This is a genomic window from Streptomyces sp. NBC_01257, assembly GCF_035917255.1.
Lineage (GTDB): Bacteria > Actinomycetota > Actinomycetes > Streptomycetales > Streptomycetaceae > Streptomyces.
Window position 1 is genome coordinate 1,828,634 of sequence record NZ_CP108472.1, and the last position, 110,486, is coordinate 1,939,119.

The 110,486-nt window shown below is 72.4% G+C and carries 107 protein-coding genes and 7 tRNA genes (1 of these 114 cut by a window edge); 38 read left to right on the forward strand and 76 right to left on the reverse strand.

The window, feature by feature from the left end; genetic code table 11:
* Positions 1-75, reverse strand: the start of a protein-coding gene (locus OG408_RS07430; RefSeq protein ID WP_266776615.1) for a DUF4365 domain-containing protein. The gene continues 492 nt to the left of window position 1, outside the view; only the first 75 of its 567 coding nucleotides appear in the window; its start codon is at positions 73-75; its stop codon lies beyond the left edge, outside the window.
* 190 nt (positions 76-265) lie between these two features.
* Between OG408_RS07430 and OG408_RS07435 the strand changes: the two genes are divergently transcribed.
* The gene (locus OG408_RS07435; RefSeq protein WP_285566018.1) at positions 266-991 is read left to right on the forward strand and encodes a 3'-5' exonuclease; all 726 of its coding nucleotides are present in this window, start codon (positions 266-268) and stop codon (positions 989-991) included.
* Positions 992-1,055: 64 nt separating this feature from the next.
* On the opposite strand, the gene OG408_RS07440 is transcribed toward OG408_RS07435, so the two are convergent.
* A tRNA-Val gene (locus OG408_RS07440) sits at positions 1,056-1,127 on the reverse strand.
* A 39-nt stretch (positions 1,128-1,166) separates the two neighbouring features.
* Positions 1,167-1,613, reverse strand: a complete 447-nt coding sequence (locus tag OG408_RS07445; protein ID WP_285566016.1) for an SRPBCC family protein — start codon at positions 1,611-1,613, stop codon at positions 1,167-1,169.
* An 83-nt stretch (positions 1,614-1,696) separates the two neighbouring features.
* On the opposite strand from OG408_RS07445, the gene OG408_RS07450 reads away from it, so the two are divergent.
* Positions 1,697-4,204 (forward strand): SCO7613 C-terminal domain-containing membrane protein, encoded by a 2,508-nt coding sequence (locus OG408_RS07450; RefSeq protein WP_326668995.1) that lies wholly within the window; start codon positions 1,697-1,699, stop codon positions 4,202-4,204.
* Positions 4,205-4,240: 36 nt separating this feature from the next.
* Here OG408_RS07450 and OG408_RS07455 read toward each other — a convergent pair whose 3' ends face one another.
* From OG408_RS07455 to OG408_RS07485, 7 genes are all read right to left on the reverse strand, one after another.
* Positions 4,241-6,985, reverse strand: coding sequence for an exo-rhamnogalacturonan lyase family protein (locus OG408_RS07455; protein WP_326668997.1), 2,745 nt, complete (start codon positions 6,983-6,985; stop codon positions 4,241-4,243).
* Between the two features lie 90 nt (positions 6,986-7,075).
* Positions 7,076-7,657, reverse strand: coding sequence for a hypothetical protein (locus OG408_RS07460; RefSeq protein ID WP_285566010.1), 582 nt, complete (start codon positions 7,655-7,657; stop codon positions 7,076-7,078).
* A 6-nt stretch (positions 7,658-7,663) separates the two neighbouring features.
* Positions 7,664-8,527, reverse strand: coding sequence for a carbohydrate ABC transporter permease (locus tag OG408_RS07465; protein ID WP_326669000.1), 864 nt, complete (start codon positions 8,525-8,527; stop codon positions 7,664-7,666).
* Positions 8,524-9,513: a carbohydrate ABC transporter permease gene (locus tag OG408_RS07470; RefSeq protein WP_442806013.1), complete on the reverse strand. Its 990-nt coding sequence runs from the start codon at positions 9,511-9,513 to the stop codon at positions 8,524-8,526. Before OG408_RS07470 ends, OG408_RS07465 begins: the two co-directional genes overlap by 4 nt.
* Before the next feature lie 13 nt (positions 9,514-9,526).
* On the reverse strand, positions 9,527-10,810 hold the full coding sequence (locus OG408_RS07475) for an ABC transporter substrate-binding protein (RefSeq protein WP_266776629.1): 1,284 nt from the start codon (positions 10,808-10,810) through the stop codon (positions 9,527-9,529).
* Between the two features lie 210 nt (positions 10,811-11,020).
* Positions 11,021-11,092: transfer RNA gene (locus tag OG408_RS07480), tRNA-Val, on the reverse strand.
* Between the two features lie 54 nt (positions 11,093-11,146).
* Positions 11,147-11,638 (reverse strand): TIGR02611 family protein, encoded by a 492-nt coding sequence (locus OG408_RS07485; RefSeq protein ID WP_326669004.1) that lies wholly within the window; start codon positions 11,636-11,638, stop codon positions 11,147-11,149.
* 190 nt (positions 11,639-11,828) lie between these two features.
* Here OG408_RS07485 and OG408_RS07490 point away from each other — a divergent pair, with 190 nt between their 5' ends.
* Together OG408_RS07490 and OG408_RS07495 are read left to right on the forward strand one after the other, a co-directional pair.
* Entirely contained in the window at positions 11,829-12,242 is a 414-nt protein-coding gene (locus OG408_RS07490) for an SsgA family sporulation/cell division regulator (RefSeq protein WP_003987206.1), read from the forward strand.
* A 334-nt stretch (positions 12,243-12,576) separates the two neighbouring features.
* Positions 12,577-13,152, forward strand: a complete 576-nt coding sequence (locus OG408_RS07495) for a CGNR zinc finger domain-containing protein (protein ID WP_266776639.1) — start codon at positions 12,577-12,579, stop codon at positions 13,150-13,152.
* Positions 13,153-13,156: 4 nt separating this feature from the next.
* On the opposite strand, the gene OG408_RS07500 is transcribed toward OG408_RS07495, so the two are convergent.
* From OG408_RS07500 to OG408_RS07515, 4 genes are all read right to left on the reverse strand, one after another.
* Positions 13,157-13,312 (reverse strand): hypothetical protein, encoded by a 156-nt coding sequence (locus tag OG408_RS07500; RefSeq protein WP_250970762.1) that lies wholly within the window; start codon positions 13,310-13,312, stop codon positions 13,157-13,159.
* Positions 13,313-13,468: 156 nt separating this feature from the next.
* Positions 13,469-14,440 (reverse strand): acetylxylan esterase, encoded by a 972-nt coding sequence (locus OG408_RS07505; RefSeq protein ID WP_266776647.1) that lies wholly within the window; start codon positions 14,438-14,440, stop codon positions 13,469-13,471.
* 61 nt (positions 14,441-14,501) lie between these two features.
* Positions 14,502-15,521 (reverse strand): LacI family DNA-binding transcriptional regulator, encoded by a 1,020-nt coding sequence (locus OG408_RS07510; RefSeq protein WP_266776649.1) that lies wholly within the window; start codon positions 15,519-15,521, stop codon positions 14,502-14,504.
* A 230-nt stretch (positions 15,522-15,751) separates the two neighbouring features.
* Positions 15,752-16,207, reverse strand: coding sequence for a hypothetical protein (locus tag OG408_RS07515; protein WP_326669025.1), 456 nt, complete (start codon positions 16,205-16,207; stop codon positions 15,752-15,754).
* A gap of 213 nt (positions 16,208-16,420) precedes the next feature.
* Here OG408_RS07515 and OG408_RS07520 point away from each other — a divergent pair, with 213 nt between their 5' ends.
* Positions 16,421-16,936, forward strand: a complete 516-nt coding sequence (locus OG408_RS07520) for a DsbA family protein (RefSeq protein ID WP_266776653.1) — start codon at positions 16,421-16,423, stop codon at positions 16,934-16,936.
* A gap of 45 nt (positions 16,937-16,981) precedes the next feature.
* On the opposite strand, the gene OG408_RS07525 is transcribed toward OG408_RS07520, so the two are convergent.
* The 3 genes from OG408_RS07525 to OG408_RS07535 all read right to left on the reverse strand — a co-directional run bounded on the left by OG408_RS07525 (position 16,982) and on the right by OG408_RS07535 (position 19,756).
* On the reverse strand, positions 16,982-17,818 hold the full coding sequence (locus tag OG408_RS07525; RefSeq protein ID WP_326669027.1) for a GNAT family N-acetyltransferase: 837 nt from the start codon (positions 17,816-17,818) through the stop codon (positions 16,982-16,984).
* Positions 17,819-17,900: 82 nt separating this feature from the next.
* The gene (locus OG408_RS07530) at positions 17,901-18,722 is read right to left on the reverse strand and encodes an aminotransferase class IV (RefSeq protein WP_266776657.1); all 822 of its coding nucleotides are present in this window, start codon (positions 18,720-18,722) and stop codon (positions 17,901-17,903) included.
* The gene (locus tag OG408_RS07535; protein WP_326674487.1) at positions 18,719-19,756 is read right to left on the reverse strand and encodes a chorismate-binding protein; all 1,038 of its coding nucleotides are present in this window, start codon (positions 19,754-19,756) and stop codon (positions 18,719-18,721) included. The genes OG408_RS07530 and OG408_RS07535 overlap by 4 nt, the downstream gene beginning before the upstream one ends.
* Positions 19,757-19,919: 163 nt before the next feature.
* On the opposite strand from OG408_RS07535, the gene OG408_RS07540 reads away from it, so the two are divergent.
* The 5 genes from OG408_RS07540 to OG408_RS07560 all read left to right on the forward strand — a co-directional run bounded on the left by OG408_RS07540 (position 19,920) and on the right by OG408_RS07560 (position 20,362).
* Positions 19,920-19,992: transfer RNA gene (locus tag OG408_RS07540), tRNA-Gly, on the forward strand.
* A gap of 37 nt (positions 19,993-20,029) precedes the next feature.
* Positions 20,030-20,103 (forward strand) — tRNA-Cys (locus OG408_RS07545).
* A gap of 1 nt (position 20,104) precedes the next feature.
* A tRNA-Val gene (locus tag OG408_RS07550) sits at positions 20,105-20,176 on the forward strand.
* A gap of 19 nt (positions 20,177-20,195) precedes the next feature.
* A tRNA-Val gene (locus tag OG408_RS07555) sits at positions 20,196-20,267 on the forward strand.
* Between the two features lie 23 nt (positions 20,268-20,290).
* Positions 20,291-20,362: transfer RNA gene (locus OG408_RS07560), tRNA-Val, on the forward strand.
* A gap of 129 nt (positions 20,363-20,491) precedes the next feature.
* On the opposite strand, the gene OG408_RS07565 is transcribed toward OG408_RS07560, so the two are convergent.
* The 4 genes from OG408_RS07565 to OG408_RS07580 form a co-directional block, all read right to left on the reverse strand.
* Positions 20,492-20,776, reverse strand: a complete 285-nt coding sequence (locus tag OG408_RS07565; protein WP_266776659.1) for a TFIIB-type zinc ribbon-containing protein — start codon at positions 20,774-20,776, stop codon at positions 20,492-20,494.
* A 68-nt stretch (positions 20,777-20,844) separates the two neighbouring features.
* Complete coding sequence (locus OG408_RS07570; protein ID WP_326669031.1) at positions 20,845-21,900, reverse strand: aminoglycoside phosphotransferase family protein; 1,056 nt, start codon at positions 21,898-21,900, stop codon at positions 20,845-20,847.
* 247 nt (positions 21,901-22,147) lie between these two features.
* Positions 22,148-22,357 carry a hypothetical protein gene (locus OG408_RS07575; RefSeq protein ID WP_285565988.1) on the reverse strand — a complete coding sequence of 70 codons (210 nt, stop codon included), beginning with the start codon at positions 22,355-22,357 and terminating at the stop codon, positions 22,148-22,150.
* Positions 22,358-22,543: 186 nt separating this feature from the next.
* Positions 22,544-22,804, reverse strand: coding sequence for a hypothetical protein (locus OG408_RS07580; RefSeq protein WP_266776665.1), 261 nt, complete (start codon positions 22,802-22,804; stop codon positions 22,544-22,546).
* A gap of 205 nt (positions 22,805-23,009) precedes the next feature.
* Here OG408_RS07580 and OG408_RS07585 point away from each other — a divergent pair, with 205 nt between their 5' ends.
* Complete coding sequence (locus tag OG408_RS07585; RefSeq protein ID WP_266776667.1) at positions 23,010-24,290, forward strand: serine/threonine-protein kinase; 1,281 nt, start codon at positions 23,010-23,012, stop codon at positions 24,288-24,290.
* A 29-nt stretch (positions 24,291-24,319) separates the two neighbouring features.
* Here the strand turns inward: OG408_RS07585 and OG408_RS07590 are convergent, their stop codons facing one another.
* The 8 genes from OG408_RS07590 to OG408_RS07625 all read right to left on the reverse strand — a co-directional run bounded on the left by OG408_RS07590 (position 24,320) and on the right by OG408_RS07625 (position 35,239).
* Positions 24,320-25,138, reverse strand: coding sequence for a TrmH family RNA methyltransferase (locus tag OG408_RS07590; protein ID WP_285565984.1), 819 nt, complete (start codon positions 25,136-25,138; stop codon positions 24,320-24,322).
* A 64-nt stretch (positions 25,139-25,202) separates the two neighbouring features.
* The gene (cobA, locus tag OG408_RS07595; RefSeq protein WP_326669035.1) at positions 25,203-26,456 is read right to left on the reverse strand and encodes a uroporphyrinogen-III C-methyltransferase; all 1,254 of its coding nucleotides are present in this window, start codon (positions 26,454-26,456) and stop codon (positions 25,203-25,205) included.
* A 212-nt stretch (positions 26,457-26,668) separates the two neighbouring features.
* Positions 26,669-30,115 carry a nicotinate-nucleotide--dimethylbenzimidazole phosphoribosyltransferase gene (gene cobT, locus OG408_RS07600; RefSeq protein ID WP_326669037.1) on the reverse strand — a complete coding sequence of 1,149 codons (3,447 nt, stop codon included), beginning with the start codon at positions 30,113-30,115 and terminating at the stop codon, positions 26,669-26,671.
* Positions 30,116-30,448: 333 nt separating this feature from the next.
* Complete coding sequence (cbiE, locus tag OG408_RS07605) at positions 30,449-31,687, reverse strand: precorrin-6y C5,15-methyltransferase (decarboxylating) subunit CbiE (RefSeq protein WP_326669039.1); 1,239 nt, start codon at positions 31,685-31,687, stop codon at positions 30,449-30,451.
* A 107-nt stretch (positions 31,688-31,794) separates the two neighbouring features.
* Positions 31,795-32,472: a GNAT family N-acetyltransferase gene (locus tag OG408_RS07610; protein ID WP_266776677.1), complete on the reverse strand. Its 678-nt coding sequence runs from the start codon at positions 32,470-32,472 to the stop codon at positions 31,795-31,797.
* A 102-nt stretch (positions 32,473-32,574) separates the two neighbouring features.
* A complete protein-coding gene (locus OG408_RS07615) occupies positions 32,575-33,441 on the reverse strand; it encodes a MetQ/NlpA family ABC transporter substrate-binding protein (protein WP_266776679.1) in 867 nt (288 codons plus the stop codon).
* 71 nt (positions 33,442-33,512) lie between these two features.
* Positions 33,513-34,184 (reverse strand): methionine ABC transporter permease, encoded by a 672-nt coding sequence (locus OG408_RS07620; RefSeq protein WP_266776681.1) that lies wholly within the window; start codon positions 34,182-34,184, stop codon positions 33,513-33,515.
* On the reverse strand, positions 34,181-35,239 hold the full coding sequence (locus OG408_RS07625; protein ID WP_285565977.1) for a methionine ABC transporter ATP-binding protein: 1,059 nt from the start codon (positions 35,237-35,239) through the stop codon (positions 34,181-34,183). Before OG408_RS07625 ends, OG408_RS07620 begins: the two co-directional genes overlap by 4 nt.
* 670 nt (positions 35,240-35,909) lie before the next feature.
* On the opposite strand from OG408_RS07625, the gene OG408_RS07630 reads away from it, so the two are divergent.
* The gene (locus OG408_RS07630; protein WP_266776685.1) at positions 35,910-36,269 is read left to right on the forward strand and encodes a hypothetical protein; all 360 of its coding nucleotides are present in this window, start codon (positions 35,910-35,912) and stop codon (positions 36,267-36,269) included.
* Between the two features lie 2 nt (positions 36,270-36,271).
* Entirely contained in the window at positions 36,272-36,709 is a 438-nt protein-coding gene (locus OG408_RS07635) for a hypothetical protein (RefSeq protein WP_266776687.1), read from the forward strand.
* Between the two features lie 3 nt (positions 36,710-36,712).
* On the opposite strand, the gene OG408_RS07640 is transcribed toward OG408_RS07635, so the two are convergent.
* The 3 genes from OG408_RS07640 to OG408_RS07650 form a co-directional block, all read right to left on the reverse strand.
* Positions 36,713-37,216: a GNAT family N-acetyltransferase gene (locus tag OG408_RS07640; RefSeq protein WP_266786013.1), complete on the reverse strand. Its 504-nt coding sequence runs from the start codon at positions 37,214-37,216 to the stop codon at positions 36,713-36,715.
* Positions 37,217-37,253: 37 nt separating this feature from the next.
* A complete protein-coding gene (locus OG408_RS07645; protein ID WP_266776689.1) occupies positions 37,254-37,820 on the reverse strand; it encodes a sigma-70 family RNA polymerase sigma factor in 567 nt (188 codons plus the stop codon).
* A gap of 113 nt (positions 37,821-37,933) precedes the next feature.
* A complete protein-coding gene (locus tag OG408_RS07650; protein WP_285565974.1) occupies positions 37,934-39,106 on the reverse strand; it encodes a glycerophosphodiester phosphodiesterase in 1,173 nt (390 codons plus the stop codon).
* A 234-nt stretch (positions 39,107-39,340) separates the two neighbouring features.
* Between OG408_RS07650 and OG408_RS07655 the strand changes: the two genes are divergently transcribed.
* Positions 39,341-40,012, forward strand: a complete 672-nt coding sequence (locus OG408_RS07655; protein ID WP_266776693.1) for a lysophospholipid acyltransferase family protein — start codon at positions 39,341-39,343, stop codon at positions 40,010-40,012.
* A gap of 178 nt (positions 40,013-40,190) precedes the next feature.
* Here OG408_RS07655 and OG408_RS07660 read toward each other — a convergent pair whose 3' ends face one another.
* Both OG408_RS07660 and OG408_RS07665 read right to left on the reverse strand, forming a co-directional pair.
* Complete coding sequence (locus tag OG408_RS07660) at positions 40,191-41,735, reverse strand: MFS transporter (RefSeq protein ID WP_266776695.1); 1,545 nt, start codon at positions 41,733-41,735, stop codon at positions 40,191-40,193.
* Positions 41,732-42,283: a TetR/AcrR family transcriptional regulator gene (locus tag OG408_RS07665; RefSeq protein ID WP_266776697.1), complete on the reverse strand. Its 552-nt coding sequence runs from the start codon at positions 42,281-42,283 to the stop codon at positions 41,732-41,734. Before OG408_RS07665 ends, OG408_RS07660 begins: the two co-directional genes overlap by 4 nt.
* Positions 42,284-42,368: 85 nt before the next feature.
* Between OG408_RS07665 and OG408_RS07670 the strand changes: the two genes are divergently transcribed.
* A complete protein-coding gene (locus OG408_RS07670) occupies positions 42,369-42,893 on the forward strand; it encodes a hypothetical protein (protein ID WP_266776699.1) in 525 nt (174 codons plus the stop codon).
* A 28-nt stretch (positions 42,894-42,921) separates the two neighbouring features.
* Here OG408_RS07670 and OG408_RS07675 read toward each other — a convergent pair whose 3' ends face one another.
* A complete protein-coding gene (locus OG408_RS07675; RefSeq protein WP_285565969.1) occupies positions 42,922-43,893 on the reverse strand; it encodes an aldo/keto reductase in 972 nt (323 codons plus the stop codon).
* A 65-nt stretch (positions 43,894-43,958) separates the two neighbouring features.
* Entirely contained in the window at positions 43,959-45,392 is a 1,434-nt protein-coding gene (gene argH, locus OG408_RS07680) for an argininosuccinate lyase (RefSeq protein ID WP_326669047.1), read from the reverse strand.
* Between the two features lie 256 nt (positions 45,393-45,648).
* Between argH and OG408_RS07685 the strand changes: the two genes are divergently transcribed.
* From OG408_RS07685 to OG408_RS07695, 3 genes are all read left to right on the forward strand, one after another.
* A complete protein-coding gene (locus OG408_RS07685; protein WP_326669048.1) occupies positions 45,649-46,890 on the forward strand; it encodes a HEAT repeat domain-containing protein in 1,242 nt (413 codons plus the stop codon).
* Positions 46,891-46,932: 42 nt separating this feature from the next.
* Positions 46,933-47,526 carry a pyridoxamine 5'-phosphate oxidase family protein gene (locus OG408_RS07690; RefSeq protein ID WP_266776707.1) on the forward strand — a complete coding sequence of 198 codons (594 nt, stop codon included), beginning with the start codon at positions 46,933-46,935 and terminating at the stop codon, positions 47,524-47,526.
* Between the two features lie 66 nt (positions 47,527-47,592).
* Positions 47,593-48,294 (forward strand): L,D-transpeptidase family protein, encoded by a 702-nt coding sequence (locus OG408_RS07695; RefSeq protein WP_266776709.1) that lies wholly within the window; start codon positions 47,593-47,595, stop codon positions 48,292-48,294.
* Positions 48,295-48,301: 7 nt separating this feature from the next.
* Here the strand turns inward: OG408_RS07695 and OG408_RS07700 are convergent, their stop codons facing one another.
* The 10 genes from OG408_RS07700 to OG408_RS07745 form a co-directional block, all read right to left on the reverse strand.
* Positions 48,302-48,838 (reverse strand): arginine repressor, encoded by a 537-nt coding sequence (locus OG408_RS07700; RefSeq protein WP_266776711.1) that lies wholly within the window; start codon positions 48,836-48,838, stop codon positions 48,302-48,304.
* 25 nt (positions 48,839-48,863) lie between these two features.
* The gene (locus OG408_RS07705; RefSeq protein ID WP_326669050.1) at positions 48,864-50,060 is read right to left on the reverse strand and encodes an acetylornithine transaminase; all 1,197 of its coding nucleotides are present in this window, start codon (positions 50,058-50,060) and stop codon (positions 48,864-48,866) included.
* Positions 50,057-50,959, reverse strand: coding sequence for an acetylglutamate kinase (gene argB / locus OG408_RS07710; RefSeq protein ID WP_266776715.1), 903 nt, complete (start codon positions 50,957-50,959; stop codon positions 50,057-50,059). Before argB ends, OG408_RS07705 begins: the two co-directional genes overlap by 4 nt.
* A complete protein-coding gene (argJ, locus tag OG408_RS07715; protein ID WP_285565959.1) occupies positions 50,956-52,110 on the reverse strand; it encodes a bifunctional glutamate N-acetyltransferase/amino-acid acetyltransferase ArgJ in 1,155 nt (384 codons plus the stop codon). Before argJ ends, argB begins: the two co-directional genes overlap by 4 nt.
* Positions 52,107-53,135 carry an N-acetyl-gamma-glutamyl-phosphate reductase gene (argC, locus tag OG408_RS07720; RefSeq protein ID WP_266776719.1) on the reverse strand — a complete coding sequence of 343 codons (1,029 nt, stop codon included), beginning with the start codon at positions 53,133-53,135 and terminating at the stop codon, positions 52,107-52,109. The genes argJ and argC overlap by 4 nt, the downstream gene beginning before the upstream one ends.
* A gap of 129 nt (positions 53,136-53,264) precedes the next feature.
* Entirely contained in the window at positions 53,265-54,272 is a 1,008-nt protein-coding gene (locus OG408_RS07725; protein WP_266776721.1) for a HEAT repeat domain-containing protein, read from the reverse strand.
* A 3-nt stretch (positions 54,273-54,275) separates the two neighbouring features.
* A complete protein-coding gene (locus OG408_RS07730) occupies positions 54,276-54,947 on the reverse strand; it encodes a HEAT repeat domain-containing protein (RefSeq protein ID WP_326674489.1) in 672 nt (223 codons plus the stop codon).
* Between the two features lie 72 nt (positions 54,948-55,019).
* Positions 55,020-56,486: a rifampin monooxygenase gene (gene rox / locus OG408_RS07735; protein WP_326669054.1), complete on the reverse strand. Its 1,467-nt coding sequence runs from the start codon at positions 56,484-56,486 to the stop codon at positions 55,020-55,022.
* A 182-nt stretch (positions 56,487-56,668) separates the two neighbouring features.
* On the reverse strand, positions 56,669-58,462 hold the full coding sequence (locus OG408_RS07740) for a HEAT repeat domain-containing protein (RefSeq protein WP_326669056.1): 1,794 nt from the start codon (positions 58,460-58,462) through the stop codon (positions 56,669-56,671).
* A gap of 131 nt (positions 58,463-58,593) precedes the next feature.
* A complete protein-coding gene (locus OG408_RS07745; RefSeq protein ID WP_326669059.1) occupies positions 58,594-58,983 on the reverse strand; it encodes a DUF5997 family protein in 390 nt (129 codons plus the stop codon).
* Between the two features lie 58 nt (positions 58,984-59,041).
* Between OG408_RS07745 and OG408_RS07750 the strand changes: the two genes are divergently transcribed.
* The 5 genes from OG408_RS07750 (at position 59,042) to OG408_RS07770 (ending at position 64,349) form a co-directional block, all read left to right on the forward strand.
* On the forward strand, positions 59,042-59,851 hold the full coding sequence (locus tag OG408_RS07750) for a LysR substrate-binding domain-containing protein (protein ID WP_266776729.1): 810 nt from the start codon (positions 59,042-59,044) through the stop codon (positions 59,849-59,851).
* 63 nt (positions 59,852-59,914) lie between these two features.
* Positions 59,915-60,427: a DinB family protein gene (locus tag OG408_RS07755; protein WP_285572403.1), complete on the forward strand. Its 513-nt coding sequence runs from the start codon at positions 59,915-59,917 to the stop codon at positions 60,425-60,427.
* 109 nt (positions 60,428-60,536) lie between these two features.
* Entirely contained in the window at positions 60,537-61,034 is a 498-nt protein-coding gene (locus OG408_RS07760; RefSeq protein ID WP_266776733.1) for a peptidylprolyl isomerase, read from the forward strand.
* Positions 61,035-61,188: 154 nt separating this feature from the next.
* Positions 61,189-61,932: a Clp protease N-terminal domain-containing protein gene (locus OG408_RS07765; protein WP_266776735.1), complete on the forward strand. Its 744-nt coding sequence runs from the start codon at positions 61,189-61,191 to the stop codon at positions 61,930-61,932.
* 173 nt (positions 61,933-62,105) lie between these two features.
* On the forward strand, positions 62,106-64,349 hold the full coding sequence (locus tag OG408_RS07770) for an MMPL family transporter (RefSeq protein WP_266776737.1): 2,244 nt from the start codon (positions 62,106-62,108) through the stop codon (positions 64,347-64,349).
* A gap of 35 nt (positions 64,350-64,384) precedes the next feature.
* On the opposite strand, the gene OG408_RS07775 is transcribed toward OG408_RS07770, so the two are convergent.
* Genes OG408_RS07775 through OG408_RS07785 form a run of 3 tightly spaced genes read right to left on the reverse strand, consistent with a single transcriptional unit; the run spans position 64,385 to position 66,915 of the window.
* On the reverse strand, positions 64,385-64,957 hold the full coding sequence (locus OG408_RS07775) for a histidine phosphatase family protein (protein ID WP_266776739.1): 573 nt from the start codon (positions 64,955-64,957) through the stop codon (positions 64,385-64,387).
* Between the two features lie 60 nt (positions 64,958-65,017).
* The gene (locus OG408_RS07780; RefSeq protein WP_326669067.1) at positions 65,018-65,449 is read right to left on the reverse strand and encodes a GNAT family N-acetyltransferase; all 432 of its coding nucleotides are present in this window, start codon (positions 65,447-65,449) and stop codon (positions 65,018-65,020) included.
* The gene (locus OG408_RS07785) at positions 65,446-66,915 is read right to left on the reverse strand and encodes an aminotransferase-like domain-containing protein (protein ID WP_326669069.1); all 1,470 of its coding nucleotides are present in this window, start codon (positions 66,913-66,915) and stop codon (positions 65,446-65,448) included. Before OG408_RS07785 ends, OG408_RS07780 begins: the two co-directional genes overlap by 4 nt.
* On the opposite strand from OG408_RS07785, the gene OG408_RS07790 reads away from it, so the two are divergent.
* Together OG408_RS07790 and OG408_RS07795 are read left to right on the forward strand one after the other, a co-directional pair.
* Positions 66,914-67,894: a DMT family transporter gene (locus tag OG408_RS07790; RefSeq protein ID WP_326669071.1), complete on the forward strand. Its 981-nt coding sequence runs from the start codon at positions 66,914-66,916 to the stop codon at positions 67,892-67,894. The genes OG408_RS07785 and OG408_RS07790 overlap by 2 nt on opposite strands.
* Before the next feature lie 42 nt (positions 67,895-67,936).
* On the forward strand, positions 67,937-68,152 hold the full coding sequence (locus tag OG408_RS07795) for a DUF1918 domain-containing protein (RefSeq protein ID WP_285572388.1): 216 nt from the start codon (positions 67,937-67,939) through the stop codon (positions 68,150-68,152).
* An 8-nt stretch (positions 68,153-68,160) separates the two neighbouring features.
* Here the strand turns inward: OG408_RS07795 and OG408_RS07800 are convergent, their stop codons facing one another.
* The gene (locus OG408_RS07800) at positions 68,161-69,435 is read right to left on the reverse strand and encodes a glycoside hydrolase family 10 protein (RefSeq protein ID WP_266776749.1); all 1,275 of its coding nucleotides are present in this window, start codon (positions 69,433-69,435) and stop codon (positions 68,161-68,163) included.
* A 186-nt stretch (positions 69,436-69,621) separates the two neighbouring features.
* Here OG408_RS07800 and OG408_RS07805 point away from each other — a divergent pair, with 186 nt between their 5' ends.
* Complete coding sequence (locus OG408_RS07805) at positions 69,622-70,482, forward strand: 3-hydroxybutyryl-CoA dehydrogenase (RefSeq protein ID WP_266776751.1); 861 nt, start codon at positions 69,622-69,624, stop codon at positions 70,480-70,482.
* Between the two features lie 50 nt (positions 70,483-70,532).
* Here OG408_RS07805 and OG408_RS07810 read toward each other — a convergent pair whose 3' ends face one another.
* From OG408_RS07810 to infC, 9 genes are all read right to left on the reverse strand, one after another.
* Positions 70,533-71,063 (reverse strand): NUDIX domain-containing protein, encoded by a 531-nt coding sequence (locus OG408_RS07810; protein WP_266776753.1) that lies wholly within the window; start codon positions 71,061-71,063, stop codon positions 70,533-70,535.
* A gap of 51 nt (positions 71,064-71,114) precedes the next feature.
* On the reverse strand, positions 71,115-72,455 hold the full coding sequence (locus OG408_RS07815) for a transcriptional regulator (protein ID WP_285572370.1): 1,341 nt from the start codon (positions 72,453-72,455) through the stop codon (positions 71,115-71,117).
* 431 nt (positions 72,456-72,886) lie between these two features.
* A complete protein-coding gene (gene pheT / locus OG408_RS07820) occupies positions 72,887-75,436 on the reverse strand; it encodes a phenylalanine--tRNA ligase subunit beta (RefSeq protein WP_266776757.1) in 2,550 nt (849 codons plus the stop codon).
* Positions 75,436-76,563, reverse strand: a complete 1,128-nt coding sequence (gene pheS, locus OG408_RS07825; RefSeq protein ID WP_145762505.1) for a phenylalanine--tRNA ligase subunit alpha — start codon at positions 76,561-76,563, stop codon at positions 75,436-75,438. Before pheS ends, pheT begins: the two co-directional genes overlap by 1 nt.
* Positions 76,564-76,688: 125 nt before the next feature.
* Positions 76,689-77,840, reverse strand: a complete 1,152-nt coding sequence (locus OG408_RS07830) for a sensor histidine kinase (RefSeq protein ID WP_266776761.1) — start codon at positions 77,838-77,840, stop codon at positions 76,689-76,691.
* Between the two features lie 122 nt (positions 77,841-77,962).
* Entirely contained in the window at positions 77,963-78,805 is an 843-nt protein-coding gene (locus tag OG408_RS07835) for a TrmH family RNA methyltransferase (RefSeq protein ID WP_266776763.1), read from the reverse strand.
* Between the two features lie 110 nt (positions 78,806-78,915).
* Positions 78,916-79,299: a 50S ribosomal protein L20 gene (gene rplT, locus OG408_RS07840; RefSeq protein WP_003970214.1), complete on the reverse strand. Its 384-nt coding sequence runs from the start codon at positions 79,297-79,299 to the stop codon at positions 78,916-78,918.
* Between the two features lie 107 nt (positions 79,300-79,406).
* A complete protein-coding gene (rpmI, locus tag OG408_RS07845; RefSeq protein ID WP_003970213.1) occupies positions 79,407-79,601 on the reverse strand; it encodes a 50S ribosomal protein L35 in 195 nt (64 codons plus the stop codon).
* Between the two features lie 120 nt (positions 79,602-79,721).
* On the reverse strand, positions 79,722-80,432 hold the full coding sequence (gene infC, locus OG408_RS07850; RefSeq protein ID WP_266776766.1) for a translation initiation factor IF-3: 711 nt from the start codon (positions 80,430-80,432) through the stop codon (positions 79,722-79,724).
* A gap of 363 nt (positions 80,433-80,795) precedes the next feature.
* Here infC and OG408_RS07855 point away from each other — a divergent pair, with 363 nt between their 5' ends.
* On the forward strand, positions 80,796-81,158 hold the full coding sequence (locus tag OG408_RS07855) for a DUF1844 domain-containing protein (protein WP_219572976.1): 363 nt from the start codon (positions 80,796-80,798) through the stop codon (positions 81,156-81,158).
* Positions 81,159-81,242: 84 nt separating this feature from the next.
* On the opposite strand, the gene OG408_RS07860 is transcribed toward OG408_RS07855, so the two are convergent.
* Positions 81,243-81,947, reverse strand: a complete 705-nt coding sequence (locus OG408_RS07860) for an MIP family channel protein (RefSeq protein ID WP_266776769.1) — start codon at positions 81,945-81,947, stop codon at positions 81,243-81,245.
* A 90-nt stretch (positions 81,948-82,037) separates the two neighbouring features.
* On the reverse strand, positions 82,038-82,766 hold the full coding sequence (locus tag OG408_RS07865; protein WP_266776770.1) for an SseB family protein: 729 nt from the start codon (positions 82,764-82,766) through the stop codon (positions 82,038-82,040).
* An 86-nt stretch (positions 82,767-82,852) separates the two neighbouring features.
* Between OG408_RS07865 and OG408_RS07870 the strand changes: the two genes are divergently transcribed.
* Complete coding sequence (locus OG408_RS07870; protein WP_326669080.1) at positions 82,853-83,782, forward strand: serine hydrolase; 930 nt, start codon at positions 82,853-82,855, stop codon at positions 83,780-83,782.
* Positions 83,783-83,789: 7 nt separating this feature from the next.
* Here the strand turns inward: OG408_RS07870 and mycP are convergent, their stop codons facing one another.
* A complete protein-coding gene (gene mycP / locus OG408_RS07875) occupies positions 83,790-84,986 on the reverse strand; it encodes a type VII secretion-associated serine protease mycosin (protein ID WP_266776774.1) in 1,197 nt (398 codons plus the stop codon).
* Positions 84,983-85,876 (reverse strand): hypothetical protein, encoded by an 894-nt coding sequence (locus OG408_RS07880; RefSeq protein ID WP_405402418.1) that lies wholly within the window; start codon positions 85,874-85,876, stop codon positions 84,983-84,985. The genes mycP and OG408_RS07880 overlap by 4 nt, the downstream gene beginning before the upstream one ends.
* A gap of 613 nt (positions 85,877-86,489) precedes the next feature.
* Here OG408_RS07880 and OG408_RS07885 point away from each other — a divergent pair.
* Positions 86,490-87,692, forward strand: a complete 1,203-nt coding sequence (locus OG408_RS07885) for an amino acid deaminase/aldolase (protein ID WP_266776776.1) — start codon at positions 86,490-86,492, stop codon at positions 87,690-87,692.
* A 19-nt stretch (positions 87,693-87,711) separates the two neighbouring features.
* Here the strand turns inward: OG408_RS07885 and OG408_RS07890 are convergent, their stop codons facing one another.
* Genes OG408_RS07890 through OG408_RS07905 form a run of 4 tightly spaced genes read right to left on the reverse strand, consistent with a single transcriptional unit; the run spans position 87,712 to position 92,212 of the window.
* Entirely contained in the window at positions 87,712-88,641 is a 930-nt protein-coding gene (locus tag OG408_RS07890) for a DUF2510 domain-containing protein (protein WP_326669083.1), read from the reverse strand.
* A 35-nt stretch (positions 88,642-88,676) separates the two neighbouring features.
* Positions 88,677-89,465: a 3-oxoacyl-ACP reductase gene (locus OG408_RS07895; protein WP_266776780.1), complete on the reverse strand. Its 789-nt coding sequence runs from the start codon at positions 89,463-89,465 to the stop codon at positions 88,677-88,679.
* Between the two features lie 6 nt (positions 89,466-89,471).
* On the reverse strand, positions 89,472-90,836 hold the full coding sequence (locus OG408_RS07900) for an aldehyde dehydrogenase family protein (RefSeq protein WP_266786019.1): 1,365 nt from the start codon (positions 90,834-90,836) through the stop codon (positions 89,472-89,474).
* Between the two features lie 8 nt (positions 90,837-90,844).
* Complete coding sequence (locus OG408_RS07905) at positions 90,845-92,212, reverse strand: glutamine synthetase family protein (protein WP_266776782.1); 1,368 nt, start codon at positions 92,210-92,212, stop codon at positions 90,845-90,847.
* A gap of 114 nt (positions 92,213-92,326) precedes the next feature.
* Between OG408_RS07905 and OG408_RS07910 the strand changes: the two genes are divergently transcribed.
* Both OG408_RS07910 and OG408_RS07915 read left to right on the forward strand, forming a co-directional pair.
* Positions 92,327-93,022: a gamma-glutamyl-gamma-aminobutyrate hydrolase family protein gene (locus tag OG408_RS07910; protein ID WP_266776784.1), complete on the forward strand. Its 696-nt coding sequence runs from the start codon at positions 92,327-92,329 to the stop codon at positions 93,020-93,022.
* 192 nt (positions 93,023-93,214) lie between these two features.
* A complete protein-coding gene (locus OG408_RS07915) occupies positions 93,215-94,279 on the forward strand; it encodes a class I SAM-dependent methyltransferase (protein ID WP_266776786.1) in 1,065 nt (354 codons plus the stop codon).
* A 195-nt stretch (positions 94,280-94,474) separates the two neighbouring features.
* On the opposite strand, the gene OG408_RS07920 is transcribed toward OG408_RS07915, so the two are convergent.
* Complete coding sequence (locus OG408_RS07920) at positions 94,475-95,407, reverse strand: LysR family transcriptional regulator (protein ID WP_266776788.1); 933 nt, start codon at positions 95,405-95,407, stop codon at positions 94,475-94,477.
* A gap of 70 nt (positions 95,408-95,477) precedes the next feature.
* On the opposite strand from OG408_RS07920, the gene OG408_RS07925 reads away from it, so the two are divergent.
* A complete protein-coding gene (locus OG408_RS07925) occupies positions 95,478-96,626 on the forward strand; it encodes a TDT family transporter (RefSeq protein ID WP_326669091.1) in 1,149 nt (382 codons plus the stop codon).
* Here OG408_RS07925 and OG408_RS07930 read toward each other — a convergent pair.
* The 4 genes from OG408_RS07930 to OG408_RS07945 all read right to left on the reverse strand — a co-directional run bounded on the left by OG408_RS07930 (position 96,565) and on the right by OG408_RS07945 (position 101,722).
* Positions 96,565-97,272, reverse strand: coding sequence for a helical backbone metal receptor (locus OG408_RS07930; protein ID WP_266776792.1), 708 nt, complete (start codon positions 97,270-97,272; stop codon positions 96,565-96,567). The two genes, OG408_RS07925 and OG408_RS07930, sit on opposite strands and share 62 nt — an antisense overlap.
* Before the next feature lie 38 nt (positions 97,273-97,310).
* Positions 97,311-97,856, reverse strand: a complete 546-nt coding sequence (locus OG408_RS07935) for a helix-turn-helix transcriptional regulator (protein ID WP_285572333.1) — start codon at positions 97,854-97,856, stop codon at positions 97,311-97,313.
* Between the two features lie 172 nt (positions 97,857-98,028).
* Positions 98,029-100,665 carry an ABC transporter permease/substrate binding protein gene (locus OG408_RS07940; RefSeq protein WP_266776796.1) on the reverse strand — a complete coding sequence of 879 codons (2,637 nt, stop codon included), beginning with the start codon at positions 100,663-100,665 and terminating at the stop codon, positions 98,029-98,031.
* Positions 100,658-101,722, reverse strand: a complete 1,065-nt coding sequence (locus OG408_RS07945) for a quaternary amine ABC transporter ATP-binding protein (protein WP_326669095.1) — start codon at positions 101,720-101,722, stop codon at positions 100,658-100,660. Before OG408_RS07945 ends, OG408_RS07940 begins: the two co-directional genes overlap by 8 nt.
* A gap of 320 nt (positions 101,723-102,042) precedes the next feature.
* Between OG408_RS07945 and OG408_RS07950 the strand changes: the two genes are divergently transcribed.
* A complete protein-coding gene (locus OG408_RS07950) occupies positions 102,043-102,951 on the forward strand; it encodes a 5'-3' exonuclease (RefSeq protein WP_266786021.1) in 909 nt (302 codons plus the stop codon).
* Between the two features lie 111 nt (positions 102,952-103,062).
* Positions 103,063-103,905 carry a siderophore-interacting protein gene (locus tag OG408_RS07955; RefSeq protein ID WP_266776800.1) on the forward strand — a complete coding sequence of 281 codons (843 nt, stop codon included), beginning with the start codon at positions 103,063-103,065 and terminating at the stop codon, positions 103,903-103,905.
* An 82-nt stretch (positions 103,906-103,987) separates the two neighbouring features.
* On the opposite strand, the gene OG408_RS07960 is transcribed toward OG408_RS07955, so the two are convergent.
* Positions 103,988-104,626 (reverse strand): MerR family transcriptional regulator, encoded by a 639-nt coding sequence (locus OG408_RS07960; RefSeq protein WP_266776802.1) that lies wholly within the window; start codon positions 104,624-104,626, stop codon positions 103,988-103,990.
* 106 nt (positions 104,627-104,732) lie between these two features.
* Here OG408_RS07960 and OG408_RS07965 point away from each other — a divergent pair, with 106 nt between their 5' ends.
* Together OG408_RS07965 and OG408_RS07970 are read left to right on the forward strand one after the other, a co-directional pair.
* Entirely contained in the window at positions 104,733-105,695 is a 963-nt protein-coding gene (locus OG408_RS07965) for a hypothetical protein (protein ID WP_266776803.1), read from the forward strand.
* Positions 105,692-106,165 carry an ABA4-like family protein gene (locus OG408_RS07970; protein ID WP_266776805.1) on the forward strand — a complete coding sequence of 158 codons (474 nt, stop codon included), beginning with the start codon at positions 105,692-105,694 and terminating at the stop codon, positions 106,163-106,165. Before OG408_RS07965 ends, OG408_RS07970 begins: the two co-directional genes overlap by 4 nt.
* A gap of 11 nt (positions 106,166-106,176) precedes the next feature.
* Here the strand turns inward: OG408_RS07970 and OG408_RS07975 are convergent, their stop codons facing one another.
* The 3 genes from OG408_RS07975 to OG408_RS07985 form a co-directional block, all read right to left on the reverse strand.
* Entirely contained in the window at positions 106,177-106,956 is a 780-nt protein-coding gene (locus OG408_RS07975; RefSeq protein WP_266776807.1) for an ABC transporter permease, read from the reverse strand.
* A complete protein-coding gene (locus OG408_RS07980; protein WP_285573103.1) occupies positions 106,953-107,966 on the reverse strand; it encodes an ABC transporter ATP-binding protein in 1,014 nt (337 codons plus the stop codon). The genes OG408_RS07975 and OG408_RS07980 overlap by 4 nt, the downstream gene beginning before the upstream one ends.
* Before the next feature lie 220 nt (positions 107,967-108,186).
* The gene (locus tag OG408_RS07985; RefSeq protein WP_326674493.1) at positions 108,187-108,855 is read right to left on the reverse strand and encodes a PadR family transcriptional regulator; all 669 of its coding nucleotides are present in this window, start codon (positions 108,853-108,855) and stop codon (positions 108,187-108,189) included.
* Between the two features lie 190 nt (positions 108,856-109,045).
* Here OG408_RS07985 and OG408_RS07990 point away from each other — a divergent pair, with 190 nt between their 5' ends.
* Together OG408_RS07990 and OG408_RS07995 are read left to right on the forward strand one after the other, a co-directional pair.
* A complete protein-coding gene (locus OG408_RS07990; protein WP_266776814.1) occupies positions 109,046-109,630 on the forward strand; it encodes a sigma-70 family RNA polymerase sigma factor in 585 nt (194 codons plus the stop codon).
* Entirely contained in the window at positions 109,627-110,403 is a 777-nt protein-coding gene (locus tag OG408_RS07995; protein ID WP_266776816.1) for an anti-sigma factor, read from the forward strand. The genes OG408_RS07990 and OG408_RS07995 overlap by 4 nt, the downstream gene beginning before the upstream one ends.
* The last annotated feature ends 83 nt before the right edge of the window (positions 110,404-110,486 follow it).

Genomic DNA, 110,486 nt, shown 5'->3' on the forward strand with positions numbered 1-110,486 from the left:
GGTGGCGAGTGCGCCGCGCAGCGGTGAGGTCCGCTGGGGCAGCAGCCCACTCGGGTCGGGCTGCGCGAGCGCCATGGCTCCGTATGCCTTCCGGGCTGTGCCGATGGGTTGCCGGAGGCGGAGGTATCTCAACTTCCGGCCCCGTCACCTGTGTTGTCACCGCAGGGAGCGTCCCGCAAACGGCGTATCAGGCAAAGGGTGCGGGTATCACCGAACCGGGCAGAGGAATCACACCATCTGCCGCTCGGGCGCGAGGAGTTCGGGGATGACTCATTGGTACGAGGGGCCGCTGGCCGCTTTCGACACCGAGACGACGGGAGTGGACGTCGAGGAGGACCGGATCGTTTCGGCCGCCCTCGTCGTCCAGGACAGTGCGGGCGGGCGGATGCGCACCACCCGCTGGCTGGTGAATCCGGGGGTTCCGGTGCCCGTGGGGGCGACGGAGATCCACGGTCTGACGGACGACCACCTCCAGCGCAACGGGCGGTGGCCCGCGCCGGTGGTGGAGGAGATAGCCAGGGCCCTGGCGGAGCAGAGCGCCGCGGGCCGGCCGCTGGTCGTGATGAACGCGCCGTTCGATCTGACGCTGCTGGACCGGGAGCTGAGGCGGCACCGGGCGTCGTCGCTCGGCGGCTATCTGGAGAGCGCCTCGCTGTGCGTGCTGGATCCGCGGGTGCTCGACAAGCATCTGGACCGCTACCGCAAGGGCCGGCGCACGCTCACGGATCTCTGTGAGCTGTACGGGGTGGTGCTGGACGGCGCGCATGACGCGGCGGCCGACGCGGCGGCGTCGCTGGAGCTGGTCCGGGCGGTGGGGCGGCGGTTCGCCACCCGTCTGGAGCGGCTGACACCGGCCGAGCTGCACACGCGCCAGGCGGTGTGGCATGCCGCCCAGGCGCGTGGTCTGCAGGCCTGGTTCGCCAGGAGCGGGACGCCGGAGACGGTGGATCCGGCGTGGCCGCTGCGTCCGGAACTGCGCGCCGCGGCGTGAACCGGTCCCCGGACACGCAGAGGCCGGTCCGTCGGTGGTGCTGACGGACCGGCCTCTCCCGGGGTGGGCGATACTGGGTTCGAACCAGTGACCTCTTCGGTGTGAACGAAGCGCTCTCCCACTGAGCTAATCGCCCGGGAACGGGTTGAACCATACAGGGCTCGGCGGGTGTGGTTCAAACCGCTTCCAGCCGAGCCGCGAGACCGCGTCGTCCCGCCCGCATCATCAGCGCGTGGTTGGCCCGGAAGGCGGCGCGTCCCGGCACCGCGAGGACCCGCAGCAGCCGCCGGCGCACCTCGACCTCCTGTTCGTACGTGGCGCGGGTGCCGGTGCCGTGCGGGGTGACGGTCCAGCGTGCCCAGCCCTCGATGTCACCGCTGAGGGTCACTTCGAGGACACCCGCCGGTGCGTCGCGGCGGCGTTCGCGCGCGGTCACGACCAGGTCGTACGGGAGGAGGGAGCGGATCCGGGTGGTGCCGGTGGTGTCGTCCACGGGGACGACCTCGCGGACCTGCGGCCACCACTGGGGGTAGAGCTCGACGCGTTCGAGGTGGGCGTAGACGGCGCCGGGCGGGGCGGGCAGGTGCCAGGTGCTCACGAATCGGTAGTGCGTCCAGTCCATGGTTCCAGGATGCGCATACTCAGCCGGGCAACTGAGTACCCGTGCGCATGTCCGCCGGCGTGGCCCGCGCCACACTCGCGTCCATGGAACATGTGCCGCCACCCGCCGAGGAACTGACGCTCCTCGACCGTGAGCTCGCCCGGCTCGATCTGCGCCGGTCCCAGCTCCTGACCCGTCGCGCCTGGCTGGTGAGCGTGCTGCAGGCGCCCGCCCCGCTGCCGGCCGCGCCCTACGCGCCGCCGTTCCCGCCGCCTCCGGGCCGCGCCGCGGCTCCTTCGGCGCCCTTCGGGCCGCCCGCTCCCCCGGTCCGCTCCCGGAGTGCGCAGAACGTGCTGCTCACCCTCGGCGGTCTGCTGCTGACGATCGCGGCGATCGCGTTCACCCTGGTCAGCTGGGGTCAGATGGGGATCGGCGGGCGCTCCGCGGTGCTGACCGCCGTGACGGTCGCGGCGCTGTCGGCGCCCGCGATGCTGCTGCGGCGGGGTCTGTCCTCGACGGCGGAGGCGATCGGTGCGCTGGCCGCGGTGCTGATGGTCCTGGACGCGTACGCCCTGCACCGGGTCGCCCTGCCGGAGACCGACGGGCTCGGGTACGCGGCGGGCGCCTCGGCCGTGCTGGCGGTGCTCTGGGCGGCCTACGGTCTGCTGCTGGACCGGCTGCGGCTGCCGCTGCCGCTGGCCGTGGCCGGCGCGCAGCTGCCGCTGGTGCTGTGGGCGTGGGCGGTGGAGGCGGACGCGTCGGTGTTCGCCGGTGCGCTGCTGGCGACGGCGGCGCTGGACTGTGCGATCGCCGTGCGGTGGAAGGGAGTCGGGGTCCGGGCCACGGCCTGCGCGGGGCTCTGGGTGACCGGTGGTGCGGGGCTCCTGGTGGCGCTGGTGCTGTCGTTGTCGGCCGAGGGGCCCGCGGACGCGGTGGTGCCGGGTGCGCTGCTGCTGGCCGGTGCGGTGATCGCTCTCGCCGGGGCCCGGCGGGCGCCGGTGGCGCTCGCGGTGGCCGGTGGCGCGGTGGCCGGTCTTGCCGCCGTCGCCGCGGTGGGCGGGGTGCCGGGCGCCGCGGTGTCCGGCGGCTGGGCGGTGCCGGTGTATCTGGTCTGCGGCGCGCTGTTGCCGCTGGGGGCGCGGGTTCCGCTGGTGCGTCCGGCGGGGCGGGGCCTGGTGGGGGCCGCGGGTGCGGTGACGGCCGCGTCGGTGCTGTTCTCGGCCGCCCCGGTCGCCGTGGTGCTGGTGGGTCCGGTGACTCAGCTGGGCCGGGTGTGGTCGGGGACCCCGGACGAGGGAGTCCGCGGGGCGCTGGGGGCCACGGGGCTGCCGTGGCCGGAGATGGTGGCGGCCCCGGTGGTGCTGCTGATGGTGGCTGCGGTGCTCGGGGCCGCGTACCGGTCGTGGGAGCGCGTGGTGCGGTGGGCGGTGCCGGTGTTCTCCCCCGGTCCCGCGTGGCGGGGCGCCGCCGGTGCGGGCGCCGTGGTGCTCGGCTGGGCGGGGCTGACGGTGCTGCCGCCCGCGCTGGACTTCTCGTACCCGGTGGCCGTCTCGGTGCAGTCGGTGCTGGCCGCGGGGGTGCTCGCCCTCGCGGTGGGCGCGCTGCGCCGCGGCAGGACGGGTGTGGCGCTGACGGCGTGGGTGTGCGGCTCGGTCGGTGCGGTGGGCGTTGCCCTGCTGTCGCTGGGCTCGGAGCCGGTCACGTACGCGGTGTTCGGGATGCTGCTGCTGGTGTTCGGCGGCGGGGCCGCGGCGCTGGACGCGCCGCAGGGGCCGTCGCGCTCCACGGCATGGGTGACCGTGCAGGCGGTGGTGGCGTGCGCGGCCGTGGTGTGTGCCGCGGTGCTCGCCGTGGCGGCCGGCGCGTCGTTGGACCTGGCGGCGCACGAGGCGGCCCCCCTGCTGCTCGTCGTCCCCGCGCTGACGGCCGGACTGGGGGCGTGGCTGAAGGGGCGCGCGGTGGCGGTGCCGGTCGAGGCGACCGGTGGCGCGGTGGGACTGGCGGCCGTCCTGATGGCTCTGGACGACCGGCCGTTCCTCGCTCTGGTGCTGTCGCTGTGCGGGGTGCTGGCAGCGGCGACGGCGCTGCGCCCGGAGCGGCGCCCGGTGGCCGGGTATCTGGCGACGGCGCTGTTCGTCCTGGCGTCCTGGGTCCGGCTGTCGGCGTCCGGGGTGTCCTCCCCGGAGGCGTACACCCTGCCCGTGACCGTGCCGGCGCTGGTGGTCGGTGTGCTGCGCCGGCGCCGCGATCCCGCGGCCTCCTCGTGGACGGCGTACGGGGCGGGTCTGGCGGTCACGCTGGTGCCTTCGCTCTTCGCCGCCTGGGTCGATCCGCACTGGCCGAGGCCACTGCTGCTGGGTGTGGCGGCGCTGGTGGTCACGCTGGTGGGGGCGCGGCTGCGGCTCCAGGCGCTGCTGGTGCTGGGCGGTGCGGTGCTGGCGCTGGACGCGCTGCACGAACTGGCGCCGTATGTGGTGCAGGTGGTGGGTGCGATGCCGCGCTGGGTGGCGCCGGCGCTGGCCGGGGTGCTGCTGCTGGCCGTGGGCGCGACGTACGAGAAGCGGCTGCGTGACGCGCGGCGGCTGAAGGACGCCCTGGGCCGGATGCGGTGACGTGCCGCGCGCCGGCCCGGGGCGCCCTCGGGGGCCTCAGGCCGGCATGCGGTCGCCGACGAGGGCGAGGTTCTCGATGGCGGCTAGCCCGTAGAGCGCGGTGTCGTTGGTGTAGACCCAGTTGGCCTCGCTGCCCGGGACGGTGGTGACCGGGCCGCTCACCTTCTCGGTCTTCCAGGGGGCGGATTCCTTGTAGCCGTCGCTGTTGTAGAACTTCTCCCAGGCACGGGCGGCGAGCTTCTCGTCGCCCGTCTGCACGGCGGCGTACGCGTCCATCCGGGAGTGGCCCTGGAAGAGGATCAGGCTGCCGAAGTTGGAGCCGTAGCGGGCGGCCTGTTCGGCCTTGGTGGCGTTGAAGTAGCGGCAGTAGTCGAGGTACGCCTCCTTGAACTCCGGCATGTCGATCAGGCCGATGAGTTCGGCGCACAGTTCGTTGAGGCCGAAGACGCCGGACAGGTGGGAGACGCTGACGACGGGTTCGGTGGCGACGGCGAACTTCCCGGTGTCCAGGTCGTAGAGGCCGCTGCCCTGGACGAATCCGTTGGGCTGGGCGGCGATCGTCTCCATGGTGCCGAGCACCCGGGCCTTCGCCTTCTCGGCCTGCGGGCCGCCGCGCTCCCATTCGGTGAGCCAGGCGGAGACGAGTCCGCTCCAGTCGGTGCCGAAGCCGACGGACAGGGCGTGCCGGTCGGGGGTGTAGGGCTCGGTGCGGATCTTGCGGAGCGGGTCGAGGGCGAGGAAGGTCTCGTCGGAGTCGACGTTGGCGCGCATCAGGTCGCCGACGCGTTCGTCCGCGGTGAGGAAGTAGTAGAAGCGCCGGTAGGTGGTGTTGGCGATGCGCTGCTGTTTGGCGCTGTCGGCGTAGTGCTGGACGCCGTGACGGGTGCCGAGGCCGGCCCAGTCGCCGAGGTGGTAGACGTCGACCTCGCCGGTGTGGCGGGTCATGGCCTCGGCGAAGCGGAAGATGTCGGCGCGCCCGGAGCGCAGGTAGGCGTACCAGAGCCAGAGGTCGGGCGAGAGTTCGGAGTTGTCCCAGGCGTAGCCGCCGACGTCGTAGCGCCACTGGTGCCGGGCGGGGTCGTAGGAGTGCATGATGTCGCCGTAGTCCCAGAAGCCGTACCAGCGGCGCATCTCGACCTGGTCCTTGTAGTACGTGAACAGGAAGTCCAGGTGGTCCTCGATCTTCGCCTTAGCGGGCGTGGAGCGGTCGACCGGGGAGAAGAGCCCGCCGAAGACGCCCGCGCCGATGAGCTGTGAGGGCGGGGCGACGAGCTGCGGGAGGGTGCGCACGGTACGGGTCTGCTGGGCGAGGGCCTCGGCGCTGGGGGTGGAGTCGTTGGCCCAGAAGACGAGTTCGCTGGTGCGGGCGATGCCGTACGGGGTGCCGAAGCCGGGCTCGTAGTCCTCGTAGGTGATCTCGAGGCCTTCGAGCTGTTCGGGGAAGGTGTCCTGGCCGAGGCCGTCGTGGTAGAACCGCAGGTCCATCGGCTCGGACTCGGGCGACCAGAGCCAGATGGTGACCTCGGCGGCGTCGGTGTCGGCGCCCCGGATGTCGAGCTGGGCGGGGAACTTCTCCCAGAAGTCGCGCAGTCCGAAGGAGAGTCCGCCGCTCGCGCCGCCCACGTAGCCGAAGCCGGAGGCGCGCCGCCCGCCGCCCGCGGCGATCCAGCCGTGGCCCTTCCTGGTGCGCTTGCGCAGCGAGAAGCCGTCGGCGGAGAGCTGGCTGAGGGTGTAGTCGCCCCAGGTGGGGATGAGCGGGAGGCGGGTGGTGACGCGCTGGTCCCAGGTCGCCGGGTCGGGCAGCTTCGTGCCCTCGAACTGGGCGGCCTGGACAGCCGCTCCGGGGTCGCGGCGCAGTCCGGTGATGCCCTTGACGGCCTCCCGGAGCATGCCGCTCTCGTCGCCGCCGATGCGGATGTGCCGGTCGTACGTCTCGTCGCGCATCGGGACGGTGAAGCGGACGCCGAGGCCGCGGATGAAGTCGCCGCTCGCCTTGCCGGGCTCCTGGGTGCCGTCGAACGTGATCGTGTGCATCATGCGGAACGATTCGGCGCCGGCGTAGAAGTACAGCCGGACGGAGAAGGGCAGCCAGGAGCGGCTGCCCCGGCGGTGCTTGCCGTCGATGCGGACCACGGCGCGGACGGGGCCGCTCTGTTCGACCTCGGCCCTGGAGATGGCGCTCTCGAAGCGTTCGTACTTCTCCTGCCCCTGGTCGCCGTCCTCGATCTCGCCCTGGCGGATGAGGACGAGCCGGCCGTCCCTGGCTGTTTCGGTGGAGCCTCGGGTGAGGGAGGTGACGAGCGAGGAGCCGGTCTTGCCGATCTTCGCGGTGATGACGCCGGTGGAGACGGTGATGGAGCCGCCGCTGTTCTTGACGGTGACCTTGTGGGCGGCGGTGGCGGGTTCGCCGGTGGTGAGCGTGAACTTCTTGGCGCCGGCCGCCTCGGGGCCGACCGCGTGGGCGGTCCACTTCAGGGAGCCGTCGGGCCATTTGGCGGTGGCCCAGGTCTGGACGGGGACGTCCTTTCCGTCGGCGGTGGCCAGGGCGAACCTCTGGTCGGCGGGGAAGCGGCCCTTGGCCCAGGGGACGCCGAAGGTGGAGCCGGGCGCGGCGCCGAGACCCTCCTCCTCCAGCCAGCTGATCTCGACGGGGCCTTCGCCGGCCTTGCCGGTGGCGGCGGCCGCCTGCTGGGCGGTGTCGTTCAGCACCCAGGAGAAGGTGGTGGCCGCGCCGGCGACGGCGGCTGCCTTGAGGACGGTACGGCGGGGGATCGGGGACATCACGGCTCCAATTCGTGGCGAAAACGGGCATGCCTGATCGCACGCTGACGCGTGGTGGGACGTGGTGCGGTTGGGGGGCCGGCCGTCGGGTCAGCGGCGGTCGGCGGCGACCGCGGCCGCGGCCAGACAGCCGAGGGCGGGCGCGGCCAGCGGCGGGATCTGCCAGGCGGCGAGGGCCAGGGCGACGAATCCGCCGACGAGCAGCAGCGATCCGGCCGGGTCGGTGAGGGTCCGGCGGCCCGCGGCCCGGGCGGTCCGCTGCCAGGGTGTGCCGGGCTGCCAGGCGGCAGCCGTACGCAGCCCCCAGACGGCGACCGCCGGCAGTCCCAGCAGACTCACGACGATGAGCGGACCGCCGCCCGGCAGCAGGCCGGACCGGGCGACCTGCCAGTCGAAGGCGAGCAGGGCGAGCGCCGCCCACCAGAGCAGGGAGATCCGCCAGCCGGTACGGAACGCCTCGCGTGCGTCGGCGGCGAACTCCCGTATCCCGCCCGCCTCACCCGCCAGGTAGCGGCGCAGGTGGCGGCTCCCCGCGGCGAACGCCGCGGGGAGGGTGACCAGCGGCAGGGCGGCCACGGTGATCCACACACCGGTGAGCAGGCATTCGGTGAAGACGCTGAATCGCTCCCGGACGAAGGAGGTCCTGGGTGCGGTGCCGGTTCTGGTCGCCACGGGTGTTCAGCCCTTCAGGCCGGAGGTGGCCATGCCGTCGATGAGGTAGCGCTGGAAGGCCAGGAAGAAGGCCAGCACGGGCAGCAGGGCCACCAGTGACATCGCGATCATGCCGCCGTAGTCGGCGACGGCGTCCTGGTCGATGAACATCCGCAGCCCCATCGAGACGGTGTACTTGTCCGGCTCGTTGAGGTACAGCAGGGGGCCCATGAAGTCGTTCCAGGCCTGGATGAAGGTGAAGATGGCGCTGGTGATGAGCGCGGGCCGGCAGAGCGGCATCACGATCGACCAGTAGATCCGCAGGTGCCCGCAGCCGTCGAGCCGGGCGGCCTCGTCGAGTTCCTTGGGCAGTCCGCGCATGAACTGGACCATGAGGAAGACGAAGAAGGCGTCGGTGGCGAGGTACTTGCCGATCAGCAGCGGAGTGAAGGTGTTGATCAGCTCCAGCTTCTGGAAGAGCACGTACTGCGGAATGATCAGTACGTGGTACGGGAGCAGCAGCGTCCCGATCATGATGGCGAACATGATGTTGCGCCCGGCGAAGCGGACCTTGGTGAAGGCGTACGCCGTGAGCGAGCAGGACAGGACGACGCCGATCACCGAACCGACCGAGATGTAGGCCGAGTTCAGGAAGAACTTCCAGATCGGGATGTCGGCGATGCCATCGGCGAGCCGCCGGTAGTTGGAGGTGACCGGGTCGGCCGGGAAGAGGTTCAGCGCGCCGACGATGTCCCCGCTCGGCTTGAACGACGCGCCGATCGTCCACACCACCGGGTACAGGACCACCACGAGGATGGCCAGCGCGCCGATGTGCCAGGCGAGGGAGCCGGGGAGCCGGCGTCGTGCGGCAGTGGTGTCCATCGGGGTCATCGGCCCCCCTCCTCGTAGTGCACCCAGCGCTTCTGGGACCAGAACAGCACGGCGGTGACCAGGCCCACGGCGACGAGCAGCAGCCATGCCATGGCGGAGGCGAAGCCCATCCGGCTGTTCGCGAAGCCCTGGTCGTACAGGTAGCAGGTGTAGACGAGCGTGGCGTCGGCCGGGCCGCAGCTGCCGTTGCTGACGATGTAGGCGGAGGCGAAGATCTGGAAGGAGTGGATGGTCTCCAGCAGCACGTTGAAGAACAGCACCGGGGAGATCATCGGCAGGGTGATGCTCCAGAACCTGCGCCAGGGGCCGGCCCCGTCGACCTCGGCCGCCTCGTACAGCTCCCTGGGGACCTGCTTGAGGCCGGCCAGGAAGATCACCATCGGGGCGCCGAACTGCCAGACCGTGAGGGCCACCAGCGCGTAGATGATCATCTGCGGGTCGCCGATCCAGCCGCCGGCGCCGATGCCGAACAGCTGCTGTCCGCGGTCGACGACGGCGTCGTCGGAGAACAGGGCGCGCCAGACGATGGCGGCCGAGACGCTCGCGCCGATCAGCGAGGGGGCGTAGAACGCCGCCCGGTAGAAGGACTGGCCCCAGCGCTTCTGGGCCAGCAGCATGGCCACGGCGAGCGCGGCGGCCAGCTTGACCGGGGTGCCGATCACCACGTACCAGGAGGTCACCTTGACCGACTGGCGCCAGCGGGGGTCGGCGAACATGTCGGTGAAGTTCTTCAGGCCGACCCACTTGGGGGCGTCGAAGAGGTTGTAGTCGGTGAACGCGAGGTACAGCGAGAAGACCATGGGGCCGGCGATCAGGAACAGGAAGCCCGCGATCCAGGGCGACATGAAGAGATAGCCGGTCAGATTCTCGCGGTGGCCCCGCGGTTGCGGAGCGGGGCGGGTCTTGCGTCCCGGGCCGCTCCGCTCCACGGCGGCGAGGTCCGTGCCGAGGACCGGGCCGCTCGTGGAGGTCTGGATGTGAGTCACCGCGATGCTCCTCTCAGTTCGAGGCGAGGGCGGTCTTCGCCTCGGAGAAGAACTGCTTCACGGAGTCCTCCGGCGAGGCCTTGCCCAGGGACATGTCGCCGCCGATGCGCAGGAACGCCGCCTCGACGACGTCGGCGCCCGCCGGGTGCGGGGTGATGGGCTCCAGGACGCCCGCCTTGGCGATCTCGGTCTCGTACGCGCCGATCGCCTTGCTCGGGGCGTCGGTGGGCTGGAAGGCCTCGAACTGGGCGGTGGTGGCGGGGACTCCGCGGTCGTAGCCCATGATGCGGGCGACGGCGGGGTCGTGCGTCATGAAGCTGATGAAGGTGGCGACCTCGGCGGGGTGCTTGGTGCGGGCGGTGCCGCTGAGCATCAGCGAGCCGAGGTACTGGCCGGTCTTCTTGCCGTCGGTGGTCGGGATGGGCGCGAGGCTGTAACTGCTCTTGCCCTCCGCGCTGTAGCGGACGGAGAAGTTGTCCCAGGTGAACTCGCCGGCGGAGAGGCCCTTGGCGAGCGCGGAGGCCGGCTTGATCTGCTCGACCTTCTTCTGGTCGGCGTAGACGCCGGACTTGACCCGGGCGAGCGCCTCGGTCCAGTACGGCAGCAGTTCGTTCTCACCGAAGCCCATGCCCTCCTCGGTGAAGAAGGCCTTGCCGTTCTGGCGGAGGATCAGGTCGTAGAGGTACATGACGCCGTGCGGGCCGGAGTCGCCGGCTATGCCCTGACCGGACTTGATCTTCTGCAGGCCCGCGTACCAGTCGTCCCAGGTCCAGCCGAGGCCGTGGTCGACGCCGGCCTTCTCGAAGACCTTCTCGTCGATGACCAGGGCCATCGAGTTGCTGCCGACCGGGACGCCGAGCAGCTTGCCGTCGATCTCGGCGAACTTCTCCAGGCCGGCGCGGAAGCCCTCCAGTTCGAGATTGCCCTTCTTCGCCTGCGGGTTGAGGTCGAGCAGGACGTTCTTCGCCTCGTACTTGCGGAGGAAGGTGACCGCGTTCTGGATGACGTCGGGCGGGTTGCCGCCGGCCGCCTGGGTGTTGAACTTCTTCCAGAAGTCCGGGTACTGCTGGAAGTCCGTCTTCACCTTGATCTTCGGGTGCTTCTTCTCGAAGAGCGCGACGCACTCCTGGACCTTCTTGGCCCGGTCGTCGGCGCCCCACCAGGCATGCCGGATGGTGACCGGCCCATTCGAGCCGCCGCCCGAGCCGCAGCCCGCCGCGGTCAGCCCGAGACCGGCGGCCGAGAAGCCCGCGAGCTTCAGCATCTGCCGCCGGTCCATGCCCTGGTTCCGAGACATAGTTCGCCCCTACGCTTGATTGAATCGTTTTAGAAAGCGCTTGCCGGGTCAAAGTAGGGAGCGGCACCGGCGACGTCAATGGCTGGGACGAAAATCAATCGAAGCGCTTGAACGGGACGCCCGGGAACACGCCCGGCCGGAGCGCCCGCGGCATCCGGAAACGCCGACGGCCCGGAAGCTTCTGGAAGCTTCCGGGCCGTCGGTCCGGGGTGGGCGATACTGGGTTCGAACCAGTGACCTCTTCGGTGTGAACGAAGCGCTCTCCCACTGAGCTAATCGCCCGGGCGCACGCCAAACATTACCCCATGTCAGCGGCGCCCCACGACCATGCCCGGGTCACTCGTGGATCTTCCACGGCATGACGATTCCGAACTTCCAGACGTAGATCCCCACCAGCACCGCGATGATCACGAGCCCGATCACCGTGAGCGTGATGTTGCGCCGCCGGACCTTCGGATCGAGCGCCCGCTGGGCGGCCTCGGTGACCTTTCGGCGCGTCCAGCGCAGCACCAGCTGGGCCCAGACGAACTCGGTCGCCCAGATCGCCATGCCGCCGAAGATCACCAGCCAGCCGGGGCCGGGCAGCGGCAGCATCACGATGCCGGCCCCCACCACGGCCAGACCGACGATGAACACGCCGACCTGCCAGCTCAGGTGCAGCGTCCTGGACGCCTTGATGAACCCGGGCGCCCTGGAGCCGAGCTCCCGGTCCTCCTTCGTCACACCTTCCGTGACGTCCCCCGTCACGCTCTTTCGTTCTTCCCCCGTGGCGGAAGCCGGATCCGCCGGTGCGGCGGCCCCGTCCCGCTCGTCACTCTCCGCATTCATGGGGGTCAACCTACCCGAACGCTCCTCGTCACCGGAATGGCCGCATGACTCAAAGTTACACACCGCTGTACGAGCTACCTGAAGGATCACAAAACGGTCAGAGGGGTTTACAACGCCACCGTAGGTGGCATGTCGATTTCGCCGACGTGCGAATCCCCGAGCGCACACTGAGCGAAAGGCCCTGGCGCTTATGAACACCACGGTCAGCTGCGAGCTGCACCTGCGCCTCGTTGTGTCGAGCGAGTCCTCACTGCCTGTACCCGCGGGCCTGCGGTATGACACGGCCGATCCGTATGCCGTGCACGCCACCTTCCACACCGGAGCGGAGGAGACGGTCGAGTGGGTTTTCGCCCGTGACCTCCTTGCCGAGGGGCTGCACAGGCCCACCGGCACCGGAGACGTCCGTGTCTGGCCATCCCGTAGTCACGGCCAGGGCGTCGTCTGTATCGCACTGAGCTCCCCAGAGGGCGAAGCCCTGCTGGAGGCCCCGGCAAGGGCCCTGGAGTCGTTCCTGAAGAGGACCGACGCCGCGGTTCCGCCGGGGACCGAGCATCGTCACTTCGATCTCGATACGGAGCTCTCACACATCCTGGCCGAGAACTGAGCCAGGCCGAGAGCTGCACGGCGCCGTCCGACTCGGGGAGACGGCGCCGCGCAGACAACCTCATACGGCTGACACCGGCGCGGTCACCACGGAATCCACCGTGGTGACCGCGCCGGTCCGCGTTCCCCCGCTCCCCCGTGACGCCGTCGCACCCTCCCGGAGGCCGCACCTGCCCGCCGGACAGCCGCGGGACTCCCGGCCGCTCCCGGATGCCCGGGAGGTGCGCCCCAGGGGCCCCACAGGCCCCTCCGCACCCCTGCGCGGCAGGGCCGAGCCAGTAGAGTCAGCCCGCATCGGCGGGTGTCCCGCCCGCCGGAGGCCAGGGAGCGGAAGCGTGCTGATCCCCCACGACACCCGGATCGCCCTCGAAACGGTGGTCGATCTGGTGAACACCGCGCCGGAGAGCGAGCAGCCCGAAGGCGGCGAACCCGTCGACGGGCTCGCCGACACCGCGGCGCTCTACGCGTTCGCCGGACGCCACCGGGTCAGCGGCGTGGGCGAGCTCGGCGAGAAGGACCTGAGGGCCGTCCACGACGTACGGGCACGGTTCGCCGACGTCTTCGCGGCCACCGACGCGGCGGTCGCCGCCTCACTGGTCAACGCACTCGTGGCCGCCGCGGGCACGACGCCGCAGCTGAGCAACCACGACGGCTACGACTGGCACGTGCACTACTTCGCGCCGGACGCCTCGCTGGCCGACCACCTCGCGGCGGACTGCGGCATGGCACTCAGTTTCATCATCGTGGCGGGCGAGACGGAGCGGCTGCGGCGGTGCGAGGCGCCGGACTGCCGGCACGCCTTCGTCGACCTCTCGCGCAACCGCTCCCGCCGCTACTGCTCCAGCCGCACCTGCGGTAACCGCTTGCACGTCGCCGCGTACCGCGCGCGCCGCAGGGAAGCGGCCGGCTGACCGTTCACAGCACGAAGAGATCGTGCAACGCGGCCATCAGCAGCAGACTGCCGATCACCGTGAGGAAGATCATCAGAGGGGGCTGGGAAAGCGCGAAGAGGCAGCCACGCGGCTCTTCGGCAGGGGGTGCGGGGGCATCGCCCCGGGAGGTGTCCACCATCTCGGGACGATCATGACGCAGTCCGGCCCCCGCGTGTGGTCAACACGCCTTTTCGTGGCGGGAGTTCACTCCCCGAAGGAGGTTGCGAATCGCTCCGGCGTCCGATCCCCCGTCACGCTTTCGGAACGGCGCTCCCCCGCACCCGGCCCCGCCCCGTCAGCCCAGGTCGCGCAGCATACGCAACTGCGCGGCGCGGTGGACCGATGCGCCGCCCTCGTGGCCGTTCCAGGGGTAGACCTCGATCTCCTTGGGGCCGGCCCAGTTGTTGTAGGCGGCGAAGACCGTGGACGGCGGGCAGACGAAGTCCATCAGCGCCACCGAGTACAGCGCCGGCAGGTCCGCCCGGGCGGCGAAACTGATGCCGTCGAAGTAGGACAGGGTCCGGAACACCTGGTCGGCGTGGCCGTGTTGGGTGGCCAGGAAGCGGACGATCTCCTGGTACGGGTCCTTGTCGGTGATCTCCACGGCCCGCCGGAAGTGCGTCAGGAAGGGTACGTCGACGAGCGCGGCCTTGACGTGGGGGCTGAGCCCCGCCACCGCCTGGGCGATGCCGCCGCCCTGGCTGCCGCCGTGCACGACGATCCGGTCCGGGTCGACGGACGGGTGGGCACGGGCCACTTCGACGGCGCGCACCGCGTCGGTGAACACCCGCCGGTAGTAGTACGTGTCGGGGTCGAGGATGCCGCGGGTCATGAAGCCGGGCGACTGCGGGTTGGCGCCGCCGTGCGGGTCGGCGGTGGAGCCCGCCGAGTGGCTGTTGACGGCGCCCTGGCCGCGGGTGTCCACGACCAGGGCGGCCCAGCCGGCGGCGGGCCACACCAGGTGGTCGTGCGGCAGTCCGCGCCCGCCGCCGTATCCGAGGTAGTGGACGACGGTGGGCAGGGGGCCCTCGGCACCGGCGGGCACGTTCAGCCAGGCCCGTATGCGGTGGCCGCCCCAGCCGGCGAACGACACGTCATGGACGTCGACGTTGCTCAACGCCGCGTCGTAGGGGCTGAATTCGGCGTCCAGCGGGTGCTCGCCCGCCTCGTCGAGCGTGCGGCGCCAGAATGCGTCGAAGTCGTCCGGTTCACCGGACTCCGGCCGGTAGCTGCGGAGTTGGTCGAGGGGCAGGTCGAACAGGGACACGGCATCTCCATTTCGGGCATGCGGAAAGGGACGGCAGGGGCGGTGAGGGGGAGCGCGGGGCTCAGCGGGGCGTGGAGCTCGATGCGCGCACGACGAGTTCCGGCTGGAGCACCACGCTGCGGTGCTCGTGGGTGCCGTCCTCGTCGTCGGCCTCCTCCAGCAGGAGTTCGGCGGCCATCCGGCCCATGACGACGGCGGGCTGGCGGACCGAGGTCAGCGGTACGGCGGCGGCCGCGGCGAACTCGATGTCGTCGTACCCGACGATGGCGATGTCCTGCGGCACCCGCACCCCCGCCGCGTACAGGGACTGGAGCACACCGAGGGCGAGCAGGTCGTTCGCGCAGAACACGGCGGTGGGGCGCGGGACGAGCCCGAGCAGCCGGGCGCCGGCGTCGCGGCCCGCCGCCACGTCCAGCCGGTCGGAGGGGATCTCGACGAGTGCCCCGGGAGGAAGCCCGGCCTCGGCCAGGGCGGACAGCGCGCCCTCGCGGCGGTCCCGGATCTGGTGCAGGTCGCCGGGTCCGCTGACGTACGCCACCGAGCGGTGCCCGGCGGAGATCAGATGACCGACGGCCAGGGCGCCGCCCCGCACGTCGTCGACGGAGACCGCGCAGGTGCCGGTGCCGGAGGCGACCCGGTCGACCAGCACGTACGGGATGCGGTGGCGGCTGAAGGAGTCGAGGTTGCGGCCGGTGGCGTCGGCCGGTGTGACCAGGACGCCGCACACCCGCTGCTCCGCGAAGAGACCGAGGTACTCGGCCTCCTCCGCGGGGCTCTGGCCGCTGTTGCAGACCATGACACCGAGGCCCGCCTGACGGGCGGCGCGCTCGGCGCCGCGGGCCACGTCGACGAAGAACGGGTTGCCCATGTCCAGGACGAGGAGCGCCATGATCCGGCTGCGGCCCGCCCTGAGCTGGCGGGCCGACTCGCTGCGGACGTAGCCGAGCTCCTCGATGGCGGCCAGCACCCGGGCCCGGGTCTCGGGCAGCACGGCCTCGGGGCGGTTGATCACGTTGGAGACCGTGCCCACGGAGACCCCGGCCTGCCGGGCCACATCCTTGATCCCTGCCACACGCGCCACTTGCCCTGCCCCACTGATGCCCTTGGCCGCACTCGTGAAGCGGCGTCACCCCATCGTACGGACGGCGTGATCGTACGAACGGCGTGAATGAATTGTTTCAATCGGTTCGGGACGCTAGCCCTCTCGCCCAACGCCGTCAAGGATCATGACTGAATCGATTCATACTACAGCTGTTCCGCCGCGGCCGAAGAGGACCTGAGGACCGGGCCGGGGAAGGACCGGGCCGGGCGTCAGATGCCGTGCTTCTTCAGAATGGCCTCGATGTCGCTGAAGTCGTCGCCCTGCCCCGTGGGCGCCGCCTGCTTCTTCGGAGCCTGTCGCGGCTGGACCGCCGGGACACCGGCGCCCAGTGAGGGGGCCGCGGCGGCGGGCGCCACGGCATCGCCCTGCGCGGCCCGGGCGGCGGCCTTGCGTTCCTTGCGGCTGCCCCCGCCGCGGCGTTCGATCGCGCGCGTGGTGATGAACAGCAGCCAGGCCACCCCCAGCACCCCGAAGCCCAGCCAGACGCTCGGCTTGAAGGCGATGTCCGACACCCACTCGACGACCCCGGTCAGCACCAGGCCGATCGGCACCAGGGAGTAGGCGGCGATCCTGGTCGCCGCCAGGAACCGCTTCCGGTACGCGGTGACGGCGGCGATACCCAGGCCCGCCGCGGACGCCGCGGAACAAATGGTCTCGGCAAGCATCGGTGCCTCCAGGCGCAGGGGAAACGTCCCTTCCATCCTGCACCGGTCATCGTCCGGGGGGCCACGCTCCCGGCCCACATCAGGGACATTTCAGGGCCGGGCTCCTCCCCAGGTGCCGTGCGGGAGGGTGCCGGACGGCATGGGACCGGTCGCCGCTCCCCCGCCTCCGGGGCTCGGTCGTGGCACGCCCGCGCTCCCTGGGAGACTGGTCCCATGAGCGATTCCACCCCCGCAGCACCGGTCGTCCTCGACGTCTGGTGCGAGCTCCAGTGCCCCGACTGCCACCACGCCCTCGCCGATGTGCACGCCCTGCGCGCCCGGTACGGCGACCGGATCGACATCCGGCTGCGGCACTTCCCGCTGGAGAAGCACAAGCACGCCTACGCGGCAGCGCAGGCCGCCGAGGAGGCGGCGGCACAGGGCAAGGACTGGCCCTACATCGAGGCGGTGCTCGCCCGCACCGCCGACCTCGGCCGCACCGGCGAGCCGCTGCTGATCGAGGTCGCGGGGGAACTCGGTCTGGACGCCGAGGAGTTCGACACCGCCCTGATCGACGGCAGGCACATGCTGATCGTCGACGCCGACCAGGCCGAGGGCAAGGCGATCGGCGTCACCGGCACGCCCACGTACGTGATCGGCGGGGAGCGGCTGGACGGCGGCGCGAGCCAGGAGGGCCTGCGCGGGCGGATCGAGGAGATCGCCGACCGGCTGCTCGCGGACCAGGGCTGAGAACCGGCGGCCGGACCCGCTCCGCGCACCGGGTCCCGGCAGCGGCTACAGCGGCTTGACCAGGTTGTACTGCGTCGGCTCGTAGCCGAGCGACTCGTACAGCCGCACCGCGGGCGTGTTGGCCGTGACGACGTGCAGACCCAGTCGTACGTCGCCGGCGGCCAGCGCGAGCCGTTCGGCCTGGAGCATCAGCGCGCGGCCGAAGCCCCGGCCCCGGAACCGCTCGTCCACCTCGACGTCGAAGACGTAGCCCACGGTCAGGCCGGGATGCATCTCGAACCGGGCCACCCAGACGTACCCGGCCCGCTCGCCCTCGTGCACCAGGAGGTGCAGCCGCGCCCCCTCGGTGGCCAGGCCGTCGGGCAGGTGTCCGGCGTGCGAGGCGCGGGCCGCCCGCAGCGCCGTCCCCCGTGACGCACCGCGCGTCACCAGGCTCTCCGCGTAGGCGGCGATCGCCCCGTCCTCCCAGGCCGCGAACTCCTCCGGCGTCATCGGCCGGGCGGTCAGCCCGTCCGGGAGGGCCGGGGGCGTGGACGGCAGCCGCTTGAGCATGTTCCGGCTGCGCTCGGTGTAGCCGAGTGCGGCGGTCAGCCGTCGTGCGGCGGTGTTGTCGGCGGCCACCTCCGTCCGCACCTGGGTGCAGCCCCAGCCCCGCAGCACCTCTTCGGCCGCCAGCGCGGCGATGGTGCCGCGGCCGCGCCGTCGCACGGGCTCGTCGACGCGCAGGGCCCGCAGCACCCCCGTGCCGCCGTCCGAGCCCGCTTCGGTGCCGATCTCCACGGCCCCGACGGGCCGCCCGTTGTCGCACACGTCGTACGCGCGGCTCTGCGCGCCGTCGGCGCCTGGCTGGATCGGCCCGGAGGGCCGGAGTGTCGTGGTCATCAGAGAGTTTCTATCCCTTGCCCGCGGGCCCGTCATCCGCTTTTGCGGGCCCGGAGCCGCTCGGCGGCCCCGGGCGTCGCGCTCACGGGTCCAGGTCGTCGCCGGCCCGCTCGTCGAAGACGCGCATGGCCTTGGCGGTCACCGGTCCGGGCCCGCCGGGCAGTTCCCTGCCGTCGACCCGGTGGACGGCCTGGACGTCGCGCAGGGTGGAGGTCAGGAAGATCTCCTCGGCCCGGTCCAGGACGTCGAAGGGCAGCTCCGTCTCCTGCGCCCCGGTCCACTCCACGGCCAGGGCGCGGGTGATCCCGGCCAGACAGCCGGAGGCCACCGGCGGCGTGTGGAGCCGGCCGTCGAGTACGACGAAGACATTGGAACCGGTGCCCTCGCAGAGCTGTCCGACGGTGTTGGCGAACAGTGCTTCGGACGCGCCCCGCTCGTGGGCGCGGGCGAGGGCGACGACGTTCTCCGCGTACGAGGTGGTCTTGAGCCCGGTGAGCGCGCCGCGTTCGTTGCGCGTCCAGGGCACGGTGATCACCGCCGTGGTGTCCGGGCGCCGCTGCACCTCGCCGAGGGCGACGACGAGCCCGGGTCCGTCCGTGCCCCGGTCGGAGCCGAGCGGCGAGATCCCGCCGGTGTACGTGATGCGCATCCTGCCGAGTGCGGCCGGATTGGCCTCGGTGACGGCGGCGCAGGCCCGGCGCACCTCGTCGAGGTCGGGGGCCGGCAGGCCGAGGCCCCGGGCGGAGCGGGCCAGCCGGTCGAGGTGCCGGGTGAGGGCGAAGGGGCGGCCGTCGGTGGTCCTGACCGTCTCGAAGACGCCGTCGCCGACGGTCAGCCCGTGGTCGAGCACGGACACCCGGGCGTCATCGGCGGCCCGCAGTGCCCCGTTGACCCAGATCCTCATGGTGCGGTCCTTCCGGTTGCTTCGTAGGCGCCCGACGCTACCGCGAGCAGCCTGGACGCCTTCAGTTCGGTCTCGTCCCATTCCCGTTCCGGATCCGAGCCCCAGGTGATACCGGCGCCGGTGCCGAACCGCAGCACCGGTGCGGCCCCGGTCCGGTCGGTCCAGAAGGTGCGGATGCCCACGGCGAGCGAGGCGGTGGCCCGGTCGGCGTCCACCCAGCCGATGCCGCCGCAGTACGGGCCGCGCGGGGCGGTCTCCAGTTCCTCGATGATCCTCAGCGCGCTGGACTTGGGGGCCCCGGTGACCGAACCGGGCGGGAAGGCGGCGGCGAGGAGTTCCGGCCAGCCGGCGCCGTCGGCGAGCCGGCCGCGGACGGTGGAGACGAGGTGGACCAGGCCCGGGTGCTTCTCGACGGCGCAGAGGTCGGGGACGGTGACCGATCCGGTGGCGCAGACCCGGCCCAGGTCGTTGCGGACCAGGTCCACGATCATCACGTTCTCGGCGTGGTCCTTCTCCAGCAGGTCGGCCTCGGTGCGGCCGGTGCCCTTGATCGGCCCGGACTCGACCGTACGGCCGTCCCGGCGCAGGAACAGCTCGGGCGAGGCGGTCGCGATCTCCACGCCGTGCCCGGGCAGCCGAATCGTTCCTGCGTACGGGGCGGGGTTCCCGCGCGCCAGCAGGGCCGTGAGGGCGTCCACGTCCGCCGCCGCCGGGTCCGGCAGCGGCGCCGTCATCACGCGGCAGAGGTTGGCCTGGTAGACCTCGCCCGTCGCGATGTACGCGCGGATGCGGCGTACTCCCGCCGTGTACGCGGCGCGGTCGAGGGAGGACGTCCAGTCACCGGCGGCGGGTCCGCGCCAGGCGCCGCGCACCGGTGCGGGCACGGGTGCGGTACGCACGGTGGCGAAGCGGGCACAGACGAGCCGGCCCTCGAAGTCCGCGGACACCGCCCAGAAACCGGACGATTCGAGGGCCGCGGGATCACTGGTGACATCCTGCAGATCGGAGGCGACGAGGCCGCCGAAGCGGGCCATTGGGGCGAGGTCGTGCACGTCGGTGAGTCTAGGACGGCCCGCGGTGACCTGCGCCGGGCTGAGCGCACCTGCGCACGCTGCACAAACGCGTTTTTGTACTGGCCCCGGAATCCGCTAGAGTTCAACACGTCGCCGGGACGCGCAAGTGAACCGGAACCGACAAGCGGACGTAGCTCAGTTGGTAGAGCGCAACCTTGCCAAGGTTGAGGTCGCCAGTTCGAACCTGGTCGTCCGCTCGCAGAAGGTGGGGGATCTTCCCGAACTCCCACCCCTGGTGGAGTGGCCGAGAGGCGAGGCAACGGCCTGCAAAGCCGTCTACACGGGTTCAAATCCCGTCTCCACCTCCAAGGACGATTAGCTCAGCGGGAGAGCACTTCCCTGACACGGAAGGGGTCACTGGTTCAATCCCAGTATCGTCCACCGGTCCGCAAGGATCCCCGCGCGATTAGCTCAGCGGGAGAGCGCTTCCCTGACACGGAAGAGGTCACTGGTTCAATCCCAGTATCGCGCACGCAGTACACGCAGGGTCACCCTGCGCGATTAGCTCAGCGGGAGAGCGCTTCCCTGACACGGAAGAGGTCACTGGTTCAATCCCAGTATCGCGCACCGTCCGAAGCCCCGGTCGTCTCGACGACCGGGGCTTCGTCGTGTCCGGGCTCGTCGCGACCGGCCCGACGGCCGTGTCCGTACCGCGGCCCGGACGGGGTCCGTCCGGGCCGCGGTACGGCGAGCGGGTCAGGACGAGAAGAGCATGCGGCCGAAGCTCTTCTGGCGGTAATGGCCGCCGTGGTGCCCGCCGTGGTGCTGAGGGGCGCCCCAGGCGGGCGCCGGCGCGGCCGGGTAGGCCTGCGGGGCGGGCGGCGCGGGCGGAGCCTGCTGGTTCCACTGCGACTCCATGCGGGTCAGGGACTCCAGCTCGCCGTAGTCCAGGAATATCCCCCGGCAGCCGCTGCACTGCTCGATCTGAATGCCGTTGCGGTTGTACGTGTGCATCTGTGCGTGGCACTTGGGACACTGCATCTTCGGGCTCACTCCTCGCCGTCGGTTAGCCGTCGCCGGAATGCATGCCCGGCGGCGGTCGGTTCACCCTACGACGAGTGTTCGGCGGTCAACTCGGGCGGGAGAGAGGCAATTCGGGCACAGGCGTCGATCATCACCTGTTCCACCTCATCCGGAGCCCTGTGCTCCGCAGCGGACTTGGCGAGGGCGAGTGCCGCGGTCTGCACGGTGAGGGCCCGGGCGACCACGTCCAGCCCGGGCCACGGGTCGCCGTCGGCACGTACCGCGGGACCGCCCGCGGCCCGGTAGGCGGACAGGAAGCGGAACCAGACCTCGGGCGGCAGCAGCCCGGCCGCGTACCAGGCGGCGGGCCGCGCGAGATCCCACGCGGGGTCGCCGAGCCCCGCGTCGTCGACGTCGATCAGCAGCCACGCACCGTCCGCGCCCGGGTGCCGCACGAGCTGCCCCAGGTGCAGATCGCCGTGGCAGACGGCGTGCGCGGGAGCCGGTGCCTCGTCCCGCGCCCAGCCGGGCAGCCCGCGCCAGGCCGCGAGGACGGGAGCCGCGGCCGGATCGCCGGGCCGGGCCGCACACATCCGGGCGACGGCGAGCGCGGCCTTGGCCGGGCCCCTCATGGCGGGCAGGGCGAGTGACGCGGCCGGTGCGGGGTGCCGGCTCCTGGTGCGGTGGAGGCGTGCCAGGAGCGTGGCGGCCTCCTCCCACGGCGCCCGGTCCGGGTCGTCCGGGTCCACGGGCTGCCCGTGGGGCCACAGGGTCACCGGGCGGCCGTGCAGCTCGGTGAGGAACGGCGAGGCGGGCCCGGCCGCGCCGGCCTCCGGCAGGGGGTCCTCGGCAGGCCTTGCCGGCAGGGGGGCGAGCAGGATGCCGGTGAGGCCGGGGTCCGCGGCCAGCCGGAGGCGTGCGCGCAGGGCGGCGGTGTCCGTGCCGGGGGCGTGGGCCTTGGCGACGACGCCGCCGCACCGGACCACCGTGCCGTCCGCCCGGTCCGCGAGGACGGCCGGCGGCGGGCAGCCGCAGCGCTCCCCCGCACCGGCACGGGCCGCTTCGCGGTCCGCCCGGTGGGTTCCCGCGTGGACTGCCTCGTGGGCGAGGGCGCCCAGCGCGGTGACGAGTGCGGTGGTCACGTACTCCCCCGGTGGCACAGGATCGGCGGGCCCGGCCGGCGCCGTACCCGCCGCAGAGCGTACGCGGATCGGACCGGACGGCCGGTGGACGGGGTACGCCGGTGTCCGTACCGGCCCCGGACAGCGCGATGTCCGGTCAGCTCCCCAGCTGACCGGACAAACGCTGCCGTCCGCCGCACCCCCGTCCCCACGGGGTTGTTGGCCGGATGTCCCGGTCCGGACCGCTCTTCCGGACCCGGGGCGCCGCTCAGCGCCCCAGCATCACGCCCACGGACGACGCCTGTGTGACCACCGCTTCCCAGCCGCCGAAGACGACTGCGAGCAGGGCCGCCAGAGGAAGAACCATGGCCGTCGCCACCAGTGGGTGACGCTTGCCGGACGACGGGCGGCTGCCGAACGAGGCGTACGCCTTGCGTCCCTGCGTGCGGATCGCTGTCCGCGCTGCCGTGTCCGCCATGGTTCCTCTCCTGACCTGATGTGGAGCGGCGGGCGTTTGACCTCGGGGGACGAGTGCGACGCCCGCCGCTTGACTTCAACATTAGGGATCCGGGAGACGGGCGGCGTCATGCCCGCGTACCGAATGCCGGGCCTCCCGGAGGATGAGCCGTGGGTAGCCGGCGTACTCCCCTGGGTGGAGACGGGGCTACCCGGCGTTGGGGTCATCCCGGAGGGGACGCTCGGAGGCGTCCTCCCTGGGGACCGGCTGTTCGACCAGGGCGAGCACCCTGGTCGCCATGAAGCGGGCGGTGCGCACCACGGACCCGCTCCGCGTGACTTCACTCACTTCGACCACCCCTCGGCGGACCGCGGTCTCCACCCTGCGCCCTGCTCTGGAGGCCACAACTTCGTAGGTCCGGGTGGTGTCCCCGGCGTCCACGACTATCTCGACTCGATCGCCCTTCATTGATCCAATCCCCCTTCTGCGACGGACCTTTGAGATCTCGCACGGGCCGGGGAGCGTGGATCCGCGGCTCCCTGACCACTCCTCAAGTTTCCCACCCGGCACTGACAATCGAATCTCCGGCGAGGGCGCGGCCTCTGAGCGCCCCGGGCGGCGGGTACGTAAGCTGTGCCTCGTCAGGCGGACCAGGCAGCGGGGATGGGCAGACATGGCGATGATGCGGCTCCGGCGCGAGGACCCGCGTGTCGTCGGCTCGTTCAGACTGCACCGGCGGCTCGGGGCGGGCGGCATGGGCGTCGTGTACCTGGGTTCGGACCGGCGGGGCCAGCGGGTCGCGCTGAAGGTGATCCGGCCCGACCTGGCGGAGGATCAGGAGTTCCGCTCGCGGTTCGCGCGCGAGGTGTCCGCGGCCCGGCGGATCCGCGGCGGCTGTACGGCCCGGCTGGTCGCCGCCGACCTGGAGGCGGACCGTCCGTGGTTCGCGACGCAGTACGTACCGGGGCCGTCGCTGCACGACAAGGTGGCCGAGGAGGGTCCGCTGTCGGCGGCCGAGGTGGCCTCGATCGGGGCGGCGCTCTCCGAGGGCCTGGTGGCGGTGCACGAGGCCGGTGTCGTCCACCGTGACCTGAAGCCGTCGAACATCCTGCTGTCCCCCAAGGGCCCGCGGATCATCGACTTCGGAATCGCCTGGGCGACCGGTGCGTCCACGCTCACGCACGTCGGCACGGCGGTGGGTTCGCCCGGCTTCCTCGCGCCGGAGCAGGTGCGGGGCGCGGCCGTGACGCCGGCGACGGACGTCTTCTCCCTCGGGGCCACGCTGGCCTACGCGGCGATGGCCGACTCGCCTTTCGGGCACGGCAGTTCCGAGGTGATGCTGTACCGCGTGGTGCACGAGGAGCCTCAGCTGTACGACGTGCACGACGCGCTCGCACCGCTGGTGAGCGCCTGCCTGGCGAAGGACCCGGAGGAGCGGCCCAGCACCCTGCAACTCTCCATGCGGCTCAAGGAGATCGCGGCGCGGGAGGCGCAGGGGCTGCACGAGAGCCGGCCGCCGGCGCAGCGCTCGCCGCAGGAGGCGGACCGCCCGACCGGCCGTCTCGACGGCCCGTACACCGAGCAGCAGACGCGTCGCGCCGCCGGTCCGGGGCCGGCGTCGCGTCCGCAGAACCGGCAGACGGCTTCACCCCGTCCGGCGGCCCCGCGCACCGGTGGTTCGCGCCCCGCGCAGCAGCCGCCGCGCAGCACGACGCGTCCGGGGAAGCGGTCCCAGGGCTCGGCCGGGACGAACGGCAGGCCGGGCACCCGGCCCGGCCCCCGCACGACCTCGACCGGCCGGCGTCCTGCCAATCCGCGGCTGCTGCGGCAGCGGCTGGTGGTCTTCGTCGTGGTGACGCTGCTGGTGGCGCTGGGGATCGCGGCGGCCCAGGGCTGCCAGGGACCGGCCCGCGGTCTGGGGGCGGGCCAGCACCAGGAGCAGAGCGAGCGGTAGGCCGCTCGCCCCGGATCGGCTCGGGGGGCTCAGTTCTCCGGGCGGCCGGTGGCGACCGCGTAGAAGGCGACCGCTGCGGCCGCGCCGACGTTCAGCGAGTCGACGCCGTGGGCCATCGGGATGCGTACCCATTCGTCGGCGGCGACGAGGGCCTGCGTGGACAGTCCGTCGCCCTCGGCTCCGAGCATCAGGGCGACCTGGTCCATCCGGTGCGGGGCGGCCTCCTCGATGCTGCTGGCCTTCTCGTCCGGGGTGAGCGCGAGGAGCTTGAAACCGGCTTCCCGTACGGTCTCCAGCGCCTTGGGCCAGGTGTCGAGGCGAGCGTAGGGCACGGAGAAGACAGCGCCCATCGAGACCTTGACCGAGCGCCGGTACAGCGGGTCCGCGCAGTCCGGGGAGAGGAACACGGCGTCCATGCCGAGGGCGGCGGCGCTGCGGAAGATCGCGCCGATGTTGGTGTGGTCGTTGACCGCCTCCATGACGACCACACGGCGGGTGGTGCGGAGCAGTTCGTCGGCGGTCGGCAGCGGCTTGCGCTGCATGGAGGCGAGGGCGCCGCGGTGGACGTGGTAGCCGGTGACGCGTTCGGCGAGCTCGGGGCTGACCGCGTACACGGGCGCCGGGACCTCGTCGATGACGTCGCGCATCAGGTCGACCCACTTCGCCGAGAGCAGCATGGAGCGCATCTCGTACCCGGCGTGCCGGGCGCGTCTGATCACCTTCTCCCCCTCGGCGATGAAGAGGCCCTCGGCGGGCTCGCGCCTGCGCCGCAGTTCGACGTCGGTCAGTCCGATGTAGTCGCTCAGGCGGGGGTCGTCGGGGTCGTCGACGGTGATGAGATCAGCCACAGGTTGATACTGCCTTGTCCGGTGTGTGGTGCCAACGGTCTGGAGGAAGATCCGTTACCGCTGGTTACTCGGTGGTTCGCGCGACGGCCCCGGGGCCGACCGCGACGACGTCGCCGATGACGATGACGGCGGGCGGGCGGACGTCCTCGGCCACGGCCCGTTCGGCGACCGTGGCGAGCGTCGCGTCGACGCGGCGCTGGGCGGCCGTGGTCCCTTCCTGGACCAGGGCGACGGGGGTCTCGGGGGGCCTGCCGTGCGCGATGAGCGTACGGGCGATGGCGCCGATCTTGTCGACGGCCATCAGGAGCACCAGGGTGCCGCGCAGCCGGGCGAGCGCCTCCCAGTCGACCAGCGATCGCTCGTCGTCGGGGGCGACATGACCGCTGACCACGGTGAACTCGTGGGCGACACCGCGGTGGGTGACGGGGATGCCGGCCGCGCCGGGAACCGAGATCGAGCTGGAGATGCCGGGCACGACGGTGCACGCGATGCCCTCGGCGGCGAGCGCCTGCGCCTCCTCCATGCCGCGCCCGAAGACGAACGGGTCGCCGCCCTTGAGCCGCACGACGGCCTTGCCCGCCTTGGCGTGCTCGATCAGCGCGTTGTTGATCGCCTCCTGCGCCATGTAGCGGCCGTACGGGATCTTCGCGGCGTCGATCACCTCGACGTGCGGCGGCAGTTCGTCCAGCAGGTCGCGCGGACCGAGCCGGTCCGCGATGACGACGTCGGCCTCGGCGAGGAGGCGGCGGCCGCGGACGGTGATCAGGTCGGGGTCGCCGGGGCCGCCGCCGACCAGGGAGACGCCGGGGGCCCTGGTGCGGTGGTGGGGGGCGGCGAGGGTGCCGTCGCGCAGGCCCTCGACGATGGCGTCGCGGACGGCGGCGGAGTGGCGCGGGTCCCGGCCGTGGGTGTCGGTGGTGAGCACGGCGACGGTCACGCCCTCGCTGCGGCCGGTGGCGGGGGTCAGGGCGGTGGCGGCGTCCGCGTTGTCGCTGCGGACGCACCAGGTGCGGGTGCGCTCGGCCTCGGCGGAGGCGGCGGCGTTGGCCGCGGTGTCGTCGGACGCGACGAGGGCGTACCAGGTGTCGGCCAGGTCCCCGTCGGCGTACGGGCGGCGCTCCCAGCGGATCTCGCCGGCGTCGGCCATCGCCTCGACGGACGGGGTGGCGGACGGCGAGACGAGGACGATGTCGGCGCCGGCCGCGATGAGGGCGGGGAGGCGGCGCTGCGCGACCTGGCCGCCGCCGACGACGACTACGCGGCGCCCGCTGAGGCGCAGTCCGACGGGGTAGGCGGGGTGATCGGCGTGCTCGGCCATGGCGGTGCGGGCTCCTCGTGCGATGCGGGGGCTGCGGCCGCTGCGGCGGTGGAGCGGCTGTGACGTGCGGTGTTCACGATACGGGGTGGTGCGCGGGGCCGAGCGGGGCTCCGCCCGCGCGCGCGGTCAAGCCGGACGGGCAGGATCAGGCCCCTCCGGCGATTGAGGAGCGGGGGTCCGGGGGCAGCGCCCCCGAGACCCCCGCGGCTGCGCTACTTCTCCGTGACGCCCGCCGAGTCGAACGTCGCCACCTCGTGCATCGCGCGCGCCGCGCTCTGCACGATCGGCAGGGCCAGCAGCGCACCCGTGCCCTCGCCGAGCCGGAGGTCGAGGTCGACCAGCGGGCGCAGCCCCAGCTTGTTGAGCGCGGCGACATGGCCGGGCTCGGCACTGCGGTGGCCCGCGATGCAGGCGGCCAGGGCCTCCGGTGCGATGGCCCGGGCGACCAGGGCCGCGGCTCCCGCGCTCACGCCGTCGAGGATGACCGGGGTGCGGAGCGACGCGCCGCCGAGCAGGAACCCGGCCATCGCGGCGTGCTCCAGACCGCCGACGGCGGCCAGCACGCCGATCGGGTCGGCCGGGTCCGGCTGGTGCAGGTCGAGGGCGCGGCGCACCACGTCGACCTTGCGGGCGTGCATCTCGTCGTTGATGCCGGTGCCGCGACCGGTCACCTCGGCCGGGTCCATCCCCGTGTACACGCAGATCAGGGCGGCCGAAGCCGTGGTGTTGGCGATGCCCATCTCGCCGGTGAGCAGGCCCTTGTTGCCTGCGGCGACCAGGTCGCGGGCGGTCTCGATGCCGACCTCGATCGCGGCGAGCACCTCCTCGCGGGTGAGCGCGGGGCCGGTCGTGAAGTCGGCCGTGCCCGCGCGCACCTTGCGCGGCAGCAGGCCGGGCGTCGCGGGCAGCTCCGAGGCCACGCCGACGTCGACCACGCACACCTCGGCGCCGACCTGGGCCGCGAAGGCGTTGCAGACCGCGCCGCCGCCGAGGAAGTTGGCGACCATCTGGCCGGTGACCTCCTGCGGCCAGGCCGTGACGCCCTGCGCGTGGACTCCGTGGTCGCCCGCGAAGATCGCGACGGCCGCGGGCTCCGGGATCGGCGGCGGGCACATCCGGGAGAGCCCGGAGAGCTGGGCCGAGATGATCTCCAGCATGCCGAGCGCGCCGGCGGGCTTGGTCATCCGCTTCTGGCGCTCCCAGGCCTCGCCGAGTGCCTTGGCGTCCAGCGGCCGGATGCTGGAGATGGTCTCCTGGAGCAGGTTGTGCGGCTCCTCGCCGGGCAGGGCGCGGCGGCCGTACGTCTCCTCGTGGACGACCCACGACAGCGGGCGCCGCTTGGACCAGCCCGCCTGCATCAGCTCGGGCTCCTCCGGGAACTCGTCGACGTAGCCGACACAGAGGTACGCGACCACTTCGAGGTGCTCGGGCAGTCCCAGGGCACGGACCATCTCGCGCTCGTCGAAGAAGCTGACCCAGCCGACGCCGAGTCCTTCGGCTCGGGCCGCGAGCCACAGGTTCTCGACGGCGAGTGCCGAGGAGTACGGGGCCATCTGCGGCTGGGTGTGCCGGCCGAGAGTGTGGCGGCCGCCGCGGGTGGGGTCCGCCGTGACGACGATGTTGACCGGGGTGTCGACGATCGCCTCGATCTTCAGTTCCTTGAACTGCTTCGCCCGCGCCTTGGGGAGCGACTTCGCGTAGGCCTCGCGCTGGCGCTGCGCCAGTTCGTGCATGGAGCGGCGGGTCTCCGCGGAGCGGATGACGACGAAGTCCCAGGGCTGCGAGTGTCCCACGCTGGGCGCCGTGTGAGCGGCCTCCAGCACGCGCAGGAGCACCTCGTGCGGGATGGGGTCGGCACGGAAGCCGTTGCGGATGTCGCGGCGCTCGCGCATGACCCGCAGGACGGCGTCGCGCTCGGCGTCGTCGTAGCCGGGGGCGGGCGGCGTGGCGGCGGGCACGTCCTCGGCCGCCTCCGGGGCCTCGGCGAGTCCGACGACCGGGGCCTCGGGCTCCGGCTCCGTCACGGGTTCGGCAACGGCCTCGGGCCGTACGGCCTCCGGAGCGGTCTGCTCAACGACCTCCGGGTGGCCGACCGTGAGGTCCGGGGTCTCGATGACCTCGGGGCCCACCTCGGGCTCGGGCTCGGCCACGGGCTCGGCCAGGGACGCCGAAGGCACCTCGACGGGCGCTGCCTCGACCGTTGCCACCGGCTCCGTGGGCTCCGTGGGCTCCACCGGCTGCTCGGCCACCGGTGCCGGGGCCGGGTGCGGGGCGATCGACAGGGAGTCCGTCACGGGTACGAACCCGCCCAGCGATGCGCCTTCGGGAACGGGCTCCACCGGCTGCTCCGCCACCGGCGGCTCCACGGCCGCGACGGGTGCGACGGGCTCGACGGGCGCGGGCTCTTCGGCCGGTACTGCTTCCTCGGCCGGTGCTGCTGCCTCGACCGGTGCCGCCTCGGGGGCGGCTGCCTCGGGAACGGCGGCCTCGGCCCTAGGTTCTTCGACTGCGGGCGCTACCACGACGGGTGCTTCCACGACAGGTGCTTCGGCGACGGGCGCTTCCACGACAGGTGCTTCTGCGACCGGTGCTTGAGCGGCGGCCACCGCCTCGGCCACAGGCTCCGTCTCAGCAGCGACGGCCTCGGGAGCAACGACGTCAGGAGCAACGGTCTCCGGAGCGACGACCTCGGCGGGCGCGGCCTCGGCCATCACCGGGACGGGAGCGGGCTCCTCGGCCGGCGCCTCCGCCACGAACTCGGCCACGGCCTCGGGCACGGGTTCCACCACTGCCTCGACCGCGACCGGTTCCGGGACGACCGTTTCTGCGGGTGCGGGTGCGGGCGCCGGGGCGGCCACCTGGGCCACGACCGGGACCGCGGCCTGCTGCGAGGCCTGGGCCGCCCACTGGTTCGCGCTCTGCGGCGGGATCTCGCCGAGCTGCGGGCCCGGGAGCGCGGCCACCTCGTCGGCCGGCATCTCGAAGTACTCGGGTTCGGCGGTGGCCGGGCCCGCGTGCCGGGCGGGCGCCTGGACGGCGGTCCGCGTCTGGGGCTGGGCCTGCGGAGCGCCCGCCGGGCCGCGGTCGGCCAGCGAACGGACCACGCCGCCGCCGGACGTACCGCCGTAGGAGGGGCCGGAGTCGGCGGAGGCCGGGCCGCGGTGCAGCGGGCGGCGCACGGGTGCCTGCGTCTGCGCCACCGGGACCTGGGCCTGCGCCGGGGCGGGGACGGGCGACGGGATGCGCACGCCGCCGAGATCGACATGGCCGGAGTCCCGCCCGCCGGACTCGTGGGTGCCCTGGCCGGTCTCCTGCAGCGGCTCGGCGGCGGCCTGCTGCATGGCGTACGCCGGCGGCTGCTCCTGGAACTGGACGGGGCCCTGGGACTGCCCCTGCGGCAGGCCCTCGCCGTGCATCGCGTGCTGCGGCTGCGGGGCGGGCTGGTATCCGCCGCCCTGCTCGGGCAGCGGAGCCGGGGCGGCCTGGGGCTCGCTCCAGGCGCCCTGGGAACTGGGCATCAGCAGAAGGTCGTCGTCCTCGGACGCATGCTCGGAGGGATCGAGGAAGGTGTAGGCATCCGGGGCGGGGATGCCCGGCTGCTCCACCATGCCTGCGTTCTCCGGCAGTCCCTCGCCCGGGATCTGGCCGGTGTCACTCATGCGTACCCCTCGCCCATCGTCAGTGCTTCTTCGGCCCTTCGCCCGGGACGCCCGGACGCGGCACACCGGTGCTCGTCCAGTGGAACGAGCAGGCGCGCCGCGCGGCACGAATCGGTCGCGGACATACTGCATTCTCGCGTTCGTTCGCCGCCGCGGCAGGACATTTCGCCACGGCTCGCTGTGGACTGCGCCACGTCGCGCGTCCCCCGGTTCTGCCGTACCACAACGAGGGCCAAAACGGTCCCCTTTTCCGGACATTGACGAACGAAGCGACGAACGTCCGGGCGCGGTGCAACGATCGTTCAGCCTACCTCGCACCGTATGCGGGACGGGTCAGGGGGCAAGGTCCGAACGCAGTGCGGAAAGCAGGAAGACGACCGTGCGTTCGCGCTCCGCCCATGCGGCCGTGTCGAGTTCGACGGACTGGAGGAGCGAGCAGGCGACCGTGTAGCCGTTCTCGGTGAGGGCGGCGCCCAGTGCCTCGGCCTCGTCCCGGGTCGACGCGTGGGTCACGATCCGCTCGGGCCTGCGGTCGGCGACGGCGGTGACGACGGGCACGCCGCCGCCTCCGATCCGTACGACGTCGGGTTCGGGCAGCCGTTCCAGGACATGGGGTGCGCGGCCCTCGACGACCTGGAGCTGGACCCCGAAGGCCCGCGCGGCCGCGGTCGTGCGGGCGCAGGCGTCCGGGTCGCTGTCGACGGCCAGGACCGCCGCGCCGAAGCGGGCGGCCTCCACGGCCAGGGCGCCGCTGCCGGAGCCGATGTCCCAGAGCAGGTCGCCGGTGCGGGGTCCGAGGTGGGCGAGTTGAGCGGCGCGGAGGCCGGGGCCCTCGCCCTCGCCGCTCTCGCCGCGGGTGTCCGTCGCGGTGCCGGGGTAGGCGTCGGCGGGCAGTGCCCAGCCGCGTACGCCCTGGGGGTAGGCGGGGTGGCGGCCCGCGATCCAGGCTCCCTCGGCCCGCTGTTCGGGGCCGCCGCCGATGACGATGACGACGTTGGGGTCGCGCCAGACGTGGTCGGCGGCCGCGTCGGAGGTGACGACGGTGACCTGTTCGCGGTCGGTGCCGAGTTCCTCGCAGACGACGAACGTGCGGTGGACGCCTTCGAGGAGCAGGGCGAGTTCGGCGGGTCCTGCCCCGGGCGACGTGAGGACGGCGACCTTGTGGTGGGCGCGGCAGACGTTCACGGCGCGGCGCAGGGTGCGGGGGTGGGCGACGACCGTCTGGGCGTCCTCCCACGGCATGCCGGCGCGGGCGAAGGCGGTGGCGACGGAGGTGACGGCGGGCACCACTTCGACCTCGAGGCCGTGCTCGGGCGCGCGCAGTGTGCGGACGACGCCGAAGAACCCGGGGTCGCCGTCGGCGAGGACCACGGCGCTGCCGCGGTGGCCGGCGATGCGGCGGGCGGCCAGGTCGACGGAGCCGAGCCGGATCCGCTCCGCGGCCTGCGGGATCTCGGGCAGGGCGAGATGGTGTGCGGCTCCGGCGACGAGGGTGGCGGCCGAGAGTGCGGCCGTGGCCGCTCTGGTCAGTGGCGAGCCGTCCCAGCCGATCACTGTGACCCGATCGGCCATCTGTCGTCATTCTCCTGGAGTTGTCGCAGGTGGGGCTGGTTGCCCTGGAGCGGGCAGAGTGAGGTTACCGGGTCCGGACCGGTGGGGCGCGGGTGCCCCGGTGCCGGTCAGTTCCAGTCGTTGTAGGTGCCGTATCCGCCCGCGTCGGCGAGCTGTTCGGCGACGCCTTCGAGGTCCTCGGGGAGGAGGCCCCAGACGATCAGGTCGGTCCTGATGTCGGTCCATCCTCCGTCCTCGGTCTGTGAGCGGGCTATCCGGGCGTTGCGCAGGACTCCCTCGCTGATGCAGCCGAGCTTCTGGGCGACCTGCTGGGAGGCGGTGTTGTCGGCGGCGGTGCGCAGTTCGATGCGCTCGAAGGCCTGGTCGCGGAAGAGCCACTGGGCCAGGGCGAGCACGGACTCGGTGGCGTAGCCCTCGCCGCGCGCCCACGGGGCGGTGACGTAGGCGGCCTCCGTGGCGCGGGTGTGCCAGTCGGTGTTGCGCAGCCGTACGGAGCCGACGAGGCGCTGGGTGAGGAACTCGGTGACGGCCAGCACGATGCCGTCGCCCTTGGTCCGCTGTGCAGGAGCGATCCTGCGGACCCAGCGTTCGGCGTCGACCTGGGTGTAGGGGTGGGGCGCCTCGGTCCAGGCGACGACGAGTTCGTCGTTCATCATCTCGATGTACGCGGGGATGTCCGCCATGTCGAACGGGCGCAGCACCAACCGGTCCGTGCTGATGGAGATGTCCGGAAAGGTGGAAGTCATGCGCAGCTCCATGCCGAAGACCGTGTAAAGGCACAGCATGCAGCATCGGGCGGAGCTTGTGCATGGCCGGGTCGGCACGGCGGAGCCCCGCGCCCCCGGGACGGGGGGTGCGGGGCTCGTCGGGCAAGTGCCGTGCCGGGGTCAGGACTTGGCTGCGGTCCCGAAGGCGGGGATGACGGAGCCCTGGTAGCTGTCCTCGATGAACTTCTTGACCTCGTCGGAGTGCAGGAGCTTCACGAGCTTCTCGACGCGGGCGTCCTTCTCGTTGCCCTTCTTCACGGCGATGATGTTGGCGTACGGGTTGCCGTCCGCCTTCTCCAGCACCAGCGCGTCCGTGGCGGGCTTGAGCTTGGCCTCGATGGCGTAGTTGCCGTTGATGACGGCGGCGTCCACGTCGTTCAGGGCGCGGGGGACGGTCGCCGCCTCCAGCTCCTTGAACTCCAGGCCCTTCTTGTCGGTGATGTCGCTCAGCTTGGCGCTGGTTCCGACGCCGGCCTTGAGCGTGATCAGACCGTTCTCGGCGAGGAGCTGGAGCGCGCGGCCCTCGTTGGTGGTGTCGTTCGGTACGGCGATGGTCTGGCCGGACTTGATGTCGCCGAGGTCCTTGACCTTCTTGGAGTAGAGGCCGAGGGGCTCCAGGTGCACGGTGCCGACGGAGACCAGGTGGGTGTTGTTCTTCTTGTTGAAGTCGTCCAGGTAGGGCTGGTGCTGGAAGAAGTTGGCGTCGACCTGGCCGGTCTCGGTCGCGGTGTTCGGCAGGACGTAGTCCGTGAACTCCTTGACCTCCAGGTTGAGGCCGGCCTTCTTCGCCAGGTTCTTCTTGACGAAGTTCAGGATGTCGGCGTGCGGCGTCGGGGACGCGGCGACGACGAGGGCCTTGGAGGTGTCGGCCTTGGCTCCGGTCTCGCTCTTGGACGCCGGGTCGGAGTCCGTACCGCAGGCGGTGAGGCCGAAGGCGAGGGCGGCGGTGGCGGCGGCGGCAGCGGTGATCTTGATGTTCTTACGCACGAAGAGTGCCTCTTTCAGGTGGTGATGGTGGTGCGCCCGGACAAGGAGTGCGGGCTCGGGGAGGAGAAGTCTCAGGAGGTGGTGCGGCCGCGGCGGGCCAGCAGGCGGACGGCTCCGTCGCCGATCAGCTGGATCACGGTCACGATGACGATCAGCAGCGCGACGGTGATGAGCATGAACTGGTTGTCGAAGCGCTGGAATCCGTAGGTGACGGCCTTGGAGCCGAGCCCTTCGCCGCCGACCGCGCCGGCCATCGCGGAGTAGCCGATGAGCACGATGACGGTGGTGGTGACGCCGGAGACGAGCGAGGGCAGGGCCTGCGGGAGGAGGACCTTGCGGACGATCGTCGGGATGGATCCGCCCATGGACTGGACGGCTTCGACGAGCCCGTGGTCGACCTCGCGCACCGCCGTCTCGACGAGCCGGGCGAAGAACGGGATGGCGCCGACGGCGAGCGGCACGATCATCGCGGTCGGGCCGATGAACGTACCGACGACCCAGGTGGTGAAGGGGATCAGGGCGATCAGCAGGATGATGAACGGCAGCGAGCGGCCGATGTTCACGATCACGCCGATGACCTTGTTCACCGGGGTGTTCTGCAGCAGTCCGCCCTTGTCGGTGAGGACGAGCAGGACGCCGAGCGGCAGTCCCACCAGGACCGTGACGACGGCGGACCACAGGACCATGTAGAGGGTGTCGACGGTGCCCTGCGTCAGCAGTGGCTGCATTTCGGACCAGGTCACTTCGCCACCTCCTTGGTGAGCGGTGCGGGGATGCTGACGGGTTCGGTCTCCGTACCCTCGACGAGCTCGGCCTGCAGGCCCTGCTCGCGCAGGAAGCCGATCGGCACGACGTTCTCCTCGAACCGGCCGGGCAGCTCGATGCGCATCCGGCCGATCTGCTTGCCGCCGACGGTGTCCATCGCGGCGCCCAGGATCGAGATGTCGATGTTGTACGTACGGGAGAGCTGCGAGATCACCGGGCGGGCGGCGGCCTCACCGTGGAAGGTGACGTCGACGACCGTGGCGTCGGGGCCGGAGGCGCTGCCGCCGACCGGGAACAGCTCGTGGGCGAGTTCGGAGCCGGGGGTGGCGAGCAGGTCGCCGACGGTGCCGGACTCGACGATCCGCCCCTTCTGCATCAGCGCGGCGGAGTCGCAGACGGTCTTGACGACGTCCATCTCGTGCGTGATGAGCAGGACGGTCAGGCCGAGCTGCCGGTTGAGGTCGCGCAGCAGCTGGAGGATGGAGCGGGTGGTCTCGGGGTCCAGCGCCGAGGTCGCCTCGTCGGAGAGCAGCACCTTGGGGTCGCCGGCGAGTGCGCGGGCGATGCCGACGCGCTGCTTCTGGCCGCCGGAGAGCTGGCCGGGGTAGGCCTTGGCCTTGTCGGCGAGGCCGACCAGGTCGAGGAGTTCCAGGGCCTTGCGGGAGCGCTCGCGGCCGGTGACTCCGAGGATCTCCAGGGGGAGCTCGACGTTGCCCTGGACGGTGCGGGAGGCCAGCAGGTTGAAGTGCTGGAAGACCATGCCGATGCGGCTGCGGGCGTCGCGCAGTTCCTTGCCGGCGCGGCGGCCACGGCCCGCGAGGGCGGTGAGGTCCTGGCCGCCCACGGTCACGGTGCCGGAGGTGGGGCGTTCCAGGAGGTTGACGCAGCGGATGAGGGACGATTTTCCGGCGCCGCTCTGCCCGATGACGCCGTACACCTCGCCCTCGCGGACGTGCAGGTCGACGCCGTCCAGAGCGGTGACCTCACGGCCGCGCGACTGGTAGACCTTCGTGAGGCCCGTAGTGGTGATCACAGGGTTTCCGTCACTGTCGAGTGCGCGGCGCGGTGTCCGCCGGGCACGGGGAAGTCGTCCGATGAGGCTGTCCGGACGTTTCGATCGGACGTGTTGCGAGCGGGGTCCGGGCACGGCCGGGCGCGGCGGTGGCCGCGGGGCAGCGTGCTGAAAGGGCGCGTTCCGCTGGGTGCGGACGGCTCCGACGCGGTCTCGCTTCGGGGCGCGAGACTCAGGTGTGGGCCCTCAGAAGGCGCGCATTCGACACATACAACGAGCACCGGGCGTCGTGATCGCCTCGGTCGCAAGGATGCGGCTGCTCGTCGTGGTCATGCCCCAAGTAAAACAGACGTAACGTTCCTGCCGAACCGGCTGTCCGGATAGCGGACGAGCGTGGATGGTGCGCCCGCGCCGGACGGGCCGGCCCGCCGGGAATCCACCACACAGCTGTGACCTGCATGAACAGTGCAACGAGGGCTGTGGATGCACCCAGTGCCACCGACCGGGGCCGCCCGTATGTGTGGCCAAGGCCACGGCGCCCGGACCACCGCTCCCCCGCCCGGGGCGGACCGGCACGGAACGCACGGGACCTCTCTGTCCGGCCGGACGGGATCTTGGTTGCCGTGGGCTTGCGGCGTGCGGGTGCGGGGGCGCACGCAGCGGGCGGATCCGCCCGTAATACCCTCGGCTCATGCTTGACGCCCTGACGATCGCGGTCGGCGTGGCCGCCCTCGCCCTCGCCGCCTGGTGCGGATTCGCCGCCTACCGGGACCAGCCGACCAAGGACTGGCACTTCATCGGGATGGCCGTGGTCTCGCTGCTGGCGCTGGCCCAGCTGGTGGTGGGGATCGTGCAGCTGGCCCGCGGCGAGCGGCCGGAGCAGGGCATGACCATCTTCATCGCGTATCTCATCGGGGCCTTCCTCGCCGTGCCCGCGGCGGGCTTCCTGTCGCTGAGCGAACGGACCCGGTGGGGTTCGGTGACGGTGGCGGCGGGCGCGGTCGTGCTGGCCGTTCTCGAAGTACGGCTCTACGACATCTGGGGAAACTGACCGTGACCGACACCGAGCGCACCCCCGAAGCGGCCCCCGGCGAGAAGCAGCCGTTCGACCTCGGGACCGGGCCCGGCCGGGTACTGGTCTGGTTCTACGGCGTGTTCACCGTCGCGGCGGCGTCCCGTGCCATCGTCCAGATGATCCTGGACTTCGGAAAGGCTCCGCTGTCCTACGTGCTGTCGGCCGCCGCCGCCGCCGTCTACGGCTTCATCACCTATTCGCTGGTGCGCGGGGGCGAGAGGGCGCGCCGGACGGCTCTGGTGTGCTGCGCCGCCGAGCTCGCCGGGGTGCTGATCGTGGGTACGTGGACGCTCGTCGAGCCGTCCGCGTTCTCGGATGCCACCGTCTGGTCGTACTTCGGCAGGGACTACCTGTTCATCCCGGTGATCCTTCCGGTCACCGGGATGATGTGGCTGCGCCGCGCGCGTACCGCGTGACGCCTAGGCGCTCGTCACATAGGCGGGCGCCGAGGCCTCCTTCTCCAGGAGGATCATCCGGACGCCGTCCTGACCGGTGGCGTCACCGACGGGGGCGTAGCCGGCCCGCCGGTAGAGGCGCAGATTGCCCTCGCTCCGGTGTCCGGTGTGCAGGCAGTAGCGGGTGGCCGACCGCTGGTCGGTGAGTCCGGCCTCCACCGCTCCCAGCAGGCGGGCGCCGAGGCCGTGTCCCCGGAGCCGGGGGTGGACGCAGAGGCGCCCGATCTCACCGGCACCGTCCTGCGCCATCGACCCGCGTACCGAACCGACGACTTCCTCGCCGAGGCGTGCCACGAACACCAGGTTCGTGGCGATCTCGGCGCGCATCGCGTCGAGGGTCTCGACGAGGGGGTCGATCCGGTAGTTGCCGTACAGCTCCGCCTCGCTCTGGAAACAGAGGTACTGGAGTTTCAAGATCTGTTCGGCGTCCTGTGCACTCGCCGCCGAGATGATCACGCTCATGCCCATCTGCGCATGCCTCTCGCTCACCTGATCCGCCGGTTGTCTACCGCTCCTTTCCCCGCAGTTCAGGAGCTACAACCTCCGCCGCCAGCATTCTGCGCAGACATCCAAGGCATCGGGAACGGATCGGACCCAAACTCCCCTGTGACATACCCAACGCCCCTGCGATTTCCCGGTAGGTGGGATCGCCCGGGGCGAGCAGCGCGCCGATGAGGCGGGCGCAGCGGGCGGGAAGCCGGGCCACGGCGGCGCGCAGCCTGCGCCGTTCGTCGGCGCCGAGGACGGCCCGCTCCGGACAGCCGGCCGGGTCGGGGGCGTTCTCGTCACGGTAGGGGCGTTCGTGCCGGGCGGTGCGACGGGCCCGGCGGGCCTCCGCCCTGACGGTGTCCCGCACCCAGCGGGCGGGGTCGCCCGGCGGCCCCTGGTCGGCGAGGCGTTCCAGCAGCCGCAGCCAGACGGACTGTTCGAGATCGGCACGGTCGACCGCAGCACCGGTGGCAGCGGCTGCGGACTCCGCTCCCGCCTCGGCGCTGACCAGGGGATACAGCGTGCGGACGACGGTCGCGGCGGCCGGACCGGGCAGCCCGCGGGGATGATCGAGAAGCGTCATGTCCCCACCCGACGCCCTTCGCCCGCGGCCGGTTGCCGAACGGGCCGGTCACCACCCGACCGGGGCACGCCCCGGCCGGGTGCTGACGCCGCACCGCAACTGCTGCCGGGCCGCTACCGCTTGCCGGCGAAGTCGGCCGCGGCGAGCAGCGCGGTGTCCGGGTTGTCGGAGAAGACCCCGTCGATCCCGGTCGCGAAGTACGCGGCGAAGGCGCCGAACGCGTCGCCGTACGCGTTCGGGTCGGTGCCCCGGCGGAAGTCGGCGGGCAGGAAGGTGTTCTCGTTGCGCATCGTGTACGGGTGCAGGATCAGGCCCTGCGCGTGCGCGTCCCGCACCAGGGTGGTGGGCTCGGCGAGCTTGCCGGAGCCGTCCTTGGGGATGACCAGGTCCAGGGTGGGGCCGATGCCCTGGGCGAAGGACGCCATCCACTTCAGGCCCGCGGGCTTCACCAGGTCATCCACGGTGCGCGGGTCCCCCGACACGACGAAGTCCCACGGCCGGGTGCCGGCGCCGGACAGCAGGACGACGCGCGGGGTGGCGACGAGCCCGGACAGCCGCTGGATGCTGCCCGGTTCGAAGGACTGGAGGATGAGCGGCGACTGCGCGCGGTGCCGGTCGTAGCGGCGCAGCAGTCGGACGAGCGGCTCCTCCAGGCCGAGGCCCAGGCCGCGGAAGTAGGTGGGGTGCTTGGTCTCGACGTACAGCCAGACCGGCTTGCCGCGCCTGCGGCCCTCGCGGTCGGCCCAGCGCAGGACCTCCTCGAAGGTCGGGATCTCCCAGCGGCCGTCGTACAGGGTGTTCTTCTGCCGGTTGCCGGGGATGCGCTCCTTGGCGCGGAGCGTCTTCAGCTCGGCGAGGGTGAAGTCCTCGGTGAACCAGCCGGTCAGGGCGACACCGTCGACGGTCTTCGTGGTCCTGCGGCTCGCGAACTCGGGGTGGGCGGAGACGTCGGTGGTGGCGGTGATGTCGTTCTCGTGGCGGCATACGAGATGGCCGTCCCTGGTCGGCACCAGGTCCTGCTCGATGATGTGCGCGCCCATGTCGAGGGCCAGCTGGTAGGAGCCGAGCGTGTGCTCGGGGCGGTAGCCGCTGGTGCCGCGGTGTCCGATGACGGTGGGCACCGGCAGGTCGAGGCGGTGACCGCCGCCGTGCCCGCCGGACTTCCCCGCGGTGTTCTCCGAGGCCTGCGCCGTCCCGGTGATCCCGAGGGCGGCCGTGCCGAGTACCGCGGCCCCCGCGCCCATGACGGTCCGTCGTCCGGGACTGGCCTGCGCACGCTCTGTCATGAATGCTCCTCGCATGTGATGTCCGGCACCTGTCGGGCGAGGACCGAGCGTAGGCAGCGGCGTGGTCCTGGCGGCGGCACCTGGACGAACATGGCGCAAACACACGTCAACACTGCGTATCCACTGGGTGAACCCGATGTGCGATCGGCGAGTACCCGCGAGTATCGTCCTCACCTGCATGGACCCTCACCATCCGTCGCCTCGGCCGGCCCGGCCACTACACCGGAGGAACCGTTGTCCCGACTCGCACTCATCAAGGCAGTGCTCGGACCGATCCTGCGTCTGATGTTCCGTCCGCGGATGGAGGGCATCGAGAACATTCCGGGCTCCGGGCCGGTGATCCTGGCGGGGAACCACCTGACGTTCATCGACTCGATGATCATGCCGATCTGCTGCGACCGTCCGGTGTCCTTCATCGGCAAGGACGAGTACGTCACGGGCAAGGGGCTCAAGGGCAGGCTGATGGCCTGGTTCTTCACCGGTGTCGGCATGATCCCGGTGGACCGGGACGGCGGCCGCGGCGGTGTCGCGGCACTGATGACGGGCCGCCGCATCCTGGAGGAGGGCAATGCCTTCGCGATCTACCCGGAGGGCACCCGCTCCCCCGACGGCCGGCTCTACCGGGGCCGTACCGGCATCGCGCGGCTGACGCTGATGACGGGCGCCCCGGTGGTGCCGTTCGCGATGATCGGCACGGACAAGCTGCAGCCGGGCGGCTCCGGTCTGCCGCGGCCCGGCAAGGTCACGGTCCGCTTCGGTGAGGCGATGGAGTTCTCGCGCTACGAGGGCATGGACCGCGACCGCTATGTGCTGCGGGCGGTGACGGACTCCGTGATGGCCGAGGTGATGCGGCTGTCCGGCCAGGAGTACGTCGACATGTATGCGACCAAGGCGAAGGCCGCCTGAGCCGGAGCACGACGGCGCGGCACAGGACATACGGAAGGGCCCGTACCCCGGTTGGCGGTACGGGCCCTTCCGTATGTCGTTCCACTCGACCGGCGGATCGGCGTCCGGCGCGGCCTCTCAGCCGCGGGCCTTCCCGGTAGGACCTTCCCGGCCGTGCGCCAGCTCGCTGATGGCGTTCTCAGTCGTGGACGATGCCTTCCTCCAGCTCCTGGCCGCGCAGCAGGAACCAGGCGGCGGCCGCCGTCGCCAGCAGCACCACCGCGCCGATGGCGGAGGCCGCCCCCAGCCCGTCGACGAAGGCGTCCTGGGCGGCGGAGACCAGGGTCGTCGCCTCCTGTTCGGGCAGCGCCTCGGCCGCCTCGACCGCGCCGCCCAGCGACTCGTGGGCGGCCGCCGCGATGTCGGGCGGGGTTCCGGCGGGGGCGTTGAAGCCCTGGTAGACCCCGGTGACGATGGAGCCGAGCAGAGCGATACCGAGGGCTGCTCCCAGCTCGTACGCCGTTTCGGACACCGCGGACGCGGATCCGGCATGCTCCTTCGGGACGCTGGAGAGAATCACGTCGGAGGTGACTGTGAAGGCGAGGCCGGCCCCCACCCCGACGACCAGCAGGAGGGCGCCGATCAGCGGGTAGGCGGTGTCCTTGTGGACGAAGGAGACCGCGGCCAGGGACAGGCCGATGCCGGCAAGACCCCAGGTCACCACAACCCGTACGGAGTAGCGGCGGGCGGCGGTTCCGGCCAGCAGGCCCGCCGTGACCGCGCCGACCGCGGCGGGCAGCTCGGCGAGCCCGGCCTCCAGTGGTCCGCGCCCCTGGACCAGTTGCAGGAACTGCGAGAGGAAGAAGACCAGGCCGGAGAGGCCGAGGATGGTCAGCAGGTCGGCGAGCACCGCGCCGGAGAAGCCCCGGTGATGGAAGAGCCTCATGTCGAGCAGCGGGGCGGGGAGCCGGAACTGCCGGCGTACGAACCACATGAGCAACACCAGGCCGCCGAGGCCCGAAAGGGCGACCTCCCAGCTTCCGCCGTGTGCGGCGAGCTCCTTGATGGCGTAGACGAACCCGATCATGCCGACCAGCGAGAGCGCCACGCTCGGCAGGTCCCACGGTCCGGGCGCCGGGTTCTTCGACTCGGGGATCATCTTGATGCCGACCACGACGAGCACGGCCATGACCGGCAGGTTGATCAGGAAGACCGAGCCCCACCAGAAGTGCTCCAGGAGGAACCCGCCGACGACGGGTCCGACCGCCGCACCGGCGGAGGCCATCGCGCCCCAGATGCCGATGGCGAGACTCCGCTCGCGGGCGTCGTGGAAGAGGTTGCGGATCAGGGCGAGGGTGGACGGCATCAGGGTCGCGCCCGCGACACCGAGCAGGGCCCGGGCCAGGATCATCATCTCGGGCGAGTTCGCGTACGCGTTGAGTACGGAGACGGCGCCGAAGGCGGTGGCCCCGCACAGCAGCAGCTTCTTGCGGCCGATGCGGTCACCGAGGCTGCCCATCGAGACCAGGAGCCCGGCGATGACGAAGGAGTAGACGTCGCCGATCCAGAGCAGCTGGGTGCCGGTCGGCTCCAGGTCCTCGCTGAGGAACGGGGTCGCGAGGCCGAGGACGGTCGCGTCGACCGCCACCAGGAGCACGGCGAGCACGAGGACGGACAGCGCGATCCACCGCCCGGGGCGGTACAGCTCGGGCGCGGGCTCCGGCTGCTGTTCCATGCTGCTCATTGCTCCACGCTCCGGCGTGCGCCGCCGAGCAGCAACTCGACGATCATGTACTGGAAGTCCCGGCCGGCCACCCGGCCCGCCTGAACGGCCCACGCGGCGCTGCTGAGAATGCCGTAGAGCGCCTCGGTCAGCCACGCGGGCGTCAGGTCGATGCGGATCTCGCCGCGCTCCTGGCCGCGCAGGAAGAAGGCGGAGACCCGCGCGTCCAGCCGGTCCCAGCCCTCGTTGAGCTCGTCGCCCTCGAAGAGCTGGTTCTCGGTCACGAGGAAGGAGAGCAGTCCGGCGCTCGGCTCGACGGCCGCGACGAACCGGCGCAGCGCCTCCTCCGAGGTGCCCCGGTCGAGCGCCGCGGCGTCGAGGGCGGCTTCGAACTCCTGGATCCCCAGCTCCTCCAGCGCCCTGACCAGGGCGTCCCGTCCGGCGAAGTGCCGGTGGAGCGTGGCGCGGCCGATGCCGGCGGCCTTGGCGACCTCGTCCATGGTGGCCGTCGATTTACGGGTCAGCAGGGCGGCGGCGCTGCGCAGCACCTGCTCACGGTCAAGAGTCATGAGACGACACTAACCCATTTGAGACACTGATGTCTCACCAGAAAGGGGCTCGCGTTTTCGGCCGGAGACGGAGGACCATGTCGGCATGAAGCCGCTGCTGCTGATCGACATCGACGGTCCGCTCAATCCGTACGCAGCGCTCTCCCGCCGCCGCACGCCGGAGGGATACACCAGGCACCGCATGCGGCCGACAGGGTGGACCTCCGGCCCGGCGCTGCCCGTTCTGCTCAACCCCTGGCACGGCGAGGAACTGCTCGCGCTGTCCGGCCGCTACGAGCTGATCTGGGCGACCACCTGGAAGGCGGAGGCCAACGAATGGGTCGGGCCGCATCTCGGACTGCCCGAGCTGCCGCACATCGACTGGCCGGCCATGCACGGCAGCGCTCCGGCGGGGACGTACTGGAAGACGCAGTACGTCGTGGAGTACGCGGCCGGGCGGCCGTTCGCGTGGGTCGACGACGAGATCACCGAGCACGACCGGGCGTGGGTCGCGGACCACGGGGCGGGCGGCGAGAGCCTGTTGCGCTGGATAGATCCCAGGGTGGGGCTGGAGCGGTCCGACTTCGACGCGCTGGCCGCGTGGGCGGACGGCCGGGGAACGGCGGGCTGAAGCCGGTCCGCCCCGAGGCCGCCGGGCTTCAGCTCCAGGGGAGCGAGGCGCGGTGCCGCCAGTACGCCTCCGGCTCCTCCACCAGTGCGTCCAGCCGCGCCCTGCGCTCCTCGTCGAGGTCGAGGACGGCCGCGTGGAGGTTGCCGGCGAGCTGGCCCACGGTCGCGGCACCGGAGAGCACCACTCCGGTCCAGGGCTGGTGCAGCACCAGCGCCAGGGCGACGGCGTCACTGCCCAGCCCCTCCTCGGCGGCGATCTCCCGCATCACGGCGGGCGCCTCCGTCCCCGCGAGCCGGCCGTTGGCCATGGCCTCCTTGACGATGACGGTGAGCCCGGCGTCATGGGCCTCGGCGAGCGCGGGACCTGCCGAGGTCTCCAGCGCGTTGTAGGTGGCCTGGACCGTACGGAAGAGGGGCGTGCCGTCCACCGTGACGGCGAGGGCGGCCCGGATCGCGTCGGCCTGGGCGGGCCCGCTGACGGAGAGGCCGACGCTGACGCCCTCGTCGGCGAGACCGGCGAGGCGGGCGTGGAGTTCCTTGTCGGTGAGGGCCGGGCTGTCGGCGGTCACCGAGTGGATCTGGTAGAGGTCGAGCCGGTCGCCGAGCAGGGCGGCGGACTCGGCACGCTGGCGGTCGAACGTACCGGGGCCGTGGTCCTTGACCTCGTGCGCCTCGGCGTCGACGGACCAGTCGGCGGTGTAGGTGTAACCCCACTTGCTGCCGACGACGATGTCGCGGATCTCGGGCCGGGCGGTCAGCCAGTCGGCGAGGAACTCCTCGGAGCGGCCGTAGGACCGGGCCGCGTCGAAGTAGCGGACGCCCTGGGCGTAGGCCGCGTCGAGGAGTTCGTGCGTCCGGGCGCGCAGCGCGTCGACGGTGCGCTCGTCCGGCAGGTCCACGTCGCGGTGGAGATTGATGTAGCCGGGCCTGCCGACCGCCGCCAGGCCGAGCCCGATGTGGGCGGTCGGGGTGGTCGCTGTGGCCAGTCGGGCGAACGGCATCGCGGGCTCCTCATGATCGGCAGGAATCTCGCCTACCCCCAACGTAGCCCGCGATGCCCGTCCGGCTACTTACGGGCGGTCGCCCAGGCGTGCTGCGTGGCGAGGTCCGCCTTGACCTCGGCCAGCTGGACGGCGACGGCCGAGGGGGCCGTACCGCCGCGTCCGCTGCGCGAGGCGAGCGCGCCGGCGACGTTGAGGACCGTGCGGACCTCGGGGGTGAGGTGCTCGGAGATCTTCGCGAACTGCTCGTCGGTCAGCTCGTCGAGCTCGATGCCGTGGTGCTCGCACTCCTTGACGCACTCACCGGCGACCTCGTGGGCGACCCGGAACGGCACGCCCTTCTTGACCAGCCACTCGGCGATGTCGGTGGCGAGCGAGAAGCCGGCCGGGGCCAGCTCCTCCATGCGCGCGCGGTTGACGGTGAGGGTGGCCATCATGCCGGTGAAGGCGGGGAGCAGGACCTCGAGCTGGTCGCAGGAGTCGAAGACCGGCTCCTTGTCCTCCTGGAGGTCGCGGTTGTACGCGAGCGGCAGGGCCTTCAGCGTGGCCATGAGCCCGGTCAGGTTGCCGATCAGCCGGCCGGACTTGCCCCGGGCCAGTTCGGCGATGTCGGGGTTCTTCTTCTGCGGCATGATCGAGGAGCCGGTGGAGAAGGCGTCGTGCAGGGTGACGAAGGAGAACTCCTTCGTGTTCCAGATGATGATCTCCTCGGCGATCCGGGAGAGGTTGACGCCGATCATCGCGGTGATGAACGCGAACTCGGCGACGAAGTCCCGCGAGGCCGTGCCGTCGATGGAGTTGCCCACCGAGCCGCCCTCGAAGCCGAGGTCGGCGGCGACCGCCTCGGGGTCGAGCCCGAGCGAGGAGCCGGCGAGCGCGCCGGCGCCGTACGGCGAGACGGCGGTCCGCGCGTCCCACTGCCGCAGCCGCTCCGCGTCCCGGGACAGGGGCTGCACATGGGCCAGGACGTGATGGGCGAACAGCACCGGCTGGGCGTGCTGCAGATGCGTACGGCCGGGCATGGCCACGTCCGGGTGGGCCTCGGCGAGACCGACGAGGGCGTCCTGGAGGTCGGCGATCAGTCCGCCGATGATGCGGGCGTGGTCGCGCAGGTACATCCGGAAGAGCGTGGCGATCTGGTCGTTGCGGGACCGTCCGGCCCGCAGCTTGCCGCCGAGATCCGGACCGAGCCGCTCCAGCAGGCCGCGCTCCAGTGCGGTGTGGACGTCCTCGTCGGCGATGGTCCCGGTGAAGGAGCCGTCCGCGACATCCGCTTCCAGCTGGTCGAGACCGGCGGTCATCCGGGTCAGCTCGTCCTCGGTGAGCAGACCGGCCTTGTGCAGGACGCGGGCATGGGCGCGGGAGCCGGCGATGTCGTACGGCGCGAGCCGCCAGTCGAAGTGGACGGACGCGGACAGCCGGGCCAGCGCCTCGGCCGGACCGTCCGCGAAACGGGCGCCCCAGAGACGTACGTCGCCGTTGCCGTTGCCGTTGCTCACTCGTGCTCCTCGGAAGAACCAGGGGGTGGGGATGTGCGGCCGCTTCCCCGTACGCGTGGGACGCGTCCGGTCACGGACGTCTGCTCACGGCGCGATCCGGGGGCAGCTGCTGCCGCAATCACTCGCAGGCATAACTATGCGGTCCTCTGTATGTTTTGTCAAAGCTACTGAAGGGCGCCCCGGCCGCCGGGTAATTCGCGGGCTCCATCCCACTCTCCCCGATACGGTCGGCACTCGGCACGCCCGAGGGGGGCTCATGAACGACGTCCGGACGGCGGCATCGCAGCTGGCAGGCGGTCTGCCCCTGCACGAGGTACTGGCGGACGCTCCGCCGGAATTCTGGCCGGCCCTCGACAGCGCGATACGCGACCTGCCGCCCCGGGACCTCGGAACATACGTCGCACCGGGCGGCCGGTGGCTGCGCCGGGACCGGGACGCGCCTCTGCCGTCGCTGGGGCGGGGCGGCCGAGGCCGCCGGGAGAGGTCGGAGTCCGAGGCCGCCGTCGAGTTGTGCCATCCGGACGGACGGGTCCGCGAGGCGGCCCTCGACCTGGTGCCCGGCTTCCCCGCCCTGCTGCCGCTCCTGATCGTGCGGTGCGCGGACTGGGCCGCTCCGGTACGCGAACGGGCCCGGGCCCTGCTGTCGGAGATGCCCCCGCCCTCGCTCCTCCCGTGCGCGGGACTGCTGCTCCTGCTGGCCCGGCGCGAACAGGGCCGTTTCGCGGTGGACCTGCTCGACCGGGAACTGCGCGAAGGCCCCGCCTCACAGGTGGAGGACCTGCTCGACAGCGAGGACCGCGCCACCAGCCGCTTCGGCCACCGCGTCGCCCTCGACCGCGGCCTTCTGGCACCGGGCCGGCTGGCCCGCCTGGCCTCCGGTTCCGGCGACGCCTCCCTGCGGGACCTCTGCGCGGAGGCGGCCATCGCCTCGATGCGGGACGAGGACCACGACGACGTGCTCGGGACGCTGCTGGCGGCCAGGGCCGGACGCATACGGGCGGCCGGCGTCACCGCGCTGCGCCGCACCGGGCGGCACGACGAGGCGCGGGCCTGGCTCGCGGACCGTTCGGGAGTGGTCCGGGCCTGCGCCCGGTACGTCCTGCGGCAGGGCGGTACCGATCCGCTGCCGCTGTACCGGGCGATGTGCGCGGGCGAGGTCACCGTGCCGGGCGCCGTCTCGGGACTCGGCGAATGCGGTGACCGTTCCGACGCGGAGACGCTGTGGGCGCTGGTGAGCCATCCCGCTCCCGGCGTCCGCGTGCACGCGGTCAGCGGGCTGCGGGCGCTCGACGCCGTGACCCGGGACCGGCTGGCCCCGCTGATCGACGACCCGTCACCCGCCGTGGTCAGGGCGGCCACCCGGGCCCTGCTCCCCCACGCCGGCGGGTTCTCCCCGGAGTGGCTGTCCGAGCGGAACGTGCCCGACCGGCCCCGGGTGGTCCAGGTGGCGGCGCAGCGACTGCTGAGAGCGGCCGGGCACATCCGTCCCACCCCCTGAAATCCTCCCGCTCCGACCGAAGTCGGCACGGATACTCAGACCATGGGAAAAACACACGAACGCATCGACGGCCGGCTGCGCACCTTCATCGAGGAGCAGCACATCTTCTTCGCCGCGACCGCACCACTCGACGGTGAGGGCACCGTCAACCTCTCCCCCAAGGGTGTCAGCGGTTCCTTCGTGGTGCTGGACGAGCGGCGCGTGGCGTATCTGGACTTTGCGGGGAGCACCGCGGAGACCGTGGCGCACCTGCGCGAGAACGGCCGGATCACGTTGATGTGGTGCGCGTTCCAGGGGCCGCCGAACATCGTGCGGGTGCACGGCCGCGGTGAGCCGGTCTTCCGGGACGATGCCCGGTTCCCGGAACTCCTCGGGCGGTTCGACGGGGTGGACCCCTCCCGGCACGGGCTGCGGGCGATCATCGTGGTGACCGCGGAGATGATCCGGGACAGCTGCGGGTACGGCGTGCCGTTCATGAGTTACGACGAGGACCGGACGCTGCACGGGCAGCGCTTCTCGCGGGACGACGATGCGTCGCTCAGCGCGTACTTCGAGAAGAAGGAGTACATCGCCACCAGCATCGACGGGCTGCCGGGGCTGCCGCTCCCGCTGCCCGCGATGCCGTCGTCGCCGTGAGCGGGGTTGGGCCGGACGGAGCAGGCGCGCGGGTGGGCGTGTAGTTCGCGGTCTACGGTCCGGGGCATGCGCAGACTTCTGGTGACGGGTTCGGTCCTGCTCGCTCTCGCCGGCCTCGTCGGGGCCCGGCCTCCGGCGGCGGCGCCGCTGCCGTGGCGGCTGGCCGACACGGGTGGCGGCAGTCAGCTCATCACCGCGGTGGCGGCTGGGACCGGCTCCACCACGGGGACGGTCACCTGGTGGAGCCTGCGGTCGGGGCGGTGGGTGGCGGCCGGTTCGGCGCCCGCGCGGTTCGGGGCGAACGGGCTGGCCGAGGGGGCTTCGCGTCAGCAGGGCACCGACACCACGCCCACCGGGCTGTACGACCTGCCGTACGCCTTCGGGGTCGAGGCGGCCCCGTCCGGGACGCGCTACCCGTACCGCCGGATCGGCGACCGGTCGTGGTGGTGCCAGGACAACGCCTCGCGCGCCTACAACCGGTGGGTGGAGCCGCGGCCCGCGGACTGCCGGGCGGCCGAGGCCGAGCACCTGATCACGTATCCGACGCAGTACGCCCGGGCGCTCGTCGTCGGGTTCAACTACCACCGGCCGGTACGGGGCCGGGGCGCCGGGATCTTCCTCCACGTCAACGGACGCGGTGCGACCGCCGGCTGTGTCTCCGTGCCGGCGGCCGCGATGGACCGGATCCTGGCCTGGGCCGATCCGGCCCGCCGTCCGCACATCGCGATCGGGACCCGTTCGGGCCCGGCCGCGATCACCCGGTACTGACCGCTCGTCAGCGGTCGTTCTGTGCGAGCCGCAGCAGGTGGTCGGCGAGCGCCTGTCCCCCGGCCGGGTCGCGGCTGATCAGCATGAGCGTGTCGTCACCCGCGATGGTGCCGAGGATGTCGTGCAGTTCGGCCTGGTCGATCGCCGAGGCGAGGAACTGCGCGGCGCCCGGGGGCGTGCGCAGCACGACGAGGTTGGCCGAGGCCTCCGCCGAGATGAGCAGTTCGGCGGAGAGGCGGCGCATCCGCTCCTCCTTGGCGGAACCGCCCAGCGGTGCGTGCGGGGTACGGAATCCGCCCTCGCTCGGCACCGCGTAGATCAGCTCGCCACCGGTGTTGCGGATCTTCACCGCGCCCAGCTCGTCCAGGTCCCGGGAGAGCGTCGCCTGGGTGACGCTCAGCCCGTCGTCCGCGAGGAGCTTGGCCAGCTGGCTCTGCGAGCGCACCGGCTGCCGGTTGAGGATGTCCACGATCCGGCGGTGGCGGGCCGTGCGGGTCTGCGGCACCGACGGCCCGCCGTGCTCGGATTCCTGCGCATCGGTCATCGTCGTCGCCTCGTCTCCCGGTGCGTCATTCCGCGGACCGTCCGTCCGCGTGGGCCGTGTCGAGCACGCCGGGCAGCGCCCGGAGGAACGCGTCCACCTCCGCGTCGCCGATGATCAGCGGCGGCATCAGCCGCACGACATCGGCGGCGGGTGCGTTCACCAGCAGCCCGGCTCCCTGAGCCGCCTGCTGCACCTGGGGCGCGAGGGGCTCGGTGAGCACGATACCCAGCAGCAGGCCGGAGCCCCGGACGTGGGAGACCAGCGGATGACCCAGGCCCTCCACGCCTTCCCGGATCCGCTCGCCGAGCTGCTTCACCCGGTCCAGCGCGCCGTCGGCGGCCAGCGTGTCCAGGACCGCGAGACCGGCGGCGCAGGCGATCGGATTACCGCCGAACGTCGTGCCGTGCTGGCCGGGCGCGAGCAGGTCGGCGGCCGCGCCGAACGCCACCGTGGCGCCGATCGGCAGTCCGCCGCCGAGCCCCTTGGCGAGCGTGACGAGGTCGGGCTCCACGCCCTGGTGGGCCTGGTACTCAAACCAGGTGCCGCACCGGCCGATACCGGTCTGCACCTCGTCGAGGACGAGCAGGGTGCCGGTGGCGCGGGTGATCTCCCGGGCCGCCTCCAGGTACCCCTTGGGCGGCACGACCACGCCGTTCTCGCCCTGGACCGGCTCGATGATCAGCAGCGCGGTGTCGGTGGTCACCGCGGCCCGCAGCGCCTCGACGTCCCCGTACGGGACGTGCGTGACATCGCCGGGCAGCGGGACGAACGGCTCGCGCTTCTTGGGCTGTCCGGTGAGCGCGAGGGCGCCCATCGTCCGGCCGTGGAAGCCGCCGTCGGTGGCGACCATGTGGCCGCGCCCGGTCAGCCGGCCGATCTTGAACGCGGCCTCGTTGGCCTCGGCGCCCGAGTTGGAGAAGTAGACCTTGCCGGTGCGGCCGAAGAGCTGGAGCAGCCGTTCGGCGAGCGCGACGGGCGGCTCGGCGATGAAGAGGTTGGAGACGTGGCCGAGGGAGGCGACCTGACGGGAGACCGCCTCGACGACCGCGGGGTGGGCGTGGCCCAGCGCGTTCACCGCGATGCCGCCGACGAAGTCGAGGTACTCGGTGCCGTCGGCGTCCCACACCCGGGCGCCCTCACCGCGGACGAGGGACAGCTTCGGGGTGCCGTAGTTGTCCATCAGCGCGGACTTCCAGCGCTGCGAGAGCTCGGCGTTGGTCATGCTTCCCCCTGTGCGTCGGGCACGACCATCGTGCCGATTCCTTCGTCGGTGAAGATCTCCAGCAGGATCGAGTGCTGGACCCGGCCGTCGATGACCCGGGCGGTCTCCACGCCGTTGCGCACGGCGTGCAGGCAGCCCTGCATCTTGGGCACCATGCCGCTGGAGAGTTCCGGCAGGAGCTTCTCCAGTTCGGTGGCGGTGAGACGGCTGATCACGTCGTCGCTGTTGGGCCAGTCCTCGTAGAGGCCCTCGACGTCGGTGAGGACCATCAGCGTCTCGGCGTTCAGCGCGGCGGCGAGTGCGGCGGCCGCGGTGTCGGCGTTGACGTTGTAGACGTGGTTGTCCTCCGCCGAGCGGGCGATGGAGGAGATGACCGGGATGCGGCCGTCGTCCAGCAGTGCCTGGATGGCCCCGGTGTCGATCGCGGTGATCTCACCGACCCGGCCGATGTCGACGGCCTCGCCGTCGATGACCGGCCGGTGCTGGACGGCGGTGATCGTGTGGGCGTCCTCGCCGGTCATGCCGACGGCGAGCGGTCCGTGCTGGTTGAGCAGGCCGACGAGCTCGCGCTGCACCTGGCCGGCGAGCACCATCCGTACGACGTCCATCGCCTCGGGCGTGGTGACGCGCAGACCGGCCTTGAACTCGCTGACCAGGCCCTGCTTGTCGAGCTGGGCGCTGATCTGCGGGCCGCCGCCGTGCACGACGACGGGCTTGAGACCGGCGTGCCGCAGGAAGACGACGTCCTGCGCGAAGGCCGCCTTCAGCTCGTCGTCGATCATGGCGTTGCCGCCGAACTTGATGACGACGGTCTTGCCGTTGTGCCGGGTCAGCCAGGGCAGCGCCTCGATGAGGATCTGCGCCTTCGGGAGTGCGGTGTGCTTCCGCGCTGCGCTCATGAGCTGTACGCGCTGTTCTCGTGGACGTAGTCCGCGGTGAGGTCGTTGGCCCAGATGACGGCCGACTCGGTGCCCGCGGCGAGGTCGGCGGTGATCTTGACCTCGCGGTAGCGCATGTCGACCAGGTCACGGTCCTCGCCGACTCCCCCGTTCTTGCAGACCCAGACGCCGTTGATGGCGACGTTCAGCTCGTCCGGCTCGAAGGCCGCCTTCGTCGTGCCGATGGCGGACAGCACCCGGCCCCAGTTGGGGTCCTCGCCGTGGATGGCGCACTTGAGGAGGTTGTTACGGGCGATGGAACGGCCCACCTCGACGGCGTCGTCCTCGGTCGCGGCGTTCACGACCTCGATCCGGATGTCCTTGGAGGCACCCTCGGCGTCACCGATGAGCTGCCGGGCGAGGTCGTCGCAGACGGTCCGTACGGCCTCGGCGAACTCGCCCTGTTCCGGGGTGATCGCGCTGGCGCCGGAGGCCAGCAGCAGCACGGTGTCGTTCGTGGACATGCAGCCGTCGGAGTCGACCCGGTCGAAGGTGGTGCGGGTGGCGTCGCGCAGCGCGGCGTCGAGCCCCGCCGCGTCCACGTCGGCGTCGGTGGTGAGGACGACGAGCATGGTGGCCAGGCCCGGCGCGAGCATGCCCGCGCCCTTGGCCATGCCGCCGACGGTCCAGCCCTCGCCGCCGGCGACGGCCGTCTTGTGGACGGTGTCGGTGGTCTTGATGGCGATGGCGGCCTTCTCGCCGCCGTGCTCGCTCAGGGCCGCCGCGGCCTTCTCGATCCCGGGCAGCAGCTTGTCCATGGGGAGCAGCAGACCGATGAGCCCGGTCGAGGCGACGGCGATCTCGCCCGCGCTGTGGCCGTCGAGGACCTCGGCCGCCTTCTCGGCGGTGGCGTGGGTGTCCTGGAAGCCCTGCGGTCCCGTACAGGCGTTGGCGCCGCCGGAGTTGAGGACGACGGCGGACACCTCGCCGCCCTTGAGCACCTGCTCCGACCAGAGCACCGGGGCGGCCTTGACGCGGTTGGAGGTGAAGACGCCCGCAGCGGCGCGACGGGGACCGTTGTTGACCACGAGGGCCAGGTCCGGGTTACCACTGTCCTTGATTCCGGCGGCGATGCCCGCCGCCGTGAATCCCTGTGCTGCCGTGACGCTCACGGTGCGACTCCGATCGTGGAAAGTCCGGTGTCCTCGGGCAGTCCGAGGGCGAGGTTCATGCTCTGCAGGGCGCCGCCCGCGGTGCCCTTGGCGAGGTTGTCGATGGCGCTGATCACGATGATCCGGCCGGCCGCGGCGTCGTACGCCACCTGGATCTGCACCGCGTTGGAGCCGTACACGGCGGCGGTGGCGGGCCACTGCCCCTCGGGCAGCAGATCGACGAACGGCTCGTCCGCGAAGGCCTTCTCGTACGCGGCGCGCAGGGACTCGGCGCTCACGCCCGGCTTCGCCTTCGCGCTGCACGTCGCGAGGATGCCGCGGGGCATGGGCGCGAGGGTCGGGGTGAAGGACACGGTGACCGGTTCGCCGGCCGCGGCGCTGAGGTTCTGGATCATCTCGGGCGTGTGCCGGTGGACGCCGCCGACGCCGTACGGCGTCATGTTGCCCATCACCTCGGAGCCGAGCAGATGCGGCTTGGCGGCCTTGCCGGCGCCGGAGGTTCCGGAGGCGGCGACGATCACGGCCTCGGGCTCGGCGAGCTGCGCCGCGTACGCGGGGAAGAGCGCGAGCGACACGGCGGTCGGGTAGCAGCCGGGCACCGCGATACGCTTGCTCCCCGCCAGCGCGGCCCGTCCCCCGGGCAGTTCGGGCAGTCCGTACGGCCAGGTCCCGGCGTGCGGCGAGGCGTAGAATTTCTCCCAGTCCGCGGCGTCCTTGAGCCGGAAGTCGGCCCCCATGTCGACCACGAGCACCTCGTCACCGAGCTGCTCCGCCACGGCGGCGGACTGCCCGTGCGGCAGGGCCAGGAAGACCACGTCGTGGCCGGCGAGCACGTCGGCGGTGGTCGGCTGGAGCACCCGGCCGGCCAGCGGCCGCAGATGCGGCTGCAGGGCGCCGAGCGGCTGGCCCGCGTTGGAGTTCGCGGTGAGGGCCCCGATCTCGACCTCGGGGTGGACGAGCAGAAGGCGGAGCAGTTCCCCGCCGGCGTATCCGCTCGCCCCTGCCACTGCTGCACGTACCACCATCGAAATCCTCCTCGTCGATGGCATGACTATACGCAGCGCTGCACTTTTATGCAAAAGGTTTGGATCATTCCCTGCCGCGTCCGCCGCCGCTGTCTCCCGTCCGGGGTTCAGCAGCGGGTCCGGTCTCCGTCACTCCGCGTCGCGCAGCCGGAGCAGGTACGCCGCGGTCAGGGCCACGGCACGGTCCTCGTCCCCCGACAGCCCGACGAGGACGCCCGCGGCCTCCGTTCCCGGGATGCCGGCGAGCGCCTGGGCGAGCCGTCCGCGGGCAGCGGCGTCCGGGCCGGTGTCGGCGAGGCGGTCGGCGAAACCGGCCGCGATCCGGTCCGCCGTCGCGTCGTCACCCGCCAGCACGCTCAGCGCGTCCGCCGCACCGGTGTCGTCCAGCCCCGCCACGATCATGTCGATGAGCGCCGGGACCACGCCGGCCGTGCCCCGGTTCGCGAGCGCCAGCGCCGCCTGCCCGCGGACCACGGCGTCGGGGTGAGCGAGGGCGTCCCGCAGTTGCGCGGCAGCCTCGTCACCGGGCATCTCGGCGAGGCACCGGACGGCTCGTTCCCGCACCGCGGCCGCCGGTGAGCCGAGGCCCTGCGCCAGCAGCGCCGGGCCGGCGTCGTCCCCCGACCGCGCCAGCGCCCACGAAAGGGCTCCGGCGACGTTCGGCTCCGTCTCGTTCAGGACCGCCTCGACCAGGGCCTCCACGGGGACGGGAACCTCGTCGGCGGAGGAGAGGGCCGCGCGCTGGCGGGCGTCGGCGCTCTTCGATCCCAGCGCCTGGAGGAGCGGGACGACCTGGAGGACCTCCCCCCAGTCGGCGGGGTCCGCGGCGTCGATCCGGCGCAGCCTGGTGAGGAGTTCGGTCTCCGCCGTGATGCGCTCGCGCGTCTGCCGGATGAGGTCACCGACGAGAGCCGAGGGCGCGAAGCCGGGGTCCTCGAGGGCGCGCCCGATCTCACGCAGCGACAGGCCCAGCGACCGCAGGCTCTCGATGTGGAAGATCCGCCGGATGTCCTGCCCGGAGTACTCCCGGTAACCGGAACCCGTACGGCCCGTGGGACGCACCAGACCGAGCCGTTCGTAGTGCCGGAGCATGCGGGCACTGACCCCGGACCGCCGCGCCACCTCACCGATCAGCACGCCTCATTGTCCCTCCCGCCCGGGACCGCCGAGGGCCACCACGCGCTTCGCCTCCTCGATCGCGCTCTCGAACCCGGTGTCCGGGTCGCGCAGCAGCTGTTGCGTGGCGAGCGCGTGCGCCCGCACCCGCGGTTCGGGGGCCGTCGTCGCGGTGTGCACCGGCGGCGCCATCGCCTCGCCGAGTCCGACCAGCGCCCGGCTGAGGCTCAGCTGCGTCTCGCGCCCGCCCCGCCCGAGCTGTGTCGCCAGTACGGCGGCCAGCTCGGGCATCCCGTCCTCCGGCACCAGCACGACCGCGGCCCGCCAGGCACTGCGCGCCACCTCGTCGTCGGCGTCGCACAGCACGGCGCGGGTGATGGCCGGCCACGCCCTCCCGTCCCCGATCTTGGAGAGCGTGTGCAGCGCCTGACTCCGTGCCTGGACGCGCTCCGAGCGGACCTCACCGAGCAGCGCGGGCAGCGTCAGTGACACCGGGTGGCGGGTGAGTGCCCAGGTCAGCATGTCGCGGACCAGGAAATCGGGCTCGACGGCACATCGCTCGACGAGTGCGCCCACGTAGCGGGGGTCGGGCGCCGTACCGATCGCCAGAGCGGCCCGCAGCCGCACGGACGAGCGCTCGTCCTCCAGCGCCCGAAGCGCCCGTACCGTGTCCGTGTCCTGTCCCGTGACCGTCATCGAGACCACCTCCTCGGCACGCAGTGAAAACCCTGTCACCGTGTCAAGGTCAAACGCGGCCGCCCCCCGCGCTCAGGGGCGGGCTGCGCCGAACCACCGGGGAAGCACGGCGCGCAGATCCTCCTGTTCCTCGCCGGCCCACGCCACGTGGCCGTCCGGCCGCAGGAGCACCGCGGGCACGTCCAGTTCCTGGGCGGTGGCGACGACGTGGTCGACCCGGTCCTCCCAGCCCGCGACCGACAGCCGGCCGGTCCCGTCGAGCAGCAGTCCCCGCCCGGCGTGCATCAGGGAGTAGAGGCGGCCCTGCTTCAGTTCGACGTCCCGCAGCCGGCGGCCGAGGAGAGGGTGCCCGTCGCCGAAGTCGTAGCGGACGTCGACCGCGGTGATGAGCCCGGTGACGTACCGGTTCACCTCCTCGAAGTCCATCAGCTTCGAGAACAGCTCGCGCAGCGCGGTCGCTCCGGGATCGGTGCCCAGCAGGGCGATCTGCGCCCGGGTGTTGTCGAGTACGGCGGCGCCCACCGGGTGCCGTTCCGTGTGGTAGTTGTCGAGCAGCCCGTCCGGCGCCCAGCCGTTGACCGTCGCGGCCAGCTTCCAGCCGAGGTTGAACGCGTCCTGGACGCCGAGGTTGAGCCCCTGCCCGCCGGTCGGCGGGTGGATGTGCGCCGCGTCGCCGGCCAGCAGCACCCGGCCGGCCCGGTAGTGCTCGGCCTGCCGGGTCGCGTCGCCGAACCGGGACAGCCAGCGCGGCGTGTGCACGCCGAAGTCGGTGCCGGCGACCGCCCGGAGCCGCTGCCTGAACTCCTCCAGGGTCGGCGGGGCCGAACGGTCGTCGGAGACCCCGTCGGCGGGCACGACGACCCGGCACACACCGTTCTCCGGGGGCGAGACGCCGAACCGCAGCTGGGTCCTGCGGACTTCCGCGACGACGGCGGCGACGGTCTCCGGGTCCTCGGCCACCTCCATCTCGCCCAGCAGCGTCTCGACGGTGGCGGGCAGGCCGGGGAAACCGACGCCGAGCAGCTTGCGCACCGTGCTGCGGCCGCCGTCGCACCCGACGACGTACCGCGCGCGCAGTTCCGTGCCGTCGGCCAGCTCGACGGTCACCCCGGCCCGGGCGCCCCCGGCTCCGTCGCGCTCTTCGTCGCCCTCCGTCGACCGGTTCAGGCCGACGACTTCGCAGCCGTGCCGGATCTCGGTGCCGAGTTCGAGCGCGTGCTCCTGGAGCAGCCGCTCGGTGACCGGCTGCGGGGTCGCGACGCCGTACGGGTGGGCCGTGTCCAGGGCGTCCGGCCACGGCTTCCTGATACCGCCGAAGAGTCCACCGGCCTGGAACGTCTCGCTGACGGCGAGGAACCGGTCCAGCAGTCCGCGCTGGTCCATGATCTCGACGCTGCGTGTGTGCAGGCCCTGCCCCCGGGACTCCCCGGTCGGCTCGGTCAGCCTCTCCAGCACGACCACGCGTACGTCGTGCAGCCGCAGTTCGGCCGCCAGCATCAGGCCGGTCGGGCCACCGCCGACCACGATCACATCAATCATCTGTACGCCCGTTCAGGAGATCGGATTCCGGCCGGGGCCGGTCGAGGCCGGTCATTCTGCGATACGGGGCGGGCCTTGCCGCAAGCCCCCTGACGCGCTATATCTTGATAGTGGCAAGGAGAGGGCAGCATCCTCCTTGCCTTTTCGTTTGCTGCCCGGCGGTCCTTCGGGTGGCCGGACTCTCAGCCGGTCAGCGCCAGCAGTTCGCGTGCCGCCCGCCTCACCGCGAGGTCCGGATGCGGGCTTCCGTCGCAGGGGAAACCGCCGACGACCCGGCGGGGCGAGGCGGCTATGTGCTCGACCGCGGGGCGGGCGCCCTCCGGGAGCAGCCGCATCGCCACAAGTGTGCGGAGCGCACCGAGCTGTGGTTCGTGCCGGTCTGCGCGACGGGTCAGCTGGTCCGCGATCACCGGCGCCATGTCGTGCGCGCTCCCCGTGACGCGCCAGATCGCGGCAGCCGCGTCCGCCCTGCTCTCCCGGGCCGGCGCCCGCAGCCGTTCCTCCAGCAGGGGCAGCAACGGGGCCGCGGGCGGCCCGAGTTCGCTCGCGACCAGGACCGCCGCCCTGCGGCGCTCCGGCGCGTCCGGCAGCGCCCGTACCGCCCGCAGTGCCGGTTCCGTGTCCCCGTCGACGCGCGCCAGTGCCAGCGCCGCCGTCAGGTCGCCCGCGGCGGCGTGCGTCCACAGGGCCCGTGCCGCGTCCGGGCCGGCTGCGGGCCCCAGCGAGGCCAGCACCCCGGCCGAAGCGGGCAGCAGCCGGACCAGGTCGCCGGCACATGCGGCGGCGAGGGCGGGGAACGGCAGCAGGGCGTCCAGCCATTCGGCCCGCGGGCGGGCCGCGACCCGCCGGGCCACCGGCTCGGCCGCCGCGCCGAACACCTCGGCCGCCGCGGACACCACCGCCCCCGGCACACCGAGCGGCGTCAGGGACAGCGAGGCCGCCTCCTCGGGCAGTTCGTCCATCAGCCGCAGCACGAGGCCGGGCGCACCGGGCACGCGCAGCCGTACGGCGGCGAGCGTCGCCGCGACCCGGACCGCGGGGTCGTCGGACCGCAGATGGGGGTCCAGCCATGGAGCGGCCTCACCGCCCTTGAGCGCGGCTCCCACACGGGCCACCCGGCACAGGCCGTCCGCGTCGGTGGCGGCGGCCGCGAGCCGGGGCAGGACCGCGGCCTCCCGGTCGCGCCAGGTCTCGGTGAGCTCCCAGGCCAGCGGCAGCCCCCGCTCGACGGCGCGCAGGGCCGCGTCGGGGTCCGCCATCAGCCGCTCGGTGAGCGGGACGTAGGAGGCGGGCCACGGCCGGTGCGTGTCGTCGTCGCCGGGCGCGGCCCCGTGGGCGTCGAGCGCCGATTCCACCAGGGCGGGCGGCAGCGGCAACGGTGCCGTGCGGAGCAGGTCCGTCGCCGCTGCGGTGCGCACCAACGGCTCGGGGGCGTGCAGGAGTTCCCGGTTACGGGCCCTGCTCGGGCCGGGTGAGACGTCGAGCAGTCCGAGCGCGGTGACGAGGGCCGCGCGCACCTCGGGGTCGTCCTCGGTCTCCAGCCGGGCCCGCAGCAGCGGGAGCAGCGGCAGAGACGCCTCCTCGCAGCCGGCGATGATCCACACCATGGTGCGGCGGACGGCAGGGTCGCGGTCCGCCGCGAGGCCGAGGAGGGCGGGAAGGGCCGTGGCCACCGCCCGTCGTACGTCCTGCCGGTCCCGTCCCGCCCCGTCGGCCGCGCCGTGCAGCAGCCACAGCAGCGGCAGCCGGTGACCGGGCCCTTCGAGGGCGAGCCGGGCGACGAACCGCACGGCCGGTGCCGTCGCCGAGTAGACGGAGCCCTGGTGACAGAGGGAGGAGAACAGCTCGTCCACGGCCTCGCCCCGGGCCTCGGCGTCCGGCGATGCGGCCGCCCGCAGCAGAGCGGGGACGTCGTCCGCCGGCCCGTACGCGTGCTCCAGCGATGCCCAGTCGATGGCGTCGATCCCCTCCGGCATGGGGGTCAGCCTAGGTGTATTGCCCTGTCCGGCGCGGGCGGCCTTGCGGAGAACGACGTGTGGGTGGCCCCCGTTCCGCCGGTGTCCGGCGGAACGGGGGCCACCCACACGTGAACCCGGAGGGGGCGGCGCTACGACTGGTCCGTGCGCTCCGCGTTCCGCTCCTTGATCCGTACGGTCTCCTTGCGGACCTCCGCCTGCGTGGCCCGCTCCTTCTGCAGCCACTCGGGGTTGTCCTGCTTCAGCGCCTCGATCTGCTCGGTGGTGAGGGCGTCCGTGACGCCTCCGCGGGCGAGACCGGAGATGGACACGCCCAGCTTGGACGCGACCACCGGCCGGGGGTGCGGGCCGCTGCGCCGCAGTTCCTGCAGCCACTCGGGCGGATCGGCCTGGAGGGCCGCCAGCTCGGCGCGCGAGACGACACCCTCCTGGAACTCGGTGGGGGTGGCCTCGAGGTACACACCCAGTTTCTTCGCCGCGGTCGCGGGCTTCATGGTCTGGGTGGTCTGGTGCGACGTCATGGTGTCCAGGGTATCGAGCGTGTGCGCCACCTCTGACCACGACCGGTAACCTGGCGGGGTGACAGGCTCGGAAGTTTCCCCTTCGTTCCGGCTCGCGTACGTCCCGGGGGTGACGCCCACCAAGTGGGTGCGGATCTGGAACGAACGCCTGCCCGGCGTACCCCTGGCTCTCGTGGCGGTGCCCGCCGCCGAGGCGCCGGCCCTGCTGCGCGACGGCGGCGCCGACGCGGGCTTCGTGCGGCTGCCGGTCGACGGGACGGATCTCAGCGCGATCCCGCTCTACACCGAGCAGACCGTGGTCGTGATCCCCAAGGACCATGTGGCGGCGGCGGTCGAGGAGCTCTCCCTCGCCGAGCTGGCCGACGACATCGTGCTGCATCCGCTGGACGACCTCCTCGGCTGGGAGCAGCTGCCCGGCAAGCCCGCGATCGAGCGGCCGGCCACCACGGCCGACGCGATCGAGCTGGTCGCCGCGGGTGTGGGCGTACTGGTCGTTCCGCAGTCGCTGGCCCGTCTGCACCACCGCAAGGACCTCACCTACCGTCCCCTGACGGACGCGCCCGAGTCCCGCATCGCGCTGTCCTGGCCGCAGGACAGGACCACCGACCTGGTGGAGGACTTCATCGGGATCGTCCGCGGGCGGACCGTGAACAGTTCGCGTGGCCGCAGCACCGCGCCCGCGGAGCAGCCGAAGGCGAAATCGAAGCGGGCCGAGGGCGGCGCCGCGCGGCGGAAGCCCGCGGGGGGCGCGGCGGCGGGGAAGAACCCGCGCGGCGGCTCAGGCGGTGCGAAGGGGGCCAAGGGCGGCGCGCGCGGCGCGAAGGGTGCCGCGGCCGCCAAGCGCGGCAAGCCCCGCCGGCGGCCGTAGGGCGACCGCTGCGGAGCGGTCGCGGGGCCCGGCTGTCAGACCCGCCTGGCAGCATCGGTGATCATGACGCACATCGAACGCGCGATGCCGCCCCTCCAGGCCGACGAACGCACCAATCTGGCTGCCTGGCTCGACTTCTACCGGGCCACCGTGGCCACGAAATGCGACGGCCTCACGGACGGACAGGTGCGGGAGGCCTCCGTGGCACCGTCGGAGCTGACGCTGCTGGGGATCGTCCAGCACCTGACGGAGGTCGAGCGGAACTGGTTCCGCCGGGTGCTGACCGGTGAGGACGTGCCGCCCGTGCACGGCGCCCCGGCCGCTCCCGGTGACCACGACGGAGGGTTCGGCCTCTCCGACGGCACCAGCTTCGCGGACGCCCGCGCGGCCTGGCTCGACGAGATCGAGGTGTCCCGGGCCAACTGCGCCGCGAGGTCGCTGGAGGACACCGCGCCTTTCATGGGCGGCGAGGTCGCTCTGCGGTGGATCTACACGCACATGATCGCCGAGTACGCGCGGCACAGCGGCCACGCCGACCTGCTGCGGGAGCGGATCGACGGCAGTACCGGGGTGTGAGGGAGCACGGGCGGGGCAGCCGCCGCGTTCACCGGGCCGGTCACCCGTGAGCGGTGTTTCGCCGCGCCCGCCCGTCGGGGCCGCGCGGGAAGATGTCAGGATGGGTTCCATGACGAGCAAGGTTTACTTCGACATCACCATCAACGACGAGCCCGCCGGGCGGATCGTCTTCAACCTGTACGACGACGTCGTCCCGAAGACCGCGGACAACTTCCGCCAGCTGGCCACGGGCGAGCACGGCTTCGGCTACGCGGGTTCGTCCTTCCACCGGGTCATCCCCGAGTTCATGCTGCAGGGCGGCGACTTCACCCGTGGCGACGGCACGGGCGGCAAGAGCATCTACGGCGCGAAGTTCGACGACGAGAACTTCAAGCTGGCGCACACCAAGCCCGGTCTGCTCTCCATGGCGAACAGCGGCCCGAACTCCAACGGCTCGCAGTTCTTCATCACGACCATCGTGACGTCGTGGCTGGACGGCAAGCACGTGGTCTTCGGCGAGGTCGCCGACCAGCAGAGCATGGACCTGGTCACGAAGATCGAGAGCCTCGGCTCGCAGAGCGGCCGCACCAAGGCGAAGGTCACCATCGCCGAGTCCGGCGTCCTCTGATCCCGGACCGCTCGCGCACCAGCTGAACGGACGCGCCGCCCGACGAACACCGTCGGCCGGCGCGTCCGTCGTTTCCGGGCCCGCGCCGCACCGGTACCGATGGCATGTCAACCGAAGGTTGACACTCGCCTCACTGTCAACCTACCGTTGACACATGACGCAGCCCGTAGGCATGACGCAGCCCGTTCGTCTCGACGACCTCATCGCAGCCATCAAGAAGGTCCACCCCGAGGCACTCGACCAGCTTCAGGACGCCGTCATCGCGGCGGACCACCTCGGCGACGTCGCCGACCACCTCATCGGCCACTTCGTGGACCAGGCGCGGCGCTCCGGCGCCTCCTGGACGGAGATCGGCAAGAGCATGGGCGTGACCCGGCAGGCCGCCCAGAAGCGGTTCGTCGCCAAGGATCCCGGCGAACTGACCGAGCTCGACCCCAGCCAGGGCTTCAGCCGCTTCACCCCGCGCGCCAGGAACGTCGTGATGGCCTCGCAGAACGAGGCGCGCGCCGCGGGCAACGCCGAGATCGGCACCGTCCACATCGTGCTGGGGCTGCTGATCGAGCCGGAGGCGCTCGCGGGCGCGTTCATCAAGGCGCAGGGGGTCGCCCTGGACAGCGTCCGTCAGGCCGCCGAGCAGGCACTGCCGGCGCCCGCGGAGGGTCAGCTGCCCGAGCTCATCCCGTACGCCGCCGATGCGCGCAAGGTGCTGGAGCTGACCTTCCGGGAGGCGCTGCGGATGGGGCACAACTACATCGGCACCGAGCACATCCTGCTGGCCCTGCTGGAGCACGAGGACGGTACGGGGCTGCTGACGGGTCTCGGTCTCGACAAGGCGGCCGCGGAGGCGGCCGTCATCGAGGCGCTCACCCTCGTCGTCGACGCACAGCAGAAGGACTGACCGGGCCCGTGCCGCACGGCGGGAGCCGCGGCTACCGGCCGTGCGGCGGAACGGGCAGGTCCGCGAACGTGTCGCGGACCACCGGTCCCGCAGCGGCCTCTACGTTCTCGGAGTGAACACGGGGATCACCAGCCGCCCCGGCTGAACGGCCCGTCCCTTCTCCGGAGAGCGCCATGGCCACGCCCAGCGGCAGCAGCACCCACACACCACCGGCACGATCGGGCGGGGGGTGGCTTCTGCGGCTGGGCGAATGGTGCGCGCGCCACTTCGTCGTGGTGATCGTGCTGTGGCTGGTCGCCCTGGGCGGGCTGCACGCCCTGCAGAGCGCGTTCGGGGGGACGTACTCCGACGACTTCAGCCTGCCCGGCACCCAGTCCAACACCGGCGCCGAACTGCTGAAGGCGCACGATGCGGCCGCGGGCGGCACCGGGGCGCAAGTGGTCCTGCACGATGCGCAGAAGCCCCTGACCGACGTGCAGAGCCAGGTCGATCAGGTGGTGGGCAACCTCCAGAAGCTGCCGCACGTCCTGTCCGCCCAGAACCCGCTGCCCTCGTCCTCCTCCGCGACCTCCACCTCGCTGTCCAAGGACGGCAGCACCGGGTACATCACCGTGCGGTTCGACGTGAACCCGACCTCGCTCGACGACTCGTATCTCGGCCAGGTCGACACGGCGGTGAAGCCGCTGCGCTCCGCCGGTGTGGAGGTCGAGTACGGCGGCCCGCTCGGTGAGCTCGCCCGGCCCGAGACGAAGGACCTCACCAGCGAGGCCGTCGGTTTCGCCGTCGCGGTGGTCGTGCTGCTCATCGGGTTCGGCAGCATCATCGCCGCGGGTGTCCCGCTGCTCACCGCGCTGATCAGCGTGATCGTCGGGCTGAGCTGTCTGGCGCTGGTGGCCGCAGCCACCACCTTCGCGAGCGTCTCGCCGACCCTCGCCACCATGATCGGGCTGGGCGTCGGGATCGACTACGCCCTCTTCCTGATCACCCGTCACCGTCAGCTCGTCATGGACGGCGCCGATCCGGTCCGGGCCGCCGGCCGGTCGGTGGCCACCAGCGGGCGTGCCGTCCTGGTCTCCGGCTGTACCGTCATCGTCGCGCTGGCCGGTCTGTACGTCTCGCGGGTCAGCTTCATCGGCAAGCTGGGGGCCGCGGCCGCCGTCACCGTGATCACCGCGGTCATCGGCGCCCTCACCCTCGTCCCGGCCCTGCTGGGCCTCATCGGCAGGCGGATCGACCGCTACCGGGTGCGGCCGCCCGTCGCCGAGGGCGGGGCCGGCGCCGGCGCCCCGGCGACGGGCGGCTGGCACCGCTACGCCCAGCGGGTGGAGCGGCGGCCCTGGTGGTTCCTGCTCGCCGGGCTGGTCGTGGTGGGGGTCCTCGCGATCCCGCTGTTCTCCATCCGCCTCGGGCACATCGACGACGGCGCCGATCCGACGAGTTTCACCGACCGGCGCGCGTTCGACCTGATCTCCACCGGTTTCGGGCCCGGCGCGAACGGCCCGTTCACCCTCGTCGTCGACCAGCGGTCGGTGCCGGACTCGGACCGCTCGGCGCTGGCGAGCAGCCTCCAGAAGGCGCTCACCGACGTGCCGGGCGCGGCCAGCGTCACCCCGCTGCAGCCGACGGACGACAACGCGCTGCTCGTCGGCACCGCCCTGTCCGAGGTGGCCCCGCAGGACGCGGGGACGACCACCCTGTTCAACCACCTCAAGGACGACGTCCTGCCGCAGGGGGTGTCGGGCACCGCCGCCTCCGGCTACGTGACCGGGACGACCGCCGCCCAGGAGGACTTCCTCGACCTCATCGCCAGCCGGCTCCCCCTGATCATCGCGGTCGTGGTCGGCCTCGCCTTCGTCATCATCCTCATCGTGTTCCGCGGCGTCCTCGTCGCGGTCAAGGCGGCCGTCCTCAACCTCCTCTCGATCGCCGCGTCGTACGGGGTGGTGGTGGCGGTCTTCCAGTGGGGCTGGGGCGGGCCCGCCCTGGGGGTCTCGGGGACCGTGCCCATCGAGAGCTATGTGCCGATGATGATGTTCGCCATCGTCTTCGGACTGAGCATGGACTACGAGGTGTTCCTGATCGCCCGCGTGCACGAGGCCTGGCTGCGCACCAGGGACAGCAAGGGCGCGGTGGCGCACGGGCTGGAGATCACCGCGCGGGTGATCACCTGTGCGGCGCTCATCATGGTCAGCGTCTTCGCCGCGTTCGTCATCAGCGACAACATCGTGGTGAAGATGCTGGGGCTCGGACTGGCGGTCAGTGTGCTGGTCGACGCCACGATCGTGCGGCTGTTGCTGGTCCCCGCGGTGATGACGCTGCTCGGCCGGAGCGCCTGGTGGATGCCCGGGTGGCTGGACCGGGTGCTCCCCCGCATCGACACCGAGGGCGACTCGGTGCCGCCGCTCCCGGCGCCCTGACCCACCGCGCCGGTCCCGCGCCGGCACGGGCCGGGTCACGCCCCGGTTTCCAGGCGCAGGCTCCAGCGCCGCGGCAGGCCGATGAGCGTGACGGTGGAGAGCGGCCGGACGTCGACGTTCCAGTACGACGACGGCGGGGCCTTCAGCGCGTACACGAGGGCGGCGCGGACGACGGCGGGTTCGGCCACGGCGACGATCGACCCGTCGCAGGCGGGGCGGGTGTCCAGCCAGCTCCCGATCCGGGAGATGAAGGCGAGCAGCGGTTCACCGCCGTGCGGGGCCGAGCGCGGGTCCGCCAGCCAGGCGTCCACGGCCGCCGGTTCGCGCGCGGTGACGTCGGCGAGCGTGCAGCCGCGCCAGCGGCCCATGTCGCAGTCGCGCAGGGCGGGCTGGACCAGCGGGGCGAAGCCGAGCGCCTGACCGGTGGCGCGGCTGCGGGCCGTCGGTGAGCAGTACCGCAGTTCGGCCGCGCCCAGGGGCACCAGGGCCGGGGCGGCGAACTGGACCTCCTGCCAGCCGGCCGCGTCGAGCGGCCGGTCGTCGTCGAAGCGCTCACCGAGCAGGGAGGAACTGCGTGCCGCGGCGACGAGCGAGACTCGAACACTCATGGGCGCGATCGTGGAGCCGATCGCCACGCGGGTCAAGAGTGCCGCCGCAAGCGCTTCCGGTCAGGCGAACCGGAGGCACATCCATTGGTCCGGGTTGTCGAGCGCCCGGAAGCCCGCCTTCTCGTACACCCCGTGGGCGTCGGCCGTGCCGAGGAGGAACCTGCGGACCCCGGTCGGGGCGAGGTGGTCGCGGGCCGCGGCGACGAGCCGGCCGCCGAGGCCCTGCCCGCGGGCCGCGCGGTCGACGTACACGTCGCAGAGCCAGGCGAAGGTGGCGAGGTCGGTGACCACGCGTGCGTAGCCGCTCTGTTCGCCGGTCGCGAGGTCGTAGGCGCCGAAGTTCAGCGAGCCGGCGATGGCCCGGTCCTGGTGCTCGCGCGTGCGCCCCCTGGCCCAGTAGGAGTCGCCGGAGAGCCAGGTGTGGATCCGGGCGGCGTCCAGCCGGGCGGGGTCGGACGAGATCTCGTAACGTTCCTGAGGTATTCCGGTCATGGCCGGAGACTAGTCTCCGCGGGGTCGAAGGCGCCGTCCCAGGCGGTGCACAGGCGGCGCACGCCCTCGGTGATCTCCGCGAGGCCGGCGACGGCGACGAAGCTCAACCGGACCTGGGGCGCCGGGGGTTCGGCGCAGAAGTAGGGGCGGCCCGGGGCGATGGCGACACCGGCGCGCAGCGCCGCAGCGACCATGGCGGACTCGTCGGCGCCGGCACCGGAGTCCGGCAGCCGCAGCCAGAGGCTGCCTCCGCCGGCCGGGATGTGCGGCAGCGCGAGGCCGGGCAGCTCCTGGCTCAGCGCGGTGACCACGGCGGTGCGGCGGGCGCGCAGCTCGGCCGAGACGGAACGCAGATGGCGGCCCCAGGCGGGCGAGCCGACGAGTTCGAGCGCGGCCTCCTGGAGGGGCCTGGGGACGAAGAGGCTGTCGACCACCTGGATGGCCCGCAGCCGCTCCATGACCGGTCCCCGGGCCGCCAGGGCTCCCACCCGGAAGCTGGGCGATGTGGCCTTGGTGAGGGAGCAGACGTGGACGACGACCCCGTCGGGGTCGTCGGCGGCCAGCGACGCGGGGAGCGGTCCGGCGTCGTCGTGGACGAGGTGGCGGGCGAAGTCGTCCTCGACGACGAACGCCCCCGCTTCCCGGGCGATCCGCACGATCCCGGCGCGCCGGTCGGCGGCGAGGACCGTGCCGGTCGGGTTCTGGAAGAGGGGCTGGCACACCAGGACGCGGGCGCCGGTGGCCCGGAAGGCCGCGGCGAGCAGTTCGGGACGTACGCCGTCCCCGTCGACGGGGACGGGCACGGGCCGCAGTCCGGTGGCTCGGGCGGCCGCCAGCATGCCGGGGTAGGTCGGCGATTCGACGAGGACGGGTGCGCCGGGCGGGGCGAGTGCCCGCAGCGCGGTGGCCAGGGCGCTCTGGCCGCCCGCGGTGATCAGCACATCGGCCGCGGTGAGGGCGGGGCCGATCTCGCGGGCGAACCAGGCGCGCAGTTCGGTGAGTCCGTCGGTGGGCGGGCGGCTCCAGGCGCCGGGGCGGCGGCCGGCCCGGGCGAGGGCCGCGGCCATGGCCCGTTCGGGCTGGAGCGAGCTGTGCAGATAGCCGCCGTTGAACTCGATGACTCCGGTGGGCGGGGGCGTCAGGGTGACCAGGAGACCGGAGGCGTCGACCGTGCGGGGCACCACCTCGGGTCCGCCGTCGCCGCTGAGCGACACCTCCTGCCAGGAGGTGTCGGCGGGCGGGCGCACGGAGGTACGGGGCTGCGCCCGGAAGGCGCCGGAGCCCGGGCGGGTGACGACGAGCCCTTCCGCGGCGAGCTGGGCGACGGCCCGCGAGACGGTCACCGGGCCGGCCCTGAAGCGCTCGACGAGGGCACGGCTGGACGGCAGCTTCTCACCCGGTGAGTAGCGGTTCAGCTCCTTGCGGAGCACTTCTGCCAACTCGGCGACACTGCTACGCTCTTGCATGAGAGACGAGAATAGCGCTACCGAATCGCCGACGATAGCGGTCGCCACGGCACCCGTCCCCTCCGAAGCGGGCGCGTCCCGCGGTTCACGCGACGCTCCCGGTCCCCTCCCCGCCGGCCGCGGCGGAACGCTGCTCGCCCTGCTCGGCGTGGTCTCCTTCTCGCTGACCTTCCCCTCCACCGCCTGGGGCCTGGAGAGCTTCGGCCCCTGGTCCCTGGTGACGCTGCGGACCCTGCTGGCCGCCACGATCGCCGGCGGGTTCATGCTCGCTGCCCGGGTGCGGGTGCCCGAGCGGCAGCACCGGGCCGGGCTCGCGGTGGTGGCGTGCGGCGTGGTGGTGGGGTTCCCGCTGCTGACGACGCTGGCGCTGCAGACCTCGACGACCTCGCACGCGGCGGTCGTCGTCGGCCTGCTGCCGCTGACCACCGCGGTGTTCTCCTCGGTCCGCACCGGATCGCGCCCGTCCCGCGCGTTCTGGGCCGCGGCGCTGGCCGGCGCGGCGGTGGTGATCACGTTCACCGTGCTGCAGAGCGGCGGGGGCATCTCCACCGGCGATCTCTACCTCTTCGCCGCGCTGCTGGTCTGCGCGGCGGGCTACACGGAGGGCGGCAGGCTGGCGAAGGTGATGCCGGGCTGGCAGGTGACGGGATGGGCCCTGCTCCTCACCGCGCCGCTCGCGGTGGTGGGCGCCGCGGTCGCGCTGCCGCACGAACCGGTGCGGTGGACCGCGCACGGGGTGGCCGGGCTGGTCTGGGTGGCGGTCGCCTCGACCTTCTTCGGCCTGTACGTCTGGTACCGCGGCATGGCGGAGATCGGGGTGGCCCGGGCCAGCCAGCTTCAGCTGGCGCAGCCCCTGCTGACGCTGATCTGGTCGTTCCTGTTGCTGGGCGAGGAGATCGCACCGGCGGCCCCGGTGGCGGCGGTCGCGGTCCTCGTCTGCATCGCCGTCACGCAGCGCGCCGGAGCCCGCCGGTCATAGACTTGTCGACATGGCACGCCACCCGTGAGGAGGTCACTCCCGATGGAGGCACACACGGGCGACCGGCTGCTGACGCACGGCAGGACCGTGGGGCAGCACGACCGGGTCGCCGAGATCCTCGAAGTGCTCGGGGACGGGGGCGCTCCCCCGTACCGCGTCCGTTTCGAGGACGGACACGAGCATCTGATCGCCCCCGGCCCCGACAGCGTCGTCCAGCACACCGGGCGGAGCCGGGACCCGGGCACGCAGGTGCGCTGAACAGCCGGTCAGCGGGGCGGACGGGCCCGGACCTGGTAGTGGTCGGCCACCACCCGGTCCATCGCCCCGATCCGGTCCCTGACCACGCTGTTCCCGGAGAAGTAGACATGGCCGCGGGCCTGGTCGTGACCGGCGGCCAGGTCGACGTGCCGCGACAGCTCGGCCGGGTCCTGCCAGGCCGCGGGCTGGGCGGGGTCGCCGGCCTTGTAGAGGGCCTCGCCGATGAAGAGGTCCACGCCGGTGCCCCTGACCACCTCGCCCCACCAGGGCACCAGCTCCGCGTAGTCGGCGGGAGCGAAGCCGATGTTCCAGTAGAGCTGGGGACAGATGTAGTCGATCCATCCCTTCTTGATCCAGCCACGGGTGTCCGCGTGCAGGTCGTCGTAGGTCTGCACCCCCGCCTCGGTCCGTGAGCCGAGCGGATCGGTGGAGGCGTTGCGCCAGACGCCGAACGGACTGATGCCGAACCGGACCCCCGGCTTGAGCGCCTTGATCCGTCCGGACATCTCCCGTACGAGCTTGTCGGTGTTGTCACGCCGCCAGGCGGCCTTGTCGGGGAAGCCCGCACCGTACTTCGCGTACGCGGGTCCGTCGGCGAAGGACTGTCCGGCCACCGGGTACGGATAGAAGTAGTCGTCCCAGTGCACGGCGTCGATGTCGTAGCGGCGGACCGCGTCGAGCATCGCGTCCTGGACGAAGGCACGGACCTCGGGAAGCCCCGGGTTGTAGTAGAGCTTCCCGCCGTACGGCAGCACCCACGCCGGGTGCAGCCGGGCGGGATGGGCGGCGGACAGCCGGGAGAGGTCGGTGTGGTTGGCGACCCGGTACGGATTGAACCAGGCGTGCAGTTCGAGACCGCGGGCGTGAGCCTCCTGGACGGCCGTGCCCAGCGGGTCCCACCCGGGGTCCCTGCCCTGGACGCCGGTGAGGCAGGCGGCCCACGGCTCGTGCGGTGAGGGCCACAGCGCGTCCGCCGATGGGCGGACCTGGAGGACCACGGCGTTCAGCCGCCGGTCGACGGCCTCGTCGAGGAAGGCGGTCAGCCCGGCCCGCTGGGCGGCGGCGGACAGCCCCGGCTCCGCGGGCCAGTCGAGGTTCTCGACCGTGGCCACCCACATCCCCCGGAGCTCGCGCCGGAGCGCGTCGCGGGGTGCCCCCGGCCGGCCCGGACCGCGGCCGCGCGGGACCGCGGCGGCGTCACCGGCCACGGCGGCCGGGGCGATCACCCCCGCGACCGTCCCCGCCGCCCCCGTCACGAACTTCCTTCGCTCCATGTGCCGCATGCCGTCGCTCCCGCCGTCTCCGTACTCGTCCGCGGCCCCGCATTCCGGGCCCGGAAGCGAGCATGCCCGCCCCGGCCCGCAAACCCCGGTAAGGCGCGGAGTAACGTCGTGGGGTCGTGGTGGAGCCCGGAATCAGACGGAAGCCGCCGAACGGAGAACAGCGAAAGGCACGAGGTGACGGACTCTATGGCCGACATTGCACGCGTCGGGGTGGTGGGCTGTGGCCAGATGGGCGCAGGCATCGCGGAGGTGTGCGCCCGCAGCGGCCTCGACGTCAAGGTGGCAGAGACCACCGGCGAGGCGCTGGAGATCGGCCGCACCCGGCTCCACAACTCCCTCTCCAAGGCTGCGGAACGCGGCAAGATCACCGCGGAGGAGCGCGACGAGACCCTGGCCCGGCTCAGCTTCACCACGGACCTCGGCGAGTTCGCGGACCGCGATCTCGTCATCGAGGCCGTCGTGGAGAACGAGCAGGTCAAGACCGAGATCTTCCAGGTCCTGGACCAGGTGGTGACCCGGCAGGACGCGATCCTCGCCTCGAACACCTCCTCGATCCCGCTGGTGAAGCTGGCCGTCGCGACCTCGCGTCCGGACCAGGTCATCGGCATCCACTTCTTCAACCCGGCCCCGGTGCAGAAGCTCGTCGAGCTGATCCCGGCGCTGACCACCTCGGAGGAGACGGTCAAGCGTGCCGAGGCCGTGGTGCAGGACATACTGGGCAAGCACCCGATCCGCGCGCAGGACCGCTCCGGCTTCGTCGTCAACGCGCTCCTGATCCCGTACCTGCTCTCCGCGATCCGGATGTTCGAGTCGGGCATCGCCAGCCGCGAGGACATCGACAACGGCATGGAGATGGGCTGCGCCCACCCGATGGGCCCGCTCAAGCTCGCCGACCTGATCGGCCTGGACACCGTCGCCTCGGTGGCCGACTCGATGTACGCGGAGTACAAGGAGCCGCTGTACGCCGCTCCCCCGCTGCTCCAGCGCATGGTCGACGCGGGCCGGCTCGGCCGCAAGACCGGTTCGGGCTTCTACCCGTACGTCTGATCCCGCGCGTGCGAGGGGCCCGGCGGCCCCTCGCACGTGAACGGCCGGGCTCAGCCCAGCCGTAAGTGGTGGAGCATCATCAGCCCGGCGGCCATCCCCGCGGCCGGGACCTCACCGCGGGCGACCATGTCGGGGACCAGTTTGAGCGGTATCCACTCGCGGCGCGAGGACTCGAAGTCGTCGCTGGGGTGGCCGGTCCAGCGGGCCTCCTCGCCCCAGAAGAAGTGGTGCCGGGCGTCGGTGAGCCCGTTCGACGGCTCCAGGGTGAGCAGCGGCTGGAGCGGTCCGGGGCGCCAGCCGGTCTCCTCCTCCATCTCCCGGGCCGCCGCCGCGGCCAGGCCCTCGCCGTCCTCGACCACACCCGCGGCGAGCTCCCAGCCCCAGCTGTCCGTGATGAACCGGTGCCGCCAGAGCAGCAGCACCTCGTTCGCCGCGTTGACGACCGTGGCCGCCGCCACCGGCCGGAGCCGGATCGCGAAGTGGTCGAGGTGGTGGCCGTCGGGGAGTACGACATCCGCCAGGTTGACCCGGAACCAGCGGTTCTCGTACACAGTCTGTTCGTTCAGGTTCGTCCACTGCACAGTTCTGCCACCTTCTGACTAGTAGGTGGCCATATCGCAGCAGACCCGGGCTCACAGCGGTACGCGCAGCGCCCCGTCGACGATGTCCGCGGCCCGTTCCGCATCGGCGCTGCCGCTCGCGACCAGGTCCTCGCGCACGGTCCGCAGCCGGTCGCGCAGCCGTTGCGACTCCATCCCCCTGGCGTGTTCCGCCATCTGGGCCGCGGTGACCGCGGCCCGGTCTGCCTCGCCCTGCCGCAGCTCGATCGTGGTCAGCATCGCCAGCCGGTGGACCCGGCCCCGGTCGTGCGCGGGGGTCCGGACCGCGGCCGCGGCGTGTTCCCTGGCCGCCGGCAGGTCCCCGAGGCCGAGCAGGGCCTCCGCCACCTGGACGTCGACCAGACCCGGCTGCACGTACCCCGTCTCGTCCGGCTCCCGGCCGGGCCGGATCCGGCCGGCCTCGGACTCGGCCCGCCGGATCGACTTCAGCGCGCTGGGGCCGTCGCCGAGATGGGCGTACGCCTTGGCCTGCATCGCGTGGAGGTCGGCGGCCAGCGCGGGGGTGATGTCGCGGCCGGCGGCCCGCAGCGCCGCCTCGGCGAAGGCGACGGACTGCCGGTACTCGGCCAGGAAGAGCGACTGGTTGACCAGCAGGGCGATCACATAGCCGCCGAGCCCCCGGTCGCCGCTCGCCTTGGCCAGCCGCAGCGCCTGGTGGAAGTAGCGCTGGGCGAGCCCGTGCGCGTCGGAGTCGTACGCGCAGATGCCGGCGACCGCGACCAGACCGCCCGTGGCCCGGTGCAGCTGACGCCCCATCGCATCGCTGTAGCCGCCGCGCAGCAGCGGGGCCGTCTCGGCGTTGAGGAAGCCGACGATGCGCGAACGCGTCGCGATTCCGCCCGCCTTGCGGTACATCAGTTCGTAGTGGGCACGGGCGGCCCGCAGCGTCGCTATGTCGGCCGTACCGACGCGGTGCGGGCCGGTCCGGGACACATCGGCGTCCTCCGGCGGGTTCTCCCACTCCCAGACCGGCATCACCGCGGTGGTCCCGGTGACGGCCTGGGCGGCGACGACATGGGGGCGCTGCTGTTCGTCGGAGCGCCACAGGGCGGTGGCCCGCTCGACGAATCCGGTGAGCGAGGAGCCCTGCCCGGGCATGTGGCCGCCGTGCGCCGCCATGCCGATGTCGTCGAGCGAGACGGCCCGGTGCAGGCGCTGTCCCAGCACGTCACAGAGGAGGTCGGGCACCTGGCCGCGCGGCCGCTGGCCCTTCAGCCAGCGGGCGACGGCGGTGTGTTCGTAGCGCAGGCACAGCCCCCGGGTGCGGCCGGCCTGGTTGACGTGTGCGGCGAGCCCGGCCCGGGAGACACCCGCCTCGTCGATCAGAGCCTCTAGCAGAGTGTTCGGCTCCATTGCCCCCATTGCCCCCTCCGGTGGGTCGGCACGCCCAGGACGTGTCGCCCCAGTGGAGCACGATTCACACGGGGTGTGAACGGAATGCCCGAACCGTCCCGCTGCGCACTCTGTTGCGCCGGTGGCCGGATCGCTTGAATGAGTCCCCTCGCAAGAGGCGGCCGGGTCGTCTGCTCCCCCTCGTACAGCACGACGACCCACAACCGCGCCGTCCGCTCTGCCAACCTGCCCGACACTCCGTGGCAGTGCGGACGGCGCCGGATCGCACGACCCACTGCCCACGGATCGGAGGGTGGCTGCGGGGTCGGCCGGGAACCGGGTTCCCCCGGGCCCGGCCGGGGTCCGCGTGCGGTCCTCCGCCCCTGGGCGAGCACACAGGAGGGGCGTATCCGGTGGCCGGATACGCCCCTCCTCACTGTGCGGTTGCGCTGTTACGCGCCGCGCAGCACCGCGCCCGTGCGCTCGGCGGCCAGCGCCACCGCGGCGTCCCGGGCGGCGCTCGCCTCGTCGACGGTCAGCGTGCGGTCCGCGGCGCGGAACCGCAGCGCGTACGCGAGGGACTTGCGGCCCCCGCCGATCTGCTCACCGGTGAAGACGTCGAACAGCCGCAGCGATTCGAGGAGTTCACCGGCGCCGTCCCGGAGCGCCTGCTCCACGTCGGCGGCGGGGACGTCCCCGTCGACGACGAGAGCGACGTCCTGGGTCGCCACCGGGAAGGTGGAGATCCGCGGCGCCTGGAGGGCGCCGTCGACGGCCCGCTCCAGGACGTCGAGCTCGACCTCCATGGCGCAGGTGCGCTCGGGGAGGTGGAGCTCCTTGATGACGCGCGGGTGCAGCTCGCCGGCGTGCCCGAACAGGGTCTCCTCGCCGTCGACCGTCACATACAGCGCGGCGCAGCGGCCCGGGTGCCACGGCGCGTGCTGGTCGGCGCGGACCGTGAGGTCGACACCGGCCTCACGGGCGATGGTGCGGGCGGCCTCGACGGAGTCCGCCCAGTCGGCCGGGCGGCCCTTGCCCCACCAGCCGGCCTGCTCGCGGGCGCCCGCGAGGACGACGGCGGCATGGCGCGGCTGACGCGGCAGCGTCGCGTCGAGGGACGCGATCTCCTCGTCGGAGGGGCGCCGGTCCACGGGCAGCCGGACGGGCTTGGTCTCCTGGCCGGTGAGTGAGGTCTCCCCTGCTCGAACGGAGCCGAGAGCCTGGGGAATGAAGACCAGGCCGGTCTCGAAGAGCGCGAGGTCGTGGCTGCCGCGGCCGTCGTTGCGCCGCAGTGCGCCGAGGAGGCCCGGCAGCAGCGTGGTGCGCAGCGAGGGCTCCTCGTCGGAGAGCGGGTTGACGAGCCGGACCGTGCGGCGGCGGGCGTCGTCCGCCGCCAGGCCCAGCTGGTCCAGGACCGCCTCGCCGGTGAACGGGTAGTTCAGCGCCTCGACGTAGCCCGCGCCCGCGAGGGCCCGGCCGACACGGCGGTGCAGCCGCTGGCGGTCGGTGAGCCCGCGGCCGGACGGCGGGGTGGGCAGCGTGGACGGGAGGTTCTCGTAACCCTCCAGCCGGATGACCTCTTCGGCGAGGTCGTTCGGCTCGTTCAGGTCGGGCCGCCAGGACGGGGCGGTGACGAGGAGCTCGTCCTGCCCGTACACGTCGCAGCCGACCTCCTGGAGGCGCCGTACGACGGTCTCGCGGCCGTACGCGACTCCGGCCACCCTGTCCGGGTGGTCGGCCGGCATCGTGATGGTGCGGGGGCCGGACGGGGCGCTCACCTCGGTGACGCCCGCCTCCGCGGTGCCGCCGGCGAGGAGCACCAGCAGGTCGACGGTGCGCTGGGCCGCGGCTGCCGCGGCCTGCGGGTCGACGCCGCGCTCGAAGCGCTTGGACGCCTCGGACGCCAGCTTGTGGCGGCGCGCGGTGCGGGCGATCGAGATCGCGTCGAAGTGCGCGGCCTCGATGACGACCTCGGTGGTGTGCGTGTCCTCGGCGGCGTCCGCGATCTCCGTGTTGGCCCCGCCCATGACGCCCGCCAGGCCGATCGGCCCGCGGTTGTCGGTGATGACGAGGTCGGCGGCGTCCAGGACGCGGACCGTGCCGTCGAGCGTGGTGAGCTTCTCGCCCTGCTCGGCGCGGCGCACCCCGATCGGCCCGTCGATCCGGGACCGGTCGTAGGCGTGCAGCGGCTGGCCCAGTTCGAGCATGACGTAGTTGGTGACGTCGACGGCGAGCGAGATGGGCCGCATCCCGGCCTTCTGCAGCCTGCGCTGCATCCAGATCGGGGAGCGGGCCTCGGGCTGCAGACCGACGACGGTGCGCGCGGTGAAGCGGTCGCAGCCGATCGGGTCGGAGACCTGGACCGGGTAGCCGAACGCGTTGGGCGCGGGCACGTCCAGGAGCGCCGGGTCGCGCAGCGGCAGTCCGTAGGCGATGGCGGTCTCGCGGGCGACGCCGCGCATCGACAGGCAGTAGCCGCGGTCGGGCGTGACGGCGATGTCGAGGACCTCGTCGACGAGCTGGAGCAGCTCGATCGCGTCGGTGCCGACCTCGTGCTCCGGCGGCAGCACGATGATGCCGTGGGTGCCGTCGTCGCCCATGCCGAGCTCGTCGGTGGAGCAGATCATGCCGTGCGAGGTCCGGCCGTACGTCTTGCGCGCGGCGATCGCGAAGTCGCCGGGCAGCACGGCGCCGGGCAGGACCACGACGACCTTGTCGCCGACGGCGAAGTTACGGGCTCCGCAGACGATCTCCTGCGGCTCACCGGTGCCGTTGGCGGTGCCGACGTCGACCGTGCAGAAGCGGATGGGCTTCTTGAAGCCCTCCAGCTCCTCGATGGTCAGCACCTTGCCGACGACCAGCGGGCCCTTCAGGCCGGCGCCGATCTGCTCGACGGTCTCGACCTCCAGGCCGACGGCGACGAGCTTGGCCTGTACGTCACGGCCGGTCTCGGTGGGCGGCAGGTCGACGTACTCCCGCAGCCAGGAAAGCGGGACGCGCATCAGATCTCCATCCCGAAGGGCCGGGTGAACCGGACGTCGCCTTCGACCATGTCTCGCATGTCTTCTACGTTGTGGCGGAACATCAGCATCCGCTCGATGCCGAACCCGAAGGCGAATCCGCTGTACTTCTGGGGGTCGACGCCGCAGGCGATGAGCACCTTGGGGTTGACCATGCCGCAGCCGCCGAGCTCGATCCAGCCCTCGCTGCCGCAGGTGCGGCAGGGGCGGTCGGGGTTGCCGACGGACTCGCCGCGGCAGACGTAGCAGACCATGTCCATCTCGGCGGACGGCTCGGTGAACGGGAAGAAGTTCGGCCGCAGCCGGGTCTTCATGTCCGGGCCGAAGAGCGCCTGGACCATGTGGTCGAGGGTGCCCTTCAGATCGGCCATGGTGAGGCCCTCGTCGACGGCGAGCAGCTCGATCTGGTGGAAGACCGGGGTGTGCGTGGCGTCCAGCTCGTCGGTCCGGTAGACGCGGCCGGGGCAGACCACGTAGACGGGGGGCTCGCGGTCGAGCAGGGTGCGGGCCTGGACCGGCGAGGTGTGCGTGCGCAGCACGACACCGGACTCGTCGTTCTTCGCGCCGTCGGCGCCCTCGACGAAGAAGGTGTCCTGCATCTGCCGGGCCGGGTGGTCGGGCACGAAGTTCAGGGCGTCGAAGTTGAACCACTCGGCCTCGGCCTCGGGGCCCTCGGCGACCTCGTAGCCCATGGCCACGAAGACGTCGGCGACGCGCTCCATGATCGTCGTCAGCGGGTGGCGGGCGCCGGCCGGGGTGCGGTCGTACGGCAGTGTGACGTCCACCGCCTCCTCGACCAGGACCCGGGCGTCGCGCTCGGCCTCCAGCTCCGTCTGGCGGGCCGCGAGGGCCCTGCCCACGGCGGCGCGGGCCTGGCCCACGCGCTTGCCGGCCTCGGCCTTCGCCTGGGGCGGCAGCGCGCCGATCTCGCGGTTGGCGAGTGACAGGGGCGAGGTACCACCGGTGTGCGCGGTCTTCGCCTGGGCGAGCGCGTCGAGGTCGCCCGCGGCGGCGAAGGCGGCGAACGCCTCGTCCCGGATGCGCTCGATCTCTTCCGGTTTCAGTGCCTCGACCTCGACTGGGTCGTACGACTTGTTCGGTGCCGACATCTCTTCCCGTACTTCCGATTGGCTGGTGGCGCGGCCCCGCTCGACGACTGGAGGACGCAAAGGTGCCAAAGGTCGAGTCTAAGGGCCACAGGATGTGTGGGCCGCCCGTGGTCCGCTCAGGCCCGCTACTTCAGGTAGGCCGGCGTGCTCACGGGCAGAATAAATCGGAACTCGGCGCCGCCCCCGGGGCCGCGGCCGACCGTGATCGTGCCGCCGTGCGCCTCGACGATGCCCTTGACGATGTAGAGGCCCAGGCCCGTGCCGCCGCGCTTGCTCCCCCGCCAGAAACGGGTGAAGACACGGCCCAGCGACTCCTCGGGGATGCCGGGACCTTCGTCGCTCACGGTGACCGCTGTTCCCATCTCGTCGCTCTTCGCCGGTGCGGGTGCCACCTCGATGGTGACGGTTCCCTCGCCGTGGCGCACCGCGTTTTCCAGCAGGTTGCCCAGCACCTGGTCGACCTTGTCCGGGTCGGCCCACACGGCGGGCAGCGGCTGGCAGGTGCGGACCAGGAAGCGGCCGGGTGCCTGGCCGGACGCGGTGAGGGCCTGGATGTGGCGTTCCACGGCGGCGGAGAGGTCCACCGGCTGGCGGCGCAGCTCCAGGCGTCCCGAGTCGATCCGGGAGATGTCCAGCAGTTCCGTGATCAGCCGGGTGACCCGGTTGGCGTCGGCGTCGACGGTCTCCAGCATCAGCCGCTTCTGGTCGTCCGTGAACCGCTCCCACTTGGCCAGCAGGGTGGCGGTGAAGCCCTTCACGGACGTCAGCGGGGAGCGCAGTTCATGGGCGACGGTCGCGATGAGCTCGGCGTGGCTGCGTTCGGTGCGGCGGCGGGCCTCGGTGCCGCGCAGGCTGATCACCAGCCGGCGTACGGGCCCCGTCGGGCTCTCGCGGACGTAACGGGCGGAGACGAGGACCTCGCGGCCGCCGGGCAGCAGGAGGTTGCGTTCGGGCTGTCCCACGCGGGTGGCGAGGCCGCCGTAGGGGTCGGTCAGCTCCCACCAGCGGCGGCCCTTGAGGTCCTCCAGCGGCAGCGCGTGTTCCAGCGGGCGGCCGAGGGCGGCGGCCCTGGGCACGGCCGTGATCCGCGCGGCGGCGGCGTTGAAGCAGATGACCCGGCCGGTCTCGTCCGCGACGACGAGCCCGTCGGGCAGGTCGTCCGGATCCAGCGCCTGGCCGCCCGGTCCGATGCCCGGCACGGCCATGCCGTCCGGATCACCGGCGGCGCGCACGACGGCCTCCGCGCGTGCCCGCGGCCCGCTCATGCCGACAGCCATCTTCCCGTACCCCACCTCTCGAACCGGTGCAGTGGGCCCCCGAGTTCGTCACCCTACTAGTCGCCGGTGACGGAGCGACACCCTGCGGGCGCGCCGGGCCGGGAAGCGGTGGTACGGGTGGTTCAGACGGCGCCGGGGCGCGAGCGCTGGGCGCGCGCGGAGGCGTACAGGCAGACGGCGGCGGCGGTGGCGAGGTTGAGGCTCTCGGCCTTGCCGTGGATCGGCACGCGCACGACGGCGTCGGCGAGCGCCCGGGTCTCCTCGGGCAGGCCCCAGGCCTCGTTGCCGAAGACCCAGGCGGTGGGTCCGCCCATGGTGCCGGCGTCGAGTTCGTCGTCGAGGTCGTCCTGACCCGCGCCGTCGGCCGCGAGGATGCGCACGCCCGCGTCCCGGAGCCCGCGCACGGCCTGCTCGACGGGTACGCCGACGGCGACCGGCAGATGGAAGAGCGAACCGACGGACGCGCGCACCGACTTGGGGTTGTACAGGTCGACGGAGGCGTCGGTGAGGACGACCGCGTCGGCGCCCGCGGCGTCGGCGCAGCGCAGCACCGTGCCGGCGTTGCCGGGGTCGCGGACGTTGGCCAGGACGGCAACCAGCTTCGGCCGCGCGGCGAGCACCGCGTCGAACGGGGTGTCGAGGAAGCGGCAGACGCCGATCAGGCCCTGCGGGGTGACGGTCTGCGACACATCGGCCAGCACCTCGCTGTCGGCGAGGTGCACCCGGGCACCGGCCGCGTGGGCGGCGTCGACGATGGCCTCGTACCGTTCGGCGGCCTCGACGGTGGCGAACAGCTCGATGAGCGTGGGCTCACCGTCGCTGCCGCGGTGGTCGGCGGCCTCGCGCACGGCCTGCGGCCCCTCGGCGATGAACCTGCGCTCCTTGCCGCGGAAGTTGCGCCTGGCCAGCCGCCGGGCGGCGGCGACCCGTGGCGATCGCGGGGAGATCAGTTCGGGGGTGCCCATGTCGGCGGCGAGCCTCTCTGCGTGACGAAAAGGTCCGGCTGCAACGCACCGGACCCGCAGACGGCGAGCGCCTGCGGGTCCGGCTCAGAAGCCAAGAAGTGCGGCCTGGATCAGGCGGCCTTCGGGGCGTTGACGTCGCTCGGGAGGGCCTTCTGGGCAACCTCGACGAGAGCGGCGAACGCGTTGGCGTCGTTGACCGCGAGCTCGGCCAGGATCTTGCGGTCCACCTCGATGTTGGCGGCCTTCAGACCCTGGATGAGGCGGTTGTACGTCATGCCGTTCTGGCGGGCAGCGGCGTTGATGCGCTGGATCCACAGCTGACGGAAGTCGCCCTTGCGCTTCTTGCGGTCGTTGTAGTTGTAGACCAGGGAGTGGGTGACCTGCTCCTTGGCCTTGCGGTACAGGCGCGAGCGCTGACCGCGGTAACCGCTGGCGGCCTCGAGAATTGCCCGGCGCTTCTTGTGGGCGTTGACTGCCCGCTTGACGCGTGCCACTTGTTAACTCCTTGTAGCGGGGCCGTGGTCGTACTCACACGGCCCGGAAACGAATTGGTCCCGGTCGGATCGAGGGCGTGTCCCAGGTGTCACCGGGGACGACGGCCTCACTTGCCGAGAAGCTTCTTGATCTTCTTGGCGTCGGCCGGAGCCACGACGACCGTGCCGGTCAGCGAGCGGGTCTTCTTGGACGACTTGTGCTCGAGAAGGTGGCGCTTGCCGGCCCTCTCGCGGAGCACCTTGCCGGAGCCGGTGATCTTGAAGCGCTTGCTGGCACCGCTGTGCGTCTTGTTCTTCGGCATCGCGCCGTTCTCTCCTCGTCAGTGGCGCCCCTCCCGGTGCGGGCACCGGGCTGCAGGGGCGTCAGATCTTGGTGGGATTCCGGGGGGACCCGGGGGCGCCTGGATGGCGGCCCCCGGAGGTCACGCCTCGGAAGGTGTCTCGGCCGGAGCCTCGGAGGTCGCCTCGGCCGGAGCCTCGGGAGCCTCGTCCGCAGCCTCGGCGTCGGGGGTGTATCCCTGACGCTCCGCCTTGCGGGCGGCCTGGGCCTCGCGGGCCTCGGCCATGGCTTCGGTCTTCTTCTTGTGCGGGCCCAGAACCATGATCATGTTCCGGCCGTCCTGCTTCGGGTTGGACTCGATGAAGCCGAGTTCCTCCACGTCCGAAGCGAGACGCTGGAGCAGTCGGAAGCCCAGCTCCGGGCGGGACTGCTCACGACCACGGAACATGATCGTGATCTTGACCTTGTCGCCCTGCTTGAGGAACCGAACGACGTGACCCTTCTTGGTGTCATAGTCGTGCGGGTCGATCTTCGGCCGGAGCTTCATCTCCTTGATGACCGTGTGCGCCTGGTTCTTGCGCGCCTCACGGGCCTTCATGGCCGACTCGTACTTGAACTTCCCGTAGTCCATGAGCTTGCACACGGGCGGACGGGCGGTAGCCGCCACCTCGACCAGGTCGAGGTCGTACTCCTGTGCGAGTTCCAGGGCCTTGGCAAGCGGAACAATCCCGACCTGCTCGCCGCTGGGACCGACAAGTCGCACCTCGGGTACGCGAATCCGGTCGTTGATGCGGGGCTCGGCGCTGATGGATCCTCCTCGGTAGCACCACGCGGCCGCCTGGCGGACAGCCACGTAACGTCTGTTTCGACAGACCAACCGTGCGAGGCCATGAAAAATGCCCCGTCGGGACACAGGCGGGGCTCCTGAACAACCGGAACACCGCCGCGGTCAACCGCGGGGCGCATCGGGCGGCTCCATCGTCCGTACGGAACGATGGGCGCCACCTGACCGGTGACCCGCCGTCCTGGGGACGGTCAGGTGGGAGATCGGAGCCTCCACTTGTGGGCCGGGCACATAGATGCCCAGCCGGTCGTTACACAAGGTTAGCAGCTCCCCCGGGGTGGTGCGAACCTTGCGCCCGGGGCCACGGCGGCGGGGGCCGGGGCGCGGCTCCCGGCGACGGGGCGGCGCCGCCGTGGGCCTATCGTATGGCGCATGAGTGACGCGACCCCCACCAGTGATTCCCCCGGCTTCGACGAGATGGCCCGCGACATCGCGGAGGTGCCCGCCGTCGAGGTGATCGTGACGGTCGCCGTCAATCTGATGAGCGCCGCCGCCGTGAAGCTCGGCCTGACCGAGGACGGCGACGAGCACAAGGACCTCGACGAGGCCCGCAAGCTGGTCCACGCGCTGGCCGGCCTGCTGGACGCGAGCACCACGGAGATCAGCTCCTTCCACGCGGCTCCGCTGCGCGACGGTCTGAAGTCCCTGCAGCTGGCGTTCCGCGAGGCCTCGCTCGTGCCGGACGAGCCGGGCCACGGGCCGGGCGAGAAGTACACCGGCCCGGTCTTCGGCTGAGCCCGCCCGCCCCTTCTTCCCTTCCTTACCGTCCGTGAGCCCCCTGCCCGACCCGGCAGGGGGCTCACGGCGTCGGTGGCCGGATCAGGCCGGCACGGACTGCTCCGAACGGGTGACGGGGTGGGTCAGCCGGTGGGCGAGCGCCGCGATCACCCCGCCGATGAGAGGGGCGATCAGGAAGAGCCAGAGCTGGGAGAGTGCCGCGCCGCCCGCGAACAGCGCCGGGCCCAGACTCCGCGCCGGGTTGACCGAGGTGCCCGTGAGCGGGATGCCGACCAGGTGGATCACCGCGAGCGAGAGCCCGATGGGCAGACCGTCGAAGCCGATGACCGCGACCTTGTGGGTCACCGCGAGCACGACGAAGACCAGCAGGAACGTGAGCATCACCTCGGCGAGGAAGGCACCGCCGACGTTGATGTGCACGTCCGAGCGGTCGCCGTAGCCGTTGCTGCCGAACTTGCCGCTCGTCTTCAGACCGGGCACCTGTTTGGCGAGCAGGAACAGCAGGGCCGCGCCGGCGATGCCGCCGAGGAACTGCGCGATCCAGTACGTCACCGCCGTCCGCACGTCGATCCGCCGGGCCGTCAGCATCCCCAGCGTCACAGCCGGGTTGAGATGGCAGCCGGATATCGGGCCGAGCGCGTAGGCGAGGGCGAGAAGCACGAAGCCGAAGGCCAGCGCGATGCCGACCGTCCCGATGTACTGGACGCCCAATACCGCGGCTCCGACGGCGAAGAACACCAGCAGCAGTGTGCCGAGGAACTCCGACACAACTGTCCGCGTCTGCATACGACCACCTCGCGAAGATCGAAGATCGTCCGATTTCTTCGCAATTCTCCGGCCCTCGGTCGCGTCGCGCGCGTTGGGCCGGTCGGGTGATCAGCGCGTGAACAGGGGCTCACCCGGTGTGTGCGCGCCGGCCGGGAGCAGCGCGAGGTCCAGACCACGGACCAGCCGGGCGCGGAGCACCTCGTCCGCCGCCAGCGACCGCGCGACCCGGCCCGCCGCCTCGGCGGGATCGGCGCCGTCCGCCAGCACGAGGGCGAGGGTGCCGTCGGCGCGGCCCGGTCCGAGGTGGGCGCGGAGCACCGCGGGTTCGGCGGCGACGGCGTCGCGTACCGCCGCGGTGACGGCGGGGTCGTCGAGCGGGTCGGCGCTGCTGCGGCCCTCGGCGAGGGCGAGCAGGGCGGAACCGGTCACCTCGAAGGCCACCGGCCCGGCGAGGTCGAGCACCACGGTGTCGGCCTTCTCGTGCACGGCTGCCTGCAGCGCCTGGTGCAGGGGTACGGCGACGGGGCGCGCCTGCGGGTCCCAGCGGGCCAGCGAGGCGGTGGAGGTGAAGGCGGGCAGGGCTCGGCGGTCACCGGCCTGGAGGGTGGGGACCGCCATGTCGCTGGTCTTCTCGCGACGCAGTCCGTTCTCGTCCTCCTCCACCTCGCCGAGGACCGCCACCACGGGGACGAGGAGCCGGGCCCCCTTGAGTGCTTCGAGCACGGGGGCGACGGCCTTGCGGTCGGCGGCCCAGGCGGTGAGTGCCGCGGTCAGGGCGGGGTCGGCCGTGCCGTCGTCGTCGGAGTATCCGGGGTCCGGAATGTTCTTCTGCGCCACAGGGCGAGCGTAGTGCCTGGGCATTCTCATCCGTCCGACAGGTCGGACCCAGCCCGCTCCCAGCCGCGGTCCCTAGCGTCCGGACCATGTCCCGACACCGAGTCCGCAGATCCGCCGTGTCCGCCTCCGTGGCGGCCGTGGCCGTCCTGGCGGGATCGGCCGCCGGCGGCGCGTACCTCACCGGCCGGTCGCCGGATCACGCGCCCGCCGCCGCGGCTTCCGTATCGTCCGGGTCACCGGCCGCGACCGCACCGGCCGCGACCGCACCGGCCGCGGCGGCGACGGGCGAGGAGCCGGTGGTGGATCGCGACACGGAACTGGCGGCGGCCGTCGAGCCGCTGCTGACGGGTTCGGGTGCGGTGTCGGTGGCGGTGCTGGACACCGGCACCGGGACGCGGGCCGTGTACGGGGGCGCGGACGCCTCGTACGACACGGCGAGCATCGTCAAGGTCGACATCCTCGCGGCGCTGCTGCTGCGGGCCCAGGACGAGGGGCGTGAACTGACCGTGGGCGAGCGCGCTCACGCGGTCGCGATGATCGAGCGGAGCGACAACGACTCCGCGACCGCGCTGCTGGCGGCGGTGGGCGGGGCGGCCGGTCTCGACGCCGCCAACGCGCGGCTCGGGCTGACCGGGACGACGGCCGCGCAGGCCTGGGGGCTGACCCGGACCACCGCGGCCGACCAGCTGACGCTGCTGGAGGCGGTGTTCGGCACGGAGGCGGACGCGGAGCTCGGCGCGGCGTCCCGGACGTATCTGCGGGGGCTGATGGCTCAGGTCGAGGCGGACCAGCAGTGGGGGGTGTCGGCGGCGGGCAGCGACTGGGCGCTGAAGAACGGCTGGATGCCGCGCACCGCCACCGGGCTGTGGAACGTCAACAGCATCGGGCAGGTGACGGCCGGCGGGCACACCGTGCTGGTGGCGGTGCTCTCCGGCGGTCAGGCGAGCAAGGAGACGGGGATCGCGCTCGTCGAGTCGGTGGCGAGGGCGGCGGTGGGGGTGGTGCGGGCGGGGTGAGGGAGGTTCAGCGGCGGAAGGCGGGCGGGCGGCCGCCCCGGCCACGCCACAGGACGACGGCGAGGGCCAGCAGGACCGCCCCGAGACCGCCTGCCGCCGGGGCCAGCCAGCCGGCGGGCCCGTCGTCCTCGCGCTCCGGTGCGGGCCCGGTACCGAAGTACTGCTTGCGGTAGCCGGTCGCGGAGGAGTCGGTGCGCAGGCCCTCGGGCCGCAGCGCACCGCCCGCCTCGATGGCGGCGGCCGGGTCGACGATGCCGTAGCCCCGCGCGTCGTCGCGGCCGGCCGGCGGGGAGCTGCGGGCGGTGTCGGTGAGGAGCTTCCTGATCTGGGCCGGTGAGAGACCGGGATGGGCGGCACGCACCAGCGCGACGGCGCCGGAGACGAACGCGGAGGCCGCGGAGGTGCCCCACTCCACGTAGTACTTGCGGTCGGGCGCGGGGACGACGATGTGGTCCCCGGGTGCGCTCACCGTGGCGTACCAGCGGCGGGTGGAGAACGAGGCGTGGGTACCGTACCGGTCGACCGCGGCGACGGCGATCACGCCCGGGTAGGCGGCGGGGTACGAGATGTGGTCGCCCTTCTCGCCCCCGTTGCCGGACGAGGCGACGACGACGGCGCCCTTCTTCAGCGCGTACTGGACGGCGGCGTCCTCGTCGGGTTCGGGGTGCGCCGACTCGCTGTCGTCGCCGAGGGAGAGGTTGATGACGTCGGCGCCGTGGTCGGCGGCCCAGCGGATGCCGTCGGCGAGGGCGGTGCCCCGGGTCTTGCGGGCCTTGGCCCGTGCGGGGTCGGTCGCTTCGAGGATGACCCGGACGGGGAGGATCCTCGCCTCGGGAGCGATACCGATGACGCCCGCCTCGCGTCCGGTGCCGTGGCCCCGGCCGGCGATGATCCCGGCCATCGCGGTGCCGTGCCTGGCCCAGGACCGGTCGCCGCGTCCGGCGCCGAAGCCGATCAGGTCCTTGCCGGGCAGGACCTGGCCCACCAGGTCGGGGACGGTGCCGTCGACCCCGGTGTCGACCACGGCGACGGTGATGCCCTTGCCGCGCGTGGTCTGCCAGGCGCGGTCGGTGTGGAGGGCGTCCAGGCCCCACTGCTCGGCCCGGATGGTGTCCGCCCCGGCCGGGACCGCGGGCAGCAGCGCGAACGCGGTGGCGGCGCAGACCGCACCGAGGAGTCTGCGGGGGCGGGCGCGGCGGCTCATTCGGGCTTCTCCGTGAGGTCGGCGACGGTTCTGCGCAGTCCCCGCTCGACCCGGTCGGCCACGCCCTTGGCCTCGTGCCCGAGTCCGGCCTGGGCGGCGGCGGTCGTCGCGTCGGCCGTCATGGCCTTCTCGGCCGGCTGCGGGTCGGTCATGCTGCGGCCGTCGGCGAATCCGGAGACGGCGAACACCACGACGGGCACCTCGGTCAGCACGTGCACGGTCCAGCTGGCCCGCTGCCGGTCGCCGAACGCGGCGGCGGGGGTGTCCTTGACGGCGTATCCGCGGGGCATCAGGTCGGTGCGGGCGTCGAGGTGCTCGGTGGCGAAGCGGGTGCTCAGCGCCCGCATGGCCTCGGAGTCCGCCTGGGTGAAGACGAGTCCGACGGTGGTGACGCTGCTGCTCGTCGCGTCGGTGTACGTGGCGCGGAGCAGGCGCGCGCAGCCGACCGGGCGCAGCGTCTTGAGGAGCAGCGGGTCCAGTGCGCCCGTGCAGCCGCTGTCCGGGGCCACGGCGATCCTGGTCCAGACCCGGTCGGCACCGCCGGGTCCCGCGCCGTCGCCCTTCAGCGTGCGCGGGAAGAGGGTGTCGACGGGGATGCTGTGCCAGGCGTCGCGGCCCACGGTGTAGGCGCTGTGGGCGGCCGGATCGGCGGACGAGTCGCTGATCAGCCAGCTGCCGGTGGCCGCCCCGCCGATCAGCCCGAGTCCGAGCACCACGCAGACGGCGGCGGCCGCGGCCCTGAAGGTGTGCCGCCGGGTCCGCACGGGCCGGAGCCGGGTGGTGGTCTCCACCGGCGTCTCGGCCGGCGGATGGGCGTGCGGGGGGCGGTAGGCGTACGGGGCGCCCGGCGCGGGCCCGGCCGGGGGGCCGCCGAGTTCCACGGCGCCCACGGGCCGCCGCCGGGTCGCCGCGGGCGGCGTTCCGGGGCGCGGCGGGAGGGGCGCGGCGGCGGGGGACGAAGCCGCCTGCGCCCATCCGCCCGGGGGCGCGGGGCGGAGCTCCGCGGTCGTCTCCACGGGGGGCGGGGCGGCGGCCCGTGGGACGGTCGTCGGATCATTCCGTGGCGCGGTCGTCGGCGGCTTCGGCGGTGCGGAGAGCGGCCGGGCAGGGGTCTGGGCGCGGGGAGCGGGCGGGACCGGGGCGGTCTGCGGTGCCGGGCCCGTCGCGGGGGCGTCCGGTGCCGGGTGCCCGGCCGGCGGGGTCCGGGGGCGGGGCGGTGGAGCGGGGTGGCCCGGCGCGGCCGACGGCGGGGTGCTCGGGCGTGGCGGGACGGGAGCGCGCTGCGCCTCGGTACTCATCCGCCCCCCAGGTCCGTTCCGTACCGCACGCGTATCCGCCTGCAGACAGGCCCGTTGCTCGCCGCGTGACGGTCACTCTACGGGCTGGGGAGGCCGCGGTGGGAGCGGGCCGCCCTGCCCGGGCCCGTCCGCGCGAGGGCCCCGGGGACGATCTGCGTAGATCGTCCCCCTACCCAGCGGTACGGCTGTCTGGCAAGCTGCGGCCATGACTGCCCGTGCCGCTGACCGGACCCGTTACAACCGGGCCACCGCCCATCTCGACGCACCGATCGCCGTCGTCGACCTGGAGGCGTTCGACGCCAACGCCGACGATCTCGTCCGCCGTGCGGCCGGGAAGCCGATCCGGGTGGCGAGCAAATCGGTGCGCTGCCGGGCGCTCCTGGAGCGGGTGCTGGCGCGGCCCGGGTTCGCCGGGATCATGTCGTTCACCCTCGCCGAGTCGCTGTGGCTGGCGCGGGCGGGGTTCGAGGACGTGCTGCTCGCCTATCCGTCGGCCGACCGCTCGGCCTTCGCGGAACTGGCCGCCGATCCGAAGCTGGCCGCCGCCGTGACGGTGATGGTGGACGACCACTCCCAGCTGGAGCTGATCGACGCGGCGCGGGCCGGGGGCACGGAGGAGATCCGGGTCTGTCTGGAGCTGGACACCTCACTGCGGATGCTCGGCGGCCGGGTCCGGATCGGGGCGCTGCGGTCGCCGCTGCGCTCCCCCGCCCAACTGGCCGACCTGGCCAGGTCCGTGGCGCGCAGGCCCGGTTTCCGGCTGGTGGGGCTGATGGCGTACGAGGGTCATATCGCCGGCGTCGGTGACTCGCTCGCCGGGCGGCCGCTGCGCTCGCGGGCGATCCGGCTGATGCAGGCGACGGGCCGCCGGGAGCTGGCGACGCGCCGGGCCGAGGTGGTGCGGGCGGTCCGGGCCGTGGCTCCGGACCTGGAGTTCGTGAACGGCGGCGGCACCGGCAGTGTGCAGCACACCGCCGCGGAGGCCGCGGTGACCGAGATCGCGGCCGGTTCGGGCCTCTATGTGCCGCGGCTCTTCGACAACTACACCTCGTTCACGGCCCGCCCCGCGGCCCTGTTCGCCCAGCCCGTCGTGCGGCGGCCGGGCGTGGGCGTGGTGACGGTGCTCGGAGGCGGCTACCCGGCGTCCGGTGCGGCCGGTCCGGACCGGCTGCCGGTCCCGTATCTGCCGGAGGGGCTGCGCTACGACCCGCAGGAGGGCCCCGGCGAGGTGCAGACCCCGCTGCTCGGCGCCCCGGCGGACGATCTGCTGATCGGCGACAAGGTGTGGTTCCGGCACGCGAAGGCCGGGGAGCTGTGCGAGCGGTTCGACGAGCTCCAGCTGATCGAGGGCGACCGGGTGACGGCGACCGTGCCGACATACCGGGGCGAGGGCCGCACCTTCCTCTGAGCCGGCGCCGCCGGGCGGATCAGGGGGCGACGGAGCTGCCGACGCCCCCGCTCGTCTCGCTGTCGCCGATCGGCCGGATGCCCTTGGTGACGGTGTCCATGAGGGCGAGCGGCGGCCCGTCGGGGCCCGCGTCGAAGGCGAAGCGGACGATGACGGGCGACTCGCTGCCGACGGCCGAGGGGAACACGAGCGACTGCACGTAGCCGCCCGGCCCCTTGCCGGTGAGGACCCGCCAGCGCACCTGGTATCCGGTGCGCCCGGCCACGCTGACCGGGCCGGCCGCGATCTGCCGGTGCGAGGTGATGCCGCCGTGGATCCGCCGGCCGATGACGTCCTCCTCGTACGCCCGCTTCGCGGCGGCGCCGATGTCCTGCTCGGCGAGCCCCTCGGGTGTGGTGGCGTCCATGCCGCTGGAGGTACGGGTGGTCACCGTGCCGTGGTAGCAGAACGCGGAGGAGGCGCCGGGGCAGTCGTAGGAGCCCTTGGTGCGCATCGTGAGGAGTTTCTCGACGGTGCTCTCGGGCCGCTCCCAGCCGTCGGGTACCGGCAGCGTGATGCCGTTGAGCTGGTCGACGAGGACGGTGGGGCCGGCGTCGTCCGGTGTGCCGTCCGGGGACGGGCTGTCGTCGCCGGGGGCCGCGTCGGTGCCGGTGCCGGCGGGCTGCTGCGGCGCGGGTTCGCCCGACCCGCTCGCGGCGGGCGCGGCGCTGTCGCCCCTGCCGAGCAGCACCGCCCCGGTCACGACGGCGCCGACGACCACGGCGCCGGCCGCCACGAGTGCGATGGTCCGGGCGCCGGTGCCACCGCCGCCGCCCGGGCCGGGCACGGGCTGCTGGACCACGGTGGCGTACGGGCGGGTGTGGGCGGTCCATGACAGTCCGTCCCACCACCGCTCGTTGCCGGGTGCGGCCGAGTCCGGGTACCAGCCGGGCGGTGTCGCGTTGCTCATCGCCCCACTGTAGGTTCCGCGGCCGGCGGCGGAATCTACAGGGGTGTGACGTACGCGCCGGAGATTCCGCCGTCGACGAGGAAGTCGGTGGCGTTGACGAACGAGGAGTCGTCGCTCGCCAGGAAGGCGACGGCGGCGGCGATCTCGGTGGCCTCGGCGAACCGGCCGAGCGGGATGTGCACGAGGCGCCGGGCCGCGCGCTCCGGGTCCTTGGCGAAGAGCTCCCGGAGCAGCGGGGTGTTGACCGGTCCCGGGCACAGGGCGTTGACCCGGATGCCCTCGCGGGCGAACTGCACGCCCAGTTCGCGCGACATCGCCAGCACGCCGCCCTTGGACGCGGTGTACGAGATCTGGGAGGTCGCCGCTCCCATCCTGGCGACGAACGAGGCGGTGTTGATGATGGAGCCGCGGCCCTGGCGCCGCATGTAGGGCAGCGCCGCCTTGCAGCAGAGGTAGACGGAGGTGAGGTTGACGTCCTGGACGCGCTTCCAGGCCTCCAGGCCGGTGGTGAGGATGGAGTCGTCGTCGGGCGGCGAGATGCCGGCGTTGTTGAAGGCGATGTCGACGGAGCCGTAGGTGTCGTCGGCCGCCGCGAACAGGGCCTCGACCTGTTCGGGGTCGGTGACGTCGACGCGTACGAAGGTGCCGCCGACCGCTTCGGCGGTCGCCTTGCCCGCGCTCTCGTCGATGTCGCCGCAGACCACGTGCGCGCCCTCGGAGGCGAGCCGGTGGGCGGTGGCCAGGCCGATGCCGCTGCCGGCGCCGGTGATGACGGCGGTGCGGCCGACGAGGCGGCGGCAGATGTTCCCTTGTTCCGTGGTCATACCGGTTCAGGCCTCCGTGCTGAGGAAGACGTTCTTGGTTTCGGTGAAGGCGGTGAGGGCGTCCGGGCCCAGTTCCCGGCCCAGGCCGGACTGTTTGAAGCCGCCGAACGGGGTCCAGTAGCGGACCGCGGAGTGGGAGTTGACGGAGAGGTTCCCCGCCCGGACGGCCTGTGAGACACGCAGGGCGCGGCCCACGTCCCGGGTCCAGAGGGAGCCCGCGAGGCCGTACGCGGTGGCGTTGGCCAGCCGGACGGCGTCCGCCTCGTCCTCGAAGGGCAGGACGACCGCGACGGGGCCGAAGACCTCCTCGGTGGCGACGGGCGCGTCCGCGGGCACGTCGGTGAGGACGGTCGGCGCGAACCAGAAGCCGGGGCCGTCGGGTGCGCTGCCGCGGATCGCGGCGGTGTCGCCGGGGACGTAGCCGCGTACCCGTTCCAGCTGGGTACGGGAGATGAGCGGGCCCATCTGCGTCTTCTCGTCGCCGGGGTCGCCGACGACGACGGACGCGATCGCGGGGGCGAGCAGCCCGAGGAAGCGGTCGTACACGGAGCGCTGGACGAGGATGCGGGTGCGGGCGCAGCAGTCCTGGCCGGCGTTGTCCAGGAAGGACAGCGGGGCGGCCGCCGCGGCGGCTTCGACGTCGGCGTCGGCGAAGACGATGTTGGGGCTCTTGCCGCCGAGTTCGAGGGTGATCCGCTTCACCTGGCGGGCGCACTTCGCCATGATCTGTCTGCCGACCCGGGTGGAGCCGGTGAAGACGATCTTGGCGACGCCCGGGTGCTCGACGAGTGCGTCGCCCGCCTCGTCACCGGCCCCCGGCAGTACCTGGAAGAGGTGTTCGGGAAGGCCGGCCTCCAGGGCGAGTTCCGCGAGCCGGAGTGCGGTCAGCGGGGTGGTCTCGGCCGGTTTGAGGACGACGGCGTTGCCCGCGGCGAGGGCGGGGGCGGTGCCCCAGGCGGCGATCGGCATCGGGAAGTTCCACGGTGCGATCACCCCGACGACACCGAGGGGTTCGAGCAGGGTGAGGTCGATGCCGCCGGGTACGGGGATCTGGCGGCCGCTCAGCCGCTCCACTCCCCCGGCGGCGAAGTCGAGCAGATCGCGGACGTTGCCCGCCTCCCAGCGCGCGTTGCCGATCGTGTGCCCGGCCTCCAGGACCTCCAGCCGGGCGAGCTCCTCGGTGCGGGAGTCGACGGCGGCGGCGAAGCGGCGCAGCAGCCGTGCCCGGTCGGCGGGGGCGAGCGCCGCCCAGGTCCGCTGGGCCGCGGCGGCGCGGGTGACGGCCGCGTCCACCTCGGCGGCCGGCGTGGCGGGGACGGTGGCGAGGAGTTCCTCCGTCGCCGGGTTCAGGACACGGTGCTCGTGGATCAAGGCGGCCCTCACAGGCGTTCGAAGGAGCGTCGGAGTTCCCAGTCGGTCACCGCCGCGTCGAAGGCGTCGAGTTCGACGCGCGCCATGTTGGCGTAGTGCGCGACGACCTCGTCGCCGAAGGCCTCGCGGGCGATCTCACTGTCCTCCCAGAGCCCGGCCGCCGCGCGCAGCGTGGTGGGGACCTGGTCGTACGCGGCGGCGTAGGCGTTGCCCTCGCACGGCTCGGGGAGTTCGAGGGAGTGCTCGATGCCGTACAGACCCGCGGCGACGAGTCCGGCGACGGCGAGGTAGGGGTTGACGTCGCCGCCGGGGAGCCGGTTCTCCAGGCGCAGCGACTGGCCGTGGCCGACGACGCGCAGCGCGCAGGTGCGGTTGTCGTGGCCCCAGGCGACGGCGGTCGGGGCGAACGAGCCGGGCTGGAAGCGCTTGTAGGAGTTGATGTTCGGCGCGTACAGGAGGGAGAAGTCGCGCAGGGCGGCGAGCTGGCCGGCCAGGAAGTGCCGCATGACCGGGGACATGGTGCCGTCGGTGTCCGGCATGGCGCTGCGGCCGGGCTCGCCCGTGGGCCGGAGCGAGAGGTGGATGTGGCAGGAGTTGCCCTCGCGCTCGTTGAACTTGGCCATGAAGGTGAGCGCGGCCCCTTCCTGCGCCGCGATCTCCTTGGCGCCGGTCTTGTAGACGGCGTGCTGGTCGCAGGTGACGAGGGCCTCGTCGTAGCGGAACACGATCTCGTGCTGGCCGGGGTTGCACTCGCCCTTCGCGGACTCGACGGTGAGGCCGGCGCCCGCCATCTCGTTGCGGATGCGGCGCAGCAGCGGCTCGACGCGGCCGGTCCCGAGGACGGAGTAGTCGACGTTGTACTGGTTGACCGGGGTCAGGTCGCGGTAGCCGCGGTCCCAGGCCTGTTCGTAGGTGTCCTTGAAGACGATGAACTCGAGTTCGGTGCCGGTGTGGGCCGTGTAGCCGTGCTCCGCGAGGCGCTCCAGCTGGCGGCGCAGGATCTGGCGGGGCGCCGCGGTGACGGGTGAGCCGTCGGCCCAGGCGAGGTCGGCGGTGACCATCGCGGTGCCCTCGTGCCAGGGCACCCGGCGCAGGGTGGTGAGGTCGGGGTGCATCGCGAAGTCGCCGTAGCCGCGGTCCCAGGAGGACATGGCGTAGCCGTCGACGGTGTTCATGTCGGTGTCGACGGCGAGGAGGTAGTTGCAGCCCTCGGTGCCGTGCGTGACGACCTCGTCGAGGAAGAAGGAGGCGGCGAAGCGTTTGCCCTGGAGGCGTCCCTGCATGTCGGGGAAGGCCAGGACCACGGTGTCGATCTCTCCGCTGTCGACGAGGAGGCGGAGTTCCTCGACGGCGAGCGGGGCTGTTCGGTCGGACACGGATGGATCCTCTCCTCGCGGGCCGACAGATGATCCAAATCTACGGGCGGGGCAAGGGATTTGGATACGGTGCCGGTTCGTTCCGCGTGCCGTGCGAGTGAAATGAGGCGTCCGATGAACCGTCCGCTGATCGGGATCAGCACCTATCTGGTGGCCTCGGCGCGCTGGGGCGTCTGGGATCTTCCGGCGACGCTGCTGCCCGCGGGTTACGCCCGGCTGGTGCGGGAGGCGGGCGGGGTGGCGGTACTCCTGCCGCCGGACGCGCCGGAGCTCGCGGCGTCGCTGGTGGCCCGGCTCGACGCGGTGGTGGTGGCCGGTGGTCCGGATGTGGATCCCGGCCGGTACGGGGCGGGGCGCGACCCGCGGACCGGGCCGGCCGCGCCCGAGCGGGACGGCTGGGAGACGGCGCTGATCGCGGCGGCCCTGGACTCCGGCACGCCGTTGCTCGGGATCTGCCGCGGGATGCAGCTGCTGAACGTGGCGTCCGGCGGCACGCTGACCCAGCATCTGGACGGGCACACGGGGCCTGACGGGGCGACAGGGGTGTTCGGCACGCACCGGGTGACACCGGTGCCGGGCACGCGGTACGCCTCCGTGGTGCCGGGCGTGTGCGACGTGCCCACCTACCACCATCAGGCCGTGGACCGGATCGGTGCGGGTCTGGTGGCCTCGGCGCATGCGGACGACGGCACGGTGGAGGCGGTCGAGCGCCCGGGGCCCGGGTGGGTGCTGGGGGTGCAGTGGCATCCGGAGATGGGCGACGACGTGCGGGTGATGGGGGCGTTGGTGGCGGCCGCGCAGGCCGGCTGAGGCGGCGGGTGCCCGGCGCGTCCGGTGGGTGTCGCGGGAACGGCCGCGGTCCCGGGCGGCCGCCGGCGCCCCCGCGGCGTAGCGTTACGGGCAGGAGTCCGTCCGTCGCCGTCCTGTCGGGCCGCCCGCCGTGAGCGCGGCCGGCCGCACTGCCCCGCCTCCCCTCGTGGCCCGATGGCGAGAGGAGGAGCGATGTCCGTCATCACACCGGACACGGTGAAGCAGGAGGCGTTCGCGGGTCGCATGGTGCAGGTGGTGAACGACACCTGTCTGGGCTTGATGACGGGTCTGGGCCACCAGAGCGGTCTGTTCGACACGATGTCCGGCATGGCTCCGGCCACCGGTGCGGAGATCGCGCGGGCCGCCGGGCTGAACGAGCGGTACGTCCGGGAGTGGCTGGGCGCGATGGTCGTCGGGGGCATCGTCGACTACGAGCCCGGGCCGGGCACGTACGCGCTGCCGCCCGAGCACGCGGCCTCGCTGACGCGGGCGGCCGGCCCCGCCAACCTGGCCCGGATCGCACAGGACTTCGGCATGATGGGCGAGGTCGAGCAGCAGGTGCTGGAGGCGTTCCGGACCGGCGGCGGGCTGCCGTACTCGGCGTTCCCGCGGTTCCAGTCGCTTCAGGCGGAGGAGTCCGGCGAGGTCTTCGACCTGGCGCTGGTGAACGGGATCGTGCCGCTGGTGCCCGGCCTCCCGGAACGGCTGCGCGCGGGCATCGAGGTGCTGGACATCGGCACCGGCCACGGCCACGCGGTCAACGTCCTGGCCCGGGCCTTCCCGGCGAGCCGCTTCCAGGGGCTCGACATGTCCGACGAGGGCATCGCCGCCGCGCGCGCCGAGGCCGCCGCACTGGGGCTGTCCAACACCGCCTTCGACATCGGCGACTGCGCCGAGGTGTCCGGCTCCTACGACCTGGTCACGGCGTTCGACGTCATCCACGACCTGGCCAGGCCTGCCCGCGCACTGGCCGCCGTCGCCGCCTCGCTGGCGCCGGACGGTGTGTTCCTGATGGGCGACATCGCGGCGTCCAGCCGGCTGGAGGAGAACATCGACCACCCGCTGGGCCCGGCGCTGTACACGTTCTCGGTGTTCTACTGCATGAGCGTCTCGCTGGGCGAGGGCGGTGAGGGGCTGGGCACCGTGTGGGGTGAGCAGACCGCCCGGCGGATGCTCGGCGAGGCCGGGTTCGGCCGGATCGACACGCGGCGCGTCGAGGGCGACATCCTGAACGTGTACTACGTGGCGCGGCGGTAGAGGGTGCCGGCGTCCCGGCCGGTCCTGCGCCGCAGCCAGTCCAGCGCGGCCGCGCCCTGCGCCGCCTGGAAGGCCCTGACGGTCGGCAGGCCCGGCGGTGGCGGACGCCCTCCGCGGGCGGTGCGGTCACGGTCATCCGGACATCCTTCCGCTCGGCCCGGCGGACCGGCCAACGGATTTGTCCGCCCGCCGCCCTCAGTCGCCGGGCGGGCCCGACCGGGTCAGGGAGAGCAGGTCGCGGGCCGGTCCGGTGGGGCGGTGGCCGGAGGGCCAGACCGCGCGGAGCTGGCGGCGCAGCCGGACCCCGGCGATCGGCACCTTGACCAGGCGCCGGGCCGAGAGTTCCTCGCCGAGCGCGAGTTCGCTGAGGACGCAGGGCCCCGCGCCGCTCTCGGCGGCCCCCTTCACCGCGGTCGTGGAGGAGAGTTCGAGGAGGGGCTGCGCGAGTCCGCCGTGGACGGCGAGGGCGGCGTCCAGGACCTGCCGGGTGCCGGAGCCGTGTTCGCGCAGGATCAGCGGGGTCCCGGCCAGCTCCTGCGGGGTCAGCGGGGTGCGGCGGCGGGCCCAGGGGTGGGACGGGGCGACGACCACGACCAGGCGGTCGTGGGCGATGACCGTGCCGTCGAGCCCCTCGGGGACGGAGAGTCCCTCGACGAAGCCGAGGTCGGCCTCGCCGCTGAGCAGCCGCCGGGCGACCGCGGCGGAGTTGCCGGCGAGCAGCGACACGGCGGTGTCCGGGCGGTCGCCGCGCAGCGCTATCAGCCAGCCCGGGAGGAGGTATTCGGCGATCGTCATGGAGGCGGCGACCCGCAGCCGGGAGTCTCGGCGGTCGCGCAGCGCCTGGGCGCCCGCGTCGAACGCCTCGGCCGCCTCGACGACCCGGCGCGCCCAGTCGGTGACGAGGGCGCCCGCGTCGGTGAGCCGGGAGCCGCGGGGCGAGCGGTCCAGGAGGGCGAGGCCGAGCTGCCGCTCCATGGAGCGGATGCGGCTGCTGGCGGCGGGCTGGGTGATGCCGACGTCCCGGGCGGCCCGTCCGAGGCTGCCGTGCCGGGCGACGGCGATGAGCAGCTCCAGTGCGCCGAGATCGGGCACCCGGTGGGACAGAAGGGCAGGTGGATCGCTGGACATAAGTCCACCTTATGACCTCATAGACCGGGACTCCCTGGTGGGGGACGGCCGGGGCGCCGAAAATCGTGGCATGGCCATCTTTCCGCAGACCCGCACCGCTCTTCCGTACGCCGGCACCGTCCGGCGGCCGGCCCTGCGGCACTTCGGCCCCAACTGGTACGCGACCGTCATGGGCACCGCGATCGTGGCGAGTGCGGGCGCCGCGCTGCCGGTGCACGTCCCCGGGCTGCGGGCGGCCTGCTCGCTGGTGTGGGTGCTCTCCGCGGTGCTGCTGGCCGCCGTGCTCACGGCTCGCGCCGGGCACTGGTCGGCCCACCGCGACCAGGCCCGGGCCCATCTCCAGGACCCGGCGGTCGCCCCCTTCTACGGCTGTCTCCCGATGGCGCTGCTGGCCGTGGGGGGCTCCGGCATGGTCGTCGGCAAGGACGTGATCGGGCATCAGGCGGCCCTGGTCCTGGACGTCGTGCTGTTCACCGCGGGCACGCTGACCGGTCTCGCGGCCGCCGTGGCGATTCCGTACCTGATGATCGTCCGCCACCGTCCCGGGCCCGGGACCGCGTCGCCGGTGTGGCTGCTGCCGGTGGTGGCGCCCATGGTGTCCGCGGCGCTCGGCCCGCTGCTGGTGCCGGAGCTGCCGGAGGGCCAGTGGCGGGAGGCGCTGCTGCTCGCCTGTTACGCGATGTTCGGGCTGAGCCTGCTGGCCACGCTGGTGATGCTGCCGCTGGTCTTCGCCCGGCTGGTCCACCAGGGGCCGCTGCCGCTCGTGCTGACGCCCACGCTGTTCCTGGTGCTCGGCCCGCTGGGCCAGTCGACGACCGCGGTCAACGCGCTCGCCGATGTGGCGCCGGGTGCGATCCGGGCACCGTACGCCTCGGCGCTCGGCGCGTTCGCCGTGCTGTACGGAGTGCCGGTGATGGGGTTCGCGCTGCTGTGGCTGGCGCTGTCGGCCGCGCTGGTGGTGCGGGCGGTGCGGGGCGGGATGACGTTCGCCATGACGTGGTGGGGCTTCACCTTCCCCGTCGGGACGTGTGTGACGGGCGCCGCCGGGCTGGCCCGGCACACCGGCCTGACGGCGTTCGGCTGGCTGGCCGTCGCGCTGTACGTCCTGCTGGTGGCGGCCTGGGCGGTGGCCGGGGCGCGCACGGTGCGCGGGCTGCTCAGCGGAGCGCTGCTCGCAGCGCCGCGGGGGCCCGCACCAGTGACGGCCCGTACCACGTGAGATACCGGCCGTCGACGAGCGCGGCGGGCAGCGCGGGGAAGGCCTCGGGGCCGTCGTCGGCGGTGAAGCGGTACGGCTCGTCGGGCAGGACGACCAGGTCGGCGCCGGCCGCGGTCAGCTCGTCCAGGGGGATGCGGGGGTAGCGCTCGGCGTGGTCCGCGTAGACGTTGGCCACCCCGAGCCGGGCCAGCAGGTCGCCGGCGAAGGTGTCGCGGCCCAGCACCATCCAGGGCCTGCGCCAGACGGGGACGATCGCGCGGCGCGGGACACCGGGCCGCGGCAGGGCGGACCAGGCCGCCTCGGCCTCGTCCAGCCAGCGTGGCCTCGGCAGACCGCAGGCGCCGGTCAGGACCCGGTCCAGCTCCGCCAGGGCCTCGTCGAGGGTGCGGACGGTGGTGACGAGGACCTCGGTGCCGGCGTCGCGCAGCGCGGCGAGGTCGGGTGCGCGGTTCTCCTCCTCGTTGGCCACGACGAGATCGGGCCGGAGGGCGAGGATCGCGGGCACGTCGGGATTCTTCGTGCCCCCGACACGGGCGGCGTCCAGTCCCGCCGGGTGGGTGCACCAGTCCGTGACGCCGACGAGCAGCCCGGGGCCGCTCTCGGCGAGGGCCTCGGTGAGCGAGGGGACGAGGGAGACGACGCGCACGGGAACACCTCCTGGTCGCGGAACCGGTCCGGTCCCTCTCAGCGCCGCGGGTCGAACGTGGCGTCGATGTGCTCGGCGACCGCGACGACCAGCAGCCGGGTGCCGGGGACGGTGGCCCGCCAGCGATGCCGCACCCCGCCCGAGAGGAACAGCGTGTCGCCGCGCTCCAGCCGGTAGGCCTGCCCCTCGGCCTCCACCTCGGCGGCGCCCTCCGCGACGTACATCACCTCGTCGTTGCGGTGCTGGAACTCGCGCCCGAGGTCCAGCTCCCCGGTGAATTCGAGGGCGCTGAGCTGATGGCGCCCGCGCACCACCCGGCGTACGCCGTCCTCGTCGCCGCCGCGCACGACATCGACCGCGCGGGCCGAGTCCGCGGCGGCGCGGAGCCGGGCGGTGGTGGTCTCCAGCGCTTCGGCGACCCGGTCCAGGGAACGCGGGCTGGGTCTGGCCCGTTCGTTCTCGATCTGGCTGAGGAACGGTACGGACAGGCCGCTGCGCGCGGCGACCGCGGCCAGGGTCAGTCCCAGGGATCTGCGCTGTCGGCGGACCGCGGCACCCACCCGGAGTGTTTCCTTGTCGTCCATTGTCCGGCTCCCTCCCGACTCGCCATCCTTCCGGCTGCCAGCACCTTACGCACACCGTTGCGCAAGGACGGCGGGTAATCGGGATGTCCGGACAGCCGGAGAGGGGTGGGCGCCGCCGCCGGCGGTGCCCACCCCTCTCCGTGCCGCCGCCCCCGAAGGGGCCGGGCCGCTGTTACTGCTGAGGTGCCATCTTGTCCGCGATGCCCGGGTTCTTCTCCATCCAGGCCTTCACGGCTTCCTCCTCGTGTCCCGTACCGAGCTTCTGGATCTGGTTCTCCAGGCCGGCGAGCTGGTCCTCGCTGAGCTTGAAGTCCTTGAACCACTTGGTCAGCTGCGGGTAGTTCTTCGGGAAGTCCTTGGAGGCGATGGTGTGCAGCCGGTCGCCGTCACCGAACGCCTTCTTCGGGTCCTGGAGCTTCGTCATCCCGTACTCGCTGTACGCCCAGTGCGGGGTCCACAGCAGGACGGCGATGGGCTCCTTCTTGGCGTACGCGCGCTTCAGCTCGGCGAGCATGCCGGGCGTCGAGGAGTCGAGGACCTTGTACTCCTTATCGAGGCCGTACGACGGCAGCACGTTCTTCTTCAGGTTCTCCATCGTGGCCGTGCCCGGCTCGATCCCGACGATGCGGCCCTTGAACTGATCGCTCTTGCCCTTGAGGTCGGCCAGGGTCTTCACGCCCTTGACGTAGTCGGGCACCGCGACCTCGATGGAGGTCGGGCCGTACCACGAGCCGATGTCGGTGAGCTTGGAGCCGTACTTGTCCCAGTAGTTCTTCTGGGTGTACGGCAGCCAGCCGTCGAACTGCACGTCGAGCTGGCCGCGGGACATCGCGGTGTACATCGGACCGACCTCGAACTGCTTGAGGTTGATCTTGTAGCCGCGGTCCTCCAGGACGGCCTTCCACAGGTACGTGGCGGCGATGTCCTCCTCCCAGGGGAACCAGGCCATCTCGACGGTGCGCTCGCGCTCGTCCTTGCCGTTGGCGCCCTTTGAGGAGGCGGCCTTCTTCACCGGGGCCGCCTTGTCGGCGAATCCCGGGTTGGCCTTGAGCCAGGTGCGGACGGCCTCCTGCTCCTTGCCGGCTCCGCTCTTCTGGATCTGCGCCTCAAGACTGGTGAGCTGGTCCTCGGTCATCTTGAAGTTCTTGAGCCAGCCGCCGACCTCGGGGTTCTCGTCGGAGAAGCCCTTGCGGGTCAGCGTGTGGATGCCGTCGCCCTTGCCCCAGAGGTTCTTGGGGTCCTTGAGCTTGGTCAGCTCGTACTGGTTGTACGCCCAGTGCGGCGACCAGAGCGGAACGACGATCGGTTCCTTCTTGGCGTACGCGCGCTTCAGCTCGGCCAGCATGGACGGCGTGGAGCCGTCGACGACCTTGTACTCCTTGTCCAGGCCGTAGCCCGGCAGGATCTTGTCCTTGAGCAGGCCCGTCTCACCGGCGCTCGGCTCGATGCCGACGACGCGGCCCTTGAAGTCGGACGCCTTGCCCTTGAGGTCGTCGAGCGAGTCGACGCCCTTCACGTACGAGGGGACGGCCAGCTCCAGCGAGGTGGGACCGAACCAGGATCCCATGTCCTCCAGGCGGTCCTTGTACTTCTTCCAGTACGCGGCGTGGGTGACCGGCAGCCAGGAGTCGGTCTCGAAGTCGATCTGACCGCCCGCCATACCGGTGTACAGCGCGCCGGCCTCGTACTGCTTGGCGTCGACCTCGAAGCCGCGCTGCTCCAGCAGTTCCTTCCACAGGAAGGTGGAGGCGATGCCCTCGTCCCACGGGATGTAACCCATGCTGATCTTCTTGCCGGCCCCGATGTTCTTCGGGTCGGAGCCCGCGGTGCTGTCCGAGTCCGTGGTGCCGAACAGGCTCATGCTGCCGGCCACCAGGGCGAGGACGACGATGCCGGCCACGGCGACGAGGGGCTGCGGGCGGTAGTTCCACACCTTCAGTCCGCCGGTCACCGCCTGCGCCTTGGCGAGCGCGCGGCGGGCCAGCGGGGAGACCTCGCGGCCCAGGGCGCTGGTCATCCGGTCCAGGTACATCGCCAGGACGACGATGGAGATGCCCGCCTCGAAGCCGAGGCCGACGTCGACGTTGCCGATGGCGCGGTAGACGGCGCCACCGAGGCCGCCGCCGCCGACCATGCCGGCGATGACCACCATGGACAGGCCCAGCATGATGACCTGATTGATGCCCGCCATGATCGTGGGCAGCGCCAGCGGCAGCTGCACCCGCAGCAGGGTGTTGCGCGAGGTGGTACCGAAGGCCTCGGCCGCCTCGACGAGTTCGCCGTCGACCTGGCGGATGCCGAGCTCGGTCATCCGGACGCCGGGGGGCAGCGCGAAGATGATGGTGGCGATGATCCCGGGGACCACGCCGACACCGAAGAAGATGACGCCGGGGATCAGGTAGACCATGGCGGGCATGGTCTGCATGAAGTCCAGGACCGGCCGGGTCACCGCGCTGACGGCCTTCGAGCGGGACGCCCAGATGCCGAGGGGTACGGCCAGCACCAGCGTCACGATCGTCGCGACGAGCACCAGGGTGAGCGTGTCCATCGCCTCGTCCCACAGATCGACGGAGTCGATGAGGGCGAAGCCGACGAACGCGAGTACACCGGCGAGCAGACCGCGCAGCCACCAGGCGATGACAGCGACGATGCCGGCGAAGAGCAGGGGTGCGGGGGCGGAGATGACGGCGGCGATGCCGTCGAACATGCCGCTGACGACGGAGCTGATGGCGTCGAAGAGCCAGGCCAGATGGTTCTGGAGCCAGTCGACAGCCGTGTCGACCCAGTCGCCGAGGTGGAGCCTAAACACTGGCCACCTTCTTCAGGGAGGCCGCGGCGTCCTGGGGAGCCTCGGCGGGGGTCATCGGCTCACCGAGGACGGCGAGCAGGCGGGCCCGCGGCACGACGCCGGTGAGCTTGCCCTTGCCGTCGGTCACCGCGACCGCGACACCGCTCCGCGAGCAGGGCGTGAACAGCTCGATGATCGGGGTGGACTCGGTGACGGTGGCCGGGGCCTCCCGCAGGACGTCGGCGGGGGTCCGCAGCTCCTTGCCGTCGTCCGTGGTGGTGCCCATCACGGTGTGCGGTTCGGCCATGATGGCGCCCGCGGTCAGCACCCGGGAGCGGTCCACGTCCTGGGTGAAGGAGGCCACGTAGTCGTTGGCCGGCGTGACGAGGATGTCCTCGGCGGTGCCGAGCTGGACTATCTCGCCGTCGCGCATCACCGCGATGCGGTCACCGAGGCGCATGGCCTCGTTGAGGTCGTGGGTGATGAAGACGATGGTCTTCTTCAGCCGCTTCTGCAGCTCCAGGAGCTGGTCCTGCATGTCGCGGCGGATCAGCGGGTCGAGCGCGCTGAAGGACTCGTCCATCAGGAGCAGGTCGGCGTCGGTGGCGAGTGCGCGGGCCAGGCCGACGCGCTGCTGCATGCCGCCGGACAGCTCGTCGGGCCAGGACTTCTCCCAGCCGGCGAGGCCGGTCATCTCCAGCGCCTCGGTGGCACGGCGGTTGCGCTCGGCGCGCGGCACACCCTGCACCTCGAGGCCGTAGCCGGCGTTCTCCAGGACGCTGCGGTGGGGGAACAGCGCGAAGTGCTGGAACACCATGCTGATCTTGGTGGAGCGGACGTGGCGGAGTTCGGCGGGGCTCAGGGCGGTCAGGTCCTGTCCGTCGAAGAGCACCTTGCCCGCGGTGGGCTCCAGCAGTCCGTTGAGCATGCGCAGCAACGTGGACTTGCCGGACCCGGACAGACCCATCACGACGAAGATCTGGCCCGGTTCCACGGTGAACGATGCGTCGATCACCGCTGCGGTCGTTCCGTCGGCGCGCAGCTCGTCGCGGTCCGTGCCGCTCTCGAGTTTCTGCACGGCTTGATCGGGTCGTCTGCCGAAGACCTTGTACAAGTGTTCGGCTTGCAGCCTAGACACATACACCTCACGCGTTGAACCGAAAAACGGTCTGCCACCCCCTCCGGCAGACCGTGGAGCGGTGCGGATTCGGTCCGCATGGCACGTGCACTAGTTGAAAATGCGACGTGGTCCGCTCCGATGCCGCGCCTGCCCCCGCTTATGCGGGGCAAACACAAGAGTGAGCCAGCTCACAAAAGAGCGGCCCGGGTCCGGGAACCGCGTCCGCGGCGGCCACTGTCGGTGGGGTGCGGCATCATCGGGGTGTGACGCGACGCCTGATGCTCCTCGACACCGCCTCCCTCTACTACCGCGCCTACTTCGGGGTGCCCGACTCGGTGCGCGCACCGGACGGGACCCCGGTCAACGCCGTCCGCGGACTGCTGGACTTCATCGGCCGGCTCGTGCAGGACCACCGGCCGGACGATCTGGTCGCCTGCTGGGACAACGACTGGCGTCCGCAGTGGCGGGTCGACCTGATCCCCTCGTACAAGGCGCACCGCGTCGCGGTGGAGACCGGCGAGGGGCAGCCCGACGAGGAGGAGACGCCCGACACGCTGGCCCCGCAGGTCCCGGTCATCGCGGACGTGCTCGACGCCCTCGGCATCGCCCGGGTCGGCGTCGACGGCTACGAGGCGGACGACGTGATCGGCACGCTGACCGGTCTGGCGACCGGCCCGGTCGACATCGTCACCGGCGACCGCGACCTCTACCAGCTGGTCGACGACGCCCGCGGGGTGCGGGTGCTGTACCCGCTGAAGGGCGTCGGCTCCCTCCAGGTGACGGACGAGGCCTGGCTGCGCGAGAAGTACGGGGTGGACGGCTCCGGCTATGTCGACCTGGCGCTGCTGCGCGGCGACCCGAGCGACGGACTGCCCGGCGTCCCCGGCATCGGGGAGAAGACGGCGGCGAAGCTGCTGGACGCGTTCGGCGACCTCGCCGGGATCATGGCAGCGGTCGGCGATCCGGCGGCCAGGCTGACGCCCTCGCAGCGCAAGCGGCTCGACGAGGCCCGTGACTACGTGGCCGTCGCGCCGACGGTGGTCCGGGTCGCCGGGGACGTACCGCTGCCCGGGTTCGACCCCGTACTGCCGGCCGAACCGCGCGATCCCGCGACGCTGGAGGCGCTCGCCGACCAGTGGGGGCTGGGCGGCGCCCTGCAACGGCTGCTCGTCACGCTCACGGCCTGAGGGATCGATTACCTCCCCACCCCGGCGCCGGGGTGTTAAGTTAGGTAACCCTAAGACCGATGGTCCGTGTATGAACCACCGGTTCGGCATCCGTACCAGGGAGACAACCTCGTGGCAGAACGACCGGCGCGGCAGGCACCCACGGCGCAGGGTGCGCAGGTCCTGCGCACCGAGCAGATCACCCCGCACATGATCCGGGTGGTGCTCGGCGGCGACGGTCTCGCCGGCTTCGCGCTCTCCGGCTTCACCGACCACTACGTCAAGCTGTGCTTCGCGCCCGAGGGTGCGGACTACGCGCACCCCTTCGACATGGCCCGCATCCGCGAGGAGTTCCCGCGCGAACTGTGGCCCACCACCCGCACGTACACGGTGCGTTCCTGGGACCCGGCCGCCCGGGAGCTGGCGATCGACTTCGTGGTGCACGGCGACGAGGGCCTGGCCGGTCCGTGGGCGGCGCGTGCGGCGGCCGGTGACCAGGTGACCTTCCTGGGCCCCGGCGGGGGTTACGGCCCCGACGCCTCGGCCGACTGGCACCTCCTGGTGGGCGACGAGAGCGCGCTGCCCGCCGTGGCCGCGGCGCTGGAGCAGATGCCCGCGGGCGCGGTGGTGCACGCGTTCATCGAGGTCTCGGACGCCTCCGAGGAGCAGAAGATCGCCTCGCCGGACGGCGTCGAGGTCACCTGGCTGCACCGGGGCGACCGCCCCGTCGGCGAGGCGCTCACCGCCGCGGTGAAGGGGCTGGAGTTCCCCGCGGGCGACGTCCAGGCCTTCGTCCACGGCGAGGCCGGCTTCGTCAAGGAGATCCGCCGCCATCTGCGGCTGGACCGCGGGATCCCGCTGCCGCAGCTGTCGATCTCCGGCTACTGGCGGCTCGGCCAGAACGACGACGCCTGGCGCTCGGTCAAGCGCGAGTGGAACGCGCAGGTGGAGCGCGAGCAGGAGAGCGCCGAGTAACGCCTTCGCCCGCCGCATGACTATGCCCCGGCCCTTACGGACCGGGGCACAGTCATGTCCGACGGGGCGCTCCGGCGCCCGGTCAGCCGTCCGCCTCCTCGCTGTACGCCCGCGCCGACGCGTCCACGTGCGCGAGCCGTCGCAGGGCGTTGAACATCGCCTCGCCCAGCACCGTGCCGACGACCACGCGCTCCACCAGGTCCTCCCGCGCTTCGCGTTTGCCGACCCAGTCGAGGTCGACCCGGGCGATCTGCTCGGCGGCCGCCGCGTAGTCGTCGAGCAGTTCGACGAACGCCCCGTGCCCGGCCTGACGCACCGCCACCAGCACCTCGGCCAGGGACTCCCCGCCCGGACTGTCCGCGCCGGAGAGCCAGCCCCTGCGCCGCAGCAGTTCCGCCACGTCCTCGCGGGCGTCGGCCAGTTCGGCTCCGGCTTCCTCGCCCTGCGACGGCGAGAGACGCTTGGCCGCCGCGCCCAGCACCTCGTGCACGGGCTGCGCGGGGTCCTCCATCGCCCGCAGCACGTCCCCGATGGCCGCCAGCGGCAGCCCGCCGACATCCAGGAGGGCGCGGATGAGCCGCAGTCTGCGCTCGTGCCCGGCGTCGTAACTCGCCTGGTTCGGGCTGGTCAGCTGCCCCGCGGGCAGCAGCCCCTCCCGTACGTAGTACTTGATCGTCGGTACCGGAACCCCGGACCGGCGGCTCAACTCGCCTATGCGCACCGCGCGTTCTCCCTTCTCCTGCTTGCCATCCCGCACCTCATCATAGATAGTTCCCCTATCGGATAGCGGAGAGCACTGCTATCCATAATCATCTCAGGGGGATCTCATGCCGCAATGGCGTACCTGGCACCGTCCATTAGTCGTCTTCGCCGCCGCCATGGCCGTGACGGCGGTCGTCTCGGGCATCGGCCTGCTGGTCGACGACCGGGTCCTGGCGGGCTCGGCGATCTGGTTCAAGCCCTTCAAGTTCGCGGTCTCCTTCGTGGCGTACGCCCTCGCCCTCGCCTGGATGCTGACACTGCTCACGCGGGGCCGTCGCACCGGCTGGTGGGCCGGGACCGTGGTCGCGCTGGCCAGTCTCGCCGAGATGGCGATCATCGTCGGGCAGGTCGTCCGGGGGAAGCGCAGCCACTTCAACAACGCCACCCCGTTCGATGCGTCGCTCTTCGCCGCGATGGGCGCCACCGTGGTCATCCTGTGGGCCGGCACCCTGGTCATCGCGATCCTGCTGATGCGCGCCCGCATCGCGGACCGCGCCTCCGCCTGGGCGATCCGGTCCGGCGTCGTCCTGGCGCTGGTGGGCGCCGGCTTCGGCTTCCTGATGACCCGGCCCTCGCAGGAGCAGCGCGCGGCCGGGAACCTGGACACGGCCGATGTGATCGGCGCGCACTCCGTGGGGGTACCGGACGGCGGACCCTCGATGGCGCTCACCGGCTGGTCGACGACCGGCGGCGATCTGCGCGTCCCGCACTTCGTGGGGATGCACGCTCTGCAACTGCTCCCCCTCTTCCTGATGGCGCTGGTCGCCCTGGCGCCGCGCCTAGCCCGGCTGCGCGACCCCCGGGTCCGGCTGCGCCTGGTCCTGGTCGCCTCCGGCTCCTATGCCGCGGTCACCGCCCTGGTCGCCTGGCAGGCGTTGCGCGGCCAGCCGCTGATCCACCCCGACGCCGCGACGCTCGTCGCCACCGCGCTGCTCCTGGCCGCCACGGCCGCCGGGACGTACGGCGCGCTGCGCCCCTCCTCCCCCGCACGCACCTCCCGCACCACCGACAAGGAGCTCGTGTCATGACCGGCGCACTGTTCGAGATCGCGTTCCTGCTGGCCGCACCCTTCTGGCTGCTCATGATCTTCGCGCCGGGCCGGGCGGTCACCTCCCGGATCGCCGCCTCGCCCCTGACCGTCCTGCCGGTCCTCGCCGTCTATGCGGCGATGGCCCTGCCGGTCCTGCCCGAGCTGTGGACGGCGGTGCGCAGCCCGGACATCGACACGTTCCGCGATCTGACCGCGCTGTCGAACGGGGCGGGAGCGGTGTGGGCCCAGGTCATCGCCTGGGACCTGCTGCTGGGGCAGTGGATGTTCCTGGAGAGCCGCCGGCTGGGCATCCCGCCGTACGTGATGGGACCGCTGCTGGTCCTGACCATCCTGCTCTCGCCGTTCGGACTGCTGGTCTTCCTGGTGCTGCGCGCGGTCCGCAACCGGGGCGCCCGGTCCGGGAGCGGGCTCCCGGACCGGGCGGACGGCGTGGTGGCGGGCCGGTGAGGCCGCTGCCGTCAGACGGACTTCTGGTACGAGCGGAAGGTGCGGGTCGACAGCCACACCGCGATCACGGCGAGGGCCAGCAGCGCTCCCCCGCGGCTGAGCACCAGTCCCCAGTCGGGTTCCCGGGTCAGTGCCGAACGTCCGGCCACCATCGCCCAGTTGACCGGGTTGAAGTCGGCGATGTGGCGCATCCAGGACGGCATCTGGCTCGGGGCCATGAAGGACGACGACAGGAAGGTCAGCGGCAGCAGCAGGAAGGTGTTGATGCCGATGATCGACTCACGCTGGCGGACCAGCATGCCCAGGGCGTTGGAGAACGCCCCGAAGACCGTGCCGAGCAGGATCGAGGCGACGACCAGGATCAGCAGTCCGCCCGCCCCGCCCGGGTAGGTGGCGCCCGCGGCCCAGCCGAGCAGGACGATGACCAGGGACTGCACGGCGGTGCTGATGCCGTTCTGCACGACGTTGGCGTTCATCAGGGCGTTGCGGCTGACGGGTGTCGTCAGAAAGCGGTTGAGCGTGCCCCGTTCGATCTCCTCCAGGGTGCCCATGCCGGCCCACATGCTCGACCCCAGGGCGCTCATCACGACGATGCCCGGGATCAGGTAGTCCAGGTACGACGTGGTGCCGAAGCCGCCGAGTTCGACGACCTTCCTGAAGAGGTTGCCGAACAGGAACAGCCAGATCACCGGCTGGATCAGCGAGATCACCAGGAAGACCGGCTGCCGGAGGATCGCCGTCAGCTGGCGCTGGGTCATGTACCAGGTCTGGGCGAGGGCCTGACTGCTCATCGGGTTCCTCCTGCGGCGGCCTGGGCGGGGACGCGGTGCGGGGCCGCGGTCTCCGCCTCGGAGAAGCGGCGGCCGGCGTAGCGCAGATAGACGTCGTCGAGGGAGGGGCGGGCGACCGTGGCGGCGGCCACGGCCGCCCCGGCCCGTTCCAGCGCGGCGAGCAGCACCGGGACGGCGGCCGCGCCGTCGTCGGCACGGACGCTGACCCGGCGGCCCTCGACCAGCACCTCGTGGACACCGGGCAGTCCGGCGAGCGCCGCGCCGGTGGCGGCGCGGTCGCCGTCGGCGCGCAGCTCCATGTGCACGGCGTCGCCGCGCAGTTCGCCCTTGAGTTCGTCGGGGGTGCCCTCGACGACGATGCGGCCGCGGTCGACGATCGCGATGCGCTCGGCGAGCCGGTCGGCCTCTTCGAGGTAGTGCGTGGTGAGCACGATCGTGAGGCCCTCGTCGGCGGCCAGCCGCGCGATCTCCTCCCACATCGCCGTGCGGGCCTCCGGGTCGAGGCCGGTGGTCGGCTCGTCGAGGAAGAGCACCTCGGGGCGGTGGACGAGACCGAGCGCCACGTCGAGGCGGCGCTGCATCCCGCCGGAGTACCCCTTGACCTGGCGCTTCCCGGCGTCGGCGAGGTCGAAGCGGTCCAGCAGCTCATCGGCCCGCCGCTGGACGGCGGCGCCGCGCATCCCGTACAGGCGGCCCTGGAGCACCAGGTTCTCCCGGCCGGTGGCGACGGGGTCGGCGCCGGACTTCTGGGCGACGACACCGATCGCCCCGCGGACCCGGTCGGGGTGGCGCAGGACGTCGTGCCCGGCGACGGACGCGGTCCCGGAGTCGGGGCGGGCGAGCGTGGTGAGGATCTTGACGGTGGTGGACTTCCCGGCCCCGTTGGGGCCGAGGAGCCCGAAGACGGTGCCGGGCGCGACGGTGAGGTCCATCCCGCTCAGCGCGGTGACCTCACCTGGATAGGTCTTGATCAGCTGCCGCGCCTGGACGGCGGGCGCACGGGTGCTCATGGCGGAGCTCTCCTGTGGTCGGCTGGACACTCGGGTCTCCGAGTGCCCGGTGGGCCGAGCCGGTCCGCGTGAGGAGTGCCGGGCTATCCTGGGTGTGCCGCACCTCGATCGCCTGGCGTGCCTTCACGGCTTGTCCGGTCCGGGGTTCGAGACCTCGGCGGGCGCTGCTCCAACAGCTCCTGCCGGGGTCTTTTCTTCTTTCCGGGTCCGTCCTCCTCCGTCACGCCCCGCTTTCGGGGCCGGGGGCAGGGACGATGGCCTGCTCGTCCAGTTCCTGCCAGTCCTGGGGTACCTCGCCGGTCTCGTGGAACGACTTCCACTCCTCGATGCCGCTGATGGTGGAGTCGGTGAGCTCCTTACGGAACCCCCTGATCCACTCCAGCTGCGCCTCGATCATGTGGAGCTGGTACTCCGTCTCGACGACGAAGACCCGGGGCAGCGCGTCACCCAGTTGGGTGAGCACGCCCCGGAGGGCCGCCGCCTGGACGGTCTGCGCCTGCTCCCGGTCGGTCAGCAGCTCCGCCACCTCGTCCGGCGGCAGCACCGGAAGCAGCGACAGGGCGGTGTCGAAGACGGGGAACTCGGCGGCGGGCACCGCGATCAGATCGGACAGCCAGTCCAGCATCTCGGCGCGCCCGGCCCCGGTGATGCCGTACAGCGTGCGCTCGGGGCGGTTGCCCTGCCGCTGCACGCCCGTGACCTCCACATAGCCGTGCTTCTCCAGGTTCTGGACCACGGTGTAGAGCGAGCCGAAATTGATCTTGACGCTGTGCTGCTTGCCGCGCCGGCGGAGGGTCTGGGCGATCTCGTACGGATGCATGGGGCGCTCCGCGAGCAGCACCATCACCGTGAGTGCCAGTGGATTGCCGAGCTTGCGCCGCTTGGCCACCGCCCTCACCACCCTCACTTCGTCACCGAATACTCGTCACCGAACATATCTCGATTCTCCGCGACACGTCAACCACGATGTATCGCGTATCGCGCAGGGCGTGGAAGGATTCCATCCCCTGACCAATCCGCACCGTCACCGGCTCCGAATCACCCGTGGAGACCGATGAGCATCCCGGAAGGAAGCCCGCGTGAAAGAAGCCGTGCACATCAGCGGATTGGCCTCGGCGGGGCCCGATCTCCAGGAGCTCCTGGGGATGGTCGCCCGGGGCGATCAGGATGCGTTCGCGCAGGTGTACGAGGCTGTCTGCGGGCCGGTGCTCGGTCTGGTGCGCAGCGTCCTGCGCGATCCCGCCCAGTCGGAGGAGGTCGCGCAGGAGGTACTGGTCGAGGTGTGGCGCACGGCGCCGCGCTTCCGGGCCGCCCGCGGGAGCGCCATGAACTGGGTGCTGACGCTGGCCCACCACCGGGCGGTGGACCGGGTGCGCTCGGTCGAGGCGACAACGGCCCGTGAGCACAAGGCGGCGCTGCTCGACCGCACCCCCGCCTTCGACGACGTCACCGAACAGGTGGAGAGCCGGCTGGAGCGGGAACAGGTCCGCCGCTGCATGCGGACCCTGTCCGAACTCCAGCGCGAGTCCGTCACCCTCGCGTACTACCGCGGACTGACCTATCGCGAAGTGGCCGAGCTGCTCGCGACACCGCTGGGAACCATCAAGACTCGACTGCGCGACGGACTGATCCGGCTGCGCGACTGCCTCGGGGTGAGCGCATGAGCGACGCCGGACTGCACACGATGACCGGGGCCTACGCCCTGCACGCGCTGCCGGACTCCGAACGCCGGGAGTTCGAACGCCACCTGGGCGACTGCGAGGCCTGCTCCGTCGAGGTGCGCGAGCTCTCGGAGACCGCGACCCGGCTCGGGCTCGCCGTCTCGGCCGCACCGCCGCGGGAACTGCGCGAGCGGGTGCTGCAGGAGATCGCGACCGTGCGCCAGGAGCCGCCGTCCGGCGGCCACCGCGCCCGCACCACGAGCGCCGGCCGTACCACCGCGAGCCGCACGTCCCGGTGGCCGAAGTTCGCGCTCGCCGCGAGCCTGGCCGCCGCCGCCGGCTTCGGCGGGATCGCGGTGTGGCAGAACCAGGAGGCACAGGAGGCCCGGCAGGACTCCCGCGCCGCCCAGCAGGAGAGCGACCAGCTCGCGCAGGTCCTCGCCGCGCCCGACGCACAGACCCGGTCCGGGTCCCTGGAGGACGGCGGGAAGGGCACGGTCGTGGTGTCCAAGAGCCAGAACCGCGCCGTGTTCCTCGCCTCGGGACTCGCCGAGGCGCCCGCGGGCAAGGTCTACCAGCTGTGGTTCGACGACGACGGCACGATGCGCTCCGCCGGTCTGATGCAGGCGTCGGGCACCTCGCCGACGACGTACGCCAGCCTGCTCGACGGCCCGGTGGACCAGGCGACCGGCATGGGTGTCACCGTCGAGCCGGCGGGCGGATCGGCGCAGCCGACCTCGGCCCCGCTGGCCCTGATGAACCTTCCGTCGGCATGAGCGAGCGCCCCGCCGCATGAGCGACGGCTGCGCCGGGCACCCGTTGGTGACCGGCGCAGTCGCTCGTCCGGGCCCCTGACGCA

What these genes read in the sequence shown, in the direction of transcription:
- OG408_RS07935 (WP_285572333.1), bottom strand. Translation starts at nt 97,856, where the DNA reads ATGGACGACAAGGAAACACTCCGGGTGGGTGCCGCGGTCCGCCGACAG.
- OG408_RS07465 (WP_326669000.1), bottom strand. Translation starts at nt 8,527, where the DNA reads ATGACCCCGATGGACACCACTGCCGCACGACGCCGGCTCCCCGGCTCC.
- OG408_RS07830 (WP_266776761.1), bottom strand. Translation starts at nt 77,840, where the DNA reads ATGGCTGTCGGCATGAGCGGGCCGCGGGCACGCGCGGAGGCCGTCGTG.
- OG408_RS07870 (WP_326669080.1), top strand. Translation starts at nt 82,853, where the DNA reads ATGTCCCGACACCGAGTCCGCAGATCCGCCGTGTCCGCCTCCGTGGCG.
- pheS (WP_145762505.1), bottom strand. Translation starts at nt 76,563, where the DNA reads ATGTCGGCACCGAACAAGTCGTACGACCCAGTCGAGGTCGAGGCACTG.
- OG408_RS07740 (WP_326669056.1), bottom strand. Translation starts at nt 58,462, where the DNA reads ATGCCGGAGGGGATCGACGCCATCGACTGGGCATCGCTGGAGCACGCG.
- argB (WP_266776715.1), bottom strand. Translation starts at nt 50,959, where the DNA reads ATGAGCGCAGCGCGGAAGCACACCGCACTCCCGAAGGCGCAGATCCTC.
- OG408_RS07535 (WP_326674487.1), bottom strand. Translation starts at nt 19,756, where the DNA reads ATGGCCCGCTTCGGCGGCCTCGTCGCCTCCGATCTGCAGGATGTCACC.
- OG408_RS07645 (WP_266776689.1), bottom strand. Translation starts at nt 37,820, where the DNA reads ATGACGCTTCTCGATCATCCCCGCGGGCTGCCCGGTCCGGCCGCCGCG.
- OG408_RS07965 (WP_266776803.1), top strand. Translation starts at nt 104,733, where the DNA reads ATGCCGCAATGGCGTACCTGGCACCGTCCATTAGTCGTCTTCGCCGCC.
- OG408_RS07795 (WP_285572388.1), top strand. Translation starts at nt 67,937, where the DNA reads ATGGAGGCACACACGGGCGACCGGCTGCTGACGCACGGCAGGACCGTG.
- OG408_RS07610 (WP_266776677.1), bottom strand. Translation starts at nt 32,472, where the DNA reads ATGCTGTGCCTTTACACGGTCTTCGGCATGGAGCTGCGCATGACTTCC.
- OG408_RS07980 (WP_285573103.1), bottom strand. Translation starts at nt 107,966, where the DNA reads ATGAGCACCCGTGCGCCCGCCGTCCAGGCGCGGCAGCTGATCAAGACC.
- OG408_RS07565 (WP_266776659.1), bottom strand. Translation starts at nt 20,776, where the DNA reads ATGCAGTGTCCCAAGTGCCACGCACAGATGCACACGTACAACCGCAAC.
- OG408_RS07925 (WP_326669091.1), top strand. Translation starts at nt 95,478, where the DNA reads ATGGCCATCTTTCCGCAGACCCGCACCGCTCTTCCGTACGCCGGCACC.
- OG408_RS07675 (WP_285565969.1), bottom strand. Translation starts at nt 43,893, where the DNA reads ATGCCGTTCGCCCGACTGGCCACAGCGACCACCCCGACCGCCCACATC.
- OG408_RS07630 (WP_266776685.1), top strand. Translation starts at nt 35,910, where the DNA reads ATGCTTGACGCCCTGACGATCGCGGTCGGCGTGGCCGCCCTCGCCCTC.
- cobT (WP_326669037.1), bottom strand. Translation starts at nt 30,115, where the DNA reads ATGAGTGACACCGGCCAGATCCCGGGCGAGGGACTGCCGGAGAACGCA.
- OG408_RS07585 (WP_266776667.1), top strand. Translation starts at nt 23,010, where the DNA reads ATGGCGATGATGCGGCTCCGGCGCGAGGACCCGCGTGTCGTCGGCTCG.
- OG408_RS07860 (WP_266776769.1), bottom strand. Translation starts at nt 81,947, where the DNA reads ATGCAGACGCGGACAGTTGTGTCGGAGTTCCTCGGCACACTGCTGCTG.
- OG408_RS07760 (WP_266776733.1), top strand. Translation starts at nt 60,537, where the DNA reads ATGACGAGCAAGGTTTACTTCGACATCACCATCAACGACGAGCCCGCC.
- OG408_RS07515 (WP_326669025.1), bottom strand. Translation starts at nt 16,207, where the DNA reads ATGCTTGCCGAGACCATTTGTTCCGCGGCGTCCGCGGCGGGCCTGGGT.
- OG408_RS07485 (WP_326669004.1), bottom strand. Translation starts at nt 11,638, where the DNA reads ATGAATGCGGAGAGTGACGAGCGGGACGGGGCCGCCGCACCGGCGGAT.
- OG408_RS07455 (WP_326668997.1), bottom strand. Translation starts at nt 6,985, where the DNA reads ATGTCCCCGATCCCCCGCCGTACCGTCCTCAAGGCAGCCGCCGTCGCC.
- OG408_RS07815 (WP_285572370.1), bottom strand. Translation starts at nt 72,455, where the DNA reads ATGGAGCCGAACACTCTGCTAGAGGCTCTGATCGACGAGGCGGGTGTC.
- OG408_RS07690 (WP_266776707.1), top strand. Translation starts at nt 46,933, where the DNA reads ATGGGAAAAACACACGAACGCATCGACGGCCGGCTGCGCACCTTCATC.
- OG408_RS07895 (WP_266776780.1), bottom strand. Translation starts at nt 89,465, where the DNA reads ATGACCACGGAACAAGGGAACATCTGCCGCCGCCTCGTCGGCCGCACC.
- OG408_RS07445 (WP_285566016.1), bottom strand. Translation starts at nt 1,613, where the DNA reads ATGGACTGGACGCACTACCGATTCGTGAGCACCTGGCACCTGCCCGCC.
- OG408_RS07685 (WP_326669048.1), top strand. Translation starts at nt 45,649, where the DNA reads ATGAACGACGTCCGGACGGCGGCATCGCAGCTGGCAGGCGGTCTGCCC.
- OG408_RS07520 (WP_266776653.1), top strand. Translation starts at nt 16,421, where the DNA reads ATGAGCGATTCCACCCCCGCAGCACCGGTCGTCCTCGACGTCTGGTGC.
- OG408_RS07575 (WP_285565988.1), bottom strand. Translation starts at nt 22,357, where the DNA reads ATGGCGGACACGGCAGCGCGGACAGCGATCCGCACGCAGGGACGCAAG.
- OG408_RS07975 (WP_266776807.1), bottom strand. Translation starts at nt 106,956, where the DNA reads ATGAGCAGTCAGGCCCTCGCCCAGACCTGGTACATGACCCAGCGCCAG.
- rpmI (WP_003970213.1), bottom strand. Translation starts at nt 79,601, where the DNA reads ATGCCGAAGAACAAGACGCACAGCGGTGCCAGCAAGCGCTTCAAGATC.
- OG408_RS07700 (WP_266776711.1), bottom strand. Translation starts at nt 48,838, where the DNA reads ATGACCGATGCGCAGGAATCCGAGCACGGCGGGCCGTCGGTGCCGCAG.
- OG408_RS07745 (WP_326669059.1), bottom strand. Translation starts at nt 58,983, where the DNA reads ATGACGTCGCACCAGACCACCCAGACCATGAAGCCCGCGACCGCGGCG.
- OG408_RS07650 (WP_285565974.1), bottom strand. Translation starts at nt 39,106, where the DNA reads ATGACAGAGCGTGCGCAGGCCAGTCCCGGACGACGGACCGTCATGGGC.
- OG408_RS07805 (WP_266776751.1), top strand. Translation starts at nt 69,622, where the DNA reads ATGGCCGACATTGCACGCGTCGGGGTGGTGGGCTGTGGCCAGATGGGC.
- cbiE (WP_326669039.1), bottom strand. Translation starts at nt 31,687, where the DNA reads ATGGCCGATCGGGTCACAGTGATCGGCTGGGACGGCTCGCCACTGACC.
- OG408_RS07670 (WP_266776699.1), top strand. Translation starts at nt 42,369, where the DNA reads ATGAAGCCGCTGCTGCTGATCGACATCGACGGTCCGCTCAATCCGTAC.
- OG408_RS07705 (WP_326669050.1), bottom strand. Translation starts at nt 50,060, where the DNA reads ATGACCAACGCCGAGCTCTCGCAGCGCTGGAAGTCCGCGCTGATGGAC.
- OG408_RS07995 (WP_266776816.1), top strand. Translation starts at nt 109,627, where the DNA reads ATGAGCGACGCCGGACTGCACACGATGACCGGGGCCTACGCCCTGCAC.
- rox (WP_326669054.1), bottom strand. Translation starts at nt 56,486, where the DNA reads ATGATTGATGTGATCGTGGTCGGCGGTGGCCCGACCGGCCTGATGCTG.
- OG408_RS07435 (WP_285566018.1), top strand. Translation starts at nt 266, where the DNA reads ATGACTCATTGGTACGAGGGGCCGCTGGCCGCTTTCGACACCGAGACG.
- OG408_RS07500 (WP_250970762.1), bottom strand. Translation starts at nt 13,312, where the DNA reads ATGGTGGACACCTCCCGGGGCGATGCCCCCGCACCCCCTGCCGAAGAG.
- argC (WP_266776719.1), bottom strand. Translation starts at nt 53,135, where the DNA reads ATGGTGGTACGTGCAGCAGTGGCAGGGGCGAGCGGATACGCCGGCGGG.
- OG408_RS07970 (WP_266776805.1), top strand. Translation starts at nt 105,692, where the DNA reads ATGACCGGCGCACTGTTCGAGATCGCGTTCCTGCTGGCCGCACCCTTC.
- OG408_RS07765 (WP_266776735.1), top strand. Translation starts at nt 61,189, where the DNA reads ATGACGCAGCCCGTAGGCATGACGCAGCCCGTTCGTCTCGACGACCTC.
- OG408_RS07855 (WP_219572976.1), top strand. Translation starts at nt 80,796, where the DNA reads ATGAGTGACGCGACCCCCACCAGTGATTCCCCCGGCTTCGACGAGATG.
- OG408_RS07785 (WP_326669069.1), bottom strand. Translation starts at nt 66,915, where the DNA reads ATGCAAGAGCGTAGCAGTGTCGCCGAGTTGGCAGAAGTGCTCCGCAAG.
- cobA (WP_326669035.1), bottom strand. Translation starts at nt 26,456, where the DNA reads ATGGCCGAGCACGCCGATCACCCCGCCTACCCCGTCGGACTGCGCCTC.
- OG408_RS07835 (WP_266776763.1), bottom strand. Translation starts at nt 78,805, where the DNA reads ATGGGCACCCCCGAACTGATCTCCCCGCGATCGCCACGGGTCGCCGCC.
- OG408_RS07800 (WP_266776749.1), bottom strand. Translation starts at nt 69,435, where the DNA reads ATGCGGCACATGGAGCGAAGGAAGTTCGTGACGGGGGCGGCGGGGACG.
- mycP (WP_266776774.1), bottom strand. Translation starts at nt 84,986, where the DNA reads ATGAGCCGCCGCGCCCGCCCCCGCAGACTCCTCGGTGCGGTCTGCGCC.
- OG408_RS07530 (WP_266776657.1), bottom strand. Translation starts at nt 18,722, where the DNA reads ATGAGGATCTGGGTCAACGGGGCACTGCGGGCCGCCGATGACGCCCGG.
- OG408_RS07915 (WP_266776786.1), top strand. Translation starts at nt 93,215, where the DNA reads ATGTCCGTCATCACACCGGACACGGTGAAGCAGGAGGCGTTCGCGGGT.
- OG408_RS07665 (WP_266776697.1), bottom strand. Translation starts at nt 42,283, where the DNA reads ATGACTCTTGACCGTGAGCAGGTGCTGCGCAGCGCCGCCGCCCTGCTG.
- OG408_RS07695 (WP_266776709.1), top strand. Translation starts at nt 47,593, where the DNA reads ATGCGCAGACTTCTGGTGACGGGTTCGGTCCTGCTCGCTCTCGCCGGC.
- OG408_RS07755 (WP_285572403.1), top strand. Translation starts at nt 59,915, where the DNA reads ATGACGCACATCGAACGCGCGATGCCGCCCCTCCAGGCCGACGAACGC.
- OG408_RS07490 (WP_003987206.1), top strand. Translation starts at nt 11,829, where the DNA reads ATGAACACCACGGTCAGCTGCGAGCTGCACCTGCGCCTCGTTGTGTCG.
- OG408_RS07950 (WP_266786021.1), top strand. Translation starts at nt 102,043, where the DNA reads ATGCTCCTCGACACCGCCTCCCTCTACTACCGCGCCTACTTCGGGGTG.
- OG408_RS07770 (WP_266776737.1), top strand. Translation starts at nt 62,106, where the DNA reads ATGGCCACGCCCAGCGGCAGCAGCACCCACACACCACCGGCACGATCG.
- OG408_RS07730 (WP_326674489.1), bottom strand. Translation starts at nt 54,947, where the DNA reads ATGACGGTCACGGGACAGGACACGGACACGGTACGGGCGCTTCGGGCG.
- pheT (WP_266776757.1), bottom strand. Translation starts at nt 75,436, where the DNA reads ATGCGCGTCCCGCTTTCCTGGCTGCGGGAGTACGTCGACCTGCCGCCC.
- OG408_RS07580 (WP_266776665.1), bottom strand. Translation starts at nt 22,804, where the DNA reads ATGAAGGGCGATCGAGTCGAGATAGTCGTGGACGCCGGGGACACCACC.
- OG408_RS07920 (WP_266776788.1), bottom strand. Translation starts at nt 95,407, where the DNA reads ATGTCCAGCGATCCACCTGCCCTTCTGTCCCACCGGGTGCCCGATCTC.
- OG408_RS07525 (WP_326669027.1), bottom strand. Translation starts at nt 17,818, where the DNA reads ATGACCACGACACTCCGGCCCTCCGGGCCGATCCAGCCAGGCGCCGAC.
- OG408_RS07660 (WP_266776695.1), bottom strand. Translation starts at nt 41,735, where the DNA reads ATGAGCAGCATGGAACAGCAGCCGGAGCCCGCGCCCGAGCTGTACCGC.
- OG408_RS07775 (WP_266776739.1), bottom strand. Translation starts at nt 64,957, where the DNA reads ATGAGTGTTCGAGTCTCGCTCGTCGCCGCGGCACGCAGTTCCTCCCTG.
- OG408_RS07475 (WP_266776629.1), bottom strand. Translation starts at nt 10,810, where the DNA reads ATGTCTCGGAACCAGGGCATGGACCGGCGGCAGATGCTGAAGCTCGCG.
- OG408_RS07780 (WP_326669067.1), bottom strand. Translation starts at nt 65,449, where the DNA reads ATGACCGGAATACCTCAGGAACGTTACGAGATCTCGTCCGACCCCGCC.
- OG408_RS07640 (WP_266786013.1), bottom strand. Translation starts at nt 37,216, where the DNA reads ATGGGCATGAGCGTGATCATCTCGGCGGCGAGTGCACAGGACGCCGAA.
- OG408_RS07910 (WP_266776784.1), top strand. Translation starts at nt 92,327, where the DNA reads ATGAACCGTCCGCTGATCGGGATCAGCACCTATCTGGTGGCCTCGGCG.
- OG408_RS07885 (WP_266776776.1), top strand. Translation starts at nt 86,490, where the DNA reads ATGACTGCCCGTGCCGCTGACCGGACCCGTTACAACCGGGCCACCGCC.
- OG408_RS07790 (WP_326669071.1), top strand. Translation starts at nt 66,914, where the DNA reads ATGAGAGACGAGAATAGCGCTACCGAATCGCCGACGATAGCGGTCGCC.
- OG408_RS07890 (WP_326669083.1), bottom strand. Translation starts at nt 88,641, where the DNA reads ATGAGCAACGCGACACCGCCCGGCTGGTACCCGGACTCGGCCGCACCC.
- OG408_RS07450 (WP_326668995.1), top strand. Translation starts at nt 1,697, where the DNA reads ATGGAACATGTGCCGCCACCCGCCGAGGAACTGACGCTCCTCGACCGT.